The 103,002-nt window shown below is 70.4% G+C and carries 99 protein-coding genes, 1 rRNA gene and 1 riboswitch (1 of these 101 cut by a window edge); of the genes, 43 read left to right on the forward strand and 57 right to left on the reverse strand.

Features of this window, described 5'->3' with window-relative positions; genetic code table 11:
* A protein-coding gene (locus tag BLR04_RS24545) for a GNAT family N-acetyltransferase (protein ID WP_245740469.1) crosses the window boundary here: on the forward strand, positions 1–47 show its 3' portion. Its footprint begins 829 nt before the window's first position; only the last 47 of its 876 coding nucleotides appear in the window; the start codon falls outside the window, past its left edge; its stop codon occupies positions 45–47.
* A 48-nt stretch (positions 48–95) separates the two neighbouring features.
* On the opposite strand, the gene BLR04_RS24550 is transcribed toward BLR04_RS24545, so the two are convergent.
* Complete coding sequence (locus BLR04_RS24550) at positions 96–989, reverse strand: LysR family transcriptional regulator (RefSeq protein WP_090769474.1); 894 nt, start codon at positions 987–989, stop codon at positions 96–98.
* Between the two features lie 72 nt (positions 990–1,061).
* Between BLR04_RS24550 and BLR04_RS24555 the strand changes: the two genes are divergently transcribed.
* A complete protein-coding gene (locus tag BLR04_RS24555) occupies positions 1,062–1,460 on the forward strand; it encodes a RidA family protein (protein ID WP_090769476.1) in 399 nt (132 codons plus the stop codon).
* A gap of 42 nt (positions 1,461–1,502) precedes the next feature.
* On the opposite strand, the gene BLR04_RS24560 is transcribed toward BLR04_RS24555, so the two are convergent.
* The 6 genes from BLR04_RS24560 to BLR04_RS24585 form a co-directional block, all read right to left on the reverse strand.
* A complete protein-coding gene (locus tag BLR04_RS24560; protein WP_090769478.1) occupies positions 1,503–1,736 on the reverse strand; it encodes a hypothetical protein in 234 nt (77 codons plus the stop codon).
* A gap of 84 nt (positions 1,737–1,820) precedes the next feature.
* Positions 1,821–3,575, reverse strand: a complete 1,755-nt coding sequence (locus BLR04_RS24565) for a bifunctional metallophosphatase/5'-nucleotidase (RefSeq protein ID WP_090769480.1) — start codon at positions 3,573–3,575, stop codon at positions 1,821–1,823.
* A 44-nt stretch (positions 3,576–3,619) separates the two neighbouring features.
* Positions 3,620–5,281: an alpha-amylase family protein gene (locus BLR04_RS24570; RefSeq protein ID WP_090769482.1), complete on the reverse strand. Its 1,662-nt coding sequence runs from the start codon at positions 5,279–5,281 to the stop codon at positions 3,620–3,622.
* Between the two features lie 80 nt (positions 5,282–5,361).
* The gene (locus BLR04_RS24575; RefSeq protein ID WP_090769484.1) at positions 5,362–5,562 is read right to left on the reverse strand and encodes an EF-hand domain-containing protein; all 201 of its coding nucleotides are present in this window, start codon (positions 5,560–5,562) and stop codon (positions 5,362–5,364) included.
* A 32-nt stretch (positions 5,563–5,594) separates the two neighbouring features.
* Positions 5,595–5,855 carry a LysR substrate-binding domain-containing protein gene (locus tag BLR04_RS24580; protein ID WP_090769486.1) on the reverse strand — a complete coding sequence of 87 codons (261 nt, stop codon included), beginning with the start codon at positions 5,853–5,855 and terminating at the stop codon, positions 5,595–5,597.
* Positions 5,855–6,637: a LysR family transcriptional regulator gene (locus tag BLR04_RS24585; RefSeq protein WP_245740470.1), complete on the reverse strand. Its 783-nt coding sequence runs from the start codon at positions 6,635–6,637 to the stop codon at positions 5,855–5,857. Before BLR04_RS24585 ends, BLR04_RS24580 begins: the two co-directional genes overlap by 1 nt.
* Here BLR04_RS24585 and BLR04_RS24590 point away from each other — a divergent pair.
* Positions 6,578–7,474, forward strand: a complete 897-nt coding sequence (locus BLR04_RS24590) for an aldo/keto reductase (RefSeq protein WP_245740471.1) — start codon at positions 6,578–6,580, stop codon at positions 7,472–7,474. The two genes, BLR04_RS24585 and BLR04_RS24590, sit on opposite strands and share 60 nt — an antisense overlap.
* A gap of 19 nt (positions 7,475–7,493) precedes the next feature.
* Here the strand turns inward: BLR04_RS24590 and BLR04_RS24595 are convergent, their stop codons facing one another.
* Entirely contained in the window at positions 7,494–8,789 is a 1,296-nt protein-coding gene (locus tag BLR04_RS24595; RefSeq protein WP_090769488.1) for a hypothetical protein, read from the reverse strand.
* A gap of 189 nt (positions 8,790–8,978) precedes the next feature.
* Between BLR04_RS24595 and BLR04_RS24600 the strand changes: the two genes are divergently transcribed.
* Positions 8,979–10,241, forward strand: a complete 1,263-nt coding sequence (locus BLR04_RS24600; protein WP_090769490.1) for an MFS transporter — start codon at positions 8,979–8,981, stop codon at positions 10,239–10,241.
* A 35-nt stretch (positions 10,242–10,276) separates the two neighbouring features.
* Here BLR04_RS24600 and BLR04_RS24605 read toward each other — a convergent pair whose 3' ends face one another.
* From BLR04_RS24605 to BLR04_RS24620, 4 genes are read right to left on the reverse strand one after another with little or no spacing between them, the layout of a single operon-like run.
* Positions 10,277–10,936 carry a dihydrofolate reductase family protein gene (locus BLR04_RS24605; protein ID WP_090769492.1) on the reverse strand — a complete coding sequence of 220 codons (660 nt, stop codon included), beginning with the start codon at positions 10,934–10,936 and terminating at the stop codon, positions 10,277–10,279.
* Positions 10,937–10,990: 54 nt separating this feature from the next.
* Positions 10,991–11,713 carry a helix-turn-helix domain-containing protein gene (locus BLR04_RS24610; protein ID WP_090769494.1) on the reverse strand — a complete coding sequence of 241 codons (723 nt, stop codon included), beginning with the start codon at positions 11,711–11,713 and terminating at the stop codon, positions 10,991–10,993.
* Between the two features lie 28 nt (positions 11,714–11,741).
* Complete coding sequence (locus BLR04_RS24615; RefSeq protein WP_090769496.1) at positions 11,742–12,872, reverse strand: NAD(P)/FAD-dependent oxidoreductase; 1,131 nt, start codon at positions 12,870–12,872, stop codon at positions 11,742–11,744.
* A gap of 43 nt (positions 12,873–12,915) precedes the next feature.
* On the reverse strand, positions 12,916–13,575 hold the full coding sequence (locus BLR04_RS24620; RefSeq protein ID WP_143022179.1) for a putative Ig domain-containing protein: 660 nt from the start codon (positions 13,573–13,575) through the stop codon (positions 12,916–12,918).
* Positions 13,576–13,662: 87 nt separating this feature from the next.
* Here BLR04_RS24620 and BLR04_RS24625 point away from each other — a divergent pair, with 87 nt between their 5' ends.
* From BLR04_RS24625 to BLR04_RS24655, 7 genes are all read left to right on the forward strand, one after another.
* A complete protein-coding gene (locus BLR04_RS24625; protein ID WP_090769500.1) occupies positions 13,663–14,292 on the forward strand; it encodes an IclR family transcriptional regulator in 630 nt (209 codons plus the stop codon).
* Positions 14,293–14,377: 85 nt separating this feature from the next.
* Positions 14,378–15,547 (forward strand): homogentisate 1,2-dioxygenase, encoded by a 1,170-nt coding sequence (locus BLR04_RS24630; RefSeq protein ID WP_090769502.1) that lies wholly within the window; start codon positions 14,378–14,380, stop codon positions 15,545–15,547.
* On the forward strand, positions 15,544–16,314 hold the full coding sequence (locus tag BLR04_RS24635) for a hypothetical protein (protein WP_090769503.1): 771 nt from the start codon (positions 15,544–15,546) through the stop codon (positions 16,312–16,314). The genes BLR04_RS24630 and BLR04_RS24635 overlap by 4 nt, the downstream gene beginning before the upstream one ends.
* Positions 16,311–17,414 (forward strand): fumarylacetoacetase, encoded by a 1,104-nt coding sequence (gene fahA / locus BLR04_RS24640; protein WP_090769505.1) that lies wholly within the window; start codon positions 16,311–16,313, stop codon positions 17,412–17,414. The genes BLR04_RS24635 and fahA overlap by 4 nt, the downstream gene beginning before the upstream one ends.
* A 71-nt stretch (positions 17,415–17,485) precedes the next feature.
* Positions 17,486–18,643: a L,D-transpeptidase gene (locus BLR04_RS24645; protein WP_090769507.1), complete on the forward strand. Its 1,158-nt coding sequence runs from the start codon at positions 17,486–17,488 to the stop codon at positions 18,641–18,643.
* Positions 18,644–18,715: 72 nt separating this feature from the next.
* Positions 18,716–19,147 (forward strand): NfeD family protein, encoded by a 432-nt coding sequence (locus BLR04_RS24650; RefSeq protein ID WP_090769509.1) that lies wholly within the window; start codon positions 18,716–18,718, stop codon positions 19,145–19,147.
* A gap of 3 nt (positions 19,148–19,150) precedes the next feature.
* The gene (locus BLR04_RS24655) at positions 19,151–20,230 is read left to right on the forward strand and encodes an SPFH domain-containing protein (RefSeq protein ID WP_090769512.1); all 1,080 of its coding nucleotides are present in this window, start codon (positions 19,151–19,153) and stop codon (positions 20,228–20,230) included.
* Between the two features lie 44 nt (positions 20,231–20,274).
* Here the strand turns inward: BLR04_RS24655 and BLR04_RS40850 are convergent, their stop codons facing one another.
* Together BLR04_RS40850 and BLR04_RS24665 are read right to left on the reverse strand one after the other, a co-directional pair.
* Complete coding sequence (locus tag BLR04_RS40850) at positions 20,275–20,415, reverse strand: hypothetical protein (RefSeq protein WP_176903269.1); 141 nt, start codon at positions 20,413–20,415, stop codon at positions 20,275–20,277.
* A 148-nt stretch (positions 20,416–20,563) separates the two neighbouring features.
* On the reverse strand, positions 20,564–21,739 hold the full coding sequence (locus BLR04_RS24665; protein ID WP_090769516.1) for a Gfo/Idh/MocA family protein: 1,176 nt from the start codon (positions 21,737–21,739) through the stop codon (positions 20,564–20,566).
* A gap of 162 nt (positions 21,740–21,901) precedes the next feature.
* Between BLR04_RS24665 and tdh the strand changes: the two genes are divergently transcribed.
* The 4 genes from tdh (at position 21,902) to BLR04_RS24685 (ending at position 26,488) form a co-directional block, all read left to right on the forward strand.
* Complete coding sequence (tdh, locus tag BLR04_RS24670) at positions 21,902–23,002, forward strand: L-threonine 3-dehydrogenase (RefSeq protein ID WP_218129140.1); 1,101 nt, start codon at positions 21,902–21,904, stop codon at positions 23,000–23,002.
* Positions 23,002–24,171, forward strand: coding sequence for a glycine C-acetyltransferase (locus BLR04_RS24675; RefSeq protein WP_090769518.1), 1,170 nt, complete (start codon positions 23,002–23,004; stop codon positions 24,169–24,171). Before tdh ends, BLR04_RS24675 begins: the two co-directional genes overlap by 1 nt.
* Positions 24,172–24,206: 35 nt before the next feature.
* Positions 24,207–25,181: a LysR family transcriptional regulator gene (locus BLR04_RS24680; RefSeq protein ID WP_245740473.1), complete on the forward strand. Its 975-nt coding sequence runs from the start codon at positions 24,207–24,209 to the stop codon at positions 25,179–25,181.
* Between the two features lie 113 nt (positions 25,182–25,294).
* Positions 25,295–26,488, forward strand: a complete 1,194-nt coding sequence (locus tag BLR04_RS24685) for an MFS transporter (protein WP_090769520.1) — start codon at positions 25,295–25,297, stop codon at positions 26,486–26,488.
* Here BLR04_RS24685 and BLR04_RS24690 read toward each other — a convergent pair.
* From BLR04_RS24690 to BLR04_RS24700, 3 genes are all read right to left on the reverse strand, one after another.
* Positions 26,469–28,118: a YfjP family GTPase gene (locus tag BLR04_RS24690; RefSeq protein ID WP_090769521.1), complete on the reverse strand. Its 1,650-nt coding sequence runs from the start codon at positions 28,116–28,118 to the stop codon at positions 26,469–26,471. The two genes, BLR04_RS24685 and BLR04_RS24690, sit on opposite strands and share 20 nt — an antisense overlap.
* Positions 28,115–29,908 carry a GTPase domain-containing protein gene (locus BLR04_RS24695; RefSeq protein ID WP_090769522.1) on the reverse strand — a complete coding sequence of 598 codons (1,794 nt, stop codon included), beginning with the start codon at positions 29,906–29,908 and terminating at the stop codon, positions 28,115–28,117. The genes BLR04_RS24690 and BLR04_RS24695 overlap by 4 nt, the downstream gene beginning before the upstream one ends.
* 205 nt (positions 29,909–30,113) lie before the next feature.
* Complete coding sequence (locus tag BLR04_RS24700) at positions 30,114–30,704, reverse strand: TetR/AcrR family transcriptional regulator (protein ID WP_218129141.1); 591 nt, start codon at positions 30,702–30,704, stop codon at positions 30,114–30,116.
* Between the two features lie 57 nt (positions 30,705–30,761).
* Here BLR04_RS24700 and BLR04_RS24705 point away from each other — a divergent pair, with 57 nt between their 5' ends.
* The gene (locus BLR04_RS24705) at positions 30,762–31,574 is read left to right on the forward strand and encodes an SDR family NAD(P)-dependent oxidoreductase (protein ID WP_218129142.1); all 813 of its coding nucleotides are present in this window, start codon (positions 30,762–30,764) and stop codon (positions 31,572–31,574) included.
* A gap of 62 nt (positions 31,575–31,636) precedes the next feature.
* Here the strand turns inward: BLR04_RS24705 and BLR04_RS24710 are convergent, their stop codons facing one another.
* The 5 genes from BLR04_RS24710 to lhgO form a co-directional block, all read right to left on the reverse strand.
* Positions 31,637–33,130 carry a M1 family metallopeptidase gene (locus BLR04_RS24710; RefSeq protein WP_218129143.1) on the reverse strand — a complete coding sequence of 498 codons (1,494 nt, stop codon included), beginning with the start codon at positions 33,128–33,130 and terminating at the stop codon, positions 31,637–31,639.
* 81 nt (positions 33,131–33,211) lie between these two features.
* Positions 33,212–33,871 (reverse strand): response regulator transcription factor, encoded by a 660-nt coding sequence (locus tag BLR04_RS24715; protein WP_090769666.1) that lies wholly within the window; start codon positions 33,869–33,871, stop codon positions 33,212–33,214.
* 65 nt (positions 33,872–33,936) lie between these two features.
* A complete protein-coding gene (locus BLR04_RS24720; protein ID WP_090769526.1) occupies positions 33,937–35,349 on the reverse strand; it encodes a sensor histidine kinase in 1,413 nt (470 codons plus the stop codon).
* The gene (locus tag BLR04_RS24725; protein WP_090769528.1) at positions 35,349–36,038 is read right to left on the reverse strand and encodes a response regulator transcription factor; all 690 of its coding nucleotides are present in this window, start codon (positions 36,036–36,038) and stop codon (positions 35,349–35,351) included. Before BLR04_RS24725 ends, BLR04_RS24720 begins: the two co-directional genes overlap by 1 nt.
* A gap of 17 nt (positions 36,039–36,055) precedes the next feature.
* A complete protein-coding gene (gene lhgO, locus BLR04_RS24730) occupies positions 36,056–37,255 on the reverse strand; it encodes an L-2-hydroxyglutarate oxidase (RefSeq protein ID WP_090769530.1) in 1,200 nt (399 codons plus the stop codon).
* A gap of 103 nt (positions 37,256–37,358) precedes the next feature.
* Between lhgO and BLR04_RS24735 the strand changes: the two genes are divergently transcribed.
* Positions 37,359–37,733 (forward strand): hypothetical protein, encoded by a 375-nt coding sequence (locus BLR04_RS24735; protein WP_090769532.1) that lies wholly within the window; start codon positions 37,359–37,361, stop codon positions 37,731–37,733.
* A gap of 1 nt (position 37,734) precedes the next feature.
* Here the strand turns inward: BLR04_RS24735 and BLR04_RS24740 are convergent, their stop codons facing one another.
* From BLR04_RS24740 to BLR04_RS24750, 3 genes are read right to left on the reverse strand one after another with little or no spacing between them, the layout of a single operon-like run.
* Positions 37,735–38,736 (reverse strand): hypothetical protein, encoded by a 1,002-nt coding sequence (locus BLR04_RS24740; RefSeq protein ID WP_090769534.1) that lies wholly within the window; start codon positions 38,734–38,736, stop codon positions 37,735–37,737.
* A 42-nt stretch (positions 38,737–38,778) separates the two neighbouring features.
* Complete coding sequence (locus tag BLR04_RS24745) at positions 38,779–40,032, reverse strand: MATE family efflux transporter (protein WP_090769536.1); 1,254 nt, start codon at positions 40,030–40,032, stop codon at positions 38,779–38,781.
* 19 nt (positions 40,033–40,051) lie between these two features.
* A complete protein-coding gene (locus tag BLR04_RS24750; protein WP_342672297.1) occupies positions 40,052–41,293 on the reverse strand; it encodes an RNA-guided endonuclease InsQ/TnpB family protein in 1,242 nt (413 codons plus the stop codon).
* Between the two features lie 197 nt (positions 41,294–41,490).
* Here BLR04_RS24750 and BLR04_RS24755 point away from each other — a divergent pair, with 197 nt between their 5' ends.
* Entirely contained in the window at positions 41,491–42,459 is a 969-nt protein-coding gene (locus BLR04_RS24755; RefSeq protein ID WP_090769538.1) for an aldo/keto reductase, read from the forward strand.
* Positions 42,460–42,558: 99 nt separating this feature from the next.
* Here the strand turns inward: BLR04_RS24755 and thpR are convergent, their stop codons facing one another.
* The 4 genes from thpR to BLR04_RS24775 all read right to left on the reverse strand — a co-directional run bounded on the left by thpR (position 42,559) and on the right by BLR04_RS24775 (position 46,470).
* Complete coding sequence (gene thpR, locus BLR04_RS24760) at positions 42,559–43,128, reverse strand: RNA 2',3'-cyclic phosphodiesterase (protein ID WP_090769540.1); 570 nt, start codon at positions 43,126–43,128, stop codon at positions 42,559–42,561.
* Between the two features lie 80 nt (positions 43,129–43,208).
* Positions 43,209–44,426 carry an MFS transporter gene (locus tag BLR04_RS24765; protein ID WP_090769542.1) on the reverse strand — a complete coding sequence of 406 codons (1,218 nt, stop codon included), beginning with the start codon at positions 44,424–44,426 and terminating at the stop codon, positions 43,209–43,211.
* A 23-nt stretch (positions 44,427–44,449) separates the two neighbouring features.
* Entirely contained in the window at positions 44,450–44,878 is a 429-nt protein-coding gene (locus BLR04_RS24770; protein ID WP_245740477.1) for a MarR family winged helix-turn-helix transcriptional regulator, read from the reverse strand.
* A 170-nt stretch (positions 44,879–45,048) separates the two neighbouring features.
* Positions 45,049–46,470, reverse strand: coding sequence for an NCS2 family permease (locus BLR04_RS24775; RefSeq protein WP_090769545.1), 1,422 nt, complete (start codon positions 46,468–46,470; stop codon positions 45,049–45,051).
* 103 nt (positions 46,471–46,573) lie between these two features.
* On the opposite strand from BLR04_RS24775, the gene BLR04_RS24780 reads away from it, so the two are divergent.
* A complete protein-coding gene (locus tag BLR04_RS24780) occupies positions 46,574–46,777 on the forward strand; it encodes a DUF2530 domain-containing protein (protein WP_090769547.1) in 204 nt (67 codons plus the stop codon).
* A 635-nt stretch (positions 46,778–47,412) separates the two neighbouring features.
* On the opposite strand, the gene BLR04_RS24785 is transcribed toward BLR04_RS24780, so the two are convergent.
* A complete protein-coding gene (locus BLR04_RS24785) occupies positions 47,413–50,448 on the reverse strand; it encodes a sacsin N-terminal ATP-binding-like domain-containing protein (protein ID WP_090769549.1) in 3,036 nt (1,011 codons plus the stop codon).
* 204 nt (positions 50,449–50,652) lie between these two features.
* Entirely contained in the window at positions 50,653–51,450 is a 798-nt protein-coding gene (locus BLR04_RS24790) for a DUF3027 domain-containing protein (RefSeq protein WP_090769551.1), read from the reverse strand.
* A gap of 265 nt (positions 51,451–51,715) precedes the next feature.
* Between BLR04_RS24790 and BLR04_RS24795 the strand changes: the two genes are divergently transcribed.
* Complete coding sequence (locus tag BLR04_RS24795; RefSeq protein WP_090769553.1) at positions 51,716–53,221, forward strand: MFS transporter; 1,506 nt, start codon at positions 51,716–51,718, stop codon at positions 53,219–53,221.
* A 77-nt stretch (positions 53,222–53,298) separates the two neighbouring features.
* Here BLR04_RS24795 and BLR04_RS24800 read toward each other — a convergent pair whose 3' ends face one another.
* A complete protein-coding gene (locus tag BLR04_RS24800) occupies positions 53,299–53,694 on the reverse strand; it encodes a cold-shock protein (protein ID WP_090769555.1) in 396 nt (131 codons plus the stop codon).
* A gap of 93 nt (positions 53,695–53,787) precedes the next feature.
* Entirely contained in the window at positions 53,788–54,405 is a 618-nt protein-coding gene (locus BLR04_RS24805) for an HAD family hydrolase (RefSeq protein ID WP_090769556.1), read from the reverse strand.
* Between the two features lie 202 nt (positions 54,406–54,607).
* On the opposite strand from BLR04_RS24805, the gene BLR04_RS24810 reads away from it, so the two are divergent.
* Positions 54,608–55,225, forward strand: a complete 618-nt coding sequence (locus BLR04_RS24810) for a TetR/AcrR family transcriptional regulator (protein WP_090769558.1) — start codon at positions 54,608–54,610, stop codon at positions 55,223–55,225.
* Here the strand turns inward: BLR04_RS24810 and BLR04_RS24815 are convergent.
* Positions 55,218–55,985, reverse strand: coding sequence for a hypothetical protein (locus BLR04_RS24815; protein ID WP_143022180.1), 768 nt, complete (start codon positions 55,983–55,985; stop codon positions 55,218–55,220). The genes BLR04_RS24810 and BLR04_RS24815 overlap by 8 nt on opposite strands.
* A gap of 45 nt (positions 55,986–56,030) precedes the next feature.
* Between BLR04_RS24815 and BLR04_RS24820 the strand changes: the two genes are divergently transcribed.
* A complete protein-coding gene (locus BLR04_RS24820; protein WP_090769562.1) occupies positions 56,031–58,364 on the forward strand; it encodes a helicase-associated domain-containing protein in 2,334 nt (777 codons plus the stop codon).
* Between the two features lie 8 nt (positions 58,365–58,372).
* On the opposite strand, the gene BLR04_RS24825 is transcribed toward BLR04_RS24820, so the two are convergent.
* On the reverse strand, positions 58,373–59,140 hold the full coding sequence (locus BLR04_RS24825; RefSeq protein ID WP_090769566.1) for an ABC transporter permease: 768 nt from the start codon (positions 59,138–59,140) through the stop codon (positions 58,373–58,375).
* Positions 59,137–59,874 (reverse strand): ABC transporter ATP-binding protein, encoded by a 738-nt coding sequence (locus tag BLR04_RS24830; RefSeq protein WP_090769568.1) that lies wholly within the window; start codon positions 59,872–59,874, stop codon positions 59,137–59,139. Before BLR04_RS24830 ends, BLR04_RS24825 begins: the two co-directional genes overlap by 4 nt.
* Positions 59,875–59,986: 112 nt before the next feature.
* Between BLR04_RS24830 and BLR04_RS24835 the strand changes: the two genes are divergently transcribed.
* The 4 genes from BLR04_RS24835 to BLR04_RS24850 all read left to right on the forward strand — a co-directional run bounded on the left by BLR04_RS24835 (position 59,987) and on the right by BLR04_RS24850 (position 63,974).
* Entirely contained in the window at positions 59,987–61,090 is a 1,104-nt protein-coding gene (locus tag BLR04_RS24835) for a sensor histidine kinase (RefSeq protein WP_218129144.1), read from the forward strand.
* Entirely contained in the window at positions 61,087–61,725 is a 639-nt protein-coding gene (locus BLR04_RS24840; protein ID WP_090769569.1) for a response regulator, read from the forward strand. Before BLR04_RS24835 ends, BLR04_RS24840 begins: the two co-directional genes overlap by 4 nt.
* A gap of 149 nt (positions 61,726–61,874) precedes the next feature.
* Positions 61,875–62,213, forward strand: coding sequence for a hypothetical protein (locus BLR04_RS24845; protein WP_143022181.1), 339 nt, complete (start codon positions 61,875–61,877; stop codon positions 62,211–62,213).
* A 108-nt stretch (positions 62,214–62,321) separates the two neighbouring features.
* Positions 62,322–63,974, forward strand: coding sequence for a DNA repair helicase XPB (locus tag BLR04_RS24850; protein WP_090769573.1), 1,653 nt, complete (start codon positions 62,322–62,324; stop codon positions 63,972–63,974).
* Between the two features lie 251 nt (positions 63,975–64,225).
* Here the strand turns inward: BLR04_RS24850 and BLR04_RS24855 are convergent, their stop codons facing one another.
* Positions 64,226–64,555: a hypothetical protein gene (locus BLR04_RS24855; protein ID WP_143022182.1), complete on the reverse strand. Its 330-nt coding sequence runs from the start codon at positions 64,553–64,555 to the stop codon at positions 64,226–64,228.
* Positions 64,556–64,676: 121 nt separating this feature from the next.
* Between BLR04_RS24855 and BLR04_RS24860 the strand changes: the two genes are divergently transcribed.
* Together BLR04_RS24860 and BLR04_RS24865 are read left to right on the forward strand one after the other, a co-directional pair.
* Positions 64,677–66,677 carry a HelD family protein gene (locus BLR04_RS24860; protein WP_090769577.1) on the forward strand — a complete coding sequence of 667 codons (2,001 nt, stop codon included), beginning with the start codon at positions 64,677–64,679 and terminating at the stop codon, positions 66,675–66,677.
* Positions 66,678–66,741: 64 nt separating this feature from the next.
* A complete protein-coding gene (locus tag BLR04_RS24865; RefSeq protein ID WP_090769579.1) occupies positions 66,742–67,272 on the forward strand; it encodes a YbhB/YbcL family Raf kinase inhibitor-like protein in 531 nt (176 codons plus the stop codon).
* Between the two features lie 157 nt (positions 67,273–67,429).
* On the opposite strand, the gene groL is transcribed toward BLR04_RS24865, so the two are convergent.
* From groL to BLR04_RS24890, 5 genes are all read right to left on the reverse strand, one after another.
* On the reverse strand, positions 67,430–69,055 hold the full coding sequence (gene groL, locus BLR04_RS24870) for a chaperonin GroEL (protein ID WP_090769581.1): 1,626 nt from the start codon (positions 69,053–69,055) through the stop codon (positions 67,430–67,432).
* Between the two features lie 327 nt (positions 69,056–69,382).
* Positions 69,383–69,583: a cold-shock protein gene (locus BLR04_RS24875; protein WP_090769583.1), complete on the reverse strand. Its 201-nt coding sequence runs from the start codon at positions 69,581–69,583 to the stop codon at positions 69,383–69,385.
* Positions 69,584–69,826: 243 nt separating this feature from the next.
* Positions 69,827–70,102: a MoaD/ThiS family protein gene (locus tag BLR04_RS24880; protein WP_090769585.1), complete on the reverse strand. Its 276-nt coding sequence runs from the start codon at positions 70,100–70,102 to the stop codon at positions 69,827–69,829.
* A 24-nt stretch (positions 70,103–70,126) separates the two neighbouring features.
* Positions 70,127–71,359: a threonine synthase gene (thrC, locus tag BLR04_RS24885; RefSeq protein WP_090769587.1), complete on the reverse strand. Its 1,233-nt coding sequence runs from the start codon at positions 71,357–71,359 to the stop codon at positions 70,127–70,129.
* Positions 71,360–71,372: 13 nt separating this feature from the next.
* A riboswitch (SAM riboswitch) is annotated at positions 71,373–71,514 on the reverse strand.
* Between the two features lie 79 nt (positions 71,515–71,593).
* Entirely contained in the window at positions 71,594–72,148 is a 555-nt protein-coding gene (locus BLR04_RS24890) for an RNA polymerase sigma factor (RefSeq protein WP_090769590.1), read from the reverse strand.
* A gap of 100 nt (positions 72,149–72,248) precedes the next feature.
* On the opposite strand from BLR04_RS24890, the gene BLR04_RS24895 reads away from it, so the two are divergent.
* Together BLR04_RS24895 and BLR04_RS24900 are read left to right on the forward strand one after the other, a co-directional pair.
* On the forward strand, positions 72,249–73,673 hold the full coding sequence (locus BLR04_RS24895; protein ID WP_090769592.1) for an alpha,alpha-trehalose-phosphate synthase (UDP-forming): 1,425 nt from the start codon (positions 72,249–72,251) through the stop codon (positions 73,671–73,673).
* 220 nt (positions 73,674–73,893) lie between these two features.
* Complete coding sequence (locus tag BLR04_RS24900) at positions 73,894–75,057, forward strand: MFS transporter (RefSeq protein WP_143022183.1); 1,164 nt, start codon at positions 73,894–73,896, stop codon at positions 75,055–75,057.
* 15 nt (positions 75,058–75,072) lie between these two features.
* Here BLR04_RS24900 and otsB read toward each other — a convergent pair whose 3' ends face one another.
* Both otsB and BLR04_RS24910 read right to left on the reverse strand, forming a co-directional pair.
* Positions 75,073–75,843 carry a trehalose-phosphatase gene (gene otsB / locus BLR04_RS24905; protein ID WP_090769597.1) on the reverse strand — a complete coding sequence of 257 codons (771 nt, stop codon included), beginning with the start codon at positions 75,841–75,843 and terminating at the stop codon, positions 75,073–75,075.
* 40 nt (positions 75,844–75,883) lie between these two features.
* Positions 75,884–76,153 (reverse strand): DUF3263 domain-containing protein, encoded by a 270-nt coding sequence (locus BLR04_RS24910; RefSeq protein ID WP_090769599.1) that lies wholly within the window; start codon positions 76,151–76,153, stop codon positions 75,884–75,886.
* A gap of 93 nt (positions 76,154–76,246) precedes the next feature.
* On the opposite strand from BLR04_RS24910, the gene BLR04_RS24915 reads away from it, so the two are divergent.
* The 3 genes from BLR04_RS24915 (at position 76,247) to BLR04_RS24925 (ending at position 78,828) form a co-directional block, all read left to right on the forward strand.
* The gene (locus BLR04_RS24915) at positions 76,247–77,053 is read left to right on the forward strand and encodes an SAM hydrolase/SAM-dependent halogenase family protein (RefSeq protein ID WP_245740479.1); all 807 of its coding nucleotides are present in this window, start codon (positions 76,247–76,249) and stop codon (positions 77,051–77,053) included.
* Positions 77,054–77,170: 117 nt separating this feature from the next.
* Positions 77,171–77,731, forward strand: coding sequence for a hypothetical protein (locus BLR04_RS24920; protein ID WP_143022184.1), 561 nt, complete (start codon positions 77,171–77,173; stop codon positions 77,729–77,731).
* Positions 77,728–78,828 (forward strand): S8 family serine peptidase, encoded by a 1,101-nt coding sequence (locus BLR04_RS24925; RefSeq protein ID WP_090769605.1) that lies wholly within the window; start codon positions 77,728–77,730, stop codon positions 78,826–78,828. Before BLR04_RS24920 ends, BLR04_RS24925 begins: the two co-directional genes overlap by 4 nt.
* A 51-nt stretch (positions 78,829–78,879) precedes the next feature.
* On the opposite strand, the gene BLR04_RS24930 is transcribed toward BLR04_RS24925, so the two are convergent.
* The 5 genes from BLR04_RS24930 to BLR04_RS24950 all read right to left on the reverse strand — a co-directional run bounded on the left by BLR04_RS24930 (position 78,880) and on the right by BLR04_RS24950 (position 84,619).
* Positions 78,880–79,896 carry an ABC transporter ATP-binding protein gene (locus BLR04_RS24930; protein WP_090769607.1) on the reverse strand — a complete coding sequence of 339 codons (1,017 nt, stop codon included), beginning with the start codon at positions 79,894–79,896 and terminating at the stop codon, positions 78,880–78,882.
* The gene (locus tag BLR04_RS24935; protein ID WP_090769609.1) at positions 79,880–80,917 is read right to left on the reverse strand and encodes an ABC transporter ATP-binding protein; all 1,038 of its coding nucleotides are present in this window, start codon (positions 80,915–80,917) and stop codon (positions 79,880–79,882) included. Before BLR04_RS24935 ends, BLR04_RS24930 begins: the two co-directional genes overlap by 17 nt.
* A gap of 11 nt (positions 80,918–80,928) precedes the next feature.
* Positions 80,929–81,912 carry an ABC transporter permease gene (locus tag BLR04_RS24940; protein ID WP_245740481.1) on the reverse strand — a complete coding sequence of 328 codons (984 nt, stop codon included), beginning with the start codon at positions 81,910–81,912 and terminating at the stop codon, positions 80,929–80,931.
* Positions 81,905–82,849 carry an ABC transporter permease gene (locus BLR04_RS24945; RefSeq protein WP_090769613.1) on the reverse strand — a complete coding sequence of 315 codons (945 nt, stop codon included), beginning with the start codon at positions 82,847–82,849 and terminating at the stop codon, positions 81,905–81,907. The genes BLR04_RS24940 and BLR04_RS24945 overlap by 8 nt, the downstream gene beginning before the upstream one ends.
* 129 nt (positions 82,850–82,978) lie before the next feature.
* The gene (locus BLR04_RS24950; protein ID WP_090769615.1) at positions 82,979–84,619 is read right to left on the reverse strand and encodes a peptide ABC transporter substrate-binding protein; all 1,641 of its coding nucleotides are present in this window, start codon (positions 84,617–84,619) and stop codon (positions 82,979–82,981) included.
* Between the two features lie 482 nt (positions 84,620–85,101).
* Between BLR04_RS24950 and BLR04_RS24955 the strand changes: the two genes are divergently transcribed.
* From BLR04_RS24955 to BLR04_RS40855, 3 genes are all read left to right on the forward strand, one after another.
* Positions 85,102–86,037 carry an ABC transporter permease gene (locus tag BLR04_RS24955; protein WP_090769617.1) on the forward strand — a complete coding sequence of 312 codons (936 nt, stop codon included), beginning with the start codon at positions 85,102–85,104 and terminating at the stop codon, positions 86,035–86,037.
* Positions 86,030–86,896 carry an ABC transporter ATP-binding protein gene (locus tag BLR04_RS24960; RefSeq protein ID WP_176903271.1) on the forward strand — a complete coding sequence of 289 codons (867 nt, stop codon included), beginning with the start codon at positions 86,030–86,032 and terminating at the stop codon, positions 86,894–86,896. The genes BLR04_RS24955 and BLR04_RS24960 overlap by 8 nt, the downstream gene beginning before the upstream one ends.
* Before the next feature lie 161 nt (positions 86,897–87,057).
* Complete coding sequence (locus tag BLR04_RS40855; protein WP_176903263.1) at positions 87,058–87,213, forward strand: hypothetical protein; 156 nt, start codon at positions 87,058–87,060, stop codon at positions 87,211–87,213.
* A gap of 411 nt (positions 87,214–87,624) precedes the next feature.
* Here BLR04_RS40855 and BLR04_RS24965 read toward each other — a convergent pair whose 3' ends face one another.
* Both BLR04_RS24965 and BLR04_RS24970 read right to left on the reverse strand, forming a co-directional pair.
* Positions 87,625–88,488: a hypothetical protein gene (locus tag BLR04_RS24965; protein ID WP_143022185.1), complete on the reverse strand. Its 864-nt coding sequence runs from the start codon at positions 88,486–88,488 to the stop codon at positions 87,625–87,627.
* Between the two features lie 400 nt (positions 88,489–88,888).
* The gene (locus tag BLR04_RS24970; protein WP_090769621.1) at positions 88,889–90,205 is read right to left on the reverse strand and encodes a KamA family radical SAM protein; all 1,317 of its coding nucleotides are present in this window, start codon (positions 90,203–90,205) and stop codon (positions 88,889–88,891) included.
* 176 nt (positions 90,206–90,381) lie between these two features.
* Between BLR04_RS24970 and BLR04_RS24975 the strand changes: the two genes are divergently transcribed.
* The 4 genes from BLR04_RS24975 (at position 90,382) to BLR04_RS24990 (ending at position 95,332) form a co-directional block, all read left to right on the forward strand.
* A complete protein-coding gene (locus BLR04_RS24975) occupies positions 90,382–90,939 on the forward strand; it encodes a DUF1707 SHOCT-like domain-containing protein (RefSeq protein WP_090769623.1) in 558 nt (185 codons plus the stop codon).
* A gap of 151 nt (positions 90,940–91,090) precedes the next feature.
* Positions 91,091–92,110 (forward strand): phosphate acyltransferase PlsX, encoded by a 1,020-nt coding sequence (plsX, locus tag BLR04_RS24980; RefSeq protein ID WP_281191640.1) that lies wholly within the window; start codon positions 91,091–91,093, stop codon positions 92,108–92,110.
* A 51-nt stretch (positions 92,111–92,161) separates the two neighbouring features.
* Positions 92,162–93,889 (forward strand): arginine--tRNA ligase, encoded by a 1,728-nt coding sequence (gene argS, locus BLR04_RS24985; protein ID WP_090769625.1) that lies wholly within the window; start codon positions 92,162–92,164, stop codon positions 93,887–93,889.
* A gap of 111 nt (positions 93,890–94,000) precedes the next feature.
* A complete protein-coding gene (locus BLR04_RS24990; protein ID WP_245740483.1) occupies positions 94,001–95,332 on the forward strand; it encodes a hypothetical protein in 1,332 nt (443 codons plus the stop codon).
* Here BLR04_RS24990 and BLR04_RS24995 read toward each other — a convergent pair.
* Positions 95,329–95,709 (reverse strand): cell division protein SepF, encoded by a 381-nt coding sequence (locus tag BLR04_RS24995; RefSeq protein ID WP_090769630.1) that lies wholly within the window; start codon positions 95,707–95,709, stop codon positions 95,329–95,331. The genes BLR04_RS24990 and BLR04_RS24995 overlap by 4 nt on opposite strands.
* Before the next feature lie 167 nt (positions 95,710–95,876).
* On the opposite strand from BLR04_RS24995, the gene BLR04_RS25000 reads away from it, so the two are divergent.
* Positions 95,877–96,641 (forward strand): PhzF family phenazine biosynthesis protein, encoded by a 765-nt coding sequence (locus BLR04_RS25000; RefSeq protein WP_090769631.1) that lies wholly within the window; start codon positions 95,877–95,879, stop codon positions 96,639–96,641.
* 207 nt (positions 96,642–96,848) lie between these two features.
* On the opposite strand, the gene BLR04_RS25005 is transcribed toward BLR04_RS25000, so the two are convergent.
* Together BLR04_RS25005 and BLR04_RS25015 are read right to left on the reverse strand one after the other, a co-directional pair.
* On the reverse strand, positions 96,849–97,319 hold the full coding sequence (locus tag BLR04_RS25005; RefSeq protein ID WP_245740485.1) for a nucleoside/nucleotide kinase family protein: 471 nt from the start codon (positions 97,317–97,319) through the stop codon (positions 96,849–96,851).
* Positions 97,320–98,572: 1,253 nt separating this feature from the next.
* Positions 98,573–99,130 carry a GrpB family protein gene (locus BLR04_RS25015; RefSeq protein WP_090769638.1) on the reverse strand — a complete coding sequence of 186 codons (558 nt, stop codon included), beginning with the start codon at positions 99,128–99,130 and terminating at the stop codon, positions 98,573–98,575.
* A gap of 1,090 nt (positions 99,131–100,220) precedes the next feature.
* On the opposite strand from BLR04_RS25015, the gene BLR04_RS25020 reads away from it, so the two are divergent.
* The gene (locus tag BLR04_RS25020; protein ID WP_090769640.1) at positions 100,221–100,430 is read left to right on the forward strand and encodes a hypothetical protein; all 210 of its coding nucleotides are present in this window, start codon (positions 100,221–100,223) and stop codon (positions 100,428–100,430) included.
* A 194-nt stretch (positions 100,431–100,624) separates the two neighbouring features.
* Here the strand turns inward: BLR04_RS25020 and BLR04_RS25025 are convergent, their stop codons facing one another.
* Entirely contained in the window at positions 100,625–101,200 is a 576-nt protein-coding gene (locus BLR04_RS25025; protein ID WP_090769642.1) for an SRPBCC family protein, read from the reverse strand.
* A gap of 2 nt (positions 101,201–101,202) precedes the next feature.
* Positions 101,203–101,529 (reverse strand): ArsR/SmtB family transcription factor, encoded by a 327-nt coding sequence (locus BLR04_RS25030; protein WP_342672294.1) that lies wholly within the window; start codon positions 101,527–101,529, stop codon positions 101,203–101,205.
* Between the two features lie 302 nt (positions 101,530–101,831).
* Here BLR04_RS25030 and BLR04_RS25035 point away from each other — a divergent pair, with 302 nt between their 5' ends.
* Complete coding sequence (locus BLR04_RS25035) at positions 101,832–102,356, forward strand: NUDIX domain-containing protein (protein ID WP_090769644.1); 525 nt, start codon at positions 101,832–101,834, stop codon at positions 102,354–102,356.
* A 460-nt stretch (positions 102,357–102,816) separates the two neighbouring features.
* Here BLR04_RS25035 and rrf read toward each other — a convergent pair.
* Positions 102,817–102,933, reverse strand: a 5S ribosomal RNA gene (gene rrf, locus BLR04_RS25040).
* Positions 102,934–103,002: the final 69 nt, after the last annotated feature.

Genomic DNA, 103,002 nt, shown 5'->3' on the forward strand with positions numbered 1-103,002 from the left:
CCGGCTTCCATCGCAAGACGTACTACGTGGTCGAGAGGAACACGTGAGGATCAGGATCGCGATGCCGCCGGTCGCGTCGTGCGGAGAGGGCGGCTTCAGGGTTGGTTGCGAGCGGCCTCCACGAACCGGCTGACCAGAGGGTTCTGGTCGTCGCGACGCCAGGTCACGGCGACGGTGGTGCGTGCGCTGTTCGGGCTGATCCGCCGGTACGCGACACCGTTGAGGCGGATCCGGCGGACGCTCGCCGGAGCGAGTGAGACTCCCAGTCCTGCCTCGACGAGCGCGCAGACCGTCTGCCATTCGATGGCCTGCTGGCCCGTACGGGGCTCGAATCCCGCACTGCGGCACAGATCGATGATCCGGTCGTGGAACTTCGGTCCGGCACTGCGGGGCAGCAGCACGAACCGTTCGTGCGCGAGTGCTTCGATCGGCAGGACGCGCCGGGCCGCGAGGGGGTGGGCGGCCGGCAGGACCGCGATGAACTCCTCGGACAGGATCGTCTCACTCGCCAGACCGGGCTCGTCCGGCGGCTCGCGCAGCAGCCCGACGTCGATCACCTGCTCGCGCAGAGCGGTCACCTGCGGCGCTGTGGTCATCTCCCGGATCTCCATCTCCACCTGGGGAAACTGATCGCGGTAGGCGCGCAGCATGCCCGGCAGCACGGTCAGCGCGAGGGAGGCGGCGAAGCCGATCCGGATACGACCGGCCTCGCCGCTGCCGGCGCGGCGGGCCGTGTCCAGGCCGACGGCGACCTCGTGAAGTGCGCGCCGTGCGGCGGGCAGGAGTTGGTGTCCTGCCGCGGTGAGGGCGACCGGGCCGGGTCCTCGGGTGAACAGCGGGTGCCCGACCTTCGCTTCCAGTCGGCGGATCTGCTGGCTGAGTGGCGGTTGCGCGATGCCGAGCCGCTCGGCCGCGCGTCCGAAGTGGAGTTCCTCGGCGAGGACCGCGAAGGCGTGCAGCTGCTGGAGCCTGAGCTCGGGACGGTCCATACCTTTAGAGATATCAGATGGGGCTGTGCGGAGTATTGGACATATCGCTGCTGTTTGCCTACCTTTCGCCACATGACGGAACGACGCGCGATCGTGAGTGGATCCACCTTCGAAGAGCAGATCGGCTATGCGCGGGCGGTGATCGACGGCGACTGGGTGCACGTGTCGGGGACCACCGGGTTCGACTACACGACCATGACGATCTCCGCCGACGTGGTCGAGCAGGCCGAACAGGCCCTGCGCAACGTCGCGTCGGCGCTGGCCGAAGCGGGCTGCTCGTTCGGCGACGTCGTCCGGGTCAGATACCTGCTACCCGACCGTGCGGACTTCGAGCCGTGCTGGCCGACTCTGCGCCGCTACTTCGGCGACATCCGCCCGGCCGCGACGATGCTCGTGTGCGGCCTGTCCGATGCCCGGATGAAGTTCGAGATCGAAGTGTACGCACGACGGCCCGGGGGCCACGCCGGTTGACGACCGGCAGCGGCAGCACCCCGAAGAGCTTCACCGAGGCCCTCAGCGGGCGCCCTCGCGTCCCGACTCCTCCTCCAGGCGCCGGATGAGGCCGTCGCGGCGGCGTTCGAGTTCGGCGATCAGCTCGACCTGCTCGTCCGCCTGGCTGATGATGGCCGAGATCTCCACCTGGTCGGTCGCACCCATGTCGCCGATCTGGGCGCGCACCTCCCGGTTCTCGGCTCGCAACCGGTCGAGGTCCGCTTCGACCTGCCGGAGTTCGTCCTTTGTGCTCATCCGAAACCTCTACCCAGATATGTCGCGGGGATTACCCGGGTGCGACATCCCGCCACCGGGCACGGCCCGGTGGCGGGGAGCCCGTCAGAACAGCGGGGCGCCGTCGCGGGTGAGCCTCCAGTTGGCGACCGCGAAGTCCGCCGGGTCGATGGTGCCCTGCGCGGTGGCGTACTCGATCAGGGCCTGGCGGATCTCCACCTGCGCGTTGTAGACCACCTCGGCCCCGGTGACGTGGGGGAAGCCGCCGCCGCCCGACTGGCGGTAGTTGTTGATCGCGACGATGAACTCCTGGTCGGCGGTGACCGGCTGTCCCTGGTAGGTCAGGTTCGCGATGCGCTGACCCACCGGCTTGGCCACGTCGACGTCGTACGACACGCCGGAGAGCTGGTCGTAGTTGTAGTCGGGAGTGCCGCCCGCGTTCGTCAGGCCGGCGAGGTCCACCGGGGCGCCGGGGGCGAGCTGGTTGAAGTACTTGGCGGAGTACTCCAGGTAGTCCTTGATCTGGGCGCCGTTCAGCTTGATCGCCAGCAGCGTGTTGTCGTAGACGTACAGACCGGCGACGTCGCGCACCCGGATGTCGCCGGCGGGGAAGACGGCGCTCCGGCTGAACGGCGCGGCGATCGACAGCACCGGCAGCGTGTTGTCCGGCAGCGCCTGCTTGACCGTCTCCTCCTGCACCTTCTGGATGTAGTCGAGGATCGGCGTGTCCTTGTACGGCGACTCGGCCGCCGACAGCTGCTCGGCCGACTTGGCCACGACCTCGTTGACGTAGCCGACGGTGGTGTCGTGCTGCGGCTTGAGCAGCTTGACGATCTTCGGGTCCTCCGGGACCGCGTTCGTGGCGAGCGTCGTGGACGACTTGCCGGTCACCACCCACTTGCCGCGCTGCTTGGCGAGCTGGAAGTCGAGCGTCGACAGGCGGTTGCCCCACCGTCCCGGCTCGCTCAGCAGCACCTGCTGACCGGTGACCTTGTTGGTGACGAACCGCTGCGGCACGTCGTTGTGCGCGTGGCCGAACAGCACCGCGTCGATGCCCGGCACCTGCTCGGCGACCATCGCGGAGGCGTTCTCGACCGGCAGCTCGTCGCCGTAGGACGACATGCCGTCGTCGCCCGCGTGCGCGGTGACGACGACCACGTCCGCGCCCGCGCGGCGGATCTCCGGCACCCACTTCCTCGCCGACTCGACCAGGTCGGTGAAGCGGAGCCTGCCCTCGACGTTCGCCTTGTCCCAGATGGCCACGCCCGGGTTGGTGAGACCGAGCACGCCCACCTTGATCGGCTTCTCGCCCTTCACCTTCATGGTCTTGATCACGTACGGCTGGTACGCGGGCTTGCCCGTCGCCGCGTCGACGGCGTTAGCGCCCAGCACCGGGGCGCGCATCTGCTTGACCCAGGTGGCCAGCAGCGGCAGACCGTAGTTGAACTCGTGGTTGCCCAGGGTCACGGCGTCGTACCCGATGGCGTTCATGGCCTTGGCCATCGGGTGGGTCTCACCGGTCTCGGTGATCGGCTCGACCTTGGCGTAGTAGTACGCCAGCGGCGTGCCCTGGATGGTGTCGCCCGAGTCGAACAGCAGTGTGTGGTCCGCTCCGCGCTCGGCCCGGATCTTGTTGACCAGCGAGGAGACCTTGGCCAGGCCGACGGCGTTGCCCTGCGCGTCGGAGTAGGCGGCGTCCTTGAAGTAGTCCCAGTTGAGAACGTTGCTGTGGAGGTCGGACGTGCCCATCACCGTGATGGTGACCGTCTTCGCGGGCGGGCCGGCGTACGCGGGCGGCGCCACGAGGGCCAGTCCGCTCAGCGCGGCCGCCCCGGCCAGGGCGAGCTTCTTCGTCTGCATGGTGTTGGAGGCTAACGACCGCGCATCAACCAATGGTCACGCTGCTAACGCGCCTTGACCGAGGCGTCCTCCGGCGGCCCCTCCGCGGTCGAGGCGCGCAGCCACCGGCAGCCGTGCGGGCCCAGCGGCACCCGTACGGTGTCGTCCTGCGCCACCGTGACCGTGCCGTCCACCAGGAGGTCCGTGAGGCGGCTGCCCGCGAGGCCGTCCAGCTTGAGCACCACGTCCTGGGCGGTGTCGCACAGGTTGTGGGCGACCACCACCGTGGCCCCGTCGGCGTCGCACCGGTGCGCGAAGACCGCCGGATGACCGCCGTCGAGCACGGTGCACTCGCCCCACGCCAGCTCGGGGCACTCGCGGTAGCGTTCGATCAGCAGCTGGAACCAGCGCAGCAGCGAGTCGGTGTCCCGCTTCTGGTCGGCCACGTTGACCCGGTCGGGCGCGAAGGCCCCCTCCGGGACGTCGCGGACCGGCCGCTCGCGGCTGAACCCGCCGTCCGGCGACCACTGCATCGGGACGCGGACCGCCATCCGGCCCTCCGCCTCCAGGTTCTCCCCCAGCCCGATCTCCTCGCCGTAGAAGATCACGGGGGTGCCGGGCAGCGAGAAGAGCAGGCTGTAGGCCATCTTGACCCGGCGCAGGTCGCCCCCGAGCATCGTGGGCAGCCGCCGGCGCAGCCCCCGGCCGTAGATCTGCATGTCCTCGCGCGGGCCGAACGCCTCGAAGACGTCCTGCCGCTCGTCCTCGGTGAGCTTGTCGAGCGTCAGCTCGTCGTGGTTGCGCAGGAACATCGCCCACTGGCAGTCCTTCGGCGGCTTCGGGCGCTCGCGCAGCGCCTCGGCGAGCGGGGTGGCGTCGCTGCGGGCCAGCGCCAGCCACGCCCTCTGCATGCCGATGAAGTCGAAGCACATCGTGATCTGGTCGCCCAGACCGTCCCCGAAGTATCGGACCAGTTCCTCGTACGGGACGTTGACCTCGCCGAGCAGGATCGACCCGCCCTGCCGCCTGGTCATGAACGCCCGCAGGTCGGCGAGGAAGTCGTGCGGGCTCGCGAGCTCGGGGTCGACGTTCTCGATGAGGTACGGCACCGCGTCCACCCGGAAGCCGGACAGGCCGAGCTCCATCCAGAAGCCGAGGATGCGCGCGATCTCGTTCCTGACCTCGGGGTTGGCCACGTTGAGGTCCGGCTGGTGCCGGTAGAAGCTGTGCAGGTAGTACTGGCCGGATTTCTCGTCGTACTCCCAGACGCTGTGCTCCTTGTCCGGGAAGACGATCTGGTCGGGGCTGTCCGGCTCGGGCTCGTCGGACCAGACGTACCAGTCGCGAAGGGGTGACTCGCGGCTCGACCGCGCCTGCTCGAACCAGGGGTGCCGGTCGGAGGTGTGGTTGACGACGAGGTCGGCGATCACCCGCAGGCCCCGGTCGTGGGCGGTGCGCATGAACTCCACGAAGTCGCCGAGCGTCCCGAGGCGCGGGTCGACGCTGTAGAAGTCGGTGACGTCGTAGCCGTCGTCCCGGTTGGGGGTCGGGAAGAACGGCATCAGCCACAGGCACGTCACACCGAGCCCGGCCAGGTAGTCGATCTGCTGGGTCAGCCCGCGGAAGTCGCCCACGCCGTCGTCGTTGCCGTCCTTGAAGGTCTCGACGTCCAGGCAGTAGACGACCGCGTTCTTCCACCAGACGTCCGAGGTGTACGTCAGCCGCATCGGAACCACCTCGTTGCTTCACTCATGGGTCGCGCCCCTACCCCAAGCGGGACCCATCGAACGGCCAAGAACGGCGGTCTTCAGCCGCCCAGGAAGGCGCTGAACTCCGCCAGGTCGATCAGGCCGTCGCCGTCCTGGTCCAGCTTGCGCACGCCCTCCTCGGCGGCCTGCAGCGACACGGGTTTGCCGAGCACGTCCATCAGCCGGACCAGCTCGACGGCGGAGATCCGGCCGTCGGCGTCGGCGTCGATCAGCTCGAAGGTGGTGGCGTAGTCGCTCATGGGGCGCCCTTCTCACGAGATCAGCTGTCGCGTCAGACCTTAGTCGCGACTTGTCGTAGCGCGTCGACAAATACTGTGACTTGTGGACGTACGTCGCCCTCGCGCCAGGCGATGGCCAGTTCGGCGGGCGGCAGCCCCGCCACGGGCCGATACGTCACCCCCGGCCGGTGGTAGAGGGCGGCGTTGCCCTCCGACACCAGGACGACGCCGAGCCCGCCGGTCACCGCCTCGAACACCTCCTCGGGAGTGTTCGTGGTGACCCCGACGACCGGTTCGTCGTCGCGTACGTCCATCAGCGGCTCCCGAGGGGACCGGCGGCTTCAGCCGTCGGGGGAATCGGGAGCGGGAGGGCCGTCAAGGCCCGAGCGTGCAGTGACAGAACCTTACGCATGCGTCGTCTCCACAGGATAGAGTCGGGTTCGTGCCTTGGAGCATCGGTCAGGGCTTGGCCGTCGCCTCCCGTGGAAGCGGGAGCGAGAAGCCGCTTCCTTTCAGGGAGCGGAGGAGTCACACCGAGCCAGAACGCGCGCAGGGGCCCGGCGGCCCTGGGCAGCGCGATGAACGGCTCGTCGCGCAATGCCGCGAAGGGCACCTCGTCCAGCTCCGCCAGAGGGTGCCCGGCGGGCACGGCCACGCCGCGCCGCTCACTGGCCAGCACGTGCGTACGCACTCCCGGCGGCACCGGCAGCCAGAGGAACGCCACGTCGGACGAGCCGTCGGCCAGCCCGCCGCTGGGGTCGTCCCAGCCGACGAGCCGCAACGACACCTCCCAGCCCGGCATGGCCTCGCGGAAGCGCCGCAGCGCCTCCTGCTGCAGCCCCCGCCCCACGGCCGTCTGCATCCCGATCACCAGCGTCCCGGACGGCGCCGCGGCCCGCGCCGCCTCGACCCCGTCCCGCCAGCGCTCCAGCAGGTCGCGCGCCACCGGCAGCAGCGCCGCGCCCTGCCGGGTGAGCACCACCCCGCTGTGCACCCGCTCGAACACCCGGAACCCGAGCTGCCGTTCCAGCGCCAGGTGGACGACGCCCGCGCCGAGCGGGCGCTGCGGGCGGCCCTCGACGCCGGCGCGACCCACGTGGACACCAGCGACGCGTACGGGGCCGACGGCCACAACGAACGCCTGGTCGGCCGGGTGATCAAGGACCGTAGGGACGAGGTGGTGGTCGCGACGAAGTTCGGTCTCGCCGTCCAGGAAGGCGAGGAGAGCCGGGCGTTCCCGGTCGGCTACGCCTTCCGCGAGCTGCGTGTGAACGCCGAGCCCCGCCTGATCAGGGGCTACGCCGAGCGCAGCCTGGCCAACCTGGGAACCGACGTGATCGACCTCTACTACGCGCACTATCCCGACCCTGGCGTGCCGATCGAGGAGACCGTCGGCGCGATGGCCGAGCTGGTGCGTGACGGGCTGGTTCGGCGGCTCGGCTTGTCCAACGTGACGGCCGCCCAGCTCAGGGCGGCGCACGCGGCGCATCCGGTGGCGGCGGTGCAGAACGAGTGGTCGATGTGGCGGCCCGTGGACGCCGATCTGCTCGCCACGGCGCGGGAGCTGGGCGTCGGCATCGTGGCCTGGAGCCCGCTGGGCAGCGGCTTTTTGACCGGCGGGGTCACGGAGCTCGGCGCGGGCGACTTCCGGCACAACGCGCCCCGGTTCTCGGCCGAGAACCTCGCGGCCAACCACGACCGTTACGAACCGATCAGGACGATCGCGGCGCGGCTCGGCCTCACCCCGGCGCAGCTCGCCCTGGCCTGGCTGCTGCACCAGGACGAGCACGTGGTCGCCATTCCCGGCAGCCGTACCCCGGCGCACATCGAGGAGAACGTGGCCGCCGCCGACGTCACCCTGCACCAGGACACCCTGGCGCAGGTCGCCGAGGCGCTGGCCAAGGCCGAGGTGGCGGGCGCGACGCTGCTGTGAAGCATCGCGCCCGCGTGTGTCAGGCGGCGTGCAGGTACACCTGACCGAAGACCTCGGAGAGGTGCTTCAGGTCGGTGGCCATGTCGACCTCGGGCTGGGCGGGGTCGTACAGGGTGGCCAGCCGGGGGCGGATCGAGCTGAGCTTCTTCAGCTGGTCCCAGGTGGCGTTGGCGGCCCACTTCTCGCCGTACGCCCGGTTGACCTGGCCCTTGTCGTTCTGCCAGCGGCTCCACAGCGTGACCGTCTGGGCGGCGTCGCTCTGCAACGGCGTGGCGATGTGGTCGGCGACGGCCTGGGCGGCCTGCTCGTCGGTGAGCCGGGCGGCGCCGGCGGAGGTGAAGGTGGCGTCCTCGGCGGAGATCTGGGCGTAGACGTCCCAGGCGCGGGCGCCGACCTCGATCCACTGGTTGCGCTGCGCCTCGGCGGCGTCGATGCCGTAGCCGGTGTAGGCGGTGGCCAGGTGGCCGCTGTCCAGGCCCAGCTGGTCGAGGTAGCCGTTGGCCAGCCACGCTCCGACGCGGTCGGGGTCGGGCATCGGGTACTGCTTGCTCATCTGCGTCTTGCACGCCTCGTTCGCGCCGCACCCGAGGACGGGGACGACGGTGTGCGCGGCCAGCTTCTTGCCCGGCAGCAGCGCGCGCAGCGTGGCCGAGGTCTCGGCGACGAACTTGTCCAGCTCGTCGGCGGTGGCGAAGGCCTGGTTGAAGCCGAGCTGCGAGGTGAACCGGACGCCCACGACGCCGGGCTGGGCGGCGGCCAGCGCGGCGACCTTCCGCGCGGCCTCGGCGAGCTTGCCCGCCTTGTAGTCGTCGGCCAGTTCGGTGTCGATCCAGATGCGCATCGGCGTGTCGGCGACCGCCTGCTTCGCGGCCTGCCCGGCCGGCGTCTCCATGGCCGAGGCCTTCTCGGCCTCGGTGACCGCGTTGGGGTCGGTGTAGCACTGCTCGCCGGTCCGGCACTCGGGGGTGCCGCCGTCCTGGGCGCCAGGGACGTCGGGGCTGTCGACGTCGTGCATCTCCCCGTCACCCTCGGAATCGGTCGGGCACACGGCACCCGGCTCTTCGCAGTCGATGGTGATCGGGTTGCGAGGGCCGGCGTCGATCATGTTCTGACCGTCGTTGTCAAGCCAGAACTTCGCCGTCTCCAGGGCTTCCTCGGGCGTGTTGAGCCAGCGGCAGACGACATAGGACGGGGTGCCGGCGGGCAGCTGGTCGTTGCAGCCGCGCGGGTCGTCCTCGGACCAGGCGGGCACGCCGATACCCAGCAAGGAGAGAGTGAGTCCGATGACGAAGACCTGCCGTAACCGCTGTCTCATAGGGCCTTTACCTTCAGGGTGTGATCGCGGGCAAACCGCACACTATCCGGACGACCCATAACGTTCAACGACATCAACGCTTTGTTCACGCCATAGTCGGCTTGACGTCGACGAGAAAACCCCCGAGACAACCTCTCCCCCGTCGGGCAGAATTACGGGGTTTGGCCATTCGCAGGGGGTAGAGCGCTCGTGCACGGATACCTACGCGACCTCGGGCTGCTCCGGGACCGCCGCTTCACCCTGCTGCTGATCGCCAGGACCGTCTCCGTCCTGGGCAGCGCCTTCGCCCCCGTCGCCCTGGCGTTCGGCGTGCTCGGCCTGCCGGGGGCGACCGCCTCCACCCTGTCCGTGGTGCTCACCGCCGAGTCGGTGCCCATGATCGCGTTCATCCTGGTCGGCGGCGTGATCGCCGACCGGCTGCCGCGCCAGCGGGTGATGATGGCCGGAGAGCTTCTCATGGCGGCCGGGTTCTTCGGCCTGGCGGCGATGCTGCTCACCGGCTGGACCCCGCTGCCCGCGCTGGGCGCCGCGGCCGCGCTGAGCGGCGTGGGCACCGCGATCGCGTTCCCCGCGCTGACCGGCATCATCCCCGAGGTCGTGCCGGCCGACCGGCTGCAGACCGGCAACGCGCTGCTCGGCCTCGGCGCGAACGCCTCCCGCGTGGCCGGCGCCGTCCTGGGCGGCGGCACGGTCGTCCTGTTCGGCGGCGGCTGGGCGCTGGTGGCGAGCGGCGCGATGTTCGCGGCCGCGGGCGTGCTGCTCGCGATGCTCCGCCTCGAGCCGGTCGCGCGGCCGCGCGGCGAGAGCCACTCGATGTTCGCCGACCTGCGCGACGGCTGGCGCGAGTTCATCTCGCGGCAGTGGATCTGGGTGGTGGTCGCGCAGTTCTCCCTGCTGGTCATGGCGATCCAGGCCGGGCACGGCGTGCTCGGCCCGCTGATGGCGAAGGAGAGCCTGGGCGGCCCCGCCGCCTGGTCGGCGTTCCTCGCGGGCGAGGCCGTCGGGACGATCGCCGGAGTGACGCTGTCGCTGCGGCTGCGGCCCAGCAGGCCGATCCTGGTCGGCGTGCTGCTGTGCCTGCCGACCGCCCTGCCGTACCTGCTGCTCGGGCTCGACGCGCCGCTCTGGGCGATCGTGGCCGGCGGGTTCGTGCTCGGCGTGTGCTTCGACGTGTTCGGCGTGCTGTGGCAGACGACGATGCAGCGCGAGGTCCCGGCCGAGTCGCTGTCGCGGGTCAGCTCGTACGACATGCTCGGGTCGCTGATGTTCGGCCCCATCGGGCTGCTGGCGGCCGGCGGCGCCGCCGCCTTCTTCGGCACCGAGGAGTCGCTGCTCGGCTGCGCCGTCATCATCGTCGTGGCCACACTGGCCGCGCTGCTGTCGCCCGGGGTGCGCAACTTGCGCGCCCCCCAGCGCCACGACACCGCCCCGGCCGACGCCGACGCGCGCTGAGCGCCGCCGCGAGCCGGCCCTGGTCAGCCTCGCAGTCAGTCGAGGACCGTCACCGAGCGCCCCTCGTCCACGGCGTACTCGCCCGCGGAGATCGCGCCGTGGCTCGCGGGTTCGAGCGTCAGCGAGACGACGCCCCCGGGCAGCACCCGCGAACCCTCTTCCACGGCGGCGAACGTCGCGGGCATTGATCCGTCCGGGAACAGGCGCTTCCCCGTCCCGACGACGACCGGGAACTGGAGCAGCCGGTAGACGTCGACGAGCCCTGCCTGATGCAGCGTCTGCACCAGCTTCCAGCTTCCGTGAACCTGGAGCTCCGTACCGGGAAGCTCCTTGAGGCGGCGTACCTCGTCGACCAGTTCACCACGCAGGACAGTGGTCGGGCTCCAGTCGGCTTCCTCGTCGGACAGCGTCGAGCCGGCGACATACTTCGGCAGCGTGTTGAGCTTGGTGGCGATCAGGTTGCCGGGTTCGGTGACCTTCGGCCAGTACCCACCGAGCAGATCGAAGCTCGTGCGGCCGAAGAGGAAGGCGTCGGCCGCACGGAACCAGCTCTCGACAACCTCGTTCGTGTGCGCCGAGGCGTGCGGAACGAGCCACCCGCCGCGGTCGAAGCCGCCGGAGCGGTCCTCGTCGGGGGCCCCCGGCCCTTGCATGACGCCGTCGAGGCTGACGAAGACGTTGACGCTGAGCAGCACGGTTCCTCCGGAAGTCGGGTCGCGTGCCGGTCACGGCCGACCGGCATGCGGACGCTAGCTCCCAGGCCCTGGACGGGTCTTGTACAGGAACGACATCGCGGCGGGCTCGCCGGACCGCAGCTCGCGCGCGGTGCGCCCAACGTAGCGACGCAACGCGTGGGCGAGGTGGGCCTGGTCGAAGTACCCGAGCCTGGCCACGACCGCGTGCCAGTCGTGGCCGTCGCGCAGCATCGCGGCCGCGGCGTTCGCGCGGTCGATCTGCGTCACAGCGGTCCGCGACAGTCCGGTCGCCGCGCGGTAGCGACGCTGAAGAGTACGCGCGGTCGGGTCGGCCCCGGGGTGCTCGCGCTCGCCGTCGCCAAGGCGCGATCGCACCAGCAGCCCCGCGTCCTGCAGCCGACGGACGAAGTGCTCGACGTTCTCGTACGTCGGCACCTCCCACTCATCGCCGCCGATGACCATCCTGCCTGAGTCCGTCACCGGGAACGACACGTCCCCGTTGACGAACGAGCCCGCGGGATGCGGCAGAAGAACCGTGCCGAGCGCGAACCGGACCCCGATGAACTCGGTGTCCGCCGGAACCGGCGCGACTGTCGCCCTCGTCTCGGGCCCGCGCAGGCCGGCGAGCAGGCGTCCCCGCGTCCGCGAGAGGATCAGGTGCCAGCAGGTGCGGGCCGCGGACGTCATCGTGTCCTCGGCATCGCTGTGGGTGCGCCACACGCGGTCGATGACGCTCGCGCCGATCTCGGTGTCGCGATGCTCGAACCGCAGGACCATGGCCTTGTCGACCTCCGATCGTCCGGGGCTAGCCGACGCGGCCGCTGGTACGCAGGCCTCGCGACGGGGTGCGTTCGTGCAGGCCGAAGCGGGGCTCGGGGGCGCGCTCGCCGTCGAGCACCTCGGCCACGTACCCGGCCAGCGCCGGGGCGTGCTTGAAGCCGTGCCCCGAGTCGCCGCCGAGCAGCCACACCCCGGGCGCGGCCTCGGCGAGCAGCCACTCGGCGTCGGGGGTGAGCGCGTACTGGCAGACCTGGCTGAACAGCACGGGCGCGGCGGCCAGCGACGGGAACCGGCGCCGCAGGTAGGCCCTCGCCTGCTCGACGCTCTCCGCGTCCACCGCGCGCGAGCCGTGCTCCGGCTCGTACGGCCGCCCCTCGGCGTCGGAGGTGGCCTTCATGCCGACGCCGTCCACGTCGCCGTGCCCGTACGCCGAGGCTCCGTGATCGACCCAGGCCGGCGTCTCCGGGACCGACCACGCGGCCGGCACCGCGAAGTGCAGCGTGTCCTGCTTGGTCACGGTGATCGGCAGCCCGTCGAACAGCGCTGGGAGCCACGCGCCGCACGCCCACACGACCCGGTCGGCGTGCCGGACCTCGCCGTCGATCTCGACCGCGCACGCGTACGGCGCCGCGTCGCCCGCCACCGGCACCGCCCGCGCCCTGACCAGCCTGACCCCGGCGGCTCGCGCCAGGTCGGCGGTCACCTGGGTGGCCCGTCTGGCCCTGATCACGCCGGCGTTCGGCTCCCAGAGCAGGAAGCTGAGGTCGTCGCCGCGGAAGTCGGGGAAGAACCGGCGGCCGTCGGCCGGGTCGAGCACCTCGCAGGGGATGCCGAGGTCGTTCAGCACCTGGGCGCTCGCGTGCTCCCACCCGTCCGGCGTGCCGGCGAACCACATCATGCCGGCCTCCTGGTAGAGCTCGACGCCGGTCCGCTCGCCCAGCCGCCGCCAGCCGTCCCTGGCCTGCCGGGCGAGGCGCGCGTACCAGTCGTCCGCGCCGTGCGCGCAGCGCAGCAGCCGGGTCTCCCCCGCGCTGGACTGGCGGACGTTCCCCGGCGCGTGCTGCTCGACCAGCGTCACCTGCCATCCGGATTCGGCCAGCCGCAACGCCAGCGATGAGCCCCAGATGCCCGCCCCGACCACAACGACCGATTTCATGACAACACGGTGGCCGAAAACGGCCTCCCGCCGCAAGAGACCGTCAGACGATGATCATCTGGACGACGACGCCCGCGCAGTTGCCGGCCACGCAGATCTGCACCGGCACCTCGTAGACGCCGCCGGCGGCCGGGGTGCCGCTCACCGCGCCGTCGGGGCCGATGCTCACGCCCCGGGGCAGTTTGCTGTGGTCGGTCACGGTGAAGGTGGGCAGCGCGCCCGGCGGCCCGCCCTCGATGCCGATCTCGCCGCGCAGCGGGACGCCCACCCTGCCGGGGAAGGTCAGCTCGCGCGGCTGCCACGGCACGTTGGCGTACACCACGAGGGTGAGGTCGCTCTCGGAGCACTTCACCCCGACGCACCCCCGCACCCGGGCGACGTACGTGCCGGGGCCGCGCGCGGTGCCGGACAGGCTGCCGTCCTCGGCGACCCTGACACCGGCTGCGAGGTGGCCCGGATGGAAGACGACGCCGTCCGCGTGGGGCAGCAGGCGCTCGCTCACCGCGATGCCGTCGGTGAGGTAGACGGTGTCGACCACGAGCAGTTCGTCGGGCTGGGCGTACTCGGCGACGTGGAACGTGCTCGGCGTGGCCGGGTGCTCCGCCGACATCTCCACGACGGGGGTGTTGATCGACGACATGGTCGGCGACACCAGGCAGACGGCCAGCCCGGCGATCATGACGACCCACCAATGCCGCATCATCACCCCCGGTACACGTAGCCCGGTACGTACCCCTTTCCGCGCCCCGCGTCACCTCGCACCGCACACGGGCGTCCCATAATCGGTCGCATGGCCGCTGAATCAGCTCAGACCCTCGAACGCGGGCTCCGCCTGCTGCGCCTGCTGGCCGACGGCAAGGGCGGGCGCACGCCGACCGAGCTCAGCGCGGAGCTGTCGCTGAGCCGGCCGGTGGTGTACCGCCTGTTGACGACCCTGTTGGGCGAGGGGTTCGTCCGCCGTGACGCCGAAGGGCTGGTGCACCTCGGGTTCGGCGTGCTGGCGCTGGCCCAGGCCGTGCAGCCGCTGCTGCGCGCGGCTGCGGTGCCGACGCTGCGGAGGCTGGCCGAGCAGGTGGGCGCGACCGCGCACCTGACCGTGGCCGAGGGCGACGACGGGCTGGCGGTGGCGGTGGTGGAGCCGTCCTGGACGCAGATGCACGTGGCCTATCGGGAGGGTTCACGTCACCCGCTGACGAAAGGGGCGGCGGGGCGGGCGATCCTCGCCCTGCGCCAGGGACGGCACGACTACTTCCTCTCTGAGGGGCAGTTGCAGGAAGGGGCACGTGGCGTCGCCGCGCCCGTCCCCGGTCTGCCGTGGCTGGAGGCATCGGTCGGGGTGGTGACGTTCGGAGCGCTGGAGGAGTCCAGCGGACCGCGCGTCGTGGCCGCCGCCGCCGAGCTGGCCGCCGCGCTGGGTTGACATCATCCGGACGATGGCGGACGGTAGGCACGTATAGAGGACACAACTGTCCGATAAACGGACGCCATGGGGAGCGGGGTGCCGGATGCCGTACTACCGGGTCGTGGGAGAGGTGCCACGGAAACGGCACGTGCAGTTCAGGCGGCCGGACGGCGGCCTGTACGCCGAGGAGCTGATGGGCGAGGAGGGCTTCTCGTCCGACTCGTCACTTCTCTACCACCGCCACCTGCCCACGGCGATCGTCAAGGCGGAGGCCGTCACGCAGCTGACGGCGCCCCGGCTGGAGCCCAACGTCCCGCTCTCCCCACGCCACTTCCGCACCCAGGAGCTCACCTCGGCGGGCGACCTCGTGTCGGGACGCATGCTGCTGGCGGGCAACGCCGACGTCCGGCTTTCGTACGCCACCAGCGACCGGGCGAGCGAGCTCTACCGCAACTCCATGGGCGACGAGTGCGTCTACGTGCAGAGCGGGCGGGCCCGCTTCGAGTCCACGTACGGCGCGATAGAGGCCGGCCCTGGCGACTACGTCGTGATCCCGACCGGCACCATCCACCGCTGGGTACCCGACGGGCAGGTCAACGCGCTGGTCATCGAGGCGTCCGGGCACATCAGGCCGCCGAAGCGCTACCTGTCGCAGTACGGCCAGTTCCTCGAGCACGCCCCCTACTCCGAGCGCGACCTGCGGGCGCCGTCCGAGCCGCTCCTCGTGGAGGGCGAGGAGGTGCCCGTCCTCGTCCGCACCCGCGGCGGGCTCACCAGGCTCGTCTACCGCAACCACCCGTTCGACGTCGTCGGCTGGGACGGCTGCCTGTATCCGTACGCGTTCAACATCGACGACTTCGAGCCCGTCGTGAAGCGGACGCACGCGCCGCCGCCGGTGCACCAGACGTTCGAGGGTCCGGGGTTCGTGGTGTGCTCGTTCTGCCCGCGGCCCCTCGACTACCACCCCGAGGCCATTCCCATCCCCTACAACCACCACAACGTCGACTCCGACGAGTTCATGTTCTACGTGGGGGGCGACTACTCGGCGCGCAGGGGGTCCGGCATCGACGTCGGCTCGATCTCGCTGCACCCCGCCGGGTTCACGCACGGCCCGCAGCCGGGCGCGGTGGAAGCCGTGATCGACGCCGTGGGACGCGGCGTCACGACGACGAGTGAGGTGGCCGTCATGGTCGACACCTTCCGTCCGCTGGACCTCGGCAGGGACGCGCTGTCCTGCGAGGACCCCGAGTACGCCTGGACCTGGGCACGATGATTCTCTACAACGCACTGGTGGACGACGCCGGCCTGTTCCCGCCGACGTCCCTGCACATGGACGAAGCGCTGGCCCGCCACCGCCGTGATCTCGAAGGCGGCCATCCGGTGCTCACGCACCGCATGCTGTGCCCCGCGAGCCGGATCGACCGGCTGCGCGACCAGGCCGACCGGCCGCGCAGGATCGGGCTCATCCTCGACACCGACGAGGTGCCCGACTTCGGCGACCTGCCCGTCGACATCGTGGAGACCACGCTGCCGCCCGGCACGTCGATCGCCGCGCTCGCCGCCAAGCTGTCGCTGCCGCCGGGCGTGCGGCTGTTCGTCGAGGTCCCGGCCGGCAGGCTGGGACTGGACGTCCCCGCCGGCGCGGGCCTGAAGGTGCGCTGCGGCGGCGCGTCGGCGGACAAGTTCCCGCCGGTCGAGGCTCTCGCGCAGTTCATCCGGTTCTGCGTGGACAACAACGCCCCGTTCAAGGCAACCGCCGGGCTGCACCACGCCGTACGCCACTTCGACCCGTCGATAGGTGTCGACCGGCACGGCTTCCTCAACCTGCTGCTGGGCGTCTGCGAGGCGGTCGAGGGCCGCGACCCCGCGCCCGTGCTGCGCACCACCGACGTCGGCCACCTCGTGCGGATGGCGAACGCCGTCGAGGACGACACCGCGGAACGGGCCCGCCACCTGCTGGTGAGCTACGGCTCGTGCAACACCTCAGCGCCGCTGGAGGACCTGCAGGCGCTCGGACTGATCCAGGAGGCCCGCCGGTGAGCTTCGGCGTCGACAACCTTCCCTACGCGGTCTTCTCCTGCCCGGGGCAGCAGCCCCGGGTCGGGGTGCGGTACGGCGACCGCATCCTCGACCTGGCCCCGGCGCTGCACGACGAGGTGTTCGCCGCCCCGTCGCTCAACCCGTTCATGGCGCGGGGCCGTACGGCCTGGCAGAGCACCAGGCGGCTGATCCAGGTCAAGCTCACCGACGACCTCGCGGTGACCGAGCCGCATCTCGTCCCGCTGGAGCGGGTGCGCCTGCACATGCCGTTCGAGGTGGCCGACTACGTCGACTTCTACTGCTCGCTGGAGCACGCGAGCAACATCGGCAAGATCTTCCGTCCGGGCTCCGAGCCGCTGCAGCCCAACTGGCGGCACCTGCCCGTCGGCTACCACGGCAGGGCGGGCACGGTCGTGGTGTCGGGCACACCCGTGCGGCGCCCGCACGGGCAGCTCGGGCCCGGCAGGTTCGGACCGAGCGAGAAGCTCGACATCGAGGCGGAGCTGGGCTTCGTGATCGGTGTGCCGACCGAGATGGGCTCGCCCGCGGGCGCGTTCGAGGACCACGTGTTCGGCGTGACGCTCGTCAACGACTGGAGCGCGCGCGACATCCAGGCGTGGGAGTACGTGCCGCTGGGGCCGTTCCTCGGCAAGTCGTTCGCCACGTCCGTCTCGCCGTGGGTGACGCCGCTGGAGGCGCTGCCGCGCGTCCCCGGCCGCCCGCAGGACCCGGAGCCTGGCGGTTACCTGCGCCGCCAGGGCGACTGGGGGCTGGACGTCTCGCTGGAGGTCCTGCTGAACGGCGAGGTCGTGGCGCGGCCGCCGTACTCGGCCATGTACTGGACGCCGGACCAGATGCTCGCCCACATGACGGTGAACGGCGCGTCCCTGCGGACGGGCGACCTGTTCGCCAGCGGCACGATCTCCGGCCCCGAGCCGGAGCAGCGGGGTTCGCTCATCGAGCTGACCTGGAACGGCACCGAACCGATCAAGCTGCCCGGCGGCGAGACGCGCACGTTCCTCCAGGACGGCGACACGGTGACCATCAGGGCCACGGCAGGCAACCTGACATTGGGCGAGGTGTCCGGAACCGTCGGATAAGTGACTCGGCGTGCTCAACATGTGACTCACCGCTAATCTTGGATTCCCTTCCAACGGAGAGCAGGAGTCACATGCGGCGCGCCGCGTTGTTCTTTGTCGCCTTTGCCCTGGTCAGTGGGTGCGGGAGCTCGGCGGCGGAGACCCCCACGGCGCCCCCGGTCGTCCACGTCTCGCCCGCGCTCGACAGCGAGCGGGCGCGCACCGACCGCGGGCTGGTCGTCACCGCCCAGGGCGGCACGCTCAGCCAGGTGCTGGTCTCACAGGGCGGCGAGCCCGTCCCCGGCCGGCTCGACCCGACGCGTACGACGTGGCGCACCGACTGGACGCTCAGGCCGGGCACCGACTACACGGTGACCGCCACCGCCGTCCGGCAGGGCTCGCCCGCCGCAGTGGCGATGGGACGCATCCGCACCCGCCAGGCGCCGAGCACCCTCGGGCTCATCTCCACCGTCCCGCTGCCCGGCGAGACCGTCGGCGTCGGCATGCCGATCATCCTCGACTTCGACCGTGCCGTGCCCGACCGCGCGGCCGTCGAACGGGCGCTCGAGGTCACCGCGGAACGGCCGGTCGAAGGGGCCTGGCGCTGGACGAGCCCCACCCGGGTCGTCTACCGCACCCGTACGTACTGGCCGGCGCGGCAGACCGTCACGGTCACCGCCCACCTGGCGGGCGTGCGCGCCGGCACCGGCCTCTACGGCGCCACCGACACCACGTTCTCGTTCGCGGTCGGCCGCGACCAGCGCAGCACCGTCGACACGAAGACCCACCAGATGACCGTCACCCGCGACGGCAGGCCCGTGCGCCACATGGCCATCAGCGCCGGCATGGCCACCACGTACGAATACACCACGACCAGCGGCGTCCACCTGACCATGGACAAGGGAAATCCCGTCCGGATGATTTCCCCCGGCCGCGAGGAAGGCGACCCCGAGTATTACGACCTGCTCATCGACCACGCCGTACGCATTTCCGACAGCGGCGAATACGTGCACGCCAAGGACAACGTCTGGGCGCAGGGCCGGCAAAACGTCAGCCACGGTTGCGTCAACGCCAGGCCCGACCAGGCCGCCTGGTTCTACGCCACGTCACTGCGCGGCGACCCGGTCGTCATCACCGGCACCTCCCGCCGGCTCGAATGGCACAACGGCTGGGGTTTCTGGCAGCTGACATGGGAGAAATGGAGGCAAGAGAGCGCGCCGGCACCACGTCAGCAGGTGCCGGAGCGGTGATATCAGGATTAGGGTAGAGAAAGGGAACCCCCCACAGGAGACCGGCCCGTTGTCCCAACAGGAGGGCCACACATGGATGAATGGATTATCTGGGTAATCCTGGCCGTCGTTCTCGGCGTGGCCGAGATTTTCACTCTGACGGCCTCCTTGGGACTGCTCGGCGCGGCCGCTCTCCTCACCGCCGCGACCGCGGCGCTCGGGTTGCCCCTCCCCCTACAACTGATCTTCTTCGCCGCCTCCTCCGCCGCGGGCCTGCTGGTGCTCCGGCCGATCGCGATGCGTCACGTCAGACAACCCCCGTTGCAGCGGTTCGGTGTGGAAGCACTTGTCGGGAAGCCCGCCTACGTCGTCTCGGAAGTGTCGGGCACCGACGGACGCGTGCGCATCAAAGGCGAGGAATGGTCGGCGCGCGCCTATGACGAGACCCTCGTCATCCCCGCCGGGACGACCGTCGACGTCATCGAGATCGAGGGGGCCACAGCCCTCGTCTATCCCCGGGAGTGATCCATGGATCCGCTGTTCATAGTCGGATTGTTCATCATCCTTTTCGCGGTCGTCACCTTGTTCAAGGCCGTGCGGATCATCCCGCAGGCCCGGGCGCGCAACGTCGAGCGGCTCGGCCGCTACCACCGCACGCTCAAGCCCGGCCTCAACTTCGTCATCCCGTACATCGACCGGGTCTACCCGATGATCGACCTGCGCGAGCAGGTCGTCTCGTTCCGCCCGCAGCCCGTCATCACCGAGGACAACCTCGTCGTCGAGATCGACACCGTCCTGTACTTCCAGGTCACCGACCCGCGGGCGGCGGCGTACGAGATCGCCAACTACATCCAGGCGGTCGAGCAGCTCACCGTCACGACGCTGCGCAACGTCGTCGGCTCGATGGACCTGGAGAAGACCCTCACCTCCCGCGACACGATCAACAGCCAGCTGCGCGGCGTGCTCGACGAGGCCACCGGCAAGTGGGGCATCCGCGTCAACCGCGTCGAGATCAAGGCCATCGACCCGCCCAAGACCATCAAGGACGCGATGGAGAAGCAGATGCGGGCCGAGCGCGACAAGCGAGCCGCGATCCTCACCGCAGAAGGCCAGCGTCAGTCGCAGATCCTCACCGCCGAAGGTGACAAGCAGAGCCGCATCCTGCGCGCCGAGGGCCAGCGCTCGGCGGCCATCCTGGAGGCCGAAGGCCAGTCGCGGGCCATCGACCAGGTCTTCCAGGCGGTCCACCGCAACGACCCCGACCCGAAGCTGCTCGCCTACCAGTACCTCCAGGTCCTGCCGCAGCTCGCCCAGGGCCAGGGCAACACGTTCTGGGTGATCCCCAGCGAGGTCACCTCGGCGCTGCAGGGCGTCTCGAAGGCGTTCACCGAGGCCCTGCCCCGCTCGGAGGCGACCCGCGACGAGGCGCCCGTGGGGGCCGAGACGGACGCGGACGTCGCCAGGGCTTCGGAGGCGGCTGCCGAGGCGGTCGCCGACGCCCAGGAGGCGGAGCGCCCCAAGGGCCCCCGCCAACTCACCCAGGCCGCCCAGGACCCCTCGCCGTTCCCCTCAACCGCCGCCCACGAGCCCTCCGAGGCCGACCGCTGACATCCGAGAGGCGCCCGCCCACCCGGCAGGCGCCTCTCACACGTTCAGCCACGCTCGCGACCGTCACCCGGCAAGCCGTCCCCCAACCGACGGGCCAGGTCGTCGCGCCAGGCGGCGATCCACTTCCGCAGTTCGACCACCCGATCCTCCGACACGCCATAGGGCGCAAGATCGTCGACGAGCATGTCCGCCGCTCTGGGCAACCTGATCGAGGCGAAGAGGTCGAAGCACCCCGTCGGGATCACGATCCTTCATACGAGCGAGCCCGAGCGCCTCCAGTTCCCCGTACGTGTGCGAGCCGGCGGCGCCGGGCCCCTTCCCGGGACGGCTCCTTCACTCGGGTATCTGGCCGTCGGCGAAGTACGCGGCCAAGTCCGGGTCGAGTGGGGGGACGTCGTAGGGCAGGCCGGCGTTGCGTAGCGAGAGGGTGGCCATGTGGCCGGCGGCTACGCTCATGCGGGCTGCCACCGGGGAGGTGTCGGTCGCCCCGCCCTCGCGGACGAAGCGGCAGAACTCCGCCATGATCCGCGCGTCCGCGCCGCCGTGCGAGCCCTCCGCCGCCGGCACCTGGTACGCGATGTCGCAGTCGGCGCGGTACCCGCTGGGCCCGGTGTTCCAGACCTTCACCGTGTCGCCCGGCCCGTCGCCGAAGTTCTCCAGGCGCCCCTCGGTGCCGATGACCGTGTAGTTGCGCACGTAGTCGGGCGAGAAGTGGCACTGCTGGTAGGCCGCGATGACCCCGTTGTCGAGGCGCATGTTCATGACCGACACGTCCTCCACGTCGACGACGTGGTGCAGGTCCGTACGGGCGGTCGGCGGCCAGTCGTACTCCTGCAGCCAGTTCGCCGGACGGGGCGTGCCAGGGGCGCGGCGCGGCAGGTCGCCGTAGAGCATCAGGTCGCCGAGGGCGTTCACCCGCGTCGTGTAGCCGCCGGCCAGCCAGTGGATCACGTCGAGGTCGTGGGCCGCCTTCTGCAGGAGCAGGCCGGTGGTACGGGTGCGGTCGGCGTGCCAGTCCTTGAAGTAGTAGTCGCCGCCGTAGGAGACGAAGTGCCGCACCCAGACGGTCTTCGGCTCGCCGATGACGCCCTTGCGGATGATGTCGCGCATGAGACGGACGACGCCCATGTGCCGCATGTTGTGGCCGACGTACAGGCGGGTGCCGGTCTCGCGGGCGGTGCGCAGGATCGCGTCGCAGCCCTCGACCGTGATGGCCATGGGCTTTTCCAGGTAGACGGCCTTGCCGGCCCGCAGGCAGTCGATCGCGATGCGCTCGTGCGTGTCGTCGGGCGTGTTGACCACGATGGCGTCGATATCGGGCCGGTCGAGCAGGTCGCGGTAGTCCTCGGTGACGTACCCGGCCTCGAACTGGCCCGCCCGGCTCTTGAGCACCGCGGGGTCGGAGTCGCACAGCGCCGCCACGACCGAGCCGCGACCCGGCCGGTGCGCGGCCAGCGCCAGACTCGTCCGTAGTCCCAGTCCGATGACGCCCAGGCGCAGGTCCTCCACTGGTGTCCTTTCCGTGGCAATCCAGTGATCGACATCCTATTCGTCCCCTCCGAGGGGGCTTGCGTGAAGCAGAGCTGTGGGGGCACTTAAGAATCCCTCGATGGACACGTGGCGGGACGAGCGGGCACAGTGCGTTAGGTTCACAGAGGGGGAAGAGGTGCCATGAAAGCGCTGGTCAAGGAACGCGCGGAGCCCGGGCTCTGGTTGGTCGACGTCCCGGAGCCCGAGGTCGGTCCCGGCGAGGTGAAGATCCGGGTGCTCCGCACCGGCATCTGCGGCACCGACCTGCACATCCGCAAATATGACGACTGGGCGCGCAACACGCTCCAACTGCCGCTCATCGTCGGCCACGAGTTCTGCGGCCACGTGGTCGAGGTCGCGCCCGGCGTCGAGGACATCGCCGTCGGCGACCTCGTCAGCGGCGAGGGCCACATCGTCTGCGGCAAGTGCCGCAACTGCATGGCGGGCCGCCGCCACCTGTGCCGCAACACCGTCGGCCTTGGCGTGAACCGCGACGGCGCCTTCGCCGAGTACGTCACGCTGCCCGCCTCCAACGTGTGGGTGCACCGCCTGGCGATCGACCCCGACATCGCGGCGATCTTCGACCCCTTCGGGAACGCCGTGCACACCGCGCTGTCCTTCCCCCTTGTGGGCGAGGACGTCCTGATCACCGGCGCCGGCCCGATCGGGCTGATGGCCGCGGCCGTCGCCACCCACGTCGGCGCGCGCAACGTGATGATCACCGACGTCAGCGACGAGCGGCTCGACCTCGCCCGCAAGCTCGGCGTCTCGCTCGCCCTGAACGTCGCCACGTCCTCCATCGACGAGGGCATGCGCCGGCTCGGCCTGCGCGAGGGCTTCGACGTGGGCCTGGAGATGTCCGGCAACCCGACGGCCGTCCGCCAGATGATCGCGAGCATGACCCACGGCGGGAAGATCGCCATGCTGGGGCTGCCCGCCGAGCAGTTCGCCATCGACTGGGCCACCGTGGTGACGTCCATGATCACCATCAAGGGCATCTACGGCCGGGAGATGTACGAGACCTGGTACAACATGTCCGTCCTGCTGGAGAAGGGCCTCGACCTGTCTCCCGTCATCACCGACCGGTTCTCGTACCGAGACTTCGACGCCGCCTTCGACACGGCCGCGAGCGGCCGCACGGGCAAGGTCATTCTGGACTGGAGCGGAGGAGCTCGGCCGGAGAGAGCGAGCACCGAGCCAACGGAGGCCGAAGCGGCCGCGACCATGAACAGGAGCGCTTGATGTTCACCAACGTGCGGGAGCAACTGCGTACGACGCTCGACGAGATCGCCGAGGCCGGGCTGCTCAAGCCGGAACGCGTCATCTCCACCCCGCAGAGCTCCCAGGTCAGCGTGGCCGGACAGGAAGTGCTGAACTTCTGCGCCAACAACTACCTGGGGCTCGCCGACGACCCGGCCGTGGTCGACGCTGCCAAGGAGGCCCTCGACCGCTGGGGCTTCGGCATGGCGTCCGTACGGTTCATCTGCGGCACCCAGGAGGTGCACAAGGAGCTCGAAAGCCGCCTGTCGGAGTTCCTCGGCATGGAGGACACCGTCCTCTACAGCTCCTGCTTCGACGCCAACGGCGGCGTGTTCGAGACGCTGCTCGACGCACAGGACGCGGTGATCTCCGACGCCCTCAACCACGCCAGCATCATCGACGGCATCCGGCTGTCCAAGGCCCAGCGCTTCCGGTACGCCAACCGCGACATGGCCGAGCTGGAGGCCCGGCTGAAGGAGGCGTCCGACGCCCGCCGGCGGCTGATCGTCACCGACGGCGTGTTCTCCATGGACGGCTACGTCGCCCCGCTGCGCGAGATCTGCGACCTGGCCGACCGCTACGACGCCATGGTGATGGTCGACGACTCCCACGCCGTCGGCTTCGTCGGCCCCACCGGCCGCGGCACGCCCGAGCTGCACGGCGTCACCGACCGGGTCGACATCATCACCGGCACGCTCGGCAAGGCGCTCGGCGGGGCCAGCGGCGGCTACGTCTCGGCGCGCAAGGAGATCTGCGACCTGCTGCGCCAGCGCTCGCGCCCGTACCTGTTCTCCAACTCGCTCGCCCCGGTCATCGCCTCGGCGTCGCTGCGCATCCTCGACCTGCTGGAGACGTCCGGTGAGGCCCGTGAGCGGCTGCGCGCGAACACCGCGCGCTTCCGCAGCGAGATGACCAAGGCCGGGTTCGACATCCTGCCGGGCGACCACCCGATCGCCCCCGTGATGATCGGCGACGCCGCCAAGGCCGCCGCCATGGCCGAACGCCTGCTCGACCTCGGCATCTACGTGATCGGCTTCTCCTACCCCGTGGTGCCGCACGGCCAGGCCCGCATCCGCGTCCAGCTGTCCGCCGCCCACTCCACCGAGGACGTCGACCGCGCGGTCCAGGCGTTCATCCAGGCGCGCGGTTGAGTATCCTCGCCCGGTGAAGAGCCCGGCCGCCCCTGATGGGGCGGCGGGCTCGCGACCAGCGCGGGGAGGACGACCGCCCCGCCGCACCGAGTGAGGCCGGCGACACCTTGATAGACACCCGGCGGCTGCGTACGTTGCGCGCGGTGGCCGATCACGGCACCGTCACCGCCGCGGCGGCGGCGCTGCACCTGACCCCCTCCGCCGTGTCCCAGCAGCTCATCGCGCTGGAACACGAGGTGGGACACCGCCTGTTCAGCCGTGACGGGCGCGGGGTGCACCTCACGGCCGTCGGCCGCATTTTGCTGGGTCACGCCAACGAGGTGCTGGCCCAGCTCGAACGCGCCGAGGCCGAGGTGGCCGGGTACGCCACGGGCACGGCCGGCGAGGTCACCGTGGCCTGCTTCGCGACGGCGATCAGCGCCGCGCTCTCCCCCGCCGTCGCGGCGCTGCGCACGTCCGCGCCGGGGCTGCGGGTACGCGTACGCGACGCCGAGGGCGACCACAGCCTCACCATGCTGTTGGACGGCGAGGTCGACCTGGCCGTCACCGTGGAGTACCGGGGCGCGCCCGACGCCTCCGACCGCAGGCTGTGGCGCAGCCCCCTCTACGCCGAGCCGTTCGACCTGGTGCTCCCCCACGACCATCCCCTGGCCGCTTCCGCCACCCTCGAGTCGCTGGCCGCCGAGACGTGGATCGGCCCGTACCCGGGCAACCCGGTGCACGACGTGATCACGTTCGCCTGCCAGCAGGTGGGCTTCACGCCCAATCTCATGCACTGCTCGGACGACTTCCGCGCCGTGGTCGCCCTGGTCGGGGCGGGCGCGGGGGTGGCGCTGGTGCCGCGGCTGGCGCTGCGCGACATGACGGCACCGGGGGTCGTGGTGCGGCACACGCCGGGGCCGGAGCGCCGGGTCTTCGCGGCCGTACGCCGCGGCTCGGAGGCCCATCCGCTGCTGCGCCCCCTCCTCGCCGCCCTCCGCGAGGTCACCGCCTCCCTCGGAACGACCTGAAACACTCCCCCCATATCCGAGCATCTCCTTGGGTATGTCCGCCTTCACCCACGGCCTGGCGCCGGCGGGAGCGGCTGCCCGATCGCCTGATCTTGAGGAGTAGCCTGCGGCCCATGACCCGCGACGGGCCGGGCGGCCTTCCCTACCGCAGGCTGCTCGGCCTGCCCGGGGTCGCGGCGCAGGGCGTGCTCGGGTTTCTGGCGCAGCTCACGCAGCAGGTGGCGCCTGTCGGCATCGTGCTCGTGACGCAGCAGGCCACCGGCTCGCTGGCCTTCGCGGGGGCGACGGCGGCGGCATTCGCGGTGGGGCTGGGCATGGGGCGTCCCGTGCAGGGGCGGCTGATGGACCGGCGCGGCACCGGGCCCGTGCTGGCCGGCACGGCGTTCCTGCACGTGGCGGCGCTGCTGGCGCTGCTCGCCTGCGCCCGCGACGGCCTGCCGTGGTGGCCGCTGCCCTTGCTGGCCTGGGCGGCGGGGATCGGGCTGCCGCCGATCTCGGTCAGCATGCGCATCGCGTGGAGCGCCAGGACGTCCGCCGAGGGGCGTACCGCCGCCTACAGCCTCGTCTACCTGGTGCAGGAGTCGGCCATGATGGTCGGGCCGCTGGTGTTCGGGCTGCTCATCGCGGTGGCCTCGGCGTCGCTGGCGCTGGGCGTGGTCGCGGCGGCGGCCGGGGCCGGGACGCTGGCCTTCGCCCGCGCGCTGCGCACGGGGCGGGTCGCGGTCGTCCGGCAGCGGGGGCGGGTGTTCGCCGATCGGCGGATGCTCATGCTGCTGGCCGTGACCACGCTGCTCGGGGCCGTCGTCGGGGCGCTGCAGGTGGGTGTGCCCGCGCTGGCCGCCGCCCGCGACGTGCCGGCCGCCACCGGGTTGCTCGTGGCCGCCCTGTCGCTGGGCGGCATCGCGGGCGCCGCCGCCTACGGGGTCCGCGTCTGGAGGGCGCCCGTCCCGGTGCGGCTCGCGTTACTGCTGCTCGTGCTGGGGCTCGTCCTCGCTCCGCTCGCGCTGGTGGGGGCGCTGGCGGTGTTCTGGGTGGCGCTGTTCGCGGGCGGGCTCGTGCTCAATCCGTCGCTCACGACGTCGTCCCTGCTGGTGGACGAGTACGCGCCGGCCGCCCAGGCGGAGGCGTTCGGCTGGGTGTCCACGACGATCGGCATCGGCGGCGCGCTGGGGTCGGCGGTGGCCGGCGCGACCGGCGAACGTTTCGGACCCTCGGCGCCCTTCGCCGCCGCCGCCACCTTCGCCCTGCTGTCCGCCGTCCTCGCCACCACCCTGATCCCTCGGACGCTCAGGCGCGTGCCACGTTGAGGGCTTCGGTGAAGCGGGCGTGGACGGCCAGTTCCGCCTCCGCGGGCTCCAGCACCATCTCACGGCCGACCTGTCCGATCGCCGTGCGCAGCGCTCTGGCCGTACGGCGGGCACGGCGGCGTCCGCCGATCCAGGCCACCAGCCTGGACAGCAACGCGATGAGCACGCCCGCCACCGCGCCGCCCAACAGCAGCACCGTCGGCCACGGCACCTCTCCCGCGGTCGGCACCGGCGGCTTCGGCAGGCGCAGGTAGTCGAGCGCGAACAGCACGCCGAGGCACGCCGCCCCGGCCAGCATGGTCACGAGCACCAGCCACTGCAGCACGTTCACGGCCCGCCACCAGCGCGGGCGCCGCGTCGCGCCGGCCGAGGTGGTGGCCACCACCCGGTCCACCGCGTCGGCGAGGTCATGGGTACGCGACCGCGCCGCCTGCCGCACCGCCGCCGCCCATGGGCCGGGCAGCCCGGCCGCGGCCGCCTCGCCGACGTCCCTGACGGCCGTCTCCACCTGGGCCCGCTGCACCGCCGACGCGGCCGGGACGGACGTCCGCCCCACGACCTCCCCACGGGACGCGGGGCCGGACGTGCCGGTGACCTCGGGGGCGAGGCCGAGGCGCAGCCTGCGCAGCGGGTCGGGACGGAACTTCCTGATCCACCGGGTGACCGGCCAGCCGGTGGCGACGATCGCGCGGTGGCGGTGTCCCTTGGCCACGGCCTCCACGACGAGCGGCACCCCGGCCGCCGCGCACAGCGCGTCCGTGAGCGCCCTCTCGGAGGGCCCTTGCCGCGGTGTCCACTGTTCCTGGGGCGGCACCCCGCCCGCGCCGGCGGAGGCCAGGCGACCGGCGGCGGCGGTGACGTCGGCGGCCAGGCGGGCGGACCACGACGTCCGTCGCGCGACCCGGTCGGCGAGCAGCGTACGCAGGTCGTCCAGCCCCTGTCCGGTACGCGCCGAGACGGCGAGGACGGGCACACCGGCGAGTCCGTCGGCGTCCAGCAGACGGCGCAGGTCAGCCAGGCAGCGCTCGACGGCCGGGGCGGGCAGCCGGTCGACCTGGTTGAGGACCACCACCGTCACGTCGCGGTGCTCCGCCAGCGGGCGCAGGTAGCGCTCGTGCAGCGCGGCGTCGGCGTACTTCTGCGGGTCGACCACCCAGATCAGGAGGTCGACCAGCTCGACCAGGCGGTCCACCTCCAGCCGGTGCGACAGCCGGATGGAGTCGTGGTCGGGCAGGTCCAGCAGGACGAGCCCGGACAGACCGGACGCTCCAAGCCCTGCGGAGTGGCGCTGGGGGACCTCGAGCCAGTCCAGCAGCGGGCCCGCACCCCCGCCGTCCCAGAGGGACGCCTGGGCGGCGGAGGTCGTGGGCCGGGTGACGCCCACGGCCGCCAGGTCGGCGCCCGCGAGAGCGTTGTAGAGGGACGACTTGCCGCTGCCCGTCGCCCCGGCCAGGGCGGCCACGGTGTGCTCGACCGACAGGCCGCGACGGGCCCCGACGCGTCCTGCGACGACGCGGGCGGCCGCCACCGGCTCGTCCGGCAGCCGTCCCTCGCCCAGCTCGGCCGCCTCCAGCAGGGCGTCGACCCGCGCGTCGAGCGACGGGGTCTCTCTGCGGCGCAGCAGCTTCACGGGCTCTCCTCGACCCCGCCCGCACGCCCGCGCGCACCTGTGTCCGGTTCCGGGGTCGGGCGCTGGGCCGGGAGCGCCGGGCGGGTGGACGCGGCGGGAAGGGCGGTGCGGTGGCTCCTGACCAGGGCGACGGCCTCCACGAGGGCTTCGGCCGTGCCGCCCGGAGGTTCGACCGTCTCCAGGACGGCGGTGAAGCGGCCCGCCTCCTCCCCCAGCAGCAGCCGTACCCGTTCGCGCAGGTCGTCCCGCGCCCTGACGGTCAGCGTGCGCACCGCCTGGTCGCCGAAGACGGCCTCCAGCAGCTTCTGCGACAGCACGCTCGTCCCGCCTGCGATCCCGACCTCGATGCCGGTCAGACCGCCCGTGGAGGCGAACACGGCCAGCATGAGCAGCAGCCCCGCGCCGTTCACCCCGAACGACGCGACCCTGGCCGCCGTACGGCGCTCGCCGCCCTCCTCGCGTACGAGGTCGAGGACGAACTCCTGCCACCCGCGCACCGCGGCCTCCGACCGCTTGCCGAGGTCGGGCGAGGCCCGGCCGAGGCGGGCGGCGTCGACGGCGCCGAGCCGTTCGAGCAGGCCGGGGCCTCCTGGGGCGGCCGACCAGCCCTCCAGGGCCCGCTCGGCAGAGCCGTCGGCCGCGCCCCTGATGAGCGACCCGACGCCACTCTCCAGGGCGTCACGCAACTGCGCCTCCGGCACCCGGCCCGTGAAGAAGCCGACCACCCGGTCGCGGACGCGGCCCACCCGGCTCTCCAGCGAGCGCATGAGGTCACCGGTGCCGATGAAGTCCTGCCAGCGGGCCAGCACCTCGCCGCGCAGCAGGGATCCGTCGCGCATGCCGGCGTCGAAGTCGGCCATGCCGCCCGCGTACGCGGCCGTGACGATGGAGCGCAAGCCGTCGAAGGCGGTCTGCTGGCGTTCGACGGCGGCCGCGAGGGCGGGCACCCGGACGTCGAGGCTGTCGAGCGCGCCGGACAGCGTCTGGCGGACGACACGCGACCGCTCGGCGGCGTCGGCGGCCAGCCCCGCCAGCCAGGACGCGATGGGTTCGACGTACGGTTCGGGCAGCCGCGCCTTCTCGTCGGGCAGCGGGGCCTCAGGGACGGTGAACAGGCGGGTGCCTTCGAGGCCGTTCTCGGCGAGAAGGCGGGTCAGGTCACGCTGGACGGGCTCGACGGCGTCGGGCGGCACCCGGTCGAGGACGACGGCCAGCGCGGTGCTGCGTTCGCGGGCCGAGCGCAGGAAGCTCCACGGCACCTCGTCGGCGTAGCGGGCCGCCGTCGTGACGAACAGCCACAGGTCGGCGGCGGCCAGCAGTTGCGCGGCGAGCTCGCGGTTGGAGGTCACCACGGAGTCGATGTCGGGCGCGTCGAGCAGCGCCAGCCCGGCCCCGAGCGCGTCGGAGGTGACCACGCGCAGCGCCCCGGGCCCTGAGCCGGTGGCCCTGGACAGGCCGGGCAGCACGTTCTGGCCCATGAACCAGCCGTGGTCGGCCTGGCTGACGACGAGCGTCGGGACGAGCGTGGTGGGCCGCAGCACGCCCGGCTCGGTCACGTCGGCCCCGACGAGCGAGTTGACCAGCGTCGACTTCCCGGCCCCGGTGGAGCCGCCGACGACTGCGAGCAGCGGCGCGTCGATGTCGCGCAGCCGGGGCAGCAGGTAGTCGTCGAGCTGGCCGGTCAGCTCGCGCAGCGCACGCCGGTCGGCGGCGGCCTCGCCCACGGCGAGCGGGAAGAGGTCACGGTAGAGCGGCCGGCGCAACGCCTCCAGCGCACCCAGCAGATCCATACCGATCACGTACCCACCCAAACCCCCTTCACCGCCCCACAACACCCCGAACCCCACCCCGTACGGACACCGCCCAGTCGCAGAACCCCGGCCGGTGAGGTCAGAGGCCCGGAGACCGCGTTCGGGCGTGCCCGAACACCCAGAACCCGCACCGACACCCGGCGGTCGCGGAGCGCCGGACCTGTGCGCGGGGCGGCGAGTGGGCTTACTGGGGGTCGGTGAGTCGGCGGAAGAGGGGCTCCATGTGGGCGGCCAGTTCTTCCTGGGGCGCGTCCCTCAAGGCTGTGGTGGCGAGGACGCTGCGCAGGAGCCACACGCCCGCCTGGAGGGCGAGCATCAGTTCGGCCCGCACCCCGGCGGCGTCGCCGGAGAGTTCCTCGCCGAGGTGGCGTCCGGCGTGGCGGGCGATCGCGTCCCGCATGATCTCGGCCGCGCTCGGGTTGGCCGCCGACCTCAGCATGAGCAGGAACGGCCCGAGCTCGTCGGCCTCCGGCGCGGTCCGCGCCGCCAGCGCCCGCGCGGTCTCCCCCGCCAGCGCGTCGCCCGTGCCCGCGATCACCGTACGGGGTGCGAAGGCCACGTCGACGGCCTCGGCGAACAACTGTTCCTTCGAGCCGAAGTAGCGGTTGATGAGCATCGCGGTCACGCCCGCGCTCTGGGCGATCTCGCGTACGCCCACCCCGTCGTAGCCGTGCCGGGTGAAGGCCGCGACGGCCGCGTCGAGGATGGCCTGCCGGGTGGCGGCGGCGTCACGGCGTCGGCGGGCAGGGGTACGGGGTACGTCGGCGTCCATCATGTCTACGAGTGTAGACTCAAACAGAAGTCTACGACTGTAGATAAGAACTCCCCGAACGTGAGGACCACCATGGACCTGCACCTGACCGGCAAACGCGCACTCGTCACCGGCTCCAGCTCCGGCCTCGGCGAGGCCATCGTCAAGGCGCTCGCCGCCGAGGGCGCCGACGTCGTCGTCCACGGACGCGACCGCGCCCGCACCGAGGCCGTCGCCGCCGCCATCCGATCCGGCGGCGGCAGCGCGCACGTCGCCATCGGCGACCTGGCCACCGACGCCGGCGCCGACGCCGTGGCCGAGGCCGCCCTGTCCGGCGGACCGATCGACATCCTGGTCAACAACGCCGGCGCGTACCCCCACCGGTCGTGGCACGACGTCACCGCCGACGACTGGCGGCAGACCTACGAGGTCAACGTGATCTCCGGCGTCCGGATGATCAAGCGCGTGGTGCCCCCCATGCGCGAGCGGGGATGGGGCCGCGTCATCCAGATCGGCGGCGGGCTCGCGGCGCAGCCCATCGCCGACCTCCCCCACTACACCGCGAGCCTGGCCGCCCGCCACAACCTCGCGGTCTCGCTGGCCCGCACGCTGAAGGGCACCGGCATCACGTCCAACATCGTCTCCCCCGGCGCCATCCTGGTCGACTCCGTCGAGCGGTTCCTGACCGACCTCGCCCCGGAACGCGGCTGGGGCGAGACGTGGGACGAGATCGAGCGCAACTCGATCGAGGAGCTGGTGCCGAACGACGTCGGCCGGTTCGGCCGGCCCGAGGAGATCGCCGCCGCGGTCCTCTACCTCAGCGGCCCGCTCGCCGACTACGTCACCGGAACGACGCTGCGGGTGGACGGAGGCACGGTCAAGGGCGTCCACTGAGCTCCCGCGCGACGGCCCTTGATCGAGCCTGCGGGTGCGGCTCGATCAAGGGCGGGCGACCGTCACTTCCAGTCCGGGTGGCCCGGCATGGGCGGGGTCGTGGGGCTGTAGATCCAGTCGTTGATGTAGCCGGTCAGGTTCTTGCCGCTCACCTGGTTGGCGACCTTGATGTAGTCCTGGGTGGTGGCCGCGCGGCCGCGGTACCTGGCGAAGAAGGTCTTCTCGATCCGCTGGAAGGTGGTCTTCCCGACCTTCTCCCGCAGGCCGAACAGCATCAGCAGGCCCGCGGTGTTCGTGCCGACCAGCACGTCGCGCGCGTGCAGCATCTTGCCCGGAGGGCCCGATTCGACGCGCTTGTCCCCGTCGAAGTCGTAGCGGGCGTGCAACCCGCGCGAGGGATCGTCCAGGTCGCGCCAGCCCTTCTCCACGGCGTACAGGACCTGATAGAACTCGGCGTGCCCCTCGCTGATCCACATCTGGTCCCAGTCGCGCACCGCGACGGCGTCACCGAAGTACTGGTGGGTCAGCTCGTGCATCATGGTGATCTTGTCGTCCTGGGTGTCCTGCTGGGTCACCTTGCCGTCGGCGTCGGTGCCGGTCAGGTTCTCCACGGCGTAGGTGGAGATGGTCGCGGCCTCCAGCGCGACGCCCTGGTAGCCCTCGGGCACGCCGAGCACGCCGTAGGTCTCGAAGGGGTAGCGGCCGACCTTCTTCTCCAGCCAGGCCATCTGGTCGGGGATGCCGTCGATGAGGCGGCGCGTCCTGGCGGCCTGCGGGGTGGCCACGTAGCTGCGCAGGGGCAGTCCGTGCGGCCCCTTGCCCTTGATCAGGGTGAAGTGACCGACGGCCGCCTGCACGACGTGCGTGGGGATGGGGTCGCGGGTCGAGAAGACGTACGTGACATGTCCCGCCTTCTCGGTACGCGAGCGCAGCGTCCCGTTGGCGACCGCCTGCAACCCCTTCGGGGTGGTGATGCGGAACGTGACCTTCGCCTTGTCACTGGGGTGATCGTTGCTCGGGAAGAACAGGTGGGCGCGGTCGGGCTGTCCCATGAGCGCGAACCCGTCGTCCTTGTTGACCCACGCGGTACGGTGCGGCGGCTCGTTCTTGGGGAAGGCGGGCGACTGCGGGTTGGCCGAGCGGTCCACGCGGAACGAGACGTCCACCCGGAAGGAGTGCCCCTTGGGCAGCACCCGGCCGGGCGTGACGATCAGCTTCTCCCCCGAGACGCGGAACGTGGCGGGACGTCCGTCCACCGCGACCTTGTCGATCTTCTCGACCGCCGAGTCCAGGCTGAACCCGGACAACGACCGGGTCGCGGTGGCGGTGATCCGCACCGAGGCGTCCATCTTCGTGGTGCCGGTCCGGTAGTCGTAGCTCACGTCGTAGGAAGCGACGTCGTAGCCGCCGTTGCCCAGGTAGGCGAACAGCGGGTCGCCCACGCTGCGCGCGCCCGGAGCGGTCGAGGCCGAGGCGGCCGGGACGCCGCAGCCGGCCAGTACCATCGCGGCCACCGTGATCCCGGCCAGCGCACCGGGCTTTCGTGAGGAGAACATGACGGCAATCCTGCGCGGCCAGGGCATCGACGCCGTGGACACCGTGTCTCCGCCGCCGCTCCGTCATGTATCAGCTGTGTGTCACGGGCCCTTCGGGGGTTCCCGCAGGACGTACCCGACGCTGCGCAGCGTGTGGATGAGGCGGGGCTCGACGTCGTCCACCTTGCGCCGCAGGTACGACACGTACGACTCCACGACGCCCGCGTCGCCGCCGAAGTCGTAGTTCCAGACGTGGTCGAGGATCTGCGCCTTCGACAGCACGCGTCCGGCGTTGACCATGAAGTAGTGCAGCAGCTTGAACTCGGTGGGCGACAGGCGCACCTGGCGCCCGGCCCGCCACACCTCGCGCGACTCCTCGTCCAGCTCCAGGTCGGCGACCCTGATCCGGGTGGAGAGCGCCGCCTCGCCGCGCGTACGCCGCAGCACGGCCCTGATCCTGGCCTGGACCTCCTCCAGGCTGAACGGCTTGGTCACGTAGTCGTCCCCGACCCGCAGGCCGGCGATCTTGTCCTCGGTGGCGTCCCGTGCGGTCAGGAAGAGCACGGGCGCGTCGATGCGCCTGGCCACCTCGAAGCCGTCGAGGTCGGGCAGCATGACGTCGAGCACCACCAGGTCGGGAGAGGCCCGGCCGGCGAGCTCCACGGCCTCCTTGCCGTCGGCGGCGGTCAGCACCTCGAACCCGGAGAAGCGCAGGCTTGCGGAGAGCAGATCCCTGATGCTGGGCTCGTCGTCCACCACCATGATCAGCGCCTCGGCATTCGTCACCTTTCCACAGTGGCGCAGCGAGCTGAGGTTTAGCTGAACGGTCACTCCAAGGCGAGTGGGAGTTCGACCCGGAAGGTCGAGCCCGCCTCCGGGGAGCTCTCGACCGTGACGTCACCGCCGTGGGCCTGGACGAGCGCCTGGACGATGGCCAGCCCGAGCCCGCTGCCCCTGTCCTCGGCCGAGCGGCGGCGCGAGCGCGCGGAGTCGGCCCGGTAGAAGCGCTCGAAGACCCGCTCGACCTGCTCGGGGGTGAGGCCGGGGCCGCTGTCGACCACCTCGAAGAAGAACGTCTCTGCGCCCGCCCCGGCCCGTACGGTGATCGGCGAGCCCGGTTCGGTGTGGACGATCGCGTTGGTGACGAGGTTGCTGATGACCTGGCGCAGGCGTACCTCGTCGCCGGAGACGATGAGGGCGGCGCGACCGACCACGTCCAGCTTGATCGTCCGGTCGGGGGCGAGGATCTTCGCCTCCTGGACGGCGTCGGCGGCCAGGGCCAGCATGTCCACCGGACGCATCTGCAGCGGCCGTTGCTGGTCCACCCTGGCGAGCAGCAGCAGGTCGTCCACCAGCAGGTTCATCCGGGCCGCGGCCCGCTCGACGCGCTGCATGAGCTCGGCGGCGTCGGCGCCCGGGTTCTGGCGGGCGTACTCGGCGAACCCGAGGATCGAGGTGAGCGGGGTGCGCAGCTCGTGGGAGGCGTCGCCGACGAACTCACGCATGCGCAGCTCCGAGCGCCGCGCCGCGGCCTCGGAGGCCGACCGGGCCGTGAACGCCGCCTCGATCTGCGCCAGCATGCCGTTCAGCGAGGTGGCCAGGCGGCCGACCTCGGTGCGCGGGTCGCCGTCCGGCACGCGACGGCCCAGCTCGCCGCCGGCGATGGCCTCGGCCGTCCGCTCGATCTGGCCGAGCGGGCGCATGCTGCGCCGCACGATCGTGATGCCGGCCACCGCCAGTATGGCCAGGATGCCGCCGCCGCCGAGCAGCTCGATCAGCACGAGCCTGGTGGTGATCGCGTCGACCTCCTCCAGGTCGACGGCCACCACGAGCGTGCTCCGCTGCACGGTGCTCTCCAGCACCCGCCACTCGCCGTCGCCGCTCACGGCCGGCGCGGTGTACGGCTCCGCGCTCGGCGAGGCCGCGAGCACCGGCTTCGGCTTGAGGTCGACGTCGCGGTCGACGAGCATCGAATCGAACGCGCCACCGGGCTCCTTGACCAGCACGATCGCGTCCGACTCGATGGCGATGGGCTTGTCGGCGGTCTCGCGGTCGCGCCTCCAGTCGCTGACGACCTTCTTGTGCATGCGCAGGCTCAGCAGGTTGAGCTGGCTGTCGACGCGGTCGAGGAGATAGCCGTGCAGCACCGACACGCTCACCAGCCCGATGAAGCTCAGCCCGAAGCCGAGCAGGGCCAGCATGGACGCGATCAGCTTGATCCGCAGCGGCAGGCCGCGCATCAGGGACTCGGTGGCAGGCGGAGCACGTACCCGACTCCTCGCAGGGTGTGGATGAGCCGCGGGCTGCGGTTGTCGATCTTCCGGCGGAGCACCGACACGTACGACTCGACGATGCCGACCTCGCCCCGGAAGTCGTAGTCCCAGACGTGGTCGAGGATCTGCGGTTTGGACAGGACCCTGCCGGGGTTGGTCATGAAGTAGCGCAGCAGCTTGAACTCGGTCGGCGAGAGCGCCACCGCGGTGCCGCCCCGCCACACCTCGTGGCTCTCCTCGTCGAGCTCGATGTCGGCGAAGGTCAGCCGGGGCGCGCCCTGCGGGTCGCCGCTCGTCCGGCGGAGCACCGCGTGGATCCGGGCGACGACCTCCTCCAGGCTGAAGGGCTTGGTCACGTAGTCGTCACCCCCGATCGTGAGGCCGCGGATCTTGTCCTCGGTCTCGTCACGGGCCGTCAGGAACACCACCGGCGTGTGCACGCCGCCGCCGCGCAACCGCCTGACGATCTCGAAACCGTCGAGGTCGGGCAGCATGACGTCGAGCACGACAAGGTCGGGGCGGTGTCGCTGGACGGCGGTCACGGCGTCGAGACCGTTCTTGGTGGTGGTCACGTCGAAGCCGGCGAACCTGAGGCTCGCGGCGAGGAGTTCGAGGATGTTGGGATCGTCCTCGACTATCAGCAGGCGGGATTCCATCACCTCCTAGGATGCCCTCATCGGACGAGTGCTGGAACAATTCCGGCAATGTGCCGGGCGATGGCCAGGCTCGAGGTGGCGGCCGGCGAGGGCGCGTTCCGGACGAGCACCACCTTCCCGTGGACGTCCACCACGAAGTCGTCCACCATGCGGCCGTCCCTCGCCACGGCCTGCGCCCGGATGCCGCCGGGGGCCCGTACCAGGTCGGCGGGGGTGAGTTCGGGCACGTAGCGGCGGGCGCCGGCGAGGAAGGCGCTCTTGACCAGCGAGCCGTAGGTCTCCTTGATCCCGGTACGCCAGTGGGTGCGGGCCATGCGGAGGGTTCCCGGCCAGCGGAGAATCTGCCCGGCATTTCGGAAATTTCGCCAGGTGTGCCGGTCGTACCCCTCGTACGCGAGGGCGAGCACCGCGTTCGGGCCCACCAGCACCTCGCCGCCGATCTGCCGGGTCAGGTGGACGCCGAGGAACGGGTAGCGGGGGTCGGGCACGGGATAGATCAGGCCCCTGACCAGGTCCTTGGCCGCGCCCCTGAGCGCGTGGAACTCGCCGCGGAACGGCACGATCCGCACGTCACCCGGCGCCCCGGCCAGCCGCGCCACCGCGTCGGTGCCGAGCCCCGCGCAGACCACCAGCCGGTCGAACGCGTACCGCCGCCGCCCCGCGATCACCTCCACGCGTCCGGCCCGCTCCCTGATCGCCCTGACCGGGCTCTCGAGGCGTACGGACCCGCCCAGCTCGGCCACGTCCTGGGCCAGGCGGCGGGCGACGGCCGGGAAGTCGCAGACGGCGGTGTGCGGCGAGTGAATGGCGGCGACGCCGACCGCGTGCGGCTCGATCTCGCGCAGCCCGATCGCGTCCAGCTCGACGATGCCGGGCACGCCGTTGGCCCGCGCCCGCTCGGCCAGCGTCCGCAACTGGGGGCGCTCGGCGCGCGTCGCGGCGACCACGAGCTTGCCGACCTCCTCGTACGGCAGCGCGTGCGCGGCGCAGTACTCCTTGAGCAGCGCCACGCCCTCCCGGCAGAGCCTGGCCTTGAGCGAGCCGGGCGGGTAGTAGATGCCCGCGTGGACGACGCCGCTGTTGTGGCCGGTCTGGTGGACGCCGACGCGGTCCTCCTTCTCCAGCACGGTCACCTCGGCGCCCCTGGCCGCGGCCAGTTCGCGCGCGACCGCGAGTCCGACGATGCCCGCACCCACAATCCCGATCTTCTCCGTCACACCTTGATTTTCCGGCTTACCTCAGCATCACGCCATAGATCGGACGAATCGCATGGCAAGCCGCAGCTCAAGACCTTCTATCGAACGTGAGTACGATAGTGGTATGTATCTGCCGCCGGAGTGGCCGCCCGAGGTCCGACCGCCCAGCGTCCCCGACTGGGAGACCTCGGCCGTGGCCTGGCTGCTCGACGCCGTGCCTCCCGACTACCGGGCCTACGAGGTGCTGCGACGCCATCCGATCGCGCTGGCCAGGATGGCCGTCCGTCACGTCGACGCCGCCGTCGAGGCCGCCCGCGCCGGATACCGGAACGCGGCGGTCGAGCTCAAGGGCCATCTGCCGCCGCACGCGGTCGAGGCGGTGCTCGACGTCTACCGCGCGGAGGGGCCGCGCCTGGTCCGCCTGTCGCGCTCGATCGCCGTCGTCGAGCAGGCGCTGCGCGGCGACCTGTTCACCGCGACCATGCGCAATCTGCGCTGAGTCAGCGGGTGCGCCGGGCCAGGAAGGTGATCACGCCGATGGCGCCCACGGCTACGGCCAGCCAGACGAGCACGTCCGTGGCGGTCAGCCCGGCGCTCTCCGAAGCGACGTCCTCCGCGTCGGCCACCGGTTCTTTCTCGGCGCGTACGGGGCTCGGCTTCGGGGTGGGCAGGGCCCGCTCCGGGATCGGCACCCGGTACACCGGGCTGCGCGGCCCCTCCGACCCGGCGAGCAGCGCCTTCCCGTCGCGCGTGTACGCGATCGACTCCGCCTGCTGCAGGTCGGGCATCGTCACCTTGGTGATCAGCTCGCCGGAGGGCCGGTAGAGGGTCGCCGAGAAGTAGGTACGGATCACGTACGACGAGCCGTCGGGGGCGTAGGCGGCGTCCGTGGCCATGAGCGGGGCAGAGGCGACCTTGCGCAGCACGTTGACCCGGTCGCTGCGCAGCCGCTTCGGCGCGGCGTACACCGAGCCGGCGAACTCCTTCGAGACCACGTACAGCCGCCCGGTGTCCGGCTCGACCATGATGCCCTCGGCGTTGCGGGCGCCGTCGGCGTACCTGAACCGGTAGCGCGTCGCGGGCAGCGTGGCGTCGGAGAGCCGGCGCGGCTCCATCACCTTGTAGACGGAGATGTCCGGCCAGGCGCCGTTGAGGTTGTCGCCGATGTCGGCGAACCAGAGCACCCCGCGCCCTTCGGCGTCGCGGGATGCGGCCATGGCCTCCCAGTCGCGGGCCTCCGCCCCGCGCACCTGGTACGTGGCCAGCGTCCGGCCCTTGCCGTCGACCGCGTAGAACGTGGGCGCGGCGGCGCTGTCGTTGTGCGTGTAGTAGACGTCGTCGTGCGTCGGCGAGACCGCGAGCCCGCTCGACTCGGTGATCGCCGGATCCTGGAACGTGAACAGCCGCCGCGGCTCGTCGTCGGCGGCCGCGTGGGCCGGCGCGGCGGGCAGCAGGCAGAACGCCGCCACGGCGGCGAGTATCCGGATCACGACTTCCCCCACGCCGCCATCATGCCGCACGTGCCACCGCCCCAGACGCGATCGTCAGCCCAGCCGGCCGCTGTGCCGGTGGAAGCCGGTGCCCTGCAGCACGACCAGCAGGCCGTTGGCCACCGCGAGAGCCGTCCACAGCCCGGTGATGCCCCACGCCCGCGCCACGGGGACGGCGGCCACGACGAGGAGGCCGTACCCGATCGAGAAGAACAGCAGGCTGGCCGACGAACGCTTGAGCGCGGTCAGGCCGAAGCCCTGAACGGCCTGCACCGCGTCGAGCGCCGACGCGAGCAGCATGAGCGGCAGCAGTTCCACCACCCGCGCCAGCACCGCGGGATCGTCGGTGAAGACCGCCACCAGGGAGTCGCCGAGGACGAACAGCAGCCCGGCCACCACCACCGTGCCCATGACGGCGAGCAGCGCCGCGGTCCGGCTCGCGCGGCGCGCGCCCACCGCGTCGGACGCGCGGGCCACCTCGGGCACCGACACCTGCGCGACGGACAGCGAGAACATCATGATCAGGCCGGTGAGCGTGGTCAGCACCGCGTGGGCGGCCGTGTCGCGCGTGCCGGAGGAGCTCGCGGCGAAGGTGACGACCGCGAGCACCCCGAACTTGATCAGCACCGTCCCGGCGAGCGGGATGCTCACCCTGGCCAGCTTCGCGATCTCGCCCACCCGGGGACGCGACTGCCCGATGGGCCGCCCGATCGCGCGGCGCAGGTTGAGCGCGGCCACCCCCGCCGCCACCGAGCCGGACACGACCCAGGCGACGCCCGCCCCCGCCAGCCCGAGTCGCGGCACCAGCACGGCGGTCAGCACGCCCAGCCCCACCCCGAACGCCAGGGACGGCCACAGCACGTTACGGCTGCGCCCGAGCGCCACCAGGATCGTGCTCGCGCCCCCGGTCGAGGCGAAGACGAGGAGATACACCGCGAGCAACCACGGCAGCACGCCCATCTCCCGTACGACCTCGTCGGGCACGCCCGCCACGCTCGCGACCAGCGGCACGCACACCACGACGAGGGCGCCGAGCGTCCCGGTGGCCAGGCTGAGCCACCGGGCGTCGCGGACGACCGCCACGGCCGCCTTCGGATCGTCCCTGAAGGGCGCGACGAACGGCCCCAGCCCGCGCAGCGCGCCCTGCACCGCGGCGCTCGCCGGGTTCAGCACGGCGCTCACCAGGGCGAACGCGGCGAGCGTGACGGTGTCGTGGTTGCCGAGCACCGAGGTGACGATCAGCGAGCCGACCATGCCGGCGATCATCGCGAGAAGGAGCGGCACGGAGGCCCGCAGGAGACTGATCACGACAGGGGTCCATCGGAGATCATGGTCCCAACCTATGGCCTGGAGCGCACTCCAGGTTCCTAGAGTGAACGACGTGACTCCTCCGCCCCCTGAAGGGAGCGGCTTCTCGCCAAGCCGCTTCCGCAGCCTCACGAAGGGCAAGCCCTGCCCTGAGGATGTTGACCGCCGCGTTCACGTCGGCGTGCGCGGCATGCCCGCACGCCGTACAGGCGAACTCGGCCTGGGTGAGGCGGTTCTCCTTCGCCACGTGGCCGCAGCGGGCGCACGTGCGGGAGGTGTTGCGGGGGTCCACGGCGATCAGCTCTCGACCGGCGCTTTCAGCCTTGTGCGCGAGGATCCTCAGGAACACCCCCCAACCCGCATCCAGGATCGAACGGTTGAGACCGGCCTTGGCGGCGACGTTGCGGCCAGGGGCTTCGACATTGCCGGACGCCGAACGGGTCATGTTCGCGATCCGCAGGTCCTCGCGCACGATCACGTCGTAGGCGGCCACCAGCGCGTTCGCGCTCTTGTGCGCGTGGTCGGCGCGCTGGCGGCGGACCTTGGCGTGCAGCGCCGCGACGCGGGCCACCGCCTTACGCCGCCGCGCCGAGCCGCGCTTCTTTTGGGCCAGGTCGCGCTGCGCGCCCGCGAGACGATCAGCAGTCGCGGCCAGGTGACGAGGGTTCGCCACCTGGTCACCGTCGGAGGTGGTGACCAGAAAGGCCACGCCCAGATCGATCCCGGCGACCACGCCGGTGGCGGGAAGCGGCTCGGCGGGCACGTCCTCGCACGACAGCACCACATACCAGCGGTTGCCTTCCCGCTTCACGCTGATCGTTTTTACCCGGCCGAGCACCGGGCGGTGCTGCTGGACGCGGACGTGCCCGACGCCCTGCAACCGGACGTAGGACGCGGCGGGATGCTCGGGCTGGGAGTCCCACCGACAGCCGTCGCCGTCCTTCGGCCACTCCACCGTGTCGAACCAGCCACGGCCCTTGAACCGCGGGAAGCCAGGCGTCCGTCCCGTCCTGACCCGGTCGAAGAACGCGCCGAACGCCTTGTCGAGCCGCCGCAGCGTGGCCTGCTGGGACGAGAACGACCACCGGCCCTGCCCGCCGGCGTCATCGGCACGGATGTGCTTCAACTCGGCCGACTGCTCGCCGTACCGGACGCTCACCCCCGCTTTGGCGTAGGCGGTGCGGCGATGCTCCAGCGCGGCGTTGTGATCCTCCAGGCACGCGGCGAGCGCGGCGACCTGCTTGCTGGTGGGGCGCAGCAGCTACTTGTAGGACCGGCGCACACCCACTCCCCACATTCGGCAACGAGACGGCCACGCTATCGGCCGGCACCGACAAAACCCGGAAGGACATGTGTGATGCGCTTACCTGGCAGGTCAGGGCACGCTCGGGTCTTGGCGGCCCTCCCGCTCCCGCTTCATCCGTCGTCTCAAGGCGACGGTCCCCTCAGGAGGATCTAATGGATTACGTGAACCTCGGGCGCAGCGGCCTTCTGGTGAGCCCGCTCTGCCTCGGCACCATGAACTTCGGCCCGCGCACCTCGGAGGAGGACTCCTTCGCGATCATGGACCGGGCCCACGAGCTGGGGCTGAACTTCTTCGACACCGCCAACGTCTACGGCGGCAAGAGGGGCGAAGGCGTCACGGAGAGCATCATCGGCCGGTGGTTCGCGAAGGGCGGCGGGCGCCGCGAGAAGACCGTCATCGCCACCAAGGTCCACAACGACATGGGCGACTGGCCCAACGAGCGCCGGCTGTCGGCCCTGCACATCCGGCGGGCCTGCGACGCCTCGCTGAAGCGGCTGCAGACCGACCACATCGACATCTACCAGGCCCACCACATCGACAGGAACACGCCGTTCGAGGAGTTCTGGGAGGCGATGGAGGTCCTGCGACAGCAGGGCAAGATCATCTACGTGGGCTCGTCCAACTTCGCCGGCTGGCACATCGCCAAGGCGCAGGAGAGCGCGGCCCGGCGCAACCTCATGGGTCTCGTGAGCGAGCAGACGCACTACAACCTGCTCACCCGGACGCCGGAACTCGAGGTGCTGCCGGCGTGCGACGACTACGGCATCGGCGTGATCCCGTGGAGCCCGCTGGCGGGCGGCCTGCTCAGCGGCGTGCTGCGCAAGATCGACAAGGGCCGCACGGCCGCCGACGGCATGCTGGCGCAGCTCGACAAGCACCGCGACAAGATCGAGCGGTACGAGAAGTTCTGCGACGAGCTGGGCGAGCAGCCGGCGGACGTGGCCCTGGCCTGGCTGCTCAGGCAGCGGGCGGTCACCGCGCCGATCATCGGCCCGCGCACGATGGAGCAGCTCGAGGGCAGCCTGCGGGCTCTGGAGATCAACCTGGACGACGCCGCTCTGGCCCGCCTCGACGAGATCTTCCCCGGCCACCGCACCGCGCCGGAGGACTACGCCTGGTAAGGCGTCTCAGGTCAGCAGGGCCCCGATCACGACGATGACGAGGAGCAGGCCGAGCACGATCGGCAGCAGCCAGGGGCGAGGACGGTCCACGCCAGGAGCCTAGCTCCGCGCGGAAGGTGCTAGAGACCATTCGGCGAGTGACTCGTACCTCATCTCCGGCCTCGTCCTCGACGGGGTGTGGCTGCGTACAAGATGGACGGCCTCTGCCCGCCACGGCGAGCCGCTGAAATCGGTCAGCGCCTCGACCAGCGGGCGGAGGTCGGTCTCCGTCTTGGCGCGGGCCAGCGTGAGGTGCGCGTGGAAGCGCTTCTCGTCGGTCTGTACGGCCCCCGCCCGCCGTGCGCCCGCACGTACCGAGTCGGCCAGCCGCGTCACGGGGTCACCGGTGAGGCCCACCCAGAAGACGCGGGCCCGCCGCGCGGACGAGAACCCGCCGAAGCTCTGGAAGGCGAGATCGAGCGTGGAATGGCGGTGGACGGCTCGGGCCAGCCGCGTCTCCAGCTCGGGCAGCACCGACTCGGGCACCTCGCCGAAGAAACCGAGGGTGATGTGCCAGGTGGCCCGGTCGGGCCAGCGCAGGCCGGGCACCTGCCCGACGTGCGGGGCGATCGCCTGCGCGATCTCGTCCAGCACCTCGTCGGGCGGCACCAGGGCCGCGAACAACCTCATACTTCCTGATTGTGCCGCCGTCCCCGACGACGCCACCACAGGGGCCCGGCGGGGCGGACACGCCCCGCCGGGAACATGACTCATGCGACGGCGGCCGCCCGCACCCGTGAGGTGATCAGCCGCGTCAGGAGCACGGCAAGGCCCGTGCCCACCAGAACCAGCGCACCGGACAGGACCACGCCTGCGCGCGGCCCGGCAAGGTCGGACAGCCACCCGACCAGCGGCGCGCCGAGCGGCGCCCCTCCGGTGAACACCAGGAAGTAGATCCCCATGATCCGCCCGCGCATGACGGGCGACGTCCCCATCTGGACGCTGGCGTTGGCCGCCGTGTTCACCGTGATCAACGCGATCCCGGCGGGCACCAGCAGCGCGAGGTACGCGGGGTAGAACGGCGCCACCCCGGTCGCGATCTGGAACAGCCCGAACCCGATCGCGCCGGCGAACAGCAGCCGCCGCGTCGGCCGGGCGCGGCGCGCCGCGAGCAGTGCCCCACCGAGCGCGCCCACCGCGAACATGCTGGAGGCGAGCCCGAACGACGACGCGTCGGCCTTGAACACCTCGCGGGCCATCAGCGCGATCGACATCGAGAACGACTGCGAGAACATCGACACGAAGCCGATCAGCAGCACCGGCATGAGGAGGTCCTCACGCCCGAGCACGTACCTCAGGCCCTCGCGGAGCTGCCCCTTCGCCCTCGGCACCGGCTCTGCCGGGTTCAGCTCGGACGCGCGCATGAAGACGAGGCTGGCGATCACGGCGACGAAGCTGAGCGCGTTGAGCAGGAAGAGCGGTCCTGGACCGCCGAGCAGGTACATCAGCACACCGGCGAGCGCCGGGCCGACCACGCGGGCCAGGTTGAAGATGGAGCTGTTGAGCGCGATCGCGTTGGGCAGGTCGCCGCGCCCGACCATCTCGACGACGAACGCCTGCCGCGTCGGCACCTCCACGCAGGAGATCACGCCGAGCAGGAACGCCATCAGGTAGACGTGCCATTCCTGGGCGGTGCCGGTCATCGTCAGCACGCCGAGGGACAGGGCCAGCAGGCCCATGATCGACTGGGCGGTGATGAGGATGGGCCGCTTGGGGTAGCGGTCGGCGAGCACGCCGCCGAACATCCCGAACAGCAGCATCGGCAGGAACTGCAGCGCGGTCGTCGTGCCGAGCGCGGACGCGCTGCCGTGCGTGAGGTCGAGCACCAGCCAGTCTTGAGCGGTGCGCTGCAGCCAGGTGCCGGTGTTGGTGACGATGCCCCCGGCTGCGTACATGCGATAGTTGCGAATCCTGAGAGACCGGAACATCCCGGTCTTGGGTTCTTCAGGTTCTAGATCTTGCTGAGCTTCTCCAGGATCGGTGCCGCCTGCCTGAGGATCGCTCTCTCCTCCTGCGACAGCTCCTTCAACCGCTGCGCCAGCCAGGCTTCCTTCCGCCGCCGCTCGTCCTTCAGGAGCTTCTCGGCGTCCTCGGTCACCGAGACGGTCACCTGGCGCCGGTCGGTCGGGTGCGGAGTGCGGGTGACCAGGCCGCGTTCCTCGAGGGCGGCGATCACGCGCGTCATCGACGGCGGCTGCACCTTCTCGAGCTCGGCCAGTTCGCCGGGGGTTATCCCGGAATGCCGATCCACTGCGGCGAGCGTCGCGAACTGCGTGGGAGTCAGCGTGTGCGCTGCCGCCTGTCGTCGTAGGCGTCGGTTCAGCCGCGCGAGTGAAACGCGCAGGGCCGAAGCGAGACCTGCGTCGCTGCGCAGGTCCATCGTGTGCTGGGTTCTGGTTAGCATGAGTCATTACCTTTGCTAACTATAGGTGAGGGCAAGATATTTCCTAGACGGCGTCTCACCCTTTGATACCCGAACGAACCTCACACTCGCGCCACAGTCCAGAGGCCACCGGCCGCCGGCGCCTGGCCGGCGGCCGGTCGAGAGCCCTAGGACAGCCCGAACAGAATCTTGATCGGGCCGATCGCGAAGTAGAGCACGAACAGCGCCGTGACACCCCACAGCAGCGGGTGGATCTCCCGCGCCTTGCCCCGCACCGCCTTGATCAGCACGTACGCGATGAACCCGACGCCGATGCCGTTCGAGATGGAGTACGTGAACGGCATGACGACGATGGCGAGGAACGCCGGGATCGAGATCTCGTAGTCGTTCCAGTCGATGTCACGGATCGACGTCATCATGAGGAAGCCCACGACGACGAGCGCGGGCGCCGCCGCCTCGTACGGGACCATCGTCACGAGCGGCGCGAAGAAGATCGCGATCAGGAACAGCACACCGGTGACCACGCTCGCGAGCCCCGTCCGCGCGCCCTCCCCTACGCCCGCGGCCGACTCGATGTAGGTGGTGTTCGAGGAGACGGAACCCGCGCCGCCGACCGCCGCGCCGATCGAGTCCACGAGCAGGATCTGCTTGGTACGCGGCAGCGAGCCGTCCTGGTCCACCAGGCCCGCCTGGCGGCCGACGCCCACGACCGTGCCCATGGTGTCGAAGAAGTCCGTGATCAGCAGCGTGAACACGAACAGCCCGGCGAGCAGCAGGTCCACGCGGACGAACCCGCCGAACGGGTCGAACTCGGTGAACAGCGTCAGCGGGTTGTGGAAGCCGAACGGCTCGCTGGGGACGACGGGTCGGTTCAGCTGGAAACCGCCAGGGTTGTCCGGCGAGAAGGTACCGACCTGGGCGATCGCCTCGACGATGAACGCCAGCACGGTCGTGCCGACGATGCCGATGAGGATGGCGCCCTTCATCCGCCGCGCCACCATCGCCACCGTGGCGAGCAGGCCGACGATGAAGACGAAGATCGGCCAGGAGGTGAGGCTGCCGCCGATGCCCATCTCCAGCGGCGTGCCCTGGGCCTTGCGCACGAAGCCCGCGTCCACGAACCCGATCAACGCGATGAACAGGCCGATGCCCACGCTGATGGCGGTCTTGAGCTGGGCCGGGATGGCGTGGAAGATCGCCGTCCTGAGCCCGGTCAGCACCATCAGGGCGATGATGACCCCCTCCAGGAAGACCAGGCCCATGGCCTCTTCCCAGGTCATCACGCTCGCGATGTTGAACGTCACGAAGGCGTTGAGCCCGAGGCCGGCCGCCATCGCGAACGGCACCCGTCCGATGACGCCCATGAGAATCGTCATCACGCCCGCGACGAACGCCGTGCCGGCCGCGACGAGCGCGACGTTGGGGGCGGAGCCGTCGCCGATGAACTGCCCCTCCACGTCCTTGCCGGTCGCGATGATCAAGGGGTTCAGCACGACGATGTACGCCATGGTGAAGAACGTCGCGAGTCCACCGCGGATCTCCCGCGAGATGGTCGACTGACGTGCGGAAATAGCGAAATAATTGTCCATGAAGGCACGTAAAGAGCTCACGCGGCGAAGAGTGACAGTTGCGGTGAGCTGCGAAAAGTGCCAGTGATGAGATCGAGACCCTATTGGAAGCTAGTGTGGACACGTGAAGCAGCAGTGGCACCCCGATCCCGAGCCGATCAAGACCAATGACCTCGCCGCCGTCGCAACAGGCACCGCCATCTGGGCCGTCGCCCTGGTCATCCTGCTGATCTTCCGCCCCGGCCACACCTGGTGGATCTGGACCTGCGTCACCGGCATAGCCTTCGGCTTCCTCGGCATGTGGCTGGTCCGCCGCCCCCGAACCTGACCACATAGCCTTCCGCTTCCTCGGCATGTGGCTGGTCCGCCGCCCCGAACCTGACCCACTCCCCCAAGGCGAAGGACCGGGCCCACGAGCTCGGCGTGAACTTCTTCGACACCGCCAACGTGTATGGCCCTCGGACACACGCCTCGGCATCCACGCCAGGCACCCCGGACGCACACCACCACCGCGTCCCCCACCCACCGCCGCAAGCACCCAGCCAGCGCCATACGGGCGCTGGTCTGGCGAGTCTCGGTTGCGGAGTACTGCCCGTGGTGCGGGGCGCTCGCGAGGTGCTGCCTGTGCGCTGGGTACTTGTCCGGTGGGCGGCGGTTCATGGAGCGCTTGCTTGTGGGAGCGGCGCGAGCCGGGCTGCTCGTCGGTGAGGGCCGCGTGGCGTGCCTAGGTTCGGCGAGCCCGCCCGCCACAAAACCCAGCGCCCAGCGAACGCGGGGCTGCGTGAGACGAGTACCTGTTCCACCGCCGCCCGCCCCACCCGTTCGGGCGGGCGGGGCTGTGCGGCGGGGAGCTCTCCCAGCCCTCAGCCGCCCCTCGGGCCCGCCCCACCCGTCGAACGAGCGGGGCTGTGAAGTGGGGAGCTCTCCCCGCCCTCAGCCTCCGCGAGGGGCGGTCGTGGTGGGTCAGGACAGGTCGGCTTCGGCCAGGAGGAGGGGGACGGCGGTCGGGTCGCGGAGCAGAGCGGCTACGGCGAGACGGTCGTTCCACTGCCCGGTCGCCCAGGCCAGCCCGCGGGCCAGACCGTCGACGCCCGTGCAGTGCACCGACCCCTCGAAGTAGCGCCACGCGCACTCCACGCCGTCGACCAGCAACTTCTCGTGCTCGACGTACGTCTCGGGCGCGGTGGGCAGCAGCGACCGCACCTCGGGCGGCACCGGCCGAACGACCCCCTCGGACGTGACCTCACCGGAGGCGAGTTCACCGGCGAGCGGCAGGTCGAGCAGCTCCGACAGCGACTCGGCCAGGTCGTACGGGGCCAGCACCAACGGCCGGTCGGTGACGAGCTGCAGCAGGTCGGGTGCCTCGACCACGACCACGTCGTCGGCCGCCGCCACCACGATCGAGCCGCCCAGCACCGCCCGCACCCGCGACGGCGGCGCGACCCGCGACGGGTCGACGGCGGCCAGCGCGACCCACAGTGCGCGCAGCTGAGCACGGTCGACCTCGACCGACTCGTCGGCCATCAGGTCGAGCAGCTCCTCCGGCCCCCCGTGGGAGGCCAGCAGCTCCGCCAGCGTCGTACGGACGCCGAGCATCGACAGCGCCGCCGGGTCGAGCCCCGCGGGCGCGTCGGCGTACAGGCCCTGCAGCAGCGGGTCGGCCCCGGGCAGCCGCAGCTCGCGCGGCATGCGCCCGCCGAGCACCGGATGGTGGGCCAGCCACCACGCGGTGTAGGACGGCACCTCGACCCCCTCCACCCGCAGCGGGTGGAGGGCCGCGCGCAGCGGCGGCCGGGTGAGCAGCTCCAGCGCGGCCGGCCAGTCGGCCACGAGGTCGAGGTCGCGCACCGCCGTGAACTCGGCCACCATCGGCGGCACGTCGAGCTCGGGCAGCAGGTCGAGGACGTGGTCGAGCCAGGCGGCCTCGCCGTCGAGGTCGTGGTCGCACTCGTCGGGGTCGAGCAGCACGTCGGCCTCGTGCACCATCGCGAACCCGTCGAGCACCCCTGCGGCGGCCAGCACCCGCGCGCCGTAGGTCTCCTCCAGCTCCGAGGACGCCACCCCGAGATGCGTGTCGGCCTCGAGCAGCCCGGCCAGCGCGCCGTCGGCCAGCATGAGCTCACCGGCGGGATAGAGCTCGCCGTCGGCGCCGGGCAGCGCCAGCTCGGCCAGCCACGGGGCCTCGCCGGGAGCCAGCCCCGCCGCGTCGACCAGCGACAGCACCGCCCGCGCCACCGGCTCAGGGTCGGGGCTGTCGAGCGACTGCGCCACCGCGGCCTTGGTCAGCGGGTCGTCGAGGATCGTGCGGGGCGTGGCCTCCGCGGCGCCGAGGCGCAGCAGCGCGGGATGGGCCGCCTCCGGGTGCACGATGCGCAGCCCGAGCGGCGTCAGGTCGAGGTTCGCGCCGCCGTCGGTCAGGATGAGCGTGCCGCGCGGCCCGCGTACGAGCCGGCCGTCGGTCAGGGGGACGGGCAGCGCGCCGAGAGACTCGGGGTCGTCGGCGGGCAGCACGTCGTAGAGCGCGCGCCACCACGCCGGCTCGCGCCCCTCGACGGCCTCGCCCGACAGCAGGTCGACCAGGTCGGCCAGCTCGACCCGGCGCACGCCCAGCGCGGTCATCGCGGGGCTGCGGGCGGGCCAGCCCGCCGGCAGGAGCCCGGGGACGAAACCGGCCACGGCCTCGACGAGCTCGGCCGTGGCGGACGCCACCACGGCCGCCTCACGGCCCGTGACGACCCAGCCGTCGCTGTCTGGCTCGGTCGCCGGCGGCTCGACCAGCCACTCGGCGTCGGGCTCGAACACCGGCGCATCGGCGAACGACGGCGTCCGTACGGCGGGGGCGGGCGCCGAGACCGCGGGCAGCAGCGGCGTGCCGGGAAGCCGTTCGAGGATCGCGCGCCGGATGGCGGCGTCGAGCTCGCCCTTGCCCAGCAGGGACGGCACGAGGTCGAGCAGCTTCGGCGTGCGGGGCAGCTCGCGAAGCAGCCTGACGTAGGCGTCGGCGGCCCGCTCGACCAGGAAGTCGGCGAGCGGCCCCTTGGCGACGTGGCGCCGGTCGGTGGCCATCGGGAACGACGCGATCAGCAGCGCGGGCAGGTCGAGAGCCTCGTCGCTGGGCGTGGGCGCGTGCACCACCGGCGGCACGGTGCCGGGCAGCGGCCCCGGCTCGCCGGTGCCGGTGACGGGCACCGCCCAGCGCAGCGACCAGTAGGGACGCGCCCGCTCCTCGGTGGGCCGGTCGGCGAAGAGCCGGCTCACCTCGTCGGGGGTGAACCCGCCGGACTCGGACACGACGTGCCAGCCGTCGCCGACCACCGTACGGGTCTCGCCGTCGACGTCGATCTCGATGGCCTCGAGCGCGGGAAGGCCGATCAGCAGCGCGGGGCTGGTCTCGGCCAGCAGGCGCCGTACCGACTCGACCGCGGCCGCGTCGCGCAGCGGGAGCCGGACGATCGTGTCGAGCCCCTCGGGCACGTCGATGGGCGGCGGCTCGTCGAACGGCAGCCGCAGCAGCGGCACGTGCCCGCCGCGACCGGTCAGCTCGCCCGCGAGCTGGGGGATCTCGGCGACGAGCGCCGCCGTCTCGGTACGGGACCAGCGGACGCCTCCCACGCCGCGCGAACCGATGGACGGCGCGTCGCAGACCGACACGACGGCCGCGAAGCCGACGCCGAACCGGCCGGCGGCGCCGGCCTCGTCACGCTTGCCGGACGCCCGCAGCGTGGACAGGCTCTCCACACCGGTGGCGTCGAGCGCGGCGCCGGTGTTGGCGGCGGTCAGCATGTCGCCCCGCAGCGTCAGCCGCAGCACCCCTGGCACACCCGCCCGCAGGGCCGCGTCGGCGGCGTTCTGCGCGAGCTCGACGATCAGCCGGTCGCGGTAACCGCCGAGCGCGAAGTCCTCCTCCGCGTTGGCGTCTTCGCGGAACCTGGCGGGCGACGCCGTCCACGCCGCGAGGACGGCTGCTCGCATCCGGTCGGTGCCGTAGGTGTCGCTCATCTATCACGATCCCGGTTTGTGGTTGAGGGGCCACCGTAGGCTAGCGGCCTTCACCGACATTCACCGTGCTCTCGAGAGGAAGCCCGCCGCCCTGCGCCGAGGGGAGAGAACCGCCGCCCGCGCGGCGGAATTCCCAGGGACGACGGCACGCCCGTCACGCCCGCCGCGCCGCATGGGGCGACGGGCCGCGACGGGCCGCGAGAATCAGGAGTGGCCGAGCTCTTCCGAGGCGGACGCGTCGACCGAGCCCTCCTCCTCCATCAGGTCGTAGCCGAGGTCGTCGAGGATCGGGATGGCCTGCTCCACGGGCGGCGGCAGCACGGCGGCCTCGGAGTGGGCGCCGCAACCGTGGTCGGCGGCCACCACCTTGCCGTCGTCGGGGGCGTACTCGTTAGTGCAGACCCCGAACATCTGCCGCAAGCTGCCCGCGAGCTGCCAGTAGAAGCCGCAGGTGGAGCATTGCGCGGGAGCGGCGTGTGCGATCGGTGTGTGCGGCCCGTGCTCGCCCGAGTGCCAGCGCCTGGCCGCTCGGTCCTTGCCGATGGCCGAGAGCACACGGGCCCGGCCCAGGCCGTACTCGAAAAGCGTCTGTCGCTCGGCGTCGTCGGCGGCGTCGGTGAAGCCGGGGACGAGCCTGTCGTCGTCTTCGGGGGACGGCAGCAGGTCGCCCACCCCGAGGTCGCCGGGGCGAAGGCGTTCGCTCCACGGCAGCCACTCCGGGGCCAGCAGCGCGCCCGTGCCGGGCAGCAGGACCGCCTCGCTGACCGTCACCTTCTTCGCGCGCGAGGCACGCGTGACGGTGACGGCCCATCGCCAACCGTGGTAGGCACGGTCGAGGCAGGCGAAGTAGTGGGTGACGATCCGGTCGCCTTCGCTCTCATGACCGAGGTGCTCGCCGGGCTCGCCGGGACGCGCCAGCTCCTCGGCCGCGGCACGCGCCAGATCGACCGCGGCGACACAGGCCTGGTCGGGAGCGGAGACGCGGGCCCTGGTGCGGCTCATCGGCCAGCCTCCGCCGAAAGGTGCTGTTCGCTCACACTTCATTCTCACCCATGCGGGGACCTGCAAGGGCCGACAACCGCAGATAGCCCAAGGCGCGGCACAGGAATTCCCGCACGGTCGACCCCGGAGCGCCCGCGTCAGAAGCACAGGCAACCCCTGCACCACGTACAAGAAGCGCACGGATCCCGTACGTCGGACATGGAAAGCGCACACGACCCAGAATCCCCCGCGGGCAGCGCGTACGAATCGGGTAAGACTGGTAGGCGTGGAGGGCGGTTGGGAGCGGGCGCGGGAGATCTCCCGCCGGGTGGCGCGCGGCGCCGCCGACGCCGGGCGCGCCGGCGTGCGCGCCGGGAAGGCCACGGCTGACGGCACGACCAGAGCGACCAGGGCCACCGCCACCGGCGTCAAGAAGGTCGGCCGCGCCACGCGCAGGCTCACCCACGCCAACGGCGCCGACCGCACCGGGCTCGGCCGGCTGATCGAGCTGTCGGCCGGCAACAGCGCCGGCGACGCCCTGGTGACGGTGGCGCTGGCGAGCACGGTGTTCTTCGGCGTGCCGGTCGGCGAGGCACGCGGGTCCGTCGCTCTCTACCTGGTCATCACGATGGTGCCGTTCGCGCTGCTCGCGCCGTTCGTCGGGCCGATCCTCGACCGCTTCAGGTCGGGCCGCCGCTACGTGATGGCGGGCACGCTGTTCGGGCGCGGCCTGCTGTGCTTCGCGATGGCGGCGGCCGTGGGGCCGGGCGACCTGCCGACGCTCTTCATCGGGGCGCTCGGCGTGCTGGTGCTGTCGAAGGCGTACAACGTGTCGCGGGCGGCGATCATGCCGAGCGTGCTGCCCGCCGACATCACGCTCGTGTCGGCGAACGCGCGGGTGGCGCTGTTCACGCTGGTCTCGGCCGGCGTGCTGGTGCCGGTCGGCGCGGGGCTGACCGCGTGGCTGGGCAGCGCCGCCGTGCTGCGCGTCGCGATGGTGGCGTTCCTGCTGCTGGGCGTCGTCGCCGTACGCCTGCCGCGCCACATCGACTCCCCCGACCTGGAGGAGGACGGCGCGGCGCCGCGCTGGCGCACCCTGCTCAAGGTGGGCCCGACCGTGGCCGAGGCGGTGTGGGCCAACGTGGCGATCCGGGTCTTCTCCGGCTTCCTGCTGTTCTTCCTGCTGTTCCTGGTGCAGGATCGCGCGGTGCCGTGGCTCGCCGCAGGTCCGGCGCTCGACCCGCTCTTCGACATCCCCCGGACGATCGCGCTGCTCGCGGGCGCGGCCGGGCTGGGCGGCCTGCTGGGCGCCGTCGCCGCCAACTGGACGCGCAACCACGCCCCGCAGCTCCTCGTGCTCGTCACGCTGGCCGTCACCGCCACGACCACCGTGGTCACCGCGATCGTCTTCGGCGTGTGGACGGCTCTTGCGATCTCGCTGGTCACGGCGTTCGCGCAGGAGCTCGGCAAGCTGGCGCTCGACGCGATCGTGCAGCGGGAGATCGGCGAGGAGGTGCGTTCGTCGACGTTCGGGGTGGTCGAGGCGGTGCTGCAGCTGGCGTGGGTGACGGGCGGCCTGATCGGGCTGGTGCTGTCGCTCACCCGCAGCCACGCTCCCGGCCTGGTCACGCTGTCCGTCGCCCTGATCGCGGTGTTCGGCTGGCTGCTGGTGTCGCGCCGCCGGCGCGTACGTGCCGCAGAGGACAGGCTCCGCCGCGGGGGCTCCGGCGTCGCCGACCAGCGCGTGGAGACCATCGACTCCACCAAACCGCTCACCAATCCGAACGCCTGACCACAGAAAAGCCGCGTCCGCCGCGCGGGGGTTCGCACGGCGGACGCGACAGCGAAAGCTTGATCGGGGGACGGGGGTCAGACGTCCAGGTCGTCGGCTACGGCGCGCAGGACCTGGGCGATCTTCTTGGCGTGGGCGGCGTCGGGGTGCTTGCCGCGCCGGTAGGACTCGGAGACGCCGTCGAGGAGTTTGATGAGGTCTTCGACGATGACCACCATCTCATCCGGCTTCTTCCGCTTGCCCTTGGGCTTGACCTTGGCCAGCGTCGGGGGCTGTTCCAGAATTCTGACGGACAGGGCCTGCTGGCCCCGGCGGCCTTCCGCGACTCCGAACTCCACCTTCTGGCCGGGCTTGAGCGGGCCCGCACCTGAGGGCAGCGCGGATGAATGCACGAAGACCTCACCGCCGTCGTCGCGGGTGAGAAAGCCGAAACCCTTGTCGGCGTCGTACCACTTGACCTTGCCACTCGGCACAGGACGACCTCGTTCAAACAGTCGAAAAGAAGGACGGATGGATGTAGGTTATGCCCCGCGCAGCGCGAGGGCGACCGGGTAATTGCCGGAGAATTACCGGCCCTCCAAGGGGTCACGCCAGGTGGTGAACCAGGCGGCGAATTCGGTCAGGTCGGACAGCGTCACATCCGCTCCGTGATCACGCAGCTCTCCCACCGTGTAAGGGCCGGTCGCAACTGTCACGCTCACGGCGCCGCCCGCGCGCGCCGCTTCGATGTCCGCGACATGGTCACCAACATAAGCGGATGCGCCGAAGCGCGCGAGTGCTGATCCTTTGTCGGCACCGAAGAGGGAACCGACCACTTCGTCCACGTCCAGGCCGAGCGCCGCGACCGTGCCCTTCGCGTCGCGGACGTTCTTGCCGGTCACGACGATCACGCGGCCGCCGGCCCGCCGGACGGCGTCGATCGCCTCGTGCGCGCCGTCCATGGCGGTATGCACCGGCACTCCCTTTTCCGGATATATCTGCCTATAGAGGTCAGCGGCCGCCGGTACCTCATCGGCGGGCAACCAGTTGGCCAGCTCGGTCTCCAACGGCGGGCCCAACCGCCGGACGATGGCGGCACTGTCAAATGGCACGCCCAATCGCACGGCGAGCTCGTCGTAAACCGCCGCGATCCCGGAGCGAGTGTCCGCCAAAGTCATGTCCAGGTCGAATCCCACCGAAGTCATCACGGTAGAAGCATGCCAAACAGGCCTCTCACCTGCGTAACCGGGATTGTTGCTCAGGAAAGGGGAAGGAAAGGAATTACTCCCCAGAGAGCGCCGAACTTCACCAGACCGGCAGGCAGGCTCCGCCGCCCGCGTCCCGGGAGCCCGCGCGGTGGCGCCGATCCGTACCGACTAATCTCCTCACGGAGGTATCAGCGTGGACATGAGCAGATCGACCCGTGAGCGGATCATCGACGAGGCCCTGCGGCTGTTCGCCGAGCGCGGGTACGCCGCCACGTCCGTGGCCGAGATCGAGGCCGCCTCCGGGCTGTCCCCCGGCGCAGGGGGCCTCTACCGGCACTTCAAGTCCAAGTACGAGGTGCTCGCCGCGGCGATCAACGAGCACGCCGCCCGCACCCGGGTCCAGGTTGCCGCGAGCCTCGCCGAGCTCAACGCCATGGAGTCGTCGGTGGCCCTCGAGGAGCGGCTCGCGCACGTGTGCCGCGCCGGGCTCGCGAAGGTCCGCGAGGAGTCGGAGCTCACCCGGGTCTTCTTCCGCGACCTGAGCCAGTTCCCCGAACTGGTCACCGTCGTACGCCAGGGGCTGCTCCAGCCGATGTTCGACGCCATCGTCACCTGGTTCCAGCGCCAGCCCGAGTACCGCGACGCCGACCTCGACTGGACGGGCGTCGCCGCCGTGCTCGGCGGCTCGGTGGTGCACTACCGGCTGTTCCAGGAGACGGTGGGCGAGATGCCGGGGTACGCGGAGAAGGACGCGTTCGTCGCCGCCTGGGTACGCCTGGCCGTCGGCCTGCTGCCTGCCCCCGCCCCGGTCAGCTGACGACGAGCAGCCGGTAGCCCAGCCAGACGACGCCGAGCACCGTACCGATCATGAACATCGTGCCGCTGACGTCGAAGAACTGTCTGACCAACTCCCCCAGCCCGGCGTCCGCCCCCACGCGGAGACCACCGACGATCACCCCGCCCGCCGTGTAGCCGACGATCGGCGCGCCGATCCCAACGATGCGTTCCCCCATCTGCCAGCTCTCGCCGAACAGCACCAGCACCGAGCCCGCCGCCCACACCACCAGCGGCACCGGGAAGATCGCCAGCGACGGCGGCTCGAACGGCACCAGCAGCGCCGCCACCACCAGGACCACGAGCGCCGCCACCTCGCGCGGATGCTCCATGACGAGGGTCCCGCCACCCGCGCCCCGCGAAACGCCCGCGGCCTGCACGACGCCCGCGGGCCGCGCCACCCCCGCCCCCCTCGCCACCGCGCCTCCGACGCGTGTGGGCGGCCACTCTCGCGTGGGCGGCCCCTCCAGCGTGGGCGGCCTTTCGCGTACGGGCCCCTTCGTGGGGACGCCCGCCTCGGCCAGCCTGCGTGCCTCGCGTTCGACCAGCGCCACCGGGTCGCCGAACCCGGCGAGCACCTTGGCCGTCTCGCGCAGGCTCTCCCGTCCGCGCCGCTCCTCCTCGATCCGGGCCCGCAGCCGCCGCGCGAAGGCGAGCCGCTGATCGGACCGGAGCACGCCGTGGGCGGCGTCCGCCGCCCTGGAGACGTAGTTCAGCACGAGCTGGTCCGCGCGCTCTGTCACGTCACGCAATGCTGCCTCAATCAGCTGGGACATACCATGGCAACGATGGAGTTCACGGAGTGGATCAGGGGACGCACCGACGCACAACTGCGGGCGCTCGTCTCCGCGCGGCCCGAGTTGATCACTCCGGTGCCCGCGCATCTGGAGGGTCTCGCGGCGCGCGCGGCGAGCCCTTCTGCGATCGGCAGGGTGCTCGACCGGCTCGACCGGTTCACACTGGCCGTCGTCGAGACGCTGGCCGTCCATGAAGGGCCGGTGCGGAAGGACGCGCTGCGCGCCCTCATGGGCGCGGCCCTCGACCCCGCCGACGATCCGGAGCCCGCGCTGTCGTCCGCTCTCGACCGGCTCGCCGACCTGGCCCTCGTGTACGGGCCCGACGACGCGCTCGAGCTCGGTCCCGGCGTGCGCAAGGTGCTCGACGACCCGGCCGGGCTCGGCCCGAAGGCCGTCGACGCGTTCCGGCACCACCCGCCCGAGCAGCTCGACGAGATGGCCGACGACGTCGCTCCCGGCACTGCGGGGTCCGGCAAGGAACGCCTCGCAGCCCTCCTCGCCGAGCCTGCCGCACTGGTCGAGTCGGTCTCGCCCGAGGCCAGGGCCGCCCTCGACCAGCTCACCTGGGGCCCGCCCACCGGACGCGTGCCGAATGCCCGCCGCGAGGTGCGCGTGGCCTCGGCCCGTTCGCCCATCGAGGAACTGCTCGCCCGCGGCCTGCTGGCCGCCACCGGCGAAGAGAGCGTGACGCTGCCCCGCGAGGTCGGCCTGCACCTGCGCGGCGGGCGGCTGCATCGCGACCTCGCGGCCGTGCCGCCGCCGCTGCGGGGCGCCGTACGCGACCAGAACCTCGCCGACCGCACCGCGGCCGGGCAGGCGTTCACGTTCGTACGGGCCGTCGAGGAGCTGTGCGAGCGCTGGAGCGCCGACCCGCCGGGCGTGCTGCGTACCGGAGGGCTCGGCGTCAGAGACCTCAAGCGCACGGCGTCCGAGCTCGACGTGCCTGAGTGGGTGGCGGCGCTCGTGGTCGAGGTGGCCCACGCGGCGGGGCTGGTCGCGGCGGGCGGCGGCGTCGACGGCGAGTGGCTGCCGACGTCCGGCTACGACCTGTGGCGGGTGCGGAGCACCGCCGACCGATGGGTGACGCTGGCGGCGACGTGGCTGCACACCGACCGGGTGCCCGGCCTGGTCGGCGAGCGCGACGAGCGCGACCGGCCGCTCAACGCCCTGCACACCGACCTGCGCCGGTCGTCCGCGCCGGGAGTCAGGACGGCCGCCCTGGCGGTGCTGGCCGCCGCGCCGGGGCTCGCGCCCGACCGCGACTCCGTGCTCGAACGGCTGTCGTGGGAGCAGCCGCGCCGCAGGGGCCCGCTGCGCGAGCGGCTCACCGAGTTCGCGCTGCGCGAGGCCGAGCAGATCGGCGTCACCGGGCTCGGCGCGCTGTCCGTGCACGGGCGGGCGCTGATCGAGGGCGGCGACCCCGCCGCGACACTCGCGCCGCTGCTGCCGGAGCCGGTCGACCACGTGCTGCTGCAGGCCGACCTCACGGCGGTGGCGCCTGGGCCGCTGACCAGCGAGCTCAACCGCTGGATGGCGCTCACCGCCGACGTCGAGTCCAAGGGCGGCGCCACCGTCTACCGATTCAGCGAGAGCTCGATCCGGCGGGCGCTCGACGCCGGTCACGGCGGTGAGGAGCTGGTCTCGATGCTGGCCCGCCACTCCGCCACGCCGATGCCGCAGGCGCTGTCGTACCTGGTGACCGACGTGGCGCGGCGGCACGGGCGCATCCGGGTGGGCACCGCGAGCGCGTACATCCGGTGCGACGACACCGCGCTGCTCGACCAGATCACCGCCGACCGGCGCTCCGCCGCGCTGCGGCTGCGCCGCCTCGCGCCGAACGTCATCGCCTCGCGTTCGTCCCGGACGGTGCTGATCGACACCCTGCGGGCCATGGGGTACGCCCCCGTCGCCGAGTCGCTCGACGGCGACGTGATCATCTCCCAGCTGGAGAGCCGCCGTACCGAAGGGGTGGCGCCCGTCCGCGCGGTGTCCTCGCCGAACGGGCTCGACCCCGAGGTGGCCACGGCCGCCGTGCGCGCGCTGCGCGCCGGCGACGCCGCGCACCTGGCGCGGCGCGAGCCGGTGGACGCCCCCGACGGGCAGGTGCCGCGCGGGCCCGCGACGGCCACCATCTCCGCCCTTCAGGACGCGATCAAACAGGGCGTACGGGTGTGGATCGGTTACCTCGACTCGCAGGGCAACGCCACCTCGCGCATCCTGGAGCCGGCCCGCATGGAGGGCGGCTACCTGACCGCGTACGACGAGACCCGAGCCGCGGTGCACCGCTTCGCCCTGCACCGCATCACTGGCGTCGCGGGCCTCTGATCAGCCGATCAGTCCCAGCGGAAGAAGACGGCTGCGACGAGTCCGCCGAGCACGATCGTGGCGGTGAGGCTGATCAGGTGCAGCGGTTCCGTCGGGACGCCGGCCCAGGCCGACTGCAGGACCTCGACACTGGCGCCGAACGGGAGCCATTCCCCCGCCCGCGCCAGCACGTCCGGCAAGGAGTCGCGACCGCCGAACAGCCCGCCGAGGGCGCCGACGGCGAAGAAGGCGACGAGCCCGATCGCCACGGCCGAGTTCGGGGTCGGCGCCACCGCGGCGACGATCATGCCGAGCGCGTACATCGCCGTCATGGCGAGCAGCGCGGCCCCGATCGTCGCGGCCGGACGCAGCGGGGGGTTCGCGTCGAACACCAGCAGGGCCACGGCGAACGCCGCCCCGATGCCGATGACCGTCTGCAGCAGGCTCACGACCACCTGGGCGATCAGCACCATGGCCGGCGAGGCCGGCGTGACCGAGAGGCGGCGCAGGATCCCGGAGCGCCGGTAGTACGCCAGGAAGCTCGGCATGTTGATGATCCCGATCGTGGCCATGACGATGGTGATCACCATGGGAAGGACGTAGACGTCCAGGGCGGTGCGGCCGTTGATCACTACCTCGCCGCCGGCCGCCGACGAGTTCATCATGAGGATCAGCAGCGGCAGCCCGATGGGCACGACGAGGCCGGCCGTGTCACGTACGACCATCTTCGTCTCGCATCGGATCAGGGTCAGCCACGAGCCGAGGCCCGGACGGCGGGCGATGACCGGGGAGCTCATGCGGATTCCTCCAGTTCCTTCCCCGAGAGGGCGACGAACGCCTCGTCGAGGTTCGCGGCTCCCGCGCGGGCGACCAGCCCGGCGGGTGTGTCGAGCGCGATGATCCGGCCGGCGTCGAGGAGGGCGACGCGGTCGCAGAGCCGCTCCACCTCCTCCATCGCGTGCGTCACGAGCACGACGGTGACGTTGTCGTCGCGGAGCTGCTCGACCGTGGCCCACACCTTTCTGCGCGCCCGCGGGTCGAGCCCGGTCGTGAGCTCGTCCAGGATCGCGACCCTGGGACGCCCGGCGAGGGCCAGCGCGATGGACAGCCGCTGCTGCTGGCCGCCGGAGAGCTTCTCGAACCGGGTCGTGCGTTGCGGGGTCAACCCCACGAGGTCCAGCAGTTCCCCGGCGGGTCGCGGATTCGGGTAGAAGCCGACGTACAGGTCGATGAGCTCGGCGACCGTCAGCGCATGGTGCAGATGCGCCTGCTGGAGCTGGACCCCCAGCACCTGGCGGACCTTCGCACGCTCGCGCCGCGGATCGAGGCCGAGCACGCGGACGTGTCCGCCGTCGGGCCTGCGCAGCCCCGCGATGATCTCCACCGTCGTCGTCTTGCCCGCCCCGTTGGTGCCGAGGACGCCGAAGATCTCGCCTGTCTCGACGCGCAGGCTCACGTCGTCCACCGCGAGCATGCCGCCGTAGCGCTTGCTGAGGTTCCGGACGTCGACCGCAGCGGGTTCACTTTCCATACGGACGACGTTAGGCAGGCCGACGGGGCGCCCGCCCGTGCCGAAGGTCAGGTCCTCCGCCCATGACTTTCGGCACCCGAGATGCCCGAATCGGAAGAGTTAGATTGATTCCGTGCGTCGACTCGGGCCGGAAGAGTGGTCGGGCGTGGCCATGTTCGTCGTGTCCGCCGTGGTCGGCAGCCCGGTCGTGCTGGGCGTGATCGAGACGTTCATCCCCCGGGCCTGGTGGATCGCGGTGTTCGCGGTGTACATCGTCGCGGTGTTCGTCGCGGGCGGCTCGCGTCATCCGCGATGGGTCCGGCACACCGCGTTCGCGACGCTGGTCGTGGCCGCGTGGGTGGTGGTGACGTCCGCGACGCTGCCCGGACTCCTGCCCGTGCTGCTGGTGGTCGCCGCCGCGATCAGCGTGTACGCCGTGCCCACGTGGGCCGGCATCGTCGTGGTGGCGCTCAACACCGTGGTGCTCGTCCTGGTCGTGCTGCGGACGGGTTACGGCGCCGCCGACGCGCTCCTCACGACCGGCTTCTACGCGCTCATCCAGGTGGCGACGTTGCTGAGCTCCCTGGCGAACCAAAGGGAGAAGCGGATGCGCGGGAAACTGACCGAGGCTCACGTCGAGCTGCAGGCCGCGAGCGTGCTGCTGTCGGAGTCGGCACGTACCGCCGAGCGGCTGCGGATCTCCCGCGACCTGCACGACCTCATCGGACACCAGCTCACCGTCCTCACCTTGGAGCTGGAGACGGCGCGTCACCGTGACGGGGAACGCGCCAGGGAGCATGTCGAGCGCGCCGGCCGGGTCGCCCGCGACCTCCTGGCCGACGTACGCGCCACCGTCGGCCGGATGCGCACCGAGTCCCCCGACCTCGAGGCGGCCCTGCGTCAGATCGTGCGCGACCTGCCAGGGCTCGAGGTGTCGATCGAGGTCGCGCCGGGCGTACGGGTCGGTGAGGAGACGACCGCCGCGCTCGTGCGAGCCGTACAGGAGGTCGTCACCAACACGATCCGGCACGCCGACGCACGCGAGCTGTGGATCGAGATCGCACCGGACGGCGACGCGGTACGCCTGACCGCCACCGACGACGGCCGCGGCGCCCTCGACCCGATCCTCGGCAACGGGCTGAGGGGACTGGTCGAGCGGTTCGAGGCGCTCGACGGCGACGTGCGCATCGACGGCCGGCGCGGCTTCCAGGTCATCGCCCGGGCGCCGGCGTCGTGACCCGCGTCGTGGTGGTCGACGACCAGACCCTCGTCCGGCAGGGCATCCGCAGCCTGCTGGAGATCGCCGAGGTCGACGTCGTCGGTGAGGCCGACGACGGGCGCGCGGCACTCGACGTCATCGCGTCCGCCACGCCGGACGTGGTGTTGCTCGACCTGAGAATGCCCCGGTACGACGGCATCTGGACCTTGCAGCGCCTCCGGGAGCTCGGCGTCGAGACGCCGGTCCTCGTCCTGACGACGTTCAACGACGACGTCCTCGTGCTGGAGGCGCTCAGGGCGGGCGCGCGCGGCTACCTGCTCAAGGACGTGACCCTGGAGCAGCTGACCCGCGCGGTGCGCACCCTGGCCGGCGGCGGCACGCTCATCGCCCCCTCGATCACCGACCGGCTGCTGCGCGCCATCCGCTCCGGGCCGTCACCGTCCGGCGCGCCGCCGGGACAGGAGCTCACCGAACGGGAGCTGGAGGTGCTGCGGCTCGTGGCCGAGGGCTACAGCAATCGCGAGATCGCCGGCGCGCTGTTCCTGGCCGAAGGCACGGTGAAGAACCATGTCTCCACGATCCTGCTCAAACTCGACGCCCGCGACCGTACCAACGCCGTACTCCGCGCGCTGCACGAAGGCATCCTGCCCTGACCGGAACGCTCGCACGTGTGCACCGCTTCGCCCTGCACCGCATCACCGGCGTCGCTGGCCTCTGAGTCCTGCTTCTCCGCAGAGCCGGTATCCCACGATTTATCGGGCTATCGTGAGATCTTGCACACCCCAGCCCCCTGAAGGTGGACGTGAGCCAGGAACCCCCTTACATCCCCTACGGCGCGCCCTACGGCGAGCAGCCGCCCCCTGGACACGGCTACGGCCCGCCTCCGCCCCCGCGCGACGGAGGACCAACGGCCCAGGCCATCGTCGCGCTCGTGCTCAACCTGCTGTCCGTCGTCGGCTGCTGCAACATCTTCGGAGTGGGCGGAGCGGTCCTCGCCGTCCTGGCGCTCCAGAGGGCCACGACGCAGCCGCAGACGGCCCGCGGCCTGCTGGTCGGCAGCTGGGCGATCTTCGGCCTCGGCCTCCTGGTGATGGCCACCCTGTTCGTCTTCCTGGGTGTCACCGGCCGCCTCGACGACTGACCGCGGACTAATCACGGCCGCGCCGTTGTTGGAGAGTCGAAGCGGGAGAGCCGGGATCGGGAGACGATGGTCCTGTTGCGCAAGGCCCCGCACAGACCCCACGGAGACATGCCAGTGAGCGACGGACCGCTGATCGTCCAATCGGACAAGACGCTGCTGCTCGAGGTTGACCACGAGCGAGCCGACGCGTGCCGCAAGGCGATCGCGCCGTTCGCCGAGCTCGAGCGCGCTCCCGAACACGTCCACACCTACCGCGTCACCCCGCTCGCGCTGTGGAACGCCCGTGCCGCGGGCCACGACGCCGAGCAGGTCATCGACGCGCTGATCGGCTACAGCCGCTATCCGGTGCCGCACGCCCTGCTCGTCGACATCGCCGAGACCATGGCGCGGTACGGCCGGTTGCGCCTGGAGAAGCACCCCGTCCACGGCCTCGTCCTGACCTCCATCGACCGGGCCGTGCTGGCGGAGGTGCTGCGTTCCAAGAAGATCCAGCCGATGCTGGGCGACCGGCTCGGCGACGACTCGGTCGTCGTGCATCCGAGCGACCGCGGCAACGTCAAGCAGGCCCTGCTCAAGCTGGGCTGGCCCGCCGAAGACCTGGCCGGTTACGTCGACGGCGAGCACCACCCGATCAAGCTGCTGGAAGAGGGCTGGTCGCTGCGCCCCTACCAGCGCGAGGCGTCCGACGCGTTCTGGAACGGCGGCTCCGGCGTCGTCGTGCTGCCGTGCGGCGCGGGCAAGACGATCGTCGGCGCGGCCGCGATGGCGCACGCCCAGGCCACCACGCTCATCATGGTGACCAACACGGTCTCGGCCCACCAGTGGAAGACCGAGCTGCTCAAGCGCACGTCCCTCACCGAGGACGAGATCGGCGAGTACTCCGGCACGAAGAAGGAGATCCGCCCGGTCACCATCGCGACGTACCAGGTGATGACCACCCGCCGCAAAGGCGTCTACAGCCACCTCGAGCTGTTCGACGCCCGCGACTGGGGCCTGATCGTCTACGACGAGGTCCACCTGCTCCCCGCGCCGATCTTCCGGATGACCGCCGACCTCCAGGCCCGCCGCCGCGTCGGCCTGACCGCGACGCTGGTACGCGAGGACGGCCGCGAGGGCGACGTGTTCTCGCTGATCGGCCCCAAGCGCTACGACGCGCCCTGGAAGGAGATGGAGAACCAGGGCTGGATCGCGCCCGCCGACTGCGTCGAGGTGCGGGTGACGCTGACCGACGACGAGCGTCTGGCGTACGCGATGGCCGAGGCCGAGGAGCGCTACCGCTTCTGCGCCACCACGCCGTCGAAGACCCGCGTCACCGAGGCGCTGGTACGCCGCCACCTCGGCGAGCAGGTCCTGGTGATCGGCCAGTACATCGACCAGCTCGACGAGCTGGGCGAGCACCTCAACGCGCCGGTGATCAAGGGCGACACCCGGATCAAGGAGCGCGAACGCCTCTACCAGGCCTTCCGCGACAAGGAGATCCAGGTGCTGGTGGTGTCGAAGGTGGCCAACTTCTCCATCGACCTGCCCGAGGCCGCCGTCGCGATCCAGGTGTCGGGCACGTTCGGGTCACGCCAGGAGGAGGCGCAGCGGCTCGGACGGGTGCTGCGGCCGAAGTCCGACGGCGGGGGCGCGCGGTTCTACACGGTCGTCAGCCGCGACACGGTCGACCAGGAGTTCGCCGCCCACCGCCAGCGGTTCCTGGCCGAGCAGGGGTACGCGTACCAGATCATCGACGCCGACGACGTGGCGAACGAGGCCTGAGGCCGAACGCCCGGCTACCGGAAAGCCGAACGCCCGGCCGCTCGCGCCGAGCGGCCGGGCGTCCGTCGTGCTTTCAGGTCCACGAGACTCCGCGGGTCGAAGACAATCCAACCACCCCCCTCACCTGCGTACTATCACGCCGCCTGCGACATACCCCCATGATCCGCCAAACCCACCTGATATGCCCGAATTTTTCGGTATTTCCATGATGTAACCAGCATGATGATCTGTCGGATATGTGATCACACAGGTCAGCGCACCACCATGCCCCCGACGAACAACACGCCCTCCGCCACGACCCAGGCCAGCATGCCCGCGCTGATCGTCCGGATGAACGCGCGCCGGTCGCGCCGCGAGGACGGCAACAGCCACGCGCCCGCCGAGCACGCGGCCGCCACGACGGCGAAGAACCCCGACACGCCCGCCACGGTGCCGAGCCGCTGCGAGCACGTCGCCTCCCCGCCCTCGCAGAACGCCTGCAACCCCCATCCGGCGAACACCAACAGCGCCCAGAGCATCGCGAGCAGGAAACTCGCGATCGTCGGGATGACCGGCGAGAAACCGAGCTGGACCCGCACCACCTCCTCGGTGTACCCAACACGCGCTCGGTAAATGCTTTGGAGCGTCCTCGAAGTGGCGATTAAACTGACGGATTCGCTACCAGGACCACCACCTCCGTCTACCTCCGGGAGGCCCTTCCGCATGCCCGCACACCAGCTGGCACCCGACATACCCTCCGGCGTACTCGCCGCCGAGCAGGCCCATCTGGCCGCGTCCAGAGCCGCGCTCACGGCCATGCGCGAGCACGCGCGTTCGCTCTCCGCCGACGCGGCCGGCGACTGGGTCTCGCAGCAGATCCTCCAGTCGCTGCTCGACCAGCGGGTGGCCGCGCTCGCCGACCACCCCGACACCCCGCTGTTCTTCGGCCGGCTCGACCGTGAAGCCGACGACGAGTTGCCCGGCATCATCTACGTCGGCCGCCGCCACGTGCACGACGGACACAGCAAGCCGCTGGTCGTCGACTGGCGCGCGCCGGTGTCCCGCGCGTTCTACCAGGCCAGCCCGGCCGACCCGATGAACGTCGTACGCCGGCGCCGCTTCGGCTACCACGGCGGCGCGCTCACCGCGTACGAGGACGAGCCCCTGGGCCAGGGCGTCGAGCTCGGCCCCTCGAAGATCCTCACGGACGAGATCGAACGCCCCCGTACGGGCCCCATGCGCGACATCGTCGCCACCATCCAGCCCGACCAGGACGAGATCGTCCGCTCCACGCTGACCCAGACGGTGTGCGTGCAGGGCGCGCCCGGCACCGGGAAGACCGCCGTGGGCCTGCACCGCGCCGCCTACCTGCTGTTCACGCACCGCGAGCGGCTGGCCAGGGCCGGCGTCATGATCGTGGGCCCCAACCGGGCCTTCCTGTCCTACATCTCCTCCGTGCTGCCCGCGCTCGGCGAGGTCAAGGTCGACCAGACCACGGTTGCCGGGATGCTCGGCGACCACGCGGCGCCGGAAGACGCGCTCGTCGCGGCGGTGAAGGGCGACGCCCGGATGGCCGCGGTGCTCGAGCGCGCGCTGTGGATGCACATCGTCAAGCCGGAGGAGGGCGTCGTCTTCACGAAGGGCGCCTACCGCTTCAGGGTCGCCGACCACGAGGTGCGCGAGATCGTCGCCTCGCTGCGCGGCACCACGCGCTACAACCCGGGCCGGGCGGCGCTCGCGCAGCGGCTGGCGCACATGGTGCTGGTCCGGATGGAGCAGCGCGGCGAGTCGCCCGACGACCGGGTCCAGGACGCGGTGGCGCGGTCGAAGCCCGTCCGGCAACTGGTGGACGCGGTGTGGCCGAAGCTGGTGCCCGAGCAGGTGCTCTACCGGCTGCTGTCGGACCCGGAGTTCCTCGCCAAGGCCGCCAAGTCCGACTTGTCGCCTGACGAGCAGGAAATGCTGATCTGGCGGAAGCCGTACCGGAGCTGGAAATCCGCCAAGTGGACGGCCGCCGACGCCGCCCTCCTCGACGAGCTGCGCGACCTCATGGAACGCACGCCGTCCCTCGGTCACCTCGTCGTGGACGAGGCCCAAGACCTCTCCGAGATGCAGCTGCGCGCGCTCGGCCGGCGCTGCCGCAACGGCTCGGCCACCGTGCTCGGCGACCTCGCCCAGGGCACGACCGCCTGGTCGACCAGCTCGTGGGAGTCGGTGCTGCACCACCTGGGCCAGCGCGAGGGCGCGGTGACGGAGCTGACGCTCGGCTTCCGCGTGCCGCGCGAGGTGCTCGACTACGCCGCCCGGCTGCTCCCGTCCATCGCCCCAGGCCTCGCCGCGCCGCGCTCGCTGCGCCCGGGCGCCGGCTCGCTCACCGTACGCGCCGGCGGCTCGGTGGCGGTGGCCGCGAAGGAGGCGCTGGAACGCGAGGGCTCCATCGGCGTGATCGTTCCGGACGCGCGGGTCGCCGAGGTCTCGGCGGCGCTGGCCGACCTGCCCCACGCGGTGCTCGACCCCGACTCCGCCGAGGACCACCGCCTGCTCGTCGTCCCCGCGACCCTCGCCAAGGGCCTGGAGTACGACCACGTCATCGTCGTCGAACCAGCCGACATCGTCGAGGCCGAACCCCGCGGCCTGGCCCGCCTCTACGTCGTCCTGACGCGAGCGGTCACCACCCTCACGGTGCTGCACGACAAGCCGCTGCCCACCATGCTGACCGAGTGAGATCGGGCGGGCGCGGCCGATTCTAGGATGGCGGGGCAAGCAGCTCTCACCCTAGGAGGACGCCGTGCCCGCACCCCTTCCCCACGAACATCTCCCGTCGGTCCCCTCGCTCACCGTCGAAAGTGACGACGTCCGCGACGGCGAGACGCTGAGCGACCTCCACGTCTTCAACGACTGGGGCATGACAGGCCAGAACCAGTCGCCCCACCTGCGCTGGTCGGGCGCCCCCGAGGGCACCCGAGGCTACGCCGTCACCTGCTTCGACCCCGACGCCCCGACGGGCAGCGGATTCTGGCACTGGGTGCTGTTCGACCTGCCGGCCTCGGTGACCGAGCTGCCCACGGGCGCGGGCACCGGCCCCGACTTCAAGGGCCTGCCCGAGGACGCCACGCACGCCCGCAACGACTACGGCATCAAGGCGTACGGCGGCTCGGCCCCGCCCCCCGGTGACCCGCACCGCTACGTGTTCACGGTGCACGCCCTGGGCGTCGACAAGCTCGGCGTCGACAGCGACGCCAGCCCCGCGGTGGTGGGCTTCAACATCACCGCCAACACCCTGGCCCGCGGCCACATCATCGGCCACTACGGCGTCTGACCGCCCCACCTCGGACGGCGCGCAGCGTCGCTGGGACGTGCGTGTGGCGCTCCCGTCGGCGCCCAGCGCCGCCGGACCCCGGGCGCCATGGCGTCCGAAAACAGAAACGGCCCGGAGAGATCCGGGCCGTTCTTGTTTGAGCTTTGCCGCGAAGGACTTAGAAGTCCATGTCGCCGCCGCCCGGCATGGCCGGAGCAGCGGCGTTCTTCTCGGGCTTCTCGGCGATGACAGCCTCGGTGGTGAGGAAGAGCGCCGCGATGGAAGCGGCGTTCTGCAGCGCGGAGCGCGTCACCTTGGCCGGGTCGAGGATGCCGGAGTCGAACATGTTGACGTACTCGCCCGTGGCGGCGTTGAGGCCCTCACCCGGGGTGAGGTTGCGCACGCGCTCGACCACGACGCCGCCCTCGAGGCCGGCGTTGACGGCGATCTGCTTCAGCGGCTCCTCGAGCGCCTTGCGGACGATCGCGGCACCGGTGGCCTCGTCACCCTGGAGCTCGAGCTTGTCGAACGCCTTGGCGCCGGCCTGCAGCAGCGCGACACCACCGCCGGGGACGATGCCCTCCTCGACGGCCGCCTTCGCGTTGCGAACGGCGTCCTCGATGCGGTGCTTGCGCTCCTTGAGCTCGACCTCGGTCGCGGCACCCGCCTTGATGACGGCGACGCCACCGGCGAGCTTGGCCAGGCGCTCCTGGAGCTTCTCGCGGTCGTAGTCGGAGTCGGTGCGCTCGATCTCGGCGCGGATCTCGCTGACCCGGCCGGCGATCTGCTCGGCGTCACCGGCGCCGTCGACGATGGTGGTCTCGTCCTTGGTGACGACCACCTTGCGGGCGCGGCCCAGCAGGTCGAGGGTGGCGGTCTCGAGCTTGAGGCCGACCTCCTCGGCGATGACCTGACCGCCGGTCAGGATCGCGATGTCGTTCAGCATCGCCTTGCGGCGGTCGCCGAAGCCCGGGGCCTTGACGGCCACGGAGCGGAACAGGCCGCGGATCTTGTTGACGACCAGGGTGGCCAGGGCCTCGCCCTCGACGTCCTCAGCGATGATCAGCAGCGGCTTGCCCGACTGGACGACCTTGTCGAGCAGCGGCAGCAGGTCCTTGTTGGCGGAGACCTTGCTGTTGACGATCAGGATGTACGGGTCCTCGAGGACCGCTTCCATGCGGTCGGAGTCGGTGACGAAGTACATCGACGTCATGCCCTTGTCGAAGCGCATACCCTCGGTGAGCTCGAGCTCGAGGCCGAAGGTGTTGCTCTCCTCGACGGTGATGACGCCTTCCTTGCCGACCTTGTCCATCGCCTCGGCGATGAGAGCGCCGATCTCAGGGTCGGCGGCGGAGATGGAGGCGGTGGAAGCGATCTGCTCCTTGGTCTCCACATCCTTGGCCAGCTTGGAGAGCTCCTCGCTGACGCGCTCGACGGCGGCCTCGATGCCCTTCTTCAGGGCCATCGGGTTGGCGCCGGCGGCGACGTTGCGCAGGCCCTCGCGCACCAGAGCCTGGGCGAGCACGGTGGCGGTCGTGGTGCCGTCGCCGGCGACGTCGTCAGTCTTCTTGGCGACTTCCTTGACCAGCTCGGCGCCGATCTTCTCCCACGGGTCCTCGAGCTCGATCTCCTTGGCGATGGAGACACCGTCGTTGGTGATCGTGGGAGCGCCCCACTTCTTCTCCAGCACGACGTTACGGCCCTTGGGGCCGAGGGTCACCTTCACGGCGTCAGCGAGCTGGTTCATGCCGCGCTCGAGACCGCGCCGGGCGTCCTCGTCAAACGCGATCATCTTGGCTGCCATAAGGCTAGACCTCCCAGATGCAGGGTGGCTTGTGTGGACCGAGCCGACGCCCGCGACGGCATGGGTCAGCATCTCCGTTCGGCAGACCCCATCGTCTCGATCCCTGCTGGCACTCGACAGCGTCGAGTGCCAACGAACTGTTTAGCACTCTACCCTGCCGAGTGCAAGCGAACACCACCCCGCCCGAGGTTCCCCCCCAGGTCAGCGAGTCTGTACGGCGAGCCGCCCGGCGGCCCGCCGTACCAGAGTCAGGTGAGACAAAGAGTGGCGGCTCGCACGGACTGCGCTCCCGTACGAGCCCGCCCCGCGACGACCGGCGGCCGCCGATCAGACCATGCGGACGGACTCCGCCTGCGGCCCCTTCTGACCTTGCGAGATCTCGAACTCGACGCGCTGACCCTGCTCGAGAGACCGGTACCCGTCCATCAGGATCGCTGAGTAATGGACGAATACATCCTTTCCACCGTCTACCGCGATGAAGCCGTAGCCCTTGTCCGCGTTGAACCACTTGACGGTGCCCTGCGCCACTTCCGACTCCTCTTACTTGTCTCCCAGATCTCGCCCATTCCTCCGCGGGACCTGCAATCGTCCGACTTAACGGAAAATCAGCCGAGACGATCGCCCTCGACCATACCTGTGGCACAGGGTTTGGCAACAGAGTCAATCTGCGAACTCTTTATTCCTACAGAGACACTCGTTCAAGTTTAAATGAGGGAGAAAAGCGGAAGGCGCCCACAAGGGGCGCCTTCCTGTTGCGGAGTCCTGTCGCGCTCAGCCGCCGGCGACCGCCGGGATGATGGAGATCTGCACGCCCTCAGGCGCGGGAGTGTCCAGTCCGTCCACGAAACGGACGTCCTCTTCCCCCACGTAAACGTTCACAAAACGTCGAATTTTGCCCGATTCATCGAGAATGCGCGCGCCGATGCCCGGGTAGTCGGAGTCGAGCTTGGCGAGCACGTCGCGAAGTGTCGCGCCCTCGCTGCTGACCTCCGCGTTTCCCTCCGTGTACGTGCGCAGAATGGTGGGAATCCGCACAGAAACGCTCATGGTTGAACTTGCCTTTCCTGGTTGTCAGACAGTCGCGCGGTACGCGTCGAGAGAGGGCTTGATCACGGCCGTGGGTTCGGCGTCGTCGCTGATCGCGTCGAGCGTCTTCAGGCCGTCGCCGGTGTTGAGCACCACGGTGAGCGCCTCTGGGTCGAGCTGTCCGGTCTCGGTGAGTTTCTTCAGCACGCCGACCGTCACGCCGCCCGCCGTCTCGGCGAAGACGCCCTCGGTCGAGGCGAGCAGCTTGATCGCGCGCACGATCTCGGCGTCGGTGACGTCCTCGACCGCACCGCCGGTGCGCCGCGCGATGTCCAGCACGTACGGCCCGTCGGCCGGGTTGCCGATGGCCAGCGACTTGGCGATGGTGTCGGGCTTGACCGGCTGCACGACGTCGTGCCCCGCCTTGTACGCGGTCGACACCGGCGAGCACCCCTGGGCCTGCGCCCCGAAGATCTTGTACGGGGTGTCCTCCACCAGGCCCAGCGCGATCAGCTCCTTGAAGCCCTTGTCGATCTTCGTGAGCTGGGAGCCGGAGGCGATGGGGATGATGATCTGCTCAGGCAGCCGCCAGCCCAGCTGCTCGGCGATCTCGTACGCCAGCGTCTTGGATCCCTCGGCGTAGTACGGCCGCAGGTTGACGTTGACGAAGCCCCACTTGTCGCCCATCGGGTCGCCGATCAGCTCGGAGCAGAACCGGTTGACGTCGTCGTAGGTGCCCTCGATGCCGATGAGCCGCCCGCCGAACACGCGGGCCATGGCGATCTTGGCCTTCTCCAGGTTGGCCGGGATGAACACGCATGCCTCCAGGCCCGCCCGCGCCGCCGCGGCCGTGACCGCGCCCGCCAGGTTGCCCGTGGAGGAGCAGGAGAGGGTGTGGAAGCCGAAATTGCGCGCCGCCTCGACGGCCATCGCGACCACCCGGTCCTTGAAGGAGTGGGTGGGATTGCCCGAGTCGTCCTTCACGTAGAGGGACTTGATGCCCAGCGTCCGCCCGAGGTTGCCGGCCTTGACCAGGCGGGTCCAGCCGGGGTTCATGTTGGGCTTGCTGGTCACGTCGGCAGGGACGGGGAGCAGCGCCCGGTAACGCCAGATGCTGGCGGGGCCGGATTCGATGTCGGCCCGCGTCACTTCCCCGAATTCGTAGGCCGCCTCGAGCGGCCCGAAACACTCCTCGCACGCGAACACGGGGCCGAGGGGATAACGCGCGCCGCACTCACGGCAGGACAGAGCGACAGCAGGACCAAAGTCAAGCGACATGAAGCGAGGCCTTCCCTCATCTTCGCCCACGGCCACCTTGACCGCGAACCGGAATTGGCACCTTGTCCCGGTCGGCCTCGCCAGGTCGCGAGTCACAAGCCGGGAGGGTTGCCGGGGCTTCGCTGGGCCGGTCCCTCCACCCCTCTGGATGAGCAATATGAAGTTGTTGAGAAGGACTGTACCCGCTCAAGTGGCAGGAATGAGCACCCGTCTCACCATGCGGAATGATCTGTCTCAGCGATAGTCCTCGCCGAGCACCCCCTGCACGTACTTGCGGGCCTGATGGATGCGGGACTTCGCGGTGCCGAGCGGGATGCCGAGCTGGTCGGCCACCTCGCTGTAGTCGAGCTGGACGATGTCGCGCAGCACCAGCGCCTGCGCGAGGTCGGGCTTGTCGGCCTCCAGCGCCTCCATCGCGTCGAGCAGGTCGAGCCGCGAGCCGGCGATCACGCTGACCCGGCGCACGTCGGGCTTCTGCATGGGCAGCTCGTCGGAACTCTGCTCGGCCGCCCGCCGCTTGAGCGACCGGTACGTCGTCCGCGCGCAGTTGGCCGTGACGATGTGCAGCCAGGTGCTGAACCTGGCCCGCCCCTCGAAGCGCCCGATGTTGCGGGCCACGGCCAGCAGGGTGTCCTGGGCCGCCTCCTCGGCGTCCTGGTGGTACGGCAGGATCCGGGCGCAGTGGCGCAGCACGTCGGGCTCGATCCGGGCCAGGAGCTCCCCGAGCGCGCGGTGATCCCCGGCGGCTGCGGAGCGGGCGAGTTCCTCGGTTAGCTCATCAAGCGCCATAGCTGGGATCCTAGATCGAAGGGAGCCAGGTTGACTCCCTCCTCCCGGAGAAGGAATCCCAACCCTCCCCCTCATTGCCCGGTTTCCTTGGAGGTAGTCGATGAACAGTGTCCTGGTGGCCTCCAACAGAGGGCCGGTCTCCTTCACCGTCTCCGACGGCGGCGAGCTGACGATGAGACGCGGCGGCGGAGGCCTCGTCTCCGGGCTGTCCGGCGTGGCCAAGGACGACGGCGTGCTGTGGGTCTGCGCCGCCCTGTCCGACGGCGACCGCAGCGCCGTACGCCAGGCTCCAGGGGGACGGGTCGACCAGGCCGGCTACGACACCGGGCCGGTGCGGATGCTCGACATCGCGCCGGCCACCTTCCACCGCGCCTACAACGCCGTGGCCAACTCCACCCTCTGGTTCGTCAACCACCTGCTTTACGACATCCCCAACGCGCCCAGCTTCGGCACGAAGTTCGCGCGCGAGTGGGAGTCGTACCGCGACTACAACGGCGCGTTCGCGCTCGCGCTGGCCGAGGAGGCCGGGCACGGGGCCCGCGTGATGGTGCAGGACTACCACCTGACGCTGACCCCGGCGATGCTCCGCGCCGAGCGTCCTGACCTGCGTATCTCCCACTTCAGCCACACCCCGTGGGCGCCGCCCGAGTACTTCTCGCTGCTGCCCGACGAGGTGGCCGGCGAGGTGCTGGAGGGGGTGCTCGGCGCCGACCACGCCGGGTTCCTCACCGACCGGTGGGCGCAGGCGTTCATGGACTGCTGCGAGCGGCTGCTGGGCGCCGACGTCGACCGCGCCGCGCGCACGGTCACCCACCGGGACCGTACGACCCGCATCGGCGTGCACCCCCTCGGCGTCGACGGCCAGGCGCTCCGGCGGCGGGCGGCCGAACCCGACGTCGAGTCGCACATGGCGGCGCTGCGCGAGCAGGTGGGCGAGCGCAAGCTGATCGTCCGCATCGACCGTACGGAGCTGTCGAAGAACATCGTGCGCGGGCTCGTGGCCTACGGCGAGTTCCTCGCGGCCCACCCCGAATGGCACGGGCGCGTCGTCCACCTCGCCTTCGCCTACCCGAGCCGGCACGACCTGCCCGAATACCGCGAGTACACCGCGTCGGTGCAGCGCTGCGCCCAGGAGATCGAGGACGCCTACGCCACCGAGGACTGGGACCCGCTGATCCTCAACGTCGACGACGACTATCCGCGCTCGCTGGCCGCGTACCGGATGGCCGACGTGCTGCTGGTCAACCCGATCCGCGACGGCATGAACCTGGTCGCCAAGGAGGGGCCGGTGCTGTCGCCGCGCTGCGCGCTGGTGCTGTCGCGGGAGGCGGGCGCGGCGGCCGAGCTCGGGCCCGACGCGCTGCTCGTCAACCCGTACGACATCACCGGCACCGCTGACGCCCTGCACCGCGCACTGATCATGCCGGAGGACGAACGACGCACCCGCCGCGACCGCCTCCACGCCGCCGCCACCGCCCTGCCTCCACGCGAATGGCTGACCACCCAACTCGACGCCCTCACCTGACGAAGCCACCCACCTCACCACCGCCGGGCCACCCTCGGGTTCCGGCAGCCGGCGCGAGCGCGCCCCACCGCCCCTCGAAGCACCGGGGCCGGTCCTGAGCCTGGACGGGTGCAGGATCCTCACCGCCCGTCGGAGCGGCCAGGTCCGTTTCGGGGGTGGGCGGGTGGGGTGTGGGTGTTTAGCATGGGAGGTCTCTGTCTCGCCCTCAGGGGGTTGCCGGGTGACGTCGGTCCTGCCGCGTGTTCGACTTGTCAGAGACCGGCCGACCTGGCTCGTCTACCTGCTGCTCGCCACGTTCGCGAGCTTTGTGTACGCGTTGAGCGCGGCGGTGCCGCTGCTGCGGGCCGATCAGGGCACCTCGGCCACCGTCGCCGGGCTGCACGGCACCGCCATGGCCCTCGGCACCGTCGCGGCCGGCCTCGCGCTCCCCGCGCTCACCCGCCGGCTGGGCCGACGCGTGACGACCTGGACGGGCATGGCCGGCATGAACGTCGGCGTGCTCATGGTCCTGTCGACCGACGCCCTGGCCGTGACGCTGCTGGGCTACGCGGTCTCCGGCGGCTTCGGCGCGTTCATGCTCTACACGGCCATGGCCGCGCTCAGCGACCACCACGGCCCGCAGGGCGCGGCGGCGCTCAGCGAGGCCAACGCGGTCGGCGTCCTGGCCGGCATGGGGGTGACGTTCGTCCTGAGCATGGTCGCCCAGTCCGCCCTCGGCTGGCGTGCGGCGCTGGTGGTCACCCCCGTCGCCAGTGTGGTGCTCGCGCTCACGATGGGACGGGTCTGGCCCGCCGCACGCCCCCGGGCGGCGGACGTCGCGGCGGCCCCTGCGGGGCGGCCGGGATGGCGCTTCTACATGGCGGGCCTGGTGTTGTTCTGCTGCGTGGCGCTGGAGTTCACGTTCAACCTGTGGGCGGCCGAGCTGTTCTCCGTCCGTACGGGTGTGAGCCCGGCCGCGGCGGCCACGGGGTTGACGGCGTTCACCGGCGGCCTGGCGGCGGGCCGGTTCGCCGGGGCGCAGCTGGCGCTCCGGCTGCCACCCGCGCCGCTGTTCACCGGGGCGCTCGCGACGGCCTGCGCCGGCTGGCTGGTGTTCTGGCTCAGCACCGTGCCCGTGCTGTCGTTCGCCGGGCTGGCGCTGTGCGGGGTCGGCGCGGCGCTGCACTTCCCGCTGGCGATGACCGGGCTGATCGCCGGGTCGGGCGGCCGGACCGACCTCGCGGCGGCGGCCTCGCCGATCTGGGCGGGCGCGGCCATCGCGGTCGGCCCGCTGGCACTCGGCGCACTCTCCGACGGGTTCGGCACCGTCACCGCGTTCCTGATGGTTCCAGTCCTCATCGGCCTGGCCGTCACCGGGGTGCTCGCCTCCGCCCGCCGCGGCTGAGCACGCCGTACGGGATCAGGGGTGGCTGAAGACCGAGGCCAGTTCGGCGAGCAGTGCCACAACGCCGTCGGGCCCGTCGACGACGATGTCGGCCTGTTCGGCCAGCGCGACCACCTCCGTGGAGCCGCTGCACACGGTCACCCCTGGCAGCCCGGACCCGCGAACAGCCTCGAAGGCGGCCAGGTCACCGAGGTCGTCACCCGCGAACAGGACCGACCGCGCCCCCCGCTCGGCCAGGAAGAGGCCGAGCGCGTGCCCTTTGTCCATGCCGGGCGCCCGCAGCTCAAGCACCATCCGGCCGGGCTCGATCACGAGACCGTGTTCACCGGCCAGCTTCGTGAGCGGCTCACGCAACGCCGCCAGCGCGCCGTCGGGGTCGGCGGCCCGCCGGGTGTGCACGGCCACGGACCGGCCCTTGTCCTCGACGGTCACCCCGTCGAGGCGGAGCGAGCCGATCAGCAGCGGCAGCTCGGCCTTGACGTGCGGCATCCCCGGCGGTGGCGGCGGCGCGGTGACGCGTCCGTCCTCCCAGCGTTCGAAGCCGTAGTGACCGAGGACGACGAGCCGCGGCACCTCGGCGAGCCCAGGGCCGAGCTCCAGAACGGTCGCCGGAGGCCGGCCGGTCACGATGACGACCGAGAGCCCGTGGGAGGCGAGCTCGGCCAGGACCTCGGGGGCCTTGGGGTGGATCGCCGCCCTGGCCGGGTCGGGCACGATCGGCGCCAGGGTGCCGTCGAAGTCGAGCCCGATCACCGCGCCCGACGGGTCGTTCAGTATCGCTTCCATTCCAGGGAAGTTCTTCACCCGGCACCCTTTACCCAGCCGGTCAGGGACGCATGCCCAGGTTTCGCGCCGCGCGGTCGCGCTGGCGGGTGGCCCGTAACCGGCGCAGCCGCTTGACCAGCATGGGGTCGTGCTGCAACGCCTCAGGACGGTCGATGAGCCCGCCGAGCAGCTGGTAGTAGCGGGTGGCCGAGATGCCGAAGGTCTCCTTGATGGCCTGCTCCTTGGCGCCCGCCTGACGCCACCAGTGACGCTCGAAGGCGAGGAGCTCGATCTCGCGTGGGGACAGGGCGGGTTCGTCGGGAGTTCCCATGGTGTCCTCCTCACAAGGAACGCGCGCCCGCCCATCGTAATGTGCGGGGGTCAGGTTGTTGACGACGGATACCGAGACGTACAGTCACGAAGTGTGACCTCTGTCATCACGCTCCTCACCGACTACGGTCTCGAGGACGGTTACGTGGCCGCCTGCCACGGGGTGATCGCCAGGATCGCCCCCGAGGCGCGGGTGATCGACGTGTGCCATCTGATCCCCGCCGGTGACGTACGCCGCGGCGCGGCTGTTCTCGCCCAGACGATCCCTTACCTGCCCGAGGGCGTCCACATCGGCGTCGTCGATCCCGGCACGGGCGGCTCCCGGCGCGCGGTGGCGATCGAGGCGGGTGGCCGGGTCTTCATCGGCCCCGACAACGGCCTGCTGTCGTGGGCCCTGCACGCCTGCGGCGGCGCGCGGACGGCGTACGAGATCTCCAACGAGGAGCTCTTCCTGCGGCCGGTCTCGCCCACCTTCCCGGGCCGCGACGTGCTCGCGCCGGTCGCGGCGCGGCTGTACGGCGGGCTGCGGACGGCCGAGCTGGGGCCTGAGATACCGGTGTCCCGCCTCGTCACGCTGCCCGAGCCGACCTCGGTGCTGCGCGACGGCTCGGTGGAGGGCGAGGTGGTCTCGGTCGACCGCTACGGCAACGCGCAGCTGTCGATCACGGCAGGCGACGTGCGGGCGCTGGGCGTGCGGGTGGGCGACACGCTGGTGGTGTGGCTGGGGCGGCGGCAGCTGACGCTGCCGTACCGGGAGACGTACGCGGCCGTGCCGCCCGGCGAGCTGGTGGCGTTCGCCGACTCGGCGGGGCTGGTCGCGATCGCGGTCAACTCGGGGGACGCGGCGGAGCGGCTGGGACTGCCGCCCGGTGCACATGTCCGACTTTCACCCATCGACTAGACAAATAGGAACTACTCCGCGTATCGGGCTGTTTACTGAAGCGTCGGATTGACTGGCCGGTCGCATGTCAGAATGCACGCACTGATCGGGCGCCCCCTCCCCCGGTTCGAGGTCCCTGTGCGTAACCTCCCTGTCGTCCTGCTCGTCCTGCTCTCCACGATCTGGCCACCCGTGCCGGAGCTGCCTCCGCCCCGGCCGACGTCGCGCGTCTTCCCCCCTGCGATCCCCGGCGTCAGCCCGTCGGGCGCGCGCATCTCGTACGTGCTGGCCGGGATCGCCCCCGAGGCGCCCTGCCGGGAGGCGTTCCAGCCGGCCGCCGTCCCGCCCGGCTGCCGTACGACCCTGCGCGCCACGTACGCCGACAGCACCCAGACGTTCGTCGTCACCGTGGGCGTCGCGGTGCTCGACGGCCCTCGGACCGGGCCGCGCGAGCGGCGCGACACCGGGCGGCCCGCGACCGTGCGGCCCGTTCCCTTCCCCGGCGGCCCTGCCGAGCGGTTCGGCCAGCGCCAGTACGTCACCGGCGCCGTCGCCGCCTGCCCGCGTGGCTGCATGGTGGCGACCGCCGCGGGCTACGCCGACGGGCGGACGTACCAGCCGGGTGACCAGATCCTGCCGCGGCTGCGCTTCGCCGCCCGGCACCTGGCCGCCGCCCTGCACCGGACGCTGAGCGCATGAGGGGTGTCCTCGCCGCTCTCCTGGCGGCCGGGCTGACCCTGGTGACCGGGGCCGCGGGCCCGCAGGACGACGTGGGCGAGGCCGCGCGGGCCGGACAGTGGCAGCTCGCCGCGCTGCGCCTGCCGGAGGCGTGGCGCACGGCCACAGGCGAGGGTGTCCTCGTCGCCGTCCTCGACACCGGCGTCGACGCCCGCCACCCCGACCTGCGCGGCACCGTGATCCAGGGCCCCGACCTGACCCGCGCGGGCAAGGGCCCGCGCGCACGGCACGGCACCGCCATGGCCAGCCTCATCGCCGGACGCGGGCACGGCGAGAACCATCGCAGCGGCGTCCTCGGCGTGGCGCCCGCCGCGAAGGTGCTGTCGGTGCGCGTCACGCTGGAGAACGGCGACCCGCGCCGCGGCCGCCGCCACCTCGGCCGCGACGCCCTCGCGAAGGGCATCCGGTACGCCGCCGACCACGGCGCCGACGTGATCAGCATGTCGCTCGGCGGCGGCAGCGGCTCCTGGGAGGGCTCCGCCTCGGAGGAGGAGGCCGTCCAGTACGCCATCGGCAAGGGCTGCGTGCTGGTCGCGTCCGCGGGCAACGACGGCGCCTCCACCAACCGCAAGAACTTCCCTGCCGCCTACCCCGGCGTGATCGCCGTCGGCGCGGTCGACCGGCGGCTCAAGGTGGCCCCGTTCTCCAACCGGCAGCACTACGTGTCGGTCGTCGCGCCGGGCGCCGACATCGTCACGGCCGACCCTGGGGAGTCGTACGTGGTGAGCGACGGCACCAGCTCGGCGGCGGCCATGGTCGCGGGCGTCGCGGCGCTGATCCGCGCGGCCCATCCCGGCATGTCGCCGTACCACGTACGCATGGCCATCGAGCTCGGCACCCGGCGGCGGCCCGCCGACGGCTACAGCCCCGCCTACGGCCATGGGGTCGTCAGCGCGGCGGGCGCGCTGCGCGAGGCCGCCCGGCTGGACGCCACCGCGCGCGGCGCGGCCCGAGCCGGCACCGCACCCGCCTCCAGGACGCCGGTCGTCGCCGCCATGGTGGGGCTGGCGCTCGCGATGTCCGCGCGGGTCCTGCTGCGCCGCCGACGCCGGCCCTAGACACGCGACGGGCCCCCGGGGACGATCCCCCGGGGGCCCGAACTAACGGGGTCAGCCCGCGTGCACCACGTCGTGGGTCTCCGCGAAGTGGCAGGCGCTCATGTGCGCCGTACCCGGCCTGATCTGCAGCAGCGGCTCCTCCTTGGCGCAGATCTCCTGCGCCTTCCAGCACCGCGTACGGAACCGGCAGCCGCTCGGCGGGTTCGCCGGCGACGGCGGGTCGCCCTGCAGGATGATCCGCTCCCGCTGCTCGCGGCCCTCGGGGTCGGGCACCGGCACCGCCGACAGCAGCGCCTGCGTGTACGGGTGCGCCGGCCGGTCGTAGATCTCGGCGTCCTTGCCCAGCTCGACGAACTTGCCGAGGTACATCACGCCCACCCGGTCGGAGATGTGGCGCACCACCGACAGGTCGTGGGCGATGAAGATGTAGGCCAGGCCGAACTCGTCCTGCAGCCGCCCGAGCAGGTTGATCACCTGCGCCTGGATCGACACGTCGAGCGCGGAGACCGGCTCGTCGCAGACGATGACCTCCGGCTGCAGCGCCAGGCCGCGCGCGATGCCGATGCGCTGCCGCTGGCCGCCCGAGAACTGGTGGGGGTAGCGGTTGATGTGGTCGGGGTTGAGCCCGACGACCTCGAGCAGCTCCTGCACCTTCTTGCGGCGGTCGCCCTTCGGCGCGACGTCCGTGTGGATCTCGAACGGCTCACCGATGATGTCGCCGACCGTCATCCGGGGGTTGAGCGAGGTGTACGGGTCCTGCATCACCATCTGGATGTTGCGGCGCATGCGCTTGAGCTCGCCGCCCCTGGCCTTGGAGATGTCCCGGCCGCCGATCCGCACCGAGCCGGACGTCGGCTGCTCCAGCGCCATGAGCACCTTCGCGAGCGTGGACTTGCCGCAGCCCGACTCGCCCACGATGCCGAGCGTCTCGCCCTTCCTCAGGTCGAACGAGACGCCGTCGACGGCCTTGATGGCCCCGATCTGCTTCTTGTAGAGGATGCCCTGGGTCAGCGGGAAGTGCTTGACCAGGTCGCGTACCTCGAGCACCGGCTCACTGCCGCTCGCCATCGAGGACCTCCCTCCAGTAGTGGCAGGCGCTGCCGCGCGTGCCGCTGATCTCGTAGAGCGGGGGGGTGTCGGTCACGCAGTTCTCCTGCCGGTACGGGCACCGGGGGTGGAACGCGCAACCTGTCGGCATCGACAGCAGGTTGGGCGGCAGGCCCTTGATCGCGTACAGCTCCTGGCCCTTCTGGTCGACCCTCGGGATCGAGTCCAGCAGACCCTTCGTGTACGGATGCGCGGGCGCCTTGTAGATGTCGTGGACCGGCGCGTTCTCGACGATGCGGCCGCCGTACATGACCGCGATCTTGTCGGCCACGTCGGCCACCACGCCGAGGTCGTGCGTGATCAGGATGAGGCCCATCTGGCTCTCGCGCTGCAGCTCGGCCAGCAGCTCCATGATCTGCGCCTGCACGGTCACGTCGAGCGCCGTGGTGGGCTCGTCGGCGATCAGCACCTCGGGGTCGAGCGCGATCGACATGGCGATCATGATGCGCTGCCGCATGCCGCCGGAGAACTGGTGCGGGTAGTCGTGCACCCGCTGCTTGGCGGCCGGGATGCGGACGCGGTCCATGAGCTCGACCGCCTTCTTCATGGCGGCGCCCTTGGACATGCCCCGGTGCACCCGGAACATCTCGCTGATCTGCCAGCCCACGGTGAACACCGGGTTGAGCGCGGACAGCGCGTCCTGGAAGATCATCGCGATGCGCTCGCCACGCACCTGCGTGCGGTCGCGCTCCGACAGCTTGAGGACGTCGGTGCCCTTGAAGCGGATCTCCCCCTTGGGGATGACCGCCGGCGGCATGTCGAGGATGCCCATGATGGCCTGGGCCGTCACCGACTTGCCCGAACCCGACTCGCCCAGCACCGCGAGCGTCTCACCGGCGCGGACCGTGTAGCTCACGCCGTTGACCGCGCGTACCACGCCGGCCCTCGTGTGGAACTCCACGTGCAGGTCGTCCACGGCCAGCAGCGGTTCGTTGCCCGACCCTCCCCCGGCGGGCAACACGTCTGCGGACGTCTTCTTCACGTGATCACCTCCTACCTGAGCTTCGGGTCGAGCGCGTCGCGCACGGCGTCGCCCATCATGATGAACGCGAGCACCGTGATGCTCAGGAACAGGGCCGGGAACACCAGCGGCAGCGGCGCCGTGATGAACCGGTCACGTGCGTCCGCGATCATCAGGCCCCACGAGATGTCCGGCGACTGCACGCCCACGCCCAGGAACGACAGCGCGGCCTCGGCCGCGATGTAGGTGCCCAGGTTGATCGTGGCCACGACGATGACCGAGGCCAGCGAGTTCGGCAGCAGGTGCCGGAACATGATCCGGCCGGAGCCCGCGCCCAGCGCCTTGGCGGCCACCACGAAGTCCTGGCTCTTCGCCGTGATCACCGCGGCCCGCATGATGCGGTACACCATCGGCCAGCCCAGCACCGACAGCGCGAGGATGACCAGCAGGATGCTGTTGTACTTGCCGCGCAGGGTGGAGGCGATCAGCAGCGCGCCCAGCACCGACGGGATCGCGAAGAAGACCTCGGTGATACGGGACGCGAGGGTGTCGATCGCGCCGCCGCGGTAGCCCGCGAAGATGCCGAACAGACCACCGATGATCGCGGTGAGGACCGTGGTCAGCACGCCGATCACGATCGAGTTGCGGGCGCCGTAGATCGTCCTCGCGTAGAGGTCGCAGCCCAGGTTGTCGCGCCCGAACAGGTGGCCCGGCCCTGGGCCCTGACGGGCGGCGGACAGGTCGCACGTCCGCGCGTCGAACGGGTCGATCGACGTGAACAGCGACGGCCAGACGGCCATGACCAGCAGGATCAAGATGATGATCACCGAGATGATGAACATCGGGCGGCGCCGGAGGTCGTGCCAGGCGTCCGTCCAGAGGCTGGCGGGCTTGGCCTCCTTCTTGGCGTGCCTGCGCCTGCCCTCGCGTCCGGGAGCCGGCGCTGCGGGTGCGTCCGCGACCATGGTCTTCCCCTCCTCGAGACCCGGCCCGTCCAGCGGGGTTGGGTTACTCATAGCGGATCCTCGGGTCGAGCACGGCGTACAACAGGTCGACGATCATGTTGGCCAAGATGTAGACCAGCACCAGGATGGTCACGACACCCACCACGACCGGCTGCTCGCGCAGGTGGACCGAGGTGAAGAGCTGGTTGCCGATGCCCTGCAGGTTGAAGATCGTCTCCGTGATCACCGCGCCACCCATGAGCTGACCGAGGTCGGCGCCCAGATAGGTGACCAGGGGGATCAGCGCGTTGCGCAACGCGTGCCGGCCGACGACGCGGCGGCGCGGCAGACCCTTGGCCGTCGCCGTGCGGATGTAGTCCGATCGCAGGGTCTCCGCGAGGCTCGTCCTGGTGAGCCGCGTGAGGTATGCGATCGAGACCCCGGCCAGCACGAAGCCCGGCACCAGATAGCTGCGCAGGCCCTCGGTCGTGCCGGCGACGGGGAAGATGTCCGCGCCGGTCCACTGCTTGAGCTTGACGCCCAGCACCAGCTGCAGCACGAAGCCGGTAACCAGCGTCGGCACCGAGATCAGCAGCAGCGTCGCGGCGAGGATCAAGGTGTCGGCGGCCTTGCCGCGGCGCAGCGCCGCCCACAGGCCGAGGCCGACGCCGATGATCGCCTCCATGACGAGCGCGGTCACGGCGAGGTTCAACGTGACCTGGAACTTGCCCGCCATGATCTGCGACACGGGGACGTTCGCGAAGTTGACGCCGAAGTCGCCGCGGAAAATCACGCCGCTGATGTAGTACCAGTACTGCAGCAGCAGCGGGTCGTTCAGGTGATACTGCTCGCGCAGGACCTCCGCGATGGCGGGGTCGGGGCGCTTGTCGCCGAACAACCCCGCGATGGGGTCACCCGGCAGCGCGAAAACGATGCAATAGATCAGAAGCGTGGCGCCGATCAGGACGGGTATCGCCTGGATCAGTCGCCTGATGACATATCGGCCCATTCAAGCCCTCCGGTACATGCTTGAAGGCAGCCCTTCGGAATCGGTGATCAATCCGGCTCCGGACGACTGCCTTCAAGATCAGTCCTTCGGCGGGGCGGACGACGTCGGTCGCCCGCCCGCCGATCGGCGTCAGGCCTTCGTGACGTCAGCCCACTCAACCTGGTTCAGCAGGTTGACCTTGACGTTGTTGATCTTCGTGGAGTAGCCGTAGTTGAGCCGGTAGAAGTACACAGGAATGTACGGCAGGTCCTTCAGCAGGATGTCATCGGCCTGCTGGTAGAACTTCAGGCCCTCCGCCGGGTCGGTCGCCTGGTCACCCTTGGCCACCGTCTCGTCGAACTCCTTGTTGGAGTAGCCACCGTAGTTGGAGCCGGTGCCGATGGAGCCGGTGCCGAAGATCGGCGTCAGGTAGTTCTCGGGCGACGGGTAGTCGATGGCCCAGCCCATGCGGAACAGGCCCTTGAACTCCTTGGCGTCGAGAGCGTCCAGGATGCCCTGGAACTTCTCGAACGGCTGCGTCTTGACCTCGACGCCCAGGTTGGCGCGCAGGTTGTTGGCGACGGCCTCGATCCACTCCTTGTGGCCCCCGTCGGCGTTGTAGCCGAGGTCAATGCTCTTCGGACCGTTGTTCGCCTCGTACAGCTTCTTGGCCTCGGCCGGGTTGTACGTGCAGGCGGTGCAGATGCCGGGGCGGTTGCCCTGGATGGCCGGGTTGATGAAGTCGTCGGCCGGCGTCATCGCGCCCGAGAACACCGTCTCGGTGATCGTCTTCCTGTCGATGGCCATCGAGACGGCCTTGCGCAGGTCGGCGTTCTGCCATTCCTTGTTGTAGGCGAGCGGGACGCCGATGTAGCCGACGCCGGCGTCGGGCTCCTGCTTGAAGCGGTCGCCGAGCAGGGTCTTCGCCGTGCCGATGGCGGTGGGCGGCAGGGAGTCGTGGATGTCGAGGTTGTCAGCCTGGAGGTCGTTCCACGCGGTCTCGGAGCTCGTGTAGATCTTGAACTGGAGCTTGGTCCAGCCCGCCGGCTTCTTGCCAGGGAACTTGTCGTACACCGACAGGTCGATCGCCGTGTCGGTGCCCTTCTTGTAGGGCTTGTCCATCTTGAACAGGCCCTGGCCGATCGGGTTCTCGCCGTACTCCTGGCTGAGCTTGCCGTCGGCGCCGATGGCCTTCTCCGGCAGCGGGTAGAAGGCGGTGTAGCCGAGCATCGTCTTGAACTGCGAGAACGGCGCGTTAAGCGTGACCTCGAGGGTGTTGTCGTCGACGACCTTGAGACCCTTCATCTCCTTGGCCGTCGGCGTCTTGCCCTCACCGGGGTGCACGTCGTCGTAGCCGTCGACGCGGCCGAAGAAGAAGGACGAGCTCATGGCGTTGTCCTGGAGCGCGGCGAAGTTCCACGCGCGGGCGTAGTCGGCGGCCTTGACGGGGGTGCCGTCGTGCCAGGTGTAGCCGGGCTTCAGCTTGATCGTCCAGACCTTGCTGTCGTCCGTGGTGATCGACTCGGCGGCTTCCTCGACCGGCTCCTTCTTGTCGTTGTAGGTGACAAGCGGGTCGAAGAGGGCGGCGAGCACCTCGGCGCCCTCGCTCTCGGTGGTGTCCTGGGGGAACAGGAGCTTCTGCGGCTCACCGAGTTCCATGCGGACCGGCGTGTCGTCACCGCCGCCCGCGGCGCTGTCGCCGCTTCCCGAGGCACCGCTGCCACACGCGGCGACGGCGATGGCGAGCAGTGCGGCACTGGCGACGATCCGTGCGCCCTTAGTAACACGCATGGTGAAACAAATCCTCCCTCTACAGCCGGGCACCCAGCGCTGGGCCGCACGAGTGATGATCGTGCGCAGCCTGACGGGGAGGTCCTGGTATCCCCCCCGGATTTAGCTGACGTTGTCAAGCCAGCTGACGCCCTGCCAGTCGATTCGCGACTATCCCTTACTCCTTGCCATCAGGAAGTCTCTGGCGCGTTGCAGTTCGGTCACACGTGTGCCTATCTAGCGTCACAGACAATTCGCCCGATGCGGTTCAAACAGTACAGACTCTCTGGTCCAGGTGAAGCCACGGTCATGAACAATCGATGAAAGTTATCCGGTACATGACGGCGTGGGCGCCGTCGCCCCCACACCGCCGCCGCCTGGGCTACCGTTGAGCAGGTCTTTGCGAAGCCTTGGAACCAGGCGTCGCGAGACTCCGTCCAACCCTCTGTCGCCGACCCGCGCGACAGCTACCTCACCGACCCGGATCCAATAGAGTCCTTGCCATGAGCCAGCCGGAATCCGCTGTCGCGGACGCCCAGGCGGGCGGCCGAAGCGGGCAGGAGCCGCTGGCCAAGCTCGCCAAGAGACACGGGCTTCGCCGTGCCATCGCACGGCCGAGGTTCCCTGTCTACGTGCGTCAGCTCTGGGAGCGGCGACACTTCATCCTGACGTACGCGACCTCACGCAACGTCTCGAAATACTCCAAGTCAGCGCTCGGCCAGCTGTGGCAGGTGCTGACCCCGCTGCTCAACGCCGCCATCTACTACGTGATGTTCGGCCTCATCCTGGGCGGCAAGAACGGCATCGAGAACTACCCGGCCTTCCTGCTGACCGGGATGTTCGTCTTCACCTACACACAGCGCACGGTCAGCGCGGGCGCGAAGTCGATCTCCGGAAACCTGTCGATGATCCGGGCCCTGCACTTCCCGCGGGCCTCGCTGCCGCTGGCCTACACGATCCAGGAGCTCCAGCAGCTCGTCATCTCCATGGCCGTGCTCCTCGCCATCGTCGTGATGACGGGAGAGACCCCCACCTGGTTCTGGCTCATGATCCCGGTGGTGCTGGTGCTCCAGACGATGTTCAACGTCGGGGCCGGCCTGGTGGTCGCCAGGCTCGGCGCCCAGATGCGCGACCTCAACCAGCTGCTGCCGTTCATCACCCGCACCTGGCTGTACGCCTCCGGCGTCTTCTTCTCGATCCAGGACAAGGTCGTCGTGGCCGCGAAGCTGCCCCAGTGGGTGGCCAACGTGATGTACCTCAACCCCGCGGCGTCCTTCATCGAGTGGATGCGAGAGATCCTCATCAGCAGCCACAACAAGTCGTTCGGGCACCACCCGCCGACAATGGTGGTGGTGTCTTGCGTATTCTGGGCGGTGTTCGCACTCGGCTTCGGCTTCTGGTACTTCTGGCGGTCCGAGGAGAGGTACGGGCGTGGCTGAACTGACCAAGGAGCTGTCACAGGTGAAGGGCGACACGCCTGCCGTCCCCGGCAAGGACGCCAAGGCGCGTTCCACCCCGGAGCCCCAGGACAAGCGGCCCCTCGACGTCCCCACGGGCACTCCGACCGTCATCGTCGACGACCTCCACATCGTCTACCGCGTCTACGGGGCGGCGTCCGAGTCCGAGAAGGGCAACGCCGTCAACGCCCTCACGCGCATCCTGAAGCGCCAGGGCCGGCCGCAGATGAAAGAAGTGCACGCGGTCAAGGGCGTGACCTTCGTGGCCTACCACGGCGACGCGATCGGCATCGTGGGCCGCAACGGCTCGGGCAAGTCCACGCTGCTGCGGGCCATCGCCGGCCTGCTGCCCCCGCACGCGGGCGCCGTCTACACCGACGGCCAGCCGTCGCTGCTCGGCGTCAACGCGGCGCTCATGCGCGAGCTGACCGGTGAACGCAACATCGTGCTCGGCTGCTACGCGATGGGCATGACGCCCAGCGAGGTCCGCGACAAGTACCAGGAGATCGTCGACTTCTCCGGCATCGGCGAGTTCGTCCAGCTGCCGATGTCCACCTACTCCTCCGGCATGGGCGCCCGCCTGCGCTTCGCCATCTCCTCGGCCAAGACGCACGACGTCCTGCTCATCGACGAGGCCCTCGCGACCGGTGACCGCGAGTTCCGCAAGAAGAGCGAGGAGCGCATCCGCCAGATCCGCGAGTCGGCCGGCACCGTGTTCCTCGTCGCCCACGACCTCCGGGTCATCGAGCAGACCTGCAACCGGGTCATCTGGCTGCACAAGGGCAAGATCAAGATGGACGGCGACCCCAAGGAAGTCATCGCCGCCTACAACAAGGGCTGAGCACGCACGACGAAGCCCCCGGCCGGTGGCCGGGGGCTTCGTCGTGTCCGCGCGCGAACCGCGGGTACTGGCGTGACGGATGACTGACAGAGAGGTCAGCGTTCCGCTAGAATTCGAACGTCGATTCGAGTTGAGGAACGGTGATGGAGTGGGGGCGCGCGATGGGAGAGCTTTCGGCCGCGATTGACCACCTGGCCACCGAAGACGTGTCGGAGATCCCGCGGCTGGAGCTCGCCGAGCAGCTCCTCGAGCTGCACTGGCAGATGGCCCGGCTACAGGCCCAGATAGCCCGTCGCACCGGCGTGAGACTGCCCTGACCCCGGCAAGCACGCGGCCGTTCCAGCGGCACCTGCAGGTGCGGCCGCGGGGTCCATACGCGGGAGAAGAAGAACAGGCCGCGCCGCTGCTCTGCGCGATGGCGGCGCGGCGCCCGACCGGCCGCACTCCGGGCGAGGGCGCGTCCGCCCCAGCCCGTCGTGAGACCGCTCGCTCGCACGGCGAATGACTCGCATGGTCTCGACCTGTGCCTCGTCGACAGAAGGCAGTGGTCGATGATGATCGCGCGTGCCGGTCGACCGGTGCGGCCCCGCGCGGACCGTCCCCTCGCCGGACGAGCCGGCGCCCGGGCGTCGGCACCTTTGACGCCCGTGAACCGCCCCGCCGACACCGGCGACGCCCGCGAACCACCCCGCCGACGCCCGGACGTCGGCGGCTGTGACACCCGCGGACTAGTCCTCGGCCTGGCCCGCCACCGTGCCGGTCACCGTGTCGGCGGTCCAGCCGAGAGCCTTGAGCGCCTCAGTGCTGCCGCTCATGGTCACGGTCCCGTTCGACATCTTGCCGGTGGCCTTGTTGGTGAGCGGGGTGAGCCCGTTCGCCGTGCCGCTGGCCTTCAGGCTGCGGATCCGATCGGACGTCTCCACCTGATCGGCGACCGCCGCGGCCTGCGCGGGCAGCGACGCGACCATGTCGGCCGCGAGGTCGGGCAGCGCCATCCTGGCCGCCGTGCCGAGACCTGGCACCACCCCCCGGCCCGGCAGGTTGTGCGCGTCGCCCACCGAGGTCACCGTCCCGGGCAGGGGGACGCCCTGCATCGGCGGCGCGTCCTGGCCGACGGAGACGCTGCGGCCCCGCTTGACCGAGCGGGTGCTCGGCACGGAGGCCGACATGCCCTGCCCGCCGAACGGAGTGCCCGCCACGATCGGCGAGATCTCCGGCATCGGCCAGGTCTCGCGGGTGACGTCCTCTTCCGCGTTGGGCGTGAAGCCGCGGTTGATCTGCCCTGGCCGGTTGACCTGCGACCGCCAGTCCATCTGCGCCCGCCGCTCCATGTACATGTCCCGCTGCACAGCGGTCAGGTCGGAGCCGGCGCCGGCGGACTTGGCGTGCGAGACGCCGACGAGCAGGCCGTTGACGTAGGCGCTGGCGAGCATGCTCTGCACGAAACCGCCGGCCGGGCTGGCACCCAGGAGCGGAACGTCGGTGGAACGCGACAGGACGTCGTTGCGAAGATCGGCCTGAGCCGGCGCGGCCAATGCCGCCGCCAAGCCGAATGCTGTGACGGCTACCGCCGCCTTGACTACACGATTCATGATTGCCTTCCCGGCTCGTGATCGATCGCTCTCGAATGCGATGGAAATGCGAATCGATAACCCCCGTATGCCGTGGCGTACGCGCTATGGGCACCACACGAGCGTGCCGTCACGGCTGAGCTACGGCAGCAGTTGTATCACCGTCCGAGAGCGGTCGGTGGTCGCATGAATGCCTGTGTAGCAGGGGTTTGCAGCCCGGTTACCGACTGGAGGGGCAGCGTTGAGCGGGAGCGACAAACCGGAAATAGGCGCTTCTAGTTTCCAATATTATGCGCGCCGGGATGGGCGGCTTACACCAAAAGACAAGTGCCCCGCGGCCCGTCGACGAAATGTTGTGAAAACAATTGCGACGGACCGCGGGGCAAGAATTCTCCGGTCGCGATAGGGGCGCGCGGCCGGATCAGACGGGAAGCAGCACCTCCGTGGACTCGAACGGGAAGCGCTCCGCGAAGGCCGGCCGCAGGTCGGTCAGCCAGACCGCCTCCGGGTCGTAATGCGCGAAGAACGGCCGCCCCACCAGGGAGGGGTCGCGCGCCTGGATGAGATGGAGCACGAAGTACCGCTCGCCGGCGATCTCCGTGACGCCGTCGACGCACACCTTGCCCGGCGTGGCCGACATCGACGGCCCCCGGACCGTACGGCACAGCCCGGAGACCGAGGAGTACGCGTCCCTGAAGATCTCGTACGCCCGCGCCAGCGGGACCGCGAAGTAGTCCTGAGGCCCGGTGTCGCGCTCGACGAACATGTAATAAGGAATCATCCCCATGGACAGCTGCCGCCGCCACATGCCCGACCACACGGCCGGGTCGTCGTTGATCGACCTGATCAGCGGCGCCTGGGTCCTGATGGTGGCCCCGCTGCCGAGGATGTTCTTGACGGCCGCCTCGACGCGCGGTGACTCCAGCTCCCGCGGGTGCGAGAAGTGCGCCATGAACGCCAGGTTCTTGCCGGCGTTCACCACCTGCTCGAACAGGCGCAGCGTGTCGCCGGCGTCGGGGTCGGTGCTGAAGCGCTGCGGCCAGTACGCGAGCGCCTTCGTGCCGATTCTGATCGACTCGAGCTGTTCGATTCCGATCAGCGGCTCGATGTAGCGCCGCAGGACCGGCTCACCCATGATCATCGCGTCGCCGCCGGTGATCAGCACACTGGTGACCTCGGGATGCCGCCGGATGTAGGTGACGAGCTGGTCGACGTCGTCGGAGGCGAACTTCAGGTCGGCGTCGCCGACGAACTGCGCCCACCTGAAGCAGTACGTGCAGTACGCGTGACAGGTCTGCCCCTGCTTCGGGAAGAAGAGTACTGTTTCTGGATATTTATGCTGCATGCCAGGAACAGGCTCATCGCCCAGCTTCGGGACGTTGAGCTCCTTCTGTCCGGCAGGATGTGGGTTGAGCTGAGTACGTACCCTGTTGGCCTCGGCTTGGATCTCGGCGTTGGGAGCCTCGGCCTTCAGCAGGTCGGCCAGCCGGGCCACGTCGGCCTCGGGAAGCATGTCCTCCTGCGGGAAGACGAGCCGGTAGATGGGGTCGTCGGGGGCGGCCGACCAATCTATGAGTTCGTCGACGACGTAGGCGTTCGTCCTGAAGGGCAGCACTGTCGCGACCGCGCGGACCCTGAGCCGCTCGTCGTCCGCCAGCCCGGCGCGCTGGAGGAGCTGGTCGAGGTGCTTGGACGTGTACGCCCGGAAGCGTCGGGTGCCAGCTTCGTTCAAAATCACTAGGCGTTTCCCATCTTTTTTGTTCGATCGGCGGTAAACCTCACGACCAAGTCGCGCGTCTACGGTCTTACTATCCGGACGCGCCTCGCCGTGCGACCGGTTCCACAGCTCTCCAAGTTTTCCTTAAGGTTCCTTGTCAATCACGACATATCGCGTCAAGGCGTAGACTCGGAACCGTGACCGAGAATCCTGACCTCCGCGCCTCCGACGCCGACCGCGACCGCGTGGCCGCGGTGCTCGGCGAGGCGCTCGCCACCGGACGGCTCACCAGCGTCGAGCACGCCGATCGCCTCGAACAGGCCTACACCGCGAAGACCGTCGGCGAGCTCGTCCCCATCACCCACGACCTGCCCGACGTCGCCCGGTCCGACGTCCCCGCCGCCGTCGAACAGCAGGCCATCAGCGCGGCCTTCAGCAAGATCGTGCGCAAGGGCCGCTGGGTGGCCTCCCGCCGCACCCGGCTGTCGGCCCGCTTCGGCGCGCTCGTCGTCGACCTGTCCGACGCCGTGCTGCCCGGCCGTGAGATCACCGTCGAGACGGACGCATGGTTCAGCAAGGTGATCGTCCGCGTGCCCGCCGACGCCCACGTCGTCGACGAGGGCGGCTCGGTGTTCGGCAAGCGCAACGTGACGGCCGGATCGGGCGCCGACGGGCCGCTGATCCGGGTGACGGGCACGTCCATGTTCTCGAAGGTGATCGTCACACGCGCGATGGACGACTGGAACCTGCGCTGATACCCCGGCCAGGACTGGAACCGGCGCGCGCGGGAACCAACAAGTCCTACCCGCCAGTTAACCTGGCACCTGCCTTGCCTGCGATGCGGCATCCCGAGCCCGCGATCCGGCTGAGCCGTGCCGGCGGGCGCGATGCCGTACGAGGTGACCATTGTCCGACAGCAGGCCCGTCGCCCTCGATGCCATGGGCGGCGACCACGCGCCCCACGAGATCGTCGCCGGCGCGGTGCACGCCGTGCGCGAGCGCGGCCTGCGCGTCGTGCTCGTCGGCTCGCCACGCGTGCTCTACGAGGCGCTCGCCGACCACGACGCCACCAAAGAGGTCCCCATCGTCCGGGCCGAGGAGGCCCTGTCCATGGACGAGGGCGCGCTCGCCAGCCTGCGCCGCCCCCGCTCCAGCATCGCGATCGCCTGCCACCTCGTCCGCCGCGGCGACGCCTGCGCGGTCGTGTCCGCCGGCTCCACCGCGGGCATCGTCGCCACCGGACGGCTCCGGCTCAAGGGCCAGCCGGGCGTGCTCCGGCCCGCCATCGCCGTAGCGCTACCCACCCGTCCCACGCCCGCCCTGCTCGTGGACGCCGGTGCCAACGCCGAGGCCAAGCCGGAAATGCTGGTGCAGTTCGCCCACCTCGGAGCCGCGTACGCCGAACTCGCCCACGGCATCACCGCCCCCAAGGTCGGCCTGCTCACCATCGGCAGCGAGGCCGAGAAGGGCAACAAGCTGGTCAGGCGGGCCCACGAACTCCTGCAGAGCTCCCCCGGCATCGAGTTCGCCGGCAACGTCGAGGGCTACGACCTGCTGTCCGGCAAGGTCGACGTGATCACCACCGACGGATTCACCGGCAACGTCGCACTCAAGACCATGGAAGGCGCGGTCCGCTACGCCTTCTCCGAGCTGCGCGAGGCGATCGAGGAGAGCAAACTGGCCCGGCTCGGCGCGGCCATGCAGCGCTCCCGCATCCGCGACCTGCGCCGCCGCCTCGACGCCGAGGCGCACGGCGGAGCCGTCCTGCTCGGGCTGAACGGAACCGTCGTCATCGCCCACGGCGCGACGAGAGCCCCGGGCATCAGCGCGGCCTGCGCCCTCGCCACCGACCTGTCGGCCGCCGAAATCGTCACCGCGATCGGCGAGCGCATCGCCGCCTCAGGACGCTCCCACCGCCTGTGGTGACCCCCAGCTCGCGATCAGCGCGACGGTCGACGTCCCCGGTACCCTTGACCCATGACCGACCCGCAGATAGTGCTCACCGAGCGCGTCCAGCAGGCGCTGGCACGCGCGTTCGGTCAGGAGCACGCCGACGCAGACCCGCTGATCCGGCCCTCCCAGTTCGCCGACTTCCAGGCGAACGTCGCGATGAGCCTGGCCAAGCGCCTGCGACGCGCCCCGCGGGAGGTCGCGGAAGCGATCAGAACTGAGCTGTCCGACTTCCCCGGCACCATCGAGGTCAGCGGCCCCGGCTTCCTCAACATCACCCTTGACGACACCTGGATCGCCGCCGAGGCCGCCCAGATGCTCGACGACGCGCGCCTCGGCATCGGCACCATCACCCCGGCCCAGACCGTGGTCATCGACTACTCCGCGCCCAACGCGGCCAAGGAGATGCACGTCGGCCACCTGCGCACCACGATCGTCGGTGACGCGCTGGCCCGGCTGCACGAACACCTCGGCAACAAGGTCATCAGGCAGAACCACCTGGGCGACTGGGGCACCCCGTTCGGCATGCTCATCGAGCACCTGCTCGACATCGGCGAAGAGGCCGCCGTCGCGCAGCTCGAAGCCGGCATGGGCACCGAGTACTACCAGGCCGCCCGCGCCAAGTTCGACGCCGACGAGTCGTTCAAGACGCGCGCCCGCGTCCGGGTGACCACGCTGCAGTCGGGCGACCCCGAGACGCTGCGCCTGTGGCACGTCTTCATGGACGCCACCGTCCGCTACTTCAACAAGATCTACGAGATGCTCGGCGTCACCCTCACCGACGCCGACATCGCGGGCGAGAGCATGTACAACCCCATGCTCCAGAAGGTCTGCGACGACCTCGAGGAGGCCGGCGTCGCCCAGATCAGCGAGGGCGCGCTGTGCGTGTTCCCGCCCGGCTTCACCGGCTCCGACGACAAGCCGCTGCCGCTGATCATCAGGAAGAGCGACGGCGGTTACGGCTACGCCACCACCGACATGGCGGCCGTCCGCTACCGCGTCCACGACCTCAAGGCCGACCGCATGCTCTACGTGGTGGGCGCCGACCAGGCGCTCCACTTCCGCATGGTGTTCGAGGCCGCTCGAATGGCCGGCTGGCTGCCCGACACCGTCTCGGCCGAGCACGTCAAGATCGGCATGATGCTCGGCAAGGACGGCCGCCGCTTCAAGACCCGCTCCGGCGAGTCCGTCAAGCTGATGGACCTCCTCCAGGAGGCCATCGACCGCGCCACCGCGGCGATCGCCGACCGGGGCTACGACGAGCAAATGCAGCGGGAGATCGCCCACGCCGTCGGCATGGGCGCGGTGAAGTACGCCGACCTGTCGGTCAGCCACGACAGCGAGTACGTCTTCGACTTCGACCGCATGCTCGGCTTCACCGGCAACACCGCCCCCTACCTGCAGTACGCCCAGGCGCGCATTCGCTCGATCTTCCGCCGCGGCGGCGTCGACCCCGCCACCGCGACCGGTCCGATCGTCCTCGGCGAGCCCGCCGAGCGCGCCCTGGCCCTGCAGTTGCTCGGTTTCGGAGCCGTCGTCGAGCAGACGACAGCCCTGAGCGAACCCCACCGGCTGTGCGCGTACATCTACGCCGCCGCCACGGCGTTCACCGACTTCTTCGAGCAGTGCCCCGTGCTCAAGGAAGGCGTCGAGCCCGACGTCCGGGCCTCGCGGCTGGCGCTGTGCGCGCTGACCCTGCGGGTGCTCGAGACCGGCCTCGATCTCCTCGGTGTCCCCGTCCCCGAGCGCATGTAACCGGCAAAGTCTCCCGTTCCGACGTGGGCGCGCCTCCACCGGGTTGGCGCGCCCCAACCACTAGGCTTTACGCGGTCATGAACTGAGGCCGAAATGGGGGAGTTCTCTGCCTTGAGCACGGACCTGACAGCGGGCCCCCAAGCAGCCCCCGAGGTGCACCGCTACGCCGAGGCCCTCCTCGCGCACCTCGCCGCCAAGGGCTCCGCCCCTCCCGCCCCGCCGAGCTTCGACGACGTCCCCGGCAACTGGCTGCCTCCTGCCGTCCAAGCCCTCGTCGCGATCCTCGCCGGCGAAGACCCGCTCGAACCGCTGAGCAGGGCCGCGAGCCGCGACCAGCAGCAGACCGCGCTCTTCCTCTGCCTGGCCCTCGCGGTGTCCGGCCAGGGCAGCCGCATCCACGCGTCCTGGCTCGGCACGGCCTTCGGCGAGCTCTCCCTCGACCACCCGGTCACCCACGGCCAGCGCTCGCTCTGGCTGGCCGCCGCCCGGGGGGCGTACGGCCCCGCCGGCAAGATCTTCGTGCTGCGCAAACTCGACGCGCTCTCCATCCAGCAGCACACCGACGCCCAGCAGTGGGTGCAGGCCATCGCGCCCGGCGACCCGGCGGTCGTCGTTCCGCCGTCGCTCGTCGACTTCCCCGAGATGGCCGAGCTCCCGCAGCTCGCCAGGTCCGCCATGGCGGCCGCCCGCCTGGCCAGGCTGCGCGAGCGCTGCGCCGAGATCACCTCCACGCGCCAGACCGAACAGATCCCGCCCGCGCCGCTCGACAACAGCTCCGGCGAACCGGCCTCGGCCTGGGTCGAGAACGAGCCGCTCGCCGTGTTGCGCACGCTGATCGGGCAGGGCGGGCCGAGCGGTCCCATGGCTTCGCTGAGCACGTACCTGCTCGACGACCTGCGCCCCGGCGCCGACCCGCACCTCGCGGCGATCGCGCTGCACGTGGCGGCGCCCATCCTGCGCGACGTGGCCGAGCAGCTCGAGGCCGACAGCCGGCTCGAACCACCCGAGACGTTGGTGGTGCCGCTGCTGGGCCACCGCATCATGCTCCGTCCAGAAGGCCCCGACCAGGAGTCGATGGCCACGGCCGAGCAGTCGATCCTCACCGACGGCGTGGTGCACCGAGGCCGCCCGTGGGCGGCGGCCGTGCTGCTCGTCGCCGGGGTCGCCTGCCTCGTCGGCGCGGCGCTCTCGGTCCGCCTGCTCGCCGCGGCCGGCCTCGCGATGATCGGCCTGGCCGCGTGGCAGCTGTGGCAGCGCCGCAGGCTCGCCGAGGCCGACGCCCGTTATCTGGCCGGCCAGGTCACCGAACTCAGGGAACTCGCCGAGGGCGCCGTCTGGGCCCTCCATGCGTACGCCCGCGAATCGGACGCACGCGCGAAACAGGCCGCGGACGACGCAGCCGAGCTGACCCGGCTGATTCGTCGCGGCCCGCGCGCTGCTTAGGTGGTCTCGATCTCCACGTGACTCGGCGCGAGCAGGAAGACCCGCTCGGCGATCCGCTCGATCCGACCCTCACACCCGAAAGCCAGTCCGGCGGCGAAGTCGACCATTCTCGTCGCCTCGGACATCGACATGCCCGTGACGTCCATGATCACCGTCTGCCCGTCACGGAAATGCTGTCCGATCAACGGCGCGTCGTTGTACTTGAGCGGCTGGATCATGACGATGCGCGAGGAGTCGACGTTCGCCCGCCACCGCCTGGCGGCCCGCTCCGTCGCGGGAACGTACTCGTCCTCGTACTGCTCGTCGTCATAGCCCTCGTCGTAGTGATCGACCCCGCTCAGGCCAAGGTAGCTCACCACCTTGCGCACTGCCCCCATCGGCTTGTCCTTTCCTCAGGAACTCACCGTAATCGGCACGTCCCTACACATTGGACGGTAACCGACGATTCCGCATTCGCCACGCGACACGCCCAGCCCTAATTCCATTTTGTACGGCTTGCAGCCCGCTTGCAGCCGGATATCCAGCCCCCTATAGCATCAGCCCCATGCGACTGTTCACCGTCGACGCCTTCACCGACACAGCTTTCAAGGGTAATCCCGCAGCTGTCTGCCTGCTGGAGTCTCCGGTTACCGACCGATGGATGCAGAGCGTAGCGGCCGAGATGAACCTCTCTGAGACAGCTTTCCTGCTCGGAGATTCCCTGCGGTGGTTCACACCGGCCGTTGAGGTCACTCTATGTGGTCACGCCACTCTGGCGACGTCACACGTGCTCTATTCGACCGGAGCGGCGACCGGACCGATGCATTTCAGCACGGCCAGCGGGACACTCTCCGTGAATCAGCTCGCCGACGGCAGCATCACGATGGATTTTCCGGCCAAGGACGTGACCGCCGTCACTGTTCCGGCGGATCTGGAGAAAGCACTCGGCGCGACGCCGGTGAGCGTCTGGAAAAGCCAGCTCGACCTGCTGGTGGAGCTCGACTCCGAGGAAACGGTACGGTCACTCACGCCCGATATCGCGGCCCTGTCCGCTCAGGAGGCAAGAGGCGTCATCGTCACCGCAAGAGGCACTGAGACCGATTTTGTCTCCCGCTTCTTCGCTCCCAAAGTGGGCGTTCCCGAGGATCCGGTGACGGGATCGGCCCACTGCGCATTGTCGCCGTTCTGGTCGTCCCGCCTCGGCCGCGACGCACTCGTGGGCGCCCAGCTCTCCGCGCGCGGCGGACTGGTGCACGTCCGTCACGCGGGATCCCGCGTCCATCTCTCCGGCAGAGCCGTCACCGTTCTCTCCGCCACCCTCGAGATCTGACCCACCACACCGGCGAACGCCTCGAGCACCACACCCACCCGGACCTGCACCCCGACCAACCTCGCCCAGGTCCGCCCTCATCCTGCGCACGCACGCACCACAGGGCGCGGCAGCTCCCCCGCCACCTCGGCCCGTCCAGCCCCCCTGCCCACAGCGATGAGACGCGACTGACCGCGGTCTGCACGCTGGAGGGTCGTGACGCGAAGCTCAGTTCTTGACGGCCTCAGCGATCCGCAGAGCGACCTCGGAGGGTGTGAGGTGGGTGGTGTCGACGACCTCGGCCTCATGGTGCAGCCACGTGCGGGCCGCCTCGGCATAAGGCGCGAGGTATTTGAGGCGGAAGGCGGAGGGACTGGGTCCCAGCACGGTGTCGCCCTCGATACGCCTGCGCAGGGTGTCCTGGTCAGCGTGGAGGACGAAGTGCCGTACCGGAACGGCATGATGCGCGAGCCCCGCACTGATCTCGCGCCAGTACTCCTCGACCAGGACCGTCATGGGCATCACCAGCGTGCCGCCGGTGTAGTCGAGTATGCGACGTGCCGTCTCGACCACGAGCGGCCGCCAGGGCGGCCAGTGCTGAAAGTTGTCCGTCGCCGGCAGCCCAGGTGAGACGTCCATGAGCGTCTCCCCGACCTTCTCGGCATCGAACACCCGCGACTCCGGGAGCAACTGCTGCACGAGCCCACTGGTCGTCGTCTTACCCACACCATGAGTACCGTTGAGCCACACGATCACCGGCTCATGCTAGTCCCGCACCACCCACGACCGGACGCCAAGATGCTGAGCAACCGACGCATCCCGGTCATCAGCCGTGAGCGAAGTCCCTCGTCCCACCCAGCCCCTGACCTGGCCATGCTCACCACCCGGGCCCCACAGGACGGCCGCGCCGCACCGACCTTCGTCCGCTCCGTCTACATCGACACGACCGGGCAGCGTTGGCGGGGATCCTTTACGTGCTGCGTACCGGGATCGGCCAGCAGCCCCTGACGGTGCGACAACTGCACGACAGCGTCCTTGACCAGCCTCCGTGCGAGATGCCCGGGCACGGCGAACGCCAGGACGTCCAGGTCTTCACGCGCCAGCTCGCTGTATCGAGCCGCCAGTCGACCTACCTCGGGATCGCTGTCGTGCAGGTGCAGCCAGATCCGTACCGTTGGCGGAAGGCCGGTCCCCTCCCACGTAGATCACCGGTTTCCGCTGTGAGCCCGTCCTGACCCACACGTAGACCCACGAGCCGACATCGGCCAACTCGCACTCGCAGCAGCGTCATGTCGCCCTCCACCGCTGCAGTGTGCCAGGACAGCGGACGCTTCAGCAGCCCACCTCAAGCCTGAAATGCTCCCTATGCCCGCAAATCAGAGAGCTCTCCGCACCATCTCCCGCAGATGGGTGGCAGACAGGAGGCTGCCCTGACTGACCACGTGTACCGATCGGCCCGCAACTACGAACGCCACCCCGCACCCTCCGAAGCGATCACCCCGGTGAACAGCCATCGCCTACATGGTCAGCCACCTCACCCAGAGCGGCCCAAAGCGCCTGCGCATGGAGCGACCCAACCTGGAGCGACCGCGAGAAGGCCCCACACGGAGAGACCCCAGCCAAGCGCGCCCGGAGAGCCCCATTTGAATCGCCTGCTGCGGGAAGATCATCAATCGCCGACACCCGCTGACGATCCATCTCGAAACACGACCCTTCCGTCAGGGCTCTTCCCCTTGTCGATCAAGCCCTTGCGGAGGGCATGCCCGCGATCGGCGATTCCAGGTCGGTAACCCGGGCCCGCAGCCGCCCTCGCATCGGCTCCGGATCCGCAGGAGGGATTCGGTTGGAGCGCAGAGCCGAGCGAGTTCTCGTGCACCCGCAGAGCTGAGCGAGTTGCTGCGCGGCCGAGGGGCTCATTCCCGTACCTCTGCCGCCTGCGCGGAAACGTGTCGCTAGTCTCGCCACCCTGCACGACTGAGAATCTGGCCGATCACGGGGCCTTTGGCTTCGGCGTAGTAGTTCATGTCGCGCCATTCCTGCTGTGCCAGTTCGCGTTTGGTGGCCGCATACAGGTTCCGGTCGCTCTCGCTTGCCCGCAGTCGATCGCGGAAGGCGAGATACCGGCGCACCTCGACGTGATCGGGCCGGTAACAGTGCAGGTTCACCGGCTCGTCGGGGTCCCCGGTACGGAGGCAGCGATGTTCCGGCTCGCGAACTCGCAGGTTGTAGCCTGCCGCTTCAAGATCGGGAAGGTAGGCCGGCTCGTCGTCCGGGTCGTCGATTCCGATGACGATGTCGATGATGGGTTTGGCAGCCAGTCCGGGCACCGATGTGGAGCCGATGTGCTCGATCAACCGCACACGCTCGCCGAGGACCGCCCGCAGGTCTGCGGCTCGCCGCTCGAAGCGCGCCGGCCAACCGGGATCGTAGTCGGCGATGGTCACCTTCACCGGACGCAGACCGTGCACCAACACCGCGGACAGCTTCTCGTCATCATAGGAATCAGACATCTTCAGGGCCTTCCCGTAGGCAGCGGACCACCGTATCTACCAGCTCGAACCATGGTCAATCGCCTTACCTACCTGGGCCCGGCCCTGCGGCGAGGCCCCTGACAGGGAATGACGCCCACCAACTCGCCCCCCGGACCACTCAGCGGCGAAGTCACGGCTGACCGGCGGGGATACCCGACAGTCCCCCGCACAGTGGTGTGCGGCAGAAACGCCATGCACCCGCGCCAGGATGAAGCCCTGCTCACGCATCGACATGGAAACGGATCGACCGAGACGTGCGCCCATCCTCAAGACAGCCGACAGGCTTGCGACAATGACCACCCGGAACATGGTCATAGATCTCTGTGGGCTGCAAGGTCGTCCCGTCGTTGGGCATCTGGCTGGAGACCGTGAACGACAAGCACGACAGCGTCAATGTCTGCCGGCGACATGGCGGCGCAGACCCGCCGGAAGCCGCAGTTGTTCCGATCATGCCTGGTTGCTGAGGTTTTCGCCGACCCGCGCAAGACAGGGCCTTACCCCGCCGGCGGAGGCCAGCCGCTACACCGATCGATGTGACCAGAGCAGCACGTCGCGCATGGTGGTCGAGCAGGCGTGCGAAGCGGTCAGAACAGCACACGTGACGCCGTCAGAGTGGTCAAAGGCAAAGCATGTGACTACGTGCGAAGGGGTCGGCACAGCAACGTGACGCCGATCGGAGTGATCAGAGCAGCACACGTGACGCGATCGCAGTGATCACAGCAGCACACGTGACGCGATCGGAGGGCCAGGGCAGGCCACGTGACGCTGATGGTCGTCAGAGCAGGCCACGTCACACCGATCGATGTGGTCAGAGCAAAACACCTTCAGCTGTCGACGGCGTTGTGGACCCTCTCCGCAGTGATCAGCGGCCGGCTCGACGGGCACCTGTTCGCCGTCGGCCTCGACGGTCCCGGTCAGGGCGGCGGCCAGCGGGCCTGGCCAGCCTCGTGTCGGCTGGTCGGCGGGCCTGGCCAGCCGACACGAGGACCCGTACAACCGCCGCGTCCGCCGCGTCGGGCTCACCCCCGCCGGGGCCGCCCTGATCGAAGAGATCAGCAACACCGGCATCATGCCAGTCGCCGCTGACGGCCTGCGTCTGCTGGGCGCGGTCGCGCTCGGCGCCCTCACCGCGGTGCTCGAGCTCGCCTTCCTGCTGCTGCCGCTGCCGTTCCTCGGCAACCCCAACGTCGCGGCCGCCGCCCGCCGGCTCCCGCATGTGCTGAGCGGCATCGACTCTCATTCCCGAGCGGCGCGCCTGGCGGCTCTCGCCAGGCGATAGCGACCCCAGCTGCTCATGCTGCCGGGATCCCAGCTCCAGCTCATGGTTGCGGGCCCGCTCAGACCCTGAACCGGCTATGCATTGAGCGAGCACACCCCTACTACTCGAAGTCCTGACGCTGATCGAACTCCCGGGCAACCGGCGCGACTTCCACAGAAGCAAGACCAGGCAGTCGTGCAGTGCACCTCGGTCGGTCAGGGCCCCTCGTTCTGCCCCTTGAGATCCTCGGGGAGGCCGGTGTTGGGGATACCGAGTTTGTGCGCGTACTGATCGTTGAGTTCGGACCAGCCGAAGCCGGCTGCTGAGGCGCCGCGAATCGGTGGGATCGGACGTCCTTCCAGCAGCTTCTCGGCCACGTCGAAGCAGAGGTGCCAGCCGGCCGCGACCTTCGGGATCCAGTCGCGATCCTGAACGGTGTGCCGAAGCGTCAGCCGGGTGCCGGTGTCAGTGGCAGCAAGTTCCCAGCGCAGCAGATCGGTGCCGAACGTGTGCTCCAGCAGCGTCGGTGGTTCAGCTCGCACCACCTCGACCTCCATGTCCTGGGGATGCTCGTCGTCGATCATCGTCATCGTGGCGCTGCCTGCCTCGGCAAGGCTGCGGTCAGCGGTATAGGGCGCCCACGCGGCGAGTTGTCCGGGCTCGGTCAACGCGGCCCACACCTTCTCGGGCGAGTGGCGCAGCTCGCGGACGAAGACAAGCGTCCAGCGGTCTCCAGCCGCCTCGCAGCCGACCTGGGCGAGCGAGCTCGTACGGTACGGGTTCTGGCTCATGACTACTCCAGGTTGTCGAGGTGGCGTTCGAGAGCGTCGAGATGCCGGTCCCACAGGGCTCGATACGGCTGCAGCCAGTCATCGAGCGCTTGGAAGGGAGCCGCGCGAATGCGATAGATCCGCCGCTGCGCCTCCGTACGGCAGATGACGAACCCGGCCTCCCTGAGCACCTTCAGCTGCTTGGACACCGTGGGCTGGCTGACTTCGAGCGCCTCAACCAGCTCGTTCACACTACTTTCGGCCTCCAGCAGCCGTCCGAGGATCCGACGCCGAGTCGGCTCAGCAAGCACAGCGAACGCATCAACGGCCATGGCCACCATATTCTCCATTGCGCATATAACTGTCAAGGCATATACACTGCCCGCTCCGCCACATCACCAGTACTCCGACCACCCCATCGACGCATCCGCGCACAGACGACAGCCCCTGGACAGAACCCCGATCGCCACTGCTCGGTCTCGCTGGCATCCGAAAGATGGTCCCGTTGGCATCCTGAAGTCGACCAGGGCCTGTCTGGAGTTGTGATCGGTGTCGGAGATCGTTCGATGTGGCGTAGCGGTGTGCGCGGCCGCCGCGGCGACGGCCATCGCTGCAGCCCGGTGTTGTCGGTGGCGGTCTCTAGCCTGTCGCAATGATCCGTAGCCTGTTTGAGCAGCGTCCGCTTGATGCTGCCGTCGCTGACGCCGAGAGCGCGACGCTCGAGTTCGACGGGGCCAGGGCCTGGTTGCGCTCTGTGCTGGTTGGCCCCGTGGAGCCGTTGGGCGCCGAGGTGTGGGTTCTGGATGCAACCCTGGAGCAGATCGTGCTCGTCAGGCACCCGCGGCGCGGGCTTGTCCCGCCAGGTGGCGAGGTCGAGCCCGGAGAGTGTCCGCGTGATGGCGCGGCCCGGGAACTGGCCGAGGAGACTGGGCTGCGGCCACGGGTGTTGGAGCGGCCGGCCGCGGTGGCGGTGCGGTCGTTCGCCCCGGGTCTGCCGAAGACGCTGTCCCTCTCCTATGCCGCGATCGGCGACCTGGAACAGCCTCTGATCGCGGAGGACGGGCAGCCCGCGGCCTGGATGCGGCTGGACCAGGGCTGGGAGAACTGTTTCCCCGACGACGTGCTGCGCATCCGACAGTACGTGAAGTTTCTGAGATCGGGTTCCTCTGCCTGGTGAGGGTGGCCGCGACTGGGTCCTGTGATGTCGTCTCGCGGATGGCCGGAGATGCCCGCGGAGTTCGGCGCCTGGTAGACGGTCTACGACCGCTTCGCCCAGTGGCGTGATGCCGCGTGTTTGCCGCACTGCCGGAGATTTCGTTGATGGGGCACTGGTCGGGCGCCTGCGCTCGTCCTGTGGCGAATGCCTGCTCGGGCGAGGGGGTGTCTGTTTCGGGCGGTCGACTCGCCATAAACACGAAAGGGGGCCCACCAACAGCGAACCCCACACCGAAACGGGCCCACCCCCACAGCAGAAGCCCAGCCGAACGGCCACCCAAAACAAAAAAGGGCCCTGCCACCAGCAGAACCCAAACAACACCTACACGCAACGCGCCATCACAACCCACACAAGCGCGACCCACAACAAAAACAGAGGAGGGGCCCCACCCGAAGGCGAGACCCCTCACTCATCAAAGATTGTCCGGCGGTGACCTACTCTCCCACACCCTCCCGAGTGCAGTACCATCGGCGCAGAGAAGCTTAACTTCCGGGTTCGGAATGTAACCGGGTGTTTCCTTCCCGCCATAACCGCCGTAACCCTCCGAAACACACAAACATCACTGTTTGCTGTCTCAGAATTGCCTAGTGGACGCGAGCAAGAAAAG

The sequence above is a fragment of the Nonomuraea maritima genome, from assembly GCF_900100395.1.
GTDB lineage: Bacteria > Actinomycetota > Actinomycetes > Streptosporangiales > Streptosporangiaceae > Nonomuraea > Nonomuraea maritima.

Bases quoted from the DNA above. Each gene is read 5' to 3' on its own strand.
- BLR04_RS24805 (WP_090769556.1), bottom strand. From the start codon at position 54,405: ATGACTTCGGTGGGATTCGACCTGGACATGACTTTGGCGGACACTCGC.
- BLR04_RS24890 (WP_090769590.1), bottom strand. From the start codon at position 72,148: ATGGCGCTTGATGAGCTAACCGAGGAACTCGCCCGCTCCGCAGCCGCC.
- BLR04_RS24955 (WP_090769617.1), top strand. From the start codon at position 85,102: ATGAGCCAGCCGGAATCCGCTGTCGCGGACGCCCAGGCGGGCGGCCGA.
- BLR04_RS24830 (WP_090769568.1), bottom strand. From the start codon at position 59,874: ATGGAAAGTGAACCCGCTGCGGTCGACGTCCGGAACCTCAGCAAGCGC.
- BLR04_RS24810 (WP_090769558.1), top strand. From the start codon at position 54,608: ATGAGCAGATCGACCCGTGAGCGGATCATCGACGAGGCCCTGCGGCTG.
- thpR (WP_090769540.1), bottom strand. From the start codon at position 43,128: ATGAGGTTGTTCGCGGCCCTGGTGCCGCCCGACGAGGTGCTGGACGAG.
- BLR04_RS25035 (WP_090769644.1), top strand. From the start codon at position 101,832: ATGATCCGTAGCCTGTTTGAGCAGCGTCCGCTTGATGCTGCCGTCGCT.
- BLR04_RS24950 (WP_090769615.1), bottom strand. From the start codon at position 84,619: ATGCGTGTTACTAAGGGCGCACGGATCGTCGCCAGTGCCGCACTGCTC.
- BLR04_RS24785 (WP_090769549.1), bottom strand. From the start codon at position 50,448: ATGAGCGACACCTACGGCACCGACCGGATGCGAGCAGCCGTCCTCGCG.
- BLR04_RS24555 (WP_090769476.1), top strand. From the start codon at position 1,062: ATGACGGAACGACGCGCGATCGTGAGTGGATCCACCTTCGAAGAGCAG.
- BLR04_RS24700 (WP_218129141.1), bottom strand. From the start codon at position 30,704: ATGATGGACGCCGACGTACCCCGTACCCCTGCCCGCCGACGCCGTGAC.
- BLR04_RS24630 (WP_090769502.1), top strand. From the start codon at position 14,378: ATGCCGTACTACCGGGTCGTGGGAGAGGTGCCACGGAAACGGCACGTG.
- otsB (WP_090769597.1), bottom strand. From the start codon at position 75,843: ATGGAAGCGATACTGAACGACCCGTCGGGCGCGGTGATCGGGCTCGAC.
- BLR04_RS24925 (WP_090769605.1), top strand. From the start codon at position 77,728: ATGAGGGGTGTCCTCGCCGCTCTCCTGGCGGCCGGGCTGACCCTGGTG.
- BLR04_RS24895 (WP_090769592.1), top strand. From the start codon at position 72,249: ATGAACAGTGTCCTGGTGGCCTCCAACAGAGGGCCGGTCTCCTTCACC.
- BLR04_RS25000 (WP_090769631.1), top strand. From the start codon at position 95,877: ATGCGACTGTTCACCGTCGACGCCTTCACCGACACAGCTTTCAAGGGT.
- BLR04_RS40850 (WP_176903269.1), bottom strand. From the start codon at position 20,415: ATGCTCGTCGACGATCTTGCGCCCTATGGCGTGTCGGAGGATCGGGTG.
- BLR04_RS24565 (WP_090769480.1), bottom strand. From the start codon at position 3,575: ATGCAGACGAAGAAGCTCGCCCTGGCCGGGGCGGCCGCGCTGAGCGGA.
- tdh (WP_218129140.1), top strand. From the start codon at position 21,902: ATGAAAGCGCTGGTCAAGGAACGCGCGGAGCCCGGGCTCTGGTTGGTC.
- BLR04_RS24790 (WP_090769551.1), bottom strand. From the start codon at position 51,450: ATGAGCCGCACCAGGGCCCGCGTCTCCGCTCCCGACCAGGCCTGTGTC.
- BLR04_RS24625 (WP_090769500.1), top strand. From the start codon at position 13,663: ATGGCCGCTGAATCAGCTCAGACCCTCGAACGCGGGCTCCGCCTGCTG.
- BLR04_RS24645 (WP_090769507.1), top strand. From the start codon at position 17,486: ATGCGGCGCGCCGCGTTGTTCTTTGTCGCCTTTGCCCTGGTCAGTGGG.
- BLR04_RS24820 (WP_090769562.1), top strand. From the start codon at position 56,031: ATGGAGTTCACGGAGTGGATCAGGGGACGCACCGACGCACAACTGCGG.
- BLR04_RS24880 (WP_090769585.1), bottom strand. From the start codon at position 70,102: ATGAGCGTTTCTGTGCGGATTCCCACCATTCTGCGCACGTACACGGAG.
- BLR04_RS24650 (WP_090769509.1), top strand. From the start codon at position 18,716: ATGGATGAATGGATTATCTGGGTAATCCTGGCCGTCGTTCTCGGCGTG.
- BLR04_RS24560 (WP_090769478.1), bottom strand. From the start codon at position 1,736: ATGAGCACAAAGGACGAACTCCGGCAGGTCGAAGCGGACCTCGACCGG.
- BLR04_RS24770 (WP_245740477.1), bottom strand. From the start codon at position 44,878: ATGGACCTGCGCAGCGACGCAGGTCTCGCTTCGGCCCTGCGCGTTTCA.
- BLR04_RS24575 (WP_090769484.1), bottom strand. From the start codon at position 5,562: ATGAGCGACTACGCCACCACCTTCGAGCTGATCGACGCCGACGCCGAC.
- BLR04_RS24595 (WP_090769488.1), bottom strand. From the start codon at position 8,789: ATGAGACAGCGGTTACGGCAGGTCTTCGTCATCGGACTCACTCTCTCC.
- BLR04_RS25020 (WP_090769640.1), top strand. From the start codon at position 100,221: ATGCCAGTCGCCGCTGACGGCCTGCGTCTGCTGGGCGCGGTCGCGCTC.
- BLR04_RS24860 (WP_090769577.1), top strand. From the start codon at position 64,677: ATGCCCGCACACCAGCTGGCACCCGACATACCCTCCGGCGTACTCGCC.
- BLR04_RS24725 (WP_090769528.1), bottom strand. From the start codon at position 36,038: ATGGAATCCCGCCTGCTGATAGTCGAGGACGATCCCAACATCCTCGAA.
- BLR04_RS25025 (WP_090769642.1), bottom strand. From the start codon at position 101,200: ATGAGCCAGAACCCGTACCGTACGAGCTCGCTCGCCCAGGTCGGCTGC.
- BLR04_RS24825 (WP_090769566.1), bottom strand. From the start codon at position 59,140: ATGAGCTCCCCGGTCATCGCCCGCCGTCCGGGCCTCGGCTCGTGGCTG.
- BLR04_RS24765 (WP_090769542.1), bottom strand. From the start codon at position 44,426: ATGTTCCGGTCTCTCAGGATTCGCAACTATCGCATGTACGCAGCCGGG.
- BLR04_RS24615 (WP_090769496.1), bottom strand. From the start codon at position 12,872: ATGAAATCGGTCGTTGTGGTCGGGGCGGGCATCTGGGGCTCATCGCTG.
- BLR04_RS24570 (WP_090769482.1), bottom strand. From the start codon at position 5,281: ATGCGGCTGACGTACACCTCGGACGTCTGGTGGAAGAACGCGGTCGTC.
- BLR04_RS24720 (WP_090769526.1), bottom strand. From the start codon at position 35,349: ATGCGCGGCCTGCCGCTGCGGATCAAGCTGATCGCGTCCATGCTGGCC.
- BLR04_RS24620 (WP_143022179.1), bottom strand. From the start codon at position 13,575: ATGATGCGGCATTGGTGGGTCGTCATGATCGCCGGGCTGGCCGTCTGC.
- BLR04_RS24685 (WP_090769520.1), top strand. From the start codon at position 25,295: ATGACCCGCGACGGGCCGGGCGGCCTTCCCTACCGCAGGCTGCTCGGC.
- thrC (WP_090769587.1), bottom strand. From the start codon at position 71,359: ATGTCGCTTGACTTTGGTCCTGCTGTCGCTCTGTCCTGCCGTGAGTGC.
- BLR04_RS24995 (WP_090769630.1), bottom strand. From the start codon at position 95,709: ATGGGGGCAGTGCGCAAGGTGGTGAGCTACCTTGGCCTGAGCGGGGTC.
- BLR04_RS24930 (WP_090769607.1), bottom strand. From the start codon at position 79,896: ATGGCGAGCGGCAGTGAGCCGGTGCTCGAGGTACGCGACCTGGTCAAG.
- BLR04_RS24655 (WP_090769512.1), top strand. From the start codon at position 19,151: ATGGATCCGCTGTTCATAGTCGGATTGTTCATCATCCTTTTCGCGGTC.
- BLR04_RS24695 (WP_090769522.1), bottom strand. From the start codon at position 29,908: ATGGATCTGCTGGGTGCGCTGGAGGCGTTGCGCCGGCCGCTCTACCGT.
- argS (WP_090769625.1), top strand. From the start codon at position 92,162: ATGACCGACCCGCAGATAGTGCTCACCGAGCGCGTCCAGCAGGCGCTG.
- BLR04_RS24910 (WP_090769599.1), bottom strand. From the start codon at position 76,153: ATGGGAACTCCCGACGAACCCGCCCTGTCCCCACGCGAGATCGAGCTC.
- BLR04_RS25030 (WP_342672294.1), bottom strand. From the start codon at position 101,529: ATGGAGAATATGGTGGCCATGGCCGTTGATGCGTTCGCTGTGCTTGCT.
- BLR04_RS24680 (WP_245740473.1), top strand. From the start codon at position 24,207: ATGGGGCGGCGGGCTCGCGACCAGCGCGGGGAGGACGACCGCCCCGCC.
- BLR04_RS40855 (WP_176903263.1), top strand. From the start codon at position 87,058: ATGGGAGAGCTTTCGGCCGCGATTGACCACCTGGCCACCGAAGACGTG.
- BLR04_RS24850 (WP_090769573.1), top strand. From the start codon at position 62,322: ATGCCAGTGAGCGACGGACCGCTGATCGTCCAATCGGACAAGACGCTG.
- BLR04_RS24610 (WP_090769494.1), bottom strand. From the start codon at position 11,713: ATGGTCCTGCGGTTCGAGCATCGCGACACCGAGATCGGCGCGAGCGTC.
- BLR04_RS24775 (WP_090769545.1), bottom strand. From the start codon at position 46,470: ATGGACAATTATTTCGCTATTTCCGCACGTCAGTCGACCATCTCGCGG.
- BLR04_RS25015 (WP_090769638.1), bottom strand. From the start codon at position 99,130: ATGTCTGATTCCTATGATGACGAGAAGCTGTCCGCGGTGTTGGTGCAC.
- BLR04_RS24940 (WP_245740481.1), bottom strand. From the start codon at position 81,912: ATGAGTAACCCAACCCCGCTGGACGGGCCGGGTCTCGAGGAGGGGAAG.
- BLR04_RS24550 (WP_090769474.1), bottom strand. From the start codon at position 989: ATGGACCGTCCCGAGCTCAGGCTCCAGCAGCTGCACGCCTTCGCGGTC.
- groL (WP_090769581.1), bottom strand. From the start codon at position 69,055: ATGGCAGCCAAGATGATCGCGTTTGACGAGGACGCCCGGCGCGGTCTC.
- BLR04_RS24735 (WP_090769532.1), top strand. From the start codon at position 37,359: ATGTATCTGCCGCCGGAGTGGCCGCCCGAGGTCCGACCGCCCAGCGTC.
- BLR04_RS24945 (WP_090769613.1), bottom strand. From the start codon at position 82,849: ATGGGCCGATATGTCATCAGGCGACTGATCCAGGCGATACCCGTCCTG.
- BLR04_RS24675 (WP_090769518.1), top strand. From the start codon at position 23,002: ATGTTCACCAACGTGCGGGAGCAACTGCGTACGACGCTCGACGAGATC.
- BLR04_RS24715 (WP_090769666.1), bottom strand. From the start codon at position 33,871: ATGGTGGTGGACGACGAGCCCAGCATCAGGGATCTGCTCTCCGCAAGC.
- BLR04_RS24580 (WP_090769486.1), bottom strand. From the start codon at position 5,855: ATGGACGTACGCGACGACGAACCGGTCGTCGGGGTCACCACGAACACT.
- BLR04_RS24635 (WP_090769503.1), top strand. From the start codon at position 15,544: ATGATTCTCTACAACGCACTGGTGGACGACGCCGGCCTGTTCCCGCCG.
- BLR04_RS24710 (WP_218129143.1), bottom strand. From the start codon at position 33,130: ATGTTCTCCTCACGAAAGCCCGGTGCGCTGGCCGGGATCACGGTGGCC.
- BLR04_RS24755 (WP_090769538.1), top strand. From the start codon at position 41,491: ATGGATTACGTGAACCTCGGGCGCAGCGGCCTTCTGGTGAGCCCGCTC.
- BLR04_RS24965 (WP_143022185.1), bottom strand. From the start codon at position 88,488: ATGAATCGTGTAGTCAAGGCGGCGGTAGCCGTCACAGCATTCGGCTTG.